The 115,343-nt window shown below is 63.3% G+C and carries 87 protein-coding genes and 7 pseudogenes (1 of these 94 running past the window's edge); 37 read left to right on the top strand and 57 right to left on the bottom strand.

Going from position 1 to position 115,343, the window contains the following annotated elements:
• From NH14_RS16070 to tssB, 12 genes are all read right to left on the bottom strand, one after another.
• A protein-coding gene (locus NH14_RS16070) for a type VI secretion protein IcmF/TssM N-terminal domain-containing protein (protein ID WP_035525620.1) crosses the window boundary here: on the bottom strand, nucleotides 1-846 show its start. The gene continues 3,024 nt to the left of window position 1, outside the view; only the first 846 of its 3,870 coding nucleotides appear in the window; it begins with the start codon at nucleotides 844-846; its stop codon lies beyond the left edge, outside the window.
• Nucleotides 843-1,529, bottom strand: coding sequence for a DotU family type IV/VI secretion system protein (locus NH14_RS16065; protein ID WP_035525621.1), 687 nt, complete (start codon nucleotides 1,527-1,529; stop codon nucleotides 843-845). The genes NH14_RS16070 and NH14_RS16065 overlap by 4 nt, the downstream gene beginning before the upstream one ends.
• A gap of 1 nt (nucleotide 1,530) precedes the next feature.
• Nucleotides 1,531-2,919: a type VI secretion system baseplate subunit TssK gene (tssK, locus tag NH14_RS16060; protein WP_035525623.1), complete on the bottom strand. Its 1,389-nt coding sequence runs from the start codon at nucleotides 2,917-2,919 to the stop codon at nucleotides 1,531-1,533.
• A gap of 1 nt (nucleotide 2,920) precedes the next feature.
• Nucleotides 2,921-3,730, bottom strand: coding sequence for a type VI secretion lipoprotein TssJ (locus tag NH14_RS16055; protein WP_084225348.1), 810 nt, complete (start codon nucleotides 3,728-3,730; stop codon nucleotides 2,921-2,923).
• A gap of 184 nt (nucleotides 3,731-3,914) precedes the next feature.
• The gene (locus tag NH14_RS16050) at nucleotides 3,915-4,700 is read right to left on the bottom strand and encodes a hypothetical protein (protein ID WP_035525625.1); all 786 of its coding nucleotides are present in this window, start codon (nucleotides 4,698-4,700) and stop codon (nucleotides 3,915-3,917) included.
• Between the two features lie 16 nt (nucleotides 4,701-4,716).
• Nucleotides 4,717-5,112 carry a DUF4150 domain-containing protein gene (locus NH14_RS16045; RefSeq protein ID WP_035525627.1) on the bottom strand — a complete coding sequence of 132 codons (396 nt, stop codon included), beginning with the start codon at nucleotides 5,110-5,112 and terminating at the stop codon, nucleotides 4,717-4,719.
• A gap of 9 nt (nucleotides 5,113-5,121) precedes the next feature.
• The gene (locus NH14_RS16040; protein WP_035525629.1) at nucleotides 5,122-5,796 is read right to left on the bottom strand and encodes a DUF3540 domain-containing protein; all 675 of its coding nucleotides are present in this window, start codon (nucleotides 5,794-5,796) and stop codon (nucleotides 5,122-5,124) included.
• A gap of 23 nt (nucleotides 5,797-5,819) precedes the next feature.
• Nucleotides 5,820-6,887, bottom strand: a complete 1,068-nt coding sequence (locus NH14_RS16035; RefSeq protein WP_237179650.1) for a pentapeptide repeat-containing protein — start codon at nucleotides 6,885-6,887, stop codon at nucleotides 5,820-5,822.
• Entirely contained in the window at nucleotides 6,884-9,583 is a 2,700-nt protein-coding gene (locus NH14_RS16030) for a DUF2169 family type VI secretion system accessory protein (RefSeq protein WP_035525631.1), read from the bottom strand. Before NH14_RS16030 ends, NH14_RS16035 begins: the two co-directional genes overlap by 4 nt.
• Before the next feature lie 216 nt (nucleotides 9,584-9,799).
• Nucleotides 9,800-10,288, bottom strand: coding sequence for an Hcp family type VI secretion system effector (locus tag NH14_RS16025; protein ID WP_035532717.1), 489 nt, complete (start codon nucleotides 10,286-10,288; stop codon nucleotides 9,800-9,802).
• A 181-nt stretch (nucleotides 10,289-10,469) separates the two neighbouring features.
• A complete protein-coding gene (gene tssC / locus NH14_RS16020; RefSeq protein ID WP_035535492.1) occupies nucleotides 10,470-11,957 on the bottom strand; it encodes a type VI secretion system contractile sheath large subunit in 1,488 nt (495 codons plus the stop codon).
• Nucleotides 11,958-12,018: 61 nt separating this feature from the next.
• Nucleotides 12,019-12,513, bottom strand: a complete 495-nt coding sequence (tssB, locus tag NH14_RS16015) for a type VI secretion system contractile sheath small subunit (protein ID WP_035535496.1) — start codon at nucleotides 12,511-12,513, stop codon at nucleotides 12,019-12,021.
• Between the two features lie 501 nt (nucleotides 12,514-13,014).
• Between tssB and NH14_RS16010 the strand changes: the two genes are divergently transcribed.
• Nucleotides 13,015-13,362: an STAS domain-containing protein gene (locus tag NH14_RS16010; RefSeq protein WP_035532714.1), complete on the top strand. Its 348-nt coding sequence runs from the start codon at nucleotides 13,015-13,017 to the stop codon at nucleotides 13,360-13,362.
• A 163-nt stretch (nucleotides 13,363-13,525) separates the two neighbouring features.
• Nucleotides 13,526-14,014, top strand: a complete 489-nt coding sequence (locus tag NH14_RS16005; RefSeq protein WP_035532717.1) for an Hcp family type VI secretion system effector — start codon at nucleotides 13,526-13,528, stop codon at nucleotides 14,012-14,014.
• A 100-nt stretch (nucleotides 14,015-14,114) separates the two neighbouring features.
• Here NH14_RS16005 and NH14_RS16000 read toward each other — a convergent pair whose 3' ends face one another.
• The 7 genes and pseudogenes from NH14_RS16000 to NH14_RS15970 all read right to left on the bottom strand — a co-directional run.
• On the bottom strand, nucleotides 14,115-14,459 hold the full coding sequence (locus tag NH14_RS16000; RefSeq protein WP_035532718.1) for an STAS domain-containing protein: 345 nt from the start codon (nucleotides 14,457-14,459) through the stop codon (nucleotides 14,115-14,117).
• 14 nt (nucleotides 14,460-14,473) lie between these two features.
• Complete coding sequence (locus NH14_RS15995; protein WP_052148443.1) at nucleotides 14,474-14,899, bottom strand: ATP-binding protein; 426 nt, start codon at nucleotides 14,897-14,899, stop codon at nucleotides 14,474-14,476.
• A complete protein-coding gene (locus NH14_RS15990) occupies nucleotides 14,896-16,899 on the bottom strand; it encodes a SpoIIE family protein phosphatase (RefSeq protein ID WP_035532720.1) in 2,004 nt (667 codons plus the stop codon). The genes NH14_RS15995 and NH14_RS15990 overlap by 4 nt, the downstream gene beginning before the upstream one ends.
• 54 nt (nucleotides 16,900-16,953) lie before the next feature.
• Nucleotides 16,954-17,904 carry a hypothetical protein gene (locus tag NH14_RS15985; RefSeq protein ID WP_035532850.1) on the bottom strand — a complete coding sequence of 317 codons (951 nt, stop codon included), beginning with the start codon at nucleotides 17,902-17,904 and terminating at the stop codon, nucleotides 16,954-16,956.
• 851 nt (nucleotides 17,905-18,755) lie between these two features.
• On the bottom strand, nucleotides 18,756-20,840 hold the full coding sequence (locus NH14_RS15980) for a serine hydrolase domain-containing protein (RefSeq protein WP_237179649.1): 2,085 nt from the start codon (nucleotides 20,838-20,840) through the stop codon (nucleotides 18,756-18,758).
• Nucleotides 20,841-20,894: 54 nt separating this feature from the next.
• Nucleotides 20,895-22,811: a serine hydrolase domain-containing protein gene (locus NH14_RS15975; protein ID WP_244143488.1), complete on the bottom strand. Its 1,917-nt coding sequence runs from the start codon at nucleotides 22,809-22,811 to the stop codon at nucleotides 20,895-20,897.
• Nucleotides 22,812-23,461: 650 nt separating this feature from the next.
• Nucleotides 23,462-23,784 (bottom strand): annotated as a pseudogene (locus NH14_RS15970) (integrase core domain-containing protein); the annotation flags it as partial.
• A 12-nt stretch (nucleotides 23,785-23,796) separates the two neighbouring features.
• Between NH14_RS15970 and NH14_RS15965 the strand changes: the two are divergent.
• Both NH14_RS15965 and NH14_RS15960 read left to right on the top strand, forming a co-directional pair.
• Nucleotides 23,797-23,970 (top strand): annotated as a pseudogene (locus tag NH14_RS15965) (IS30 family transposase); the annotation flags it as partial.
• 16 nt (nucleotides 23,971-23,986) lie between these two features.
• Nucleotides 23,987-24,154: a hypothetical protein gene (locus NH14_RS15960; RefSeq protein ID WP_331253461.1), complete on the top strand. Its 168-nt coding sequence runs from the start codon at nucleotides 23,987-23,989 to the stop codon at nucleotides 24,152-24,154.
• 91 nt (nucleotides 24,155-24,245) lie between these two features.
• Here the strand turns inward: NH14_RS15960 and NH14_RS15955 are convergent.
• Nucleotides 24,246-24,616 (bottom strand): annotated as a pseudogene (locus NH14_RS15955) (tyrosine-type recombinase/integrase); the annotation flags it as partial.
• Nucleotides 24,617-25,203: 587 nt separating this feature from the next.
• On the opposite strand from NH14_RS15955, the gene NH14_RS15950 reads away from it, so the two are divergent.
• The 3 genes from NH14_RS15950 (at nucleotide 25,204) to NH14_RS15940 (ending at nucleotide 29,058) form a co-directional block, all read left to right on the top strand.
• A complete protein-coding gene (locus NH14_RS15950; RefSeq protein WP_035532725.1) occupies nucleotides 25,204-26,769 on the top strand; it encodes a glycoside hydrolase family 68 protein in 1,566 nt (521 codons plus the stop codon).
• Complete coding sequence (locus NH14_RS15945; RefSeq protein ID WP_331253459.1) at nucleotides 26,735-27,121, top strand: GntR family transcriptional regulator; 387 nt, start codon at nucleotides 26,735-26,737, stop codon at nucleotides 27,119-27,121. Before NH14_RS15950 ends, NH14_RS15945 begins: the two co-directional genes overlap by 35 nt.
• Before the next feature lie 395 nt (nucleotides 27,122-27,516).
• On the top strand, nucleotides 27,517-29,058 hold the full coding sequence (locus NH14_RS15940; protein WP_084225889.1) for a glycoside hydrolase family 32 protein: 1,542 nt from the start codon (nucleotides 27,517-27,519) through the stop codon (nucleotides 29,056-29,058).
• Nucleotides 29,059-29,352: 294 nt separating this feature from the next.
• Here the strand turns inward: NH14_RS15940 and NH14_RS15935 are convergent, their stop codons facing one another.
• Complete coding sequence (locus tag NH14_RS15935; protein WP_035532731.1) at nucleotides 29,353-30,363, bottom strand: substrate-binding domain-containing protein; 1,011 nt, start codon at nucleotides 30,361-30,363, stop codon at nucleotides 29,353-29,355.
• A 57-nt stretch (nucleotides 30,364-30,420) separates the two neighbouring features.
• Nucleotides 30,421-30,654: a hypothetical protein gene (locus tag NH14_RS15930; RefSeq protein WP_176329289.1), complete on the bottom strand. Its 234-nt coding sequence runs from the start codon at nucleotides 30,652-30,654 to the stop codon at nucleotides 30,421-30,423.
• 73 nt (nucleotides 30,655-30,727) lie between these two features.
• On the opposite strand from NH14_RS15930, the pseudogene NH14_RS15925 reads away from it, so the two are divergent.
• Both NH14_RS15925 and NH14_RS33525 read left to right on the top strand, forming a co-directional pair.
• Nucleotides 30,728-31,597 (top strand): annotated as a pseudogene (locus NH14_RS15925) (IS3 family transposase); the annotation flags it as partial.
• Nucleotides 31,598-32,214: 617 nt separating this feature from the next.
• Nucleotides 32,215-32,385: pseudogene (locus tag NH14_RS33525) on the top strand (helix-turn-helix domain-containing protein); the annotation flags it as partial.
• A gap of 277 nt (nucleotides 32,386-32,662) precedes the next feature.
• Here the strand turns inward: NH14_RS33525 and NH14_RS15920 are convergent.
• The 4 genes from NH14_RS15920 to NH14_RS15905 all read right to left on the bottom strand — a co-directional run bounded on the left by NH14_RS15920 (nucleotide 32,663) and on the right by NH14_RS15905 (nucleotide 39,350).
• Nucleotides 32,663-33,625, bottom strand: a complete 963-nt coding sequence (locus tag NH14_RS15920) for a WD40/YVTN/BNR-like repeat-containing protein (RefSeq protein ID WP_035532738.1) — start codon at nucleotides 33,623-33,625, stop codon at nucleotides 32,663-32,665.
• Between the two features lie 30 nt (nucleotides 33,626-33,655).
• Entirely contained in the window at nucleotides 33,656-36,016 is a 2,361-nt protein-coding gene (locus tag NH14_RS15915; protein ID WP_035532740.1) for an efflux RND transporter permease subunit, read from the bottom strand.
• A gap of 64 nt (nucleotides 36,017-36,080) precedes the next feature.
• The gene (locus tag NH14_RS15910) at nucleotides 36,081-37,910 is read right to left on the bottom strand and encodes a DUF1302 domain-containing protein (protein ID WP_035532743.1); all 1,830 of its coding nucleotides are present in this window, start codon (nucleotides 37,908-37,910) and stop codon (nucleotides 36,081-36,083) included.
• 75 nt (nucleotides 37,911-37,985) lie between these two features.
• Complete coding sequence (locus NH14_RS15905; protein WP_035532746.1) at nucleotides 37,986-39,350, bottom strand: DUF1329 domain-containing protein; 1,365 nt, start codon at nucleotides 39,348-39,350, stop codon at nucleotides 37,986-37,988.
• Nucleotides 39,351-39,639: 289 nt separating this feature from the next.
• On the opposite strand from NH14_RS15905, the gene NH14_RS34015 reads away from it, so the two are divergent.
• From NH14_RS34015 to NH14_RS15870, 7 genes are all read left to right on the top strand, one after another.
• A complete protein-coding gene (locus NH14_RS34015) occupies nucleotides 39,640-40,578 on the top strand; it encodes a helix-turn-helix domain-containing protein (protein WP_161790882.1) in 939 nt (312 codons plus the stop codon).
• A 180-nt stretch (nucleotides 40,579-40,758) separates the two neighbouring features.
• Nucleotides 40,759-41,907, top strand: a complete 1,149-nt coding sequence (locus NH14_RS15895; protein ID WP_035532752.1) for an amine dehydrogenase large subunit — start codon at nucleotides 40,759-40,761, stop codon at nucleotides 41,905-41,907.
• 7 nt (nucleotides 41,908-41,914) lie between these two features.
• On the top strand, nucleotides 41,915-42,481 hold the full coding sequence (locus tag NH14_RS15890; protein ID WP_035532755.1) for a MauE/DoxX family redox-associated membrane protein: 567 nt from the start codon (nucleotides 41,915-41,917) through the stop codon (nucleotides 42,479-42,481).
• Complete coding sequence (gene mauD, locus NH14_RS15885; protein WP_035532758.1) at nucleotides 42,478-43,083, top strand: methylamine dehydrogenase accessory protein MauD; 606 nt, start codon at nucleotides 42,478-42,480, stop codon at nucleotides 43,081-43,083. The genes NH14_RS15890 and mauD overlap by 4 nt, the downstream gene beginning before the upstream one ends.
• A 38-nt stretch (nucleotides 43,084-43,121) precedes the next feature.
• A complete protein-coding gene (locus tag NH14_RS15880; RefSeq protein WP_035532760.1) occupies nucleotides 43,122-43,667 on the top strand; it encodes a methylamine dehydrogenase light chain in 546 nt (181 codons plus the stop codon).
• On the top strand, nucleotides 43,664-44,161 hold the full coding sequence (locus NH14_RS15875; RefSeq protein WP_035532762.1) for a c-type cytochrome: 498 nt from the start codon (nucleotides 43,664-43,666) through the stop codon (nucleotides 44,159-44,161). Before NH14_RS15880 ends, NH14_RS15875 begins: the two co-directional genes overlap by 4 nt.
• Entirely contained in the window at nucleotides 44,158-44,643 is a 486-nt protein-coding gene (locus tag NH14_RS15870) for a c-type cytochrome (RefSeq protein WP_035532764.1), read from the top strand. Before NH14_RS15875 ends, NH14_RS15870 begins: the two co-directional genes overlap by 4 nt.
• A 61-nt stretch (nucleotides 44,644-44,704) precedes the next feature.
• Here NH14_RS15870 and NH14_RS15865 read toward each other — a convergent pair whose 3' ends face one another.
• Nucleotides 44,705-45,340, bottom strand: coding sequence for a Crp/Fnr family transcriptional regulator (locus NH14_RS15865; RefSeq protein WP_161790883.1), 636 nt, complete (start codon nucleotides 45,338-45,340; stop codon nucleotides 44,705-44,707).
• 181 nt (nucleotides 45,341-45,521) lie between these two features.
• On the opposite strand from NH14_RS15865, the gene NH14_RS15860 reads away from it, so the two are divergent.
• The 3 genes from NH14_RS15860 to NH14_RS15850 are packed head-to-tail and all read left to right on the top strand — an operon-like array spanning nucleotide 45,522 to nucleotide 48,035.
• Nucleotides 45,522-46,619: a 2Fe-2S iron-sulfur cluster-binding protein gene (locus tag NH14_RS15860; RefSeq protein ID WP_052148445.1), complete on the top strand. Its 1,098-nt coding sequence runs from the start codon at nucleotides 45,522-45,524 to the stop codon at nucleotides 46,617-46,619.
• Between the two features lie 24 nt (nucleotides 46,620-46,643).
• Complete coding sequence (locus tag NH14_RS15855) at nucleotides 46,644-47,123, top strand: hypothetical protein (protein WP_035532768.1); 480 nt, start codon at nucleotides 46,644-46,646, stop codon at nucleotides 47,121-47,123.
• A gap of 15 nt (nucleotides 47,124-47,138) precedes the next feature.
• A complete protein-coding gene (locus NH14_RS15850; RefSeq protein WP_035532770.1) occupies nucleotides 47,139-48,035 on the top strand; it encodes a sterol desaturase family protein in 897 nt (298 codons plus the stop codon).
• 105 nt (nucleotides 48,036-48,140) lie between these two features.
• Here the strand turns inward: NH14_RS15850 and NH14_RS15845 are convergent, their stop codons facing one another.
• Both NH14_RS15845 and NH14_RS15840 read right to left on the bottom strand, forming a co-directional pair.
• Entirely contained in the window at nucleotides 48,141-49,769 is a 1,629-nt protein-coding gene (locus NH14_RS15845; protein WP_052148455.1) for an electron transfer flavoprotein-ubiquinone oxidoreductase, read from the bottom strand.
• Between the two features lie 114 nt (nucleotides 49,770-49,883).
• Nucleotides 49,884-50,120, bottom strand: coding sequence for a hypothetical protein (locus tag NH14_RS15840; RefSeq protein WP_084225890.1), 237 nt, complete (start codon nucleotides 50,118-50,120; stop codon nucleotides 49,884-49,886).
• A gap of 434 nt (nucleotides 50,121-50,554) precedes the next feature.
• Here NH14_RS15840 and NH14_RS15835 point away from each other — a divergent pair, with 434 nt between their 5' ends.
• Both NH14_RS15835 and NH14_RS15830 read left to right on the top strand, forming a co-directional pair.
• A complete protein-coding gene (locus tag NH14_RS15835) occupies nucleotides 50,555-52,654 on the top strand; it encodes an acetate--CoA ligase family protein (RefSeq protein ID WP_237179648.1) in 2,100 nt (699 codons plus the stop codon).
• Between the two features lie 112 nt (nucleotides 52,655-52,766).
• Entirely contained in the window at nucleotides 52,767-54,923 is a 2,157-nt protein-coding gene (locus tag NH14_RS15830; protein WP_035532775.1) for an acetate--CoA ligase family protein, read from the top strand.
• 28 nt (nucleotides 54,924-54,951) lie between these two features.
• On the opposite strand, the gene NH14_RS15825 is transcribed toward NH14_RS15830, so the two are convergent.
• The gene (locus tag NH14_RS15825) at nucleotides 54,952-56,508 is read right to left on the bottom strand and encodes an acyl-CoA synthetase (RefSeq protein WP_035532777.1); all 1,557 of its coding nucleotides are present in this window, start codon (nucleotides 56,506-56,508) and stop codon (nucleotides 54,952-54,954) included.
• Nucleotides 56,509-56,909: 401 nt separating this feature from the next.
• Here NH14_RS15825 and NH14_RS15820 point away from each other — a divergent pair, with 401 nt between their 5' ends.
• From NH14_RS15820 to NH14_RS15775, 10 genes are all read left to right on the top strand, one after another.
• A complete protein-coding gene (locus tag NH14_RS15820; protein ID WP_035532779.1) occupies nucleotides 56,910-58,370 on the top strand; it encodes a 3-oxoacyl-[acyl-carrier-protein] synthase III C-terminal domain-containing protein in 1,461 nt (486 codons plus the stop codon).
• A gap of 14 nt (nucleotides 58,371-58,384) precedes the next feature.
• Nucleotides 58,385-59,584 carry an acetyl-CoA acetyltransferase gene (locus NH14_RS15815; RefSeq protein ID WP_035532781.1) on the top strand — a complete coding sequence of 400 codons (1,200 nt, stop codon included), beginning with the start codon at nucleotides 58,385-58,387 and terminating at the stop codon, nucleotides 59,582-59,584.
• Nucleotides 59,585-59,624: 40 nt separating this feature from the next.
• A complete protein-coding gene (locus tag NH14_RS15810; RefSeq protein ID WP_035532782.1) occupies nucleotides 59,625-60,536 on the top strand; it encodes an SDR family NAD(P)-dependent oxidoreductase in 912 nt (303 codons plus the stop codon).
• A 45-nt stretch (nucleotides 60,537-60,581) separates the two neighbouring features.
• Nucleotides 60,582-61,790: an acyl-CoA dehydrogenase family protein gene (locus NH14_RS15805; RefSeq protein WP_035532783.1), complete on the top strand. Its 1,209-nt coding sequence runs from the start codon at nucleotides 60,582-60,584 to the stop codon at nucleotides 61,788-61,790.
• A 35-nt stretch (nucleotides 61,791-61,825) separates the two neighbouring features.
• Nucleotides 61,826-62,281: a MaoC family dehydratase gene (locus NH14_RS15800; RefSeq protein ID WP_035532786.1), complete on the top strand. Its 456-nt coding sequence runs from the start codon at nucleotides 61,826-61,828 to the stop codon at nucleotides 62,279-62,281.
• Between the two features lie 74 nt (nucleotides 62,282-62,355).
• Nucleotides 62,356-63,105 (top strand): SDR family NAD(P)-dependent oxidoreductase, encoded by a 750-nt coding sequence (locus NH14_RS15795; RefSeq protein ID WP_035532788.1) that lies wholly within the window; start codon nucleotides 62,356-62,358, stop codon nucleotides 63,103-63,105.
• Nucleotides 63,098-64,261 (top strand): acyl-CoA dehydrogenase family protein, encoded by a 1,164-nt coding sequence (locus NH14_RS15790; protein ID WP_052148446.1) that lies wholly within the window; start codon nucleotides 63,098-63,100, stop codon nucleotides 64,259-64,261. The genes NH14_RS15795 and NH14_RS15790 overlap by 8 nt, the downstream gene beginning before the upstream one ends.
• 11 nt (nucleotides 64,262-64,272) lie before the next feature.
• On the top strand, nucleotides 64,273-64,770 hold the full coding sequence (locus tag NH14_RS15785) for a MaoC family dehydratase (protein ID WP_035532790.1): 498 nt from the start codon (nucleotides 64,273-64,275) through the stop codon (nucleotides 64,768-64,770).
• 16 nt (nucleotides 64,771-64,786) lie between these two features.
• Nucleotides 64,787-65,557 carry a citryl-CoA lyase gene (locus NH14_RS15780; RefSeq protein ID WP_035532792.1) on the top strand — a complete coding sequence of 257 codons (771 nt, stop codon included), beginning with the start codon at nucleotides 64,787-64,789 and terminating at the stop codon, nucleotides 65,555-65,557.
• Nucleotides 65,558-65,630: 73 nt separating this feature from the next.
• On the top strand, nucleotides 65,631-66,203 hold the full coding sequence (locus NH14_RS15775; RefSeq protein ID WP_035532794.1) for a DUF2889 domain-containing protein: 573 nt from the start codon (nucleotides 65,631-65,633) through the stop codon (nucleotides 66,201-66,203).
• 16 nt (nucleotides 66,204-66,219) lie between these two features.
• On the opposite strand, the gene NH14_RS15770 is transcribed toward NH14_RS15775, so the two are convergent.
• From NH14_RS15770 to NH14_RS15760, 3 genes are all read right to left on the bottom strand, one after another.
• Nucleotides 66,220-66,996 carry a GntR family transcriptional regulator gene (locus NH14_RS15770; RefSeq protein WP_052148447.1) on the bottom strand — a complete coding sequence of 259 codons (777 nt, stop codon included), beginning with the start codon at nucleotides 66,994-66,996 and terminating at the stop codon, nucleotides 66,220-66,222.
• A 157-nt stretch (nucleotides 66,997-67,153) separates the two neighbouring features.
• A complete protein-coding gene (locus NH14_RS15765) occupies nucleotides 67,154-68,149 on the bottom strand; it encodes an HpcH/HpaI aldolase/citrate lyase family protein (protein WP_035532796.1) in 996 nt (331 codons plus the stop codon).
• Nucleotides 68,149-69,222, bottom strand: a complete 1,074-nt coding sequence (locus tag NH14_RS15760) for a MaoC family dehydratase (RefSeq protein ID WP_035532799.1) — start codon at nucleotides 69,220-69,222, stop codon at nucleotides 68,149-68,151. The genes NH14_RS15765 and NH14_RS15760 overlap by 1 nt, the downstream gene beginning before the upstream one ends.
• A gap of 253 nt (nucleotides 69,223-69,475) precedes the next feature.
• On the opposite strand from NH14_RS15760, the gene NH14_RS15755 reads away from it, so the two are divergent.
• Entirely contained in the window at nucleotides 69,476-70,642 is a 1,167-nt protein-coding gene (locus NH14_RS15755) for an acyl-CoA dehydrogenase family protein (RefSeq protein WP_035532802.1), read from the top strand.
• 35 nt (nucleotides 70,643-70,677) lie between these two features.
• Nucleotides 70,678-71,919 carry a CaiB/BaiF CoA transferase family protein gene (locus NH14_RS15750; protein ID WP_035532804.1) on the top strand — a complete coding sequence of 414 codons (1,242 nt, stop codon included), beginning with the start codon at nucleotides 70,678-70,680 and terminating at the stop codon, nucleotides 71,917-71,919.
• A 206-nt stretch (nucleotides 71,920-72,125) separates the two neighbouring features.
• Here the strand turns inward: NH14_RS15750 and NH14_RS15745 are convergent, their stop codons facing one another.
• The 4 genes from NH14_RS15745 to NH14_RS15730 all read right to left on the bottom strand — a co-directional run bounded on the left by NH14_RS15745 (nucleotide 72,126) and on the right by NH14_RS15730 (nucleotide 76,295).
• Nucleotides 72,126-73,058: an electron transfer flavoprotein subunit alpha/FixB family protein gene (locus tag NH14_RS15745; RefSeq protein ID WP_035532867.1), complete on the bottom strand. Its 933-nt coding sequence runs from the start codon at nucleotides 73,056-73,058 to the stop codon at nucleotides 72,126-72,128.
• Between the two features lie 22 nt (nucleotides 73,059-73,080).
• Nucleotides 73,081-73,830: an electron transfer flavoprotein subunit beta/FixA family protein gene (locus NH14_RS15740; protein WP_035532806.1), complete on the bottom strand. Its 750-nt coding sequence runs from the start codon at nucleotides 73,828-73,830 to the stop codon at nucleotides 73,081-73,083.
• An 81-nt stretch (nucleotides 73,831-73,911) separates the two neighbouring features.
• Nucleotides 73,912-75,078 (bottom strand): acyl-CoA dehydrogenase family protein, encoded by a 1,167-nt coding sequence (locus tag NH14_RS15735; RefSeq protein ID WP_035532809.1) that lies wholly within the window; start codon nucleotides 75,076-75,078, stop codon nucleotides 73,912-73,914.
• Nucleotides 75,079-75,092: 14 nt separating this feature from the next.
• Nucleotides 75,093-76,295 (bottom strand): acyl-CoA dehydrogenase family protein, encoded by a 1,203-nt coding sequence (locus NH14_RS15730; protein ID WP_035532811.1) that lies wholly within the window; start codon nucleotides 76,293-76,295, stop codon nucleotides 75,093-75,095.
• A gap of 354 nt (nucleotides 76,296-76,649) precedes the next feature.
• On the opposite strand from NH14_RS15730, the gene NH14_RS15725 reads away from it, so the two are divergent.
• Nucleotides 76,650-77,780 carry a porin gene (locus NH14_RS15725; RefSeq protein ID WP_035532814.1) on the top strand — a complete coding sequence of 377 codons (1,131 nt, stop codon included), beginning with the start codon at nucleotides 76,650-76,652 and terminating at the stop codon, nucleotides 77,778-77,780.
• Nucleotides 77,781-77,943: 163 nt separating this feature from the next.
• Here the strand turns inward: NH14_RS15725 and NH14_RS15720 are convergent, their stop codons facing one another.
• The 6 genes from NH14_RS15720 to NH14_RS15695 form a co-directional block, all read right to left on the bottom strand.
• Complete coding sequence (locus NH14_RS15720) at nucleotides 77,944-79,266, bottom strand: MFS transporter (protein WP_035532816.1); 1,323 nt, start codon at nucleotides 79,264-79,266, stop codon at nucleotides 77,944-77,946.
• 88 nt (nucleotides 79,267-79,354) lie between these two features.
• Complete coding sequence (locus tag NH14_RS15715) at nucleotides 79,355-81,040, bottom strand: GMC family oxidoreductase (RefSeq protein WP_035532870.1); 1,686 nt, start codon at nucleotides 81,038-81,040, stop codon at nucleotides 79,355-79,357.
• A 52-nt stretch (nucleotides 81,041-81,092) separates the two neighbouring features.
• Complete coding sequence (locus tag NH14_RS15710; protein WP_035532819.1) at nucleotides 81,093-82,520, bottom strand: aldehyde dehydrogenase family protein; 1,428 nt, start codon at nucleotides 82,518-82,520, stop codon at nucleotides 81,093-81,095.
• Between the two features lie 51 nt (nucleotides 82,521-82,571).
• Nucleotides 82,572-84,281, bottom strand: a complete 1,710-nt coding sequence (locus NH14_RS15705; RefSeq protein ID WP_035532821.1) for a long-chain-fatty-acid--CoA ligase — start codon at nucleotides 84,279-84,281, stop codon at nucleotides 82,572-82,574.
• A 151-nt stretch (nucleotides 84,282-84,432) separates the two neighbouring features.
• On the bottom strand, nucleotides 84,433-88,281 hold the full coding sequence (locus NH14_RS15700) for a LuxR C-terminal-related transcriptional regulator (protein ID WP_084225884.1): 3,849 nt from the start codon (nucleotides 88,279-88,281) through the stop codon (nucleotides 84,433-84,435).
• A gap of 58 nt (nucleotides 88,282-88,339) precedes the next feature.
• A complete protein-coding gene (locus NH14_RS15695; protein WP_035532824.1) occupies nucleotides 88,340-90,274 on the bottom strand; it encodes an alkyl/aryl-sulfatase in 1,935 nt (644 codons plus the stop codon).
• A gap of 253 nt (nucleotides 90,275-90,527) precedes the next feature.
• Here NH14_RS15695 and NH14_RS15690 point away from each other — a divergent pair, with 253 nt between their 5' ends.
• Both NH14_RS15690 and NH14_RS15685 read left to right on the top strand, forming a co-directional pair.
• Complete coding sequence (locus NH14_RS15690; RefSeq protein WP_035532826.1) at nucleotides 90,528-91,418, top strand: LysR family transcriptional regulator; 891 nt, start codon at nucleotides 90,528-90,530, stop codon at nucleotides 91,416-91,418.
• A 743-nt stretch (nucleotides 91,419-92,161) separates the two neighbouring features.
• Nucleotides 92,162-92,434: pseudogene (locus tag NH14_RS15685) on the top strand (IS21 family transposase); the annotation flags it as partial.
• Between the two features lie 483 nt (nucleotides 92,435-92,917).
• Here the strand turns inward: NH14_RS15685 and NH14_RS15680 are convergent.
• The 13 genes and pseudogenes from NH14_RS15680 to NH14_RS15620 all read right to left on the bottom strand — a co-directional run bounded on the left by NH14_RS15680 (nucleotide 92,918) and on the right by NH14_RS15620 (nucleotide 113,970).
• Nucleotides 92,918-93,328 carry a hypothetical protein gene (locus NH14_RS15680; RefSeq protein WP_152617287.1) on the bottom strand — a complete coding sequence of 137 codons (411 nt, stop codon included), beginning with the start codon at nucleotides 93,326-93,328 and terminating at the stop codon, nucleotides 92,918-92,920.
• Nucleotides 93,329-93,812: 484 nt separating this feature from the next.
• A complete protein-coding gene (locus tag NH14_RS15675) occupies nucleotides 93,813-94,907 on the bottom strand; it encodes a branched-chain amino acid aminotransferase (protein WP_035532834.1) in 1,095 nt (364 codons plus the stop codon).
• A gap of 218 nt (nucleotides 94,908-95,125) precedes the next feature.
• Nucleotides 95,126-96,274, bottom strand: a pseudogene (locus NH14_RS15670) (2-isopropylmalate synthase); the annotation flags it as partial.
• Between the two features lie 297 nt (nucleotides 96,275-96,571).
• Nucleotides 96,572-99,256 carry a winged helix-turn-helix domain-containing protein gene (locus tag NH14_RS15665; protein WP_035532837.1) on the bottom strand — a complete coding sequence of 895 codons (2,685 nt, stop codon included), beginning with the start codon at nucleotides 99,254-99,256 and terminating at the stop codon, nucleotides 96,572-96,574.
• Between the two features lie 104 nt (nucleotides 99,257-99,360).
• A complete protein-coding gene (locus NH14_RS15660) occupies nucleotides 99,361-100,185 on the bottom strand; it encodes an avidin/streptavidin family protein (protein ID WP_084225886.1) in 825 nt (274 codons plus the stop codon).
• Between the two features lie 564 nt (nucleotides 100,186-100,749).
• The gene (locus NH14_RS15655; RefSeq protein ID WP_052148450.1) at nucleotides 100,750-101,085 is read right to left on the bottom strand and encodes a BON domain-containing protein; all 336 of its coding nucleotides are present in this window, start codon (nucleotides 101,083-101,085) and stop codon (nucleotides 100,750-100,752) included.
• Between the two features lie 150 nt (nucleotides 101,086-101,235).
• Entirely contained in the window at nucleotides 101,236-105,174 is a 3,939-nt protein-coding gene (gene putA / locus NH14_RS15650) for a trifunctional transcriptional regulator/proline dehydrogenase/L-glutamate gamma-semialdehyde dehydrogenase (protein ID WP_035532881.1), read from the bottom strand.
• A gap of 204 nt (nucleotides 105,175-105,378) precedes the next feature.
• On the bottom strand, nucleotides 105,379-106,782 hold the full coding sequence (locus NH14_RS15645) for an MFS transporter (protein WP_084225887.1): 1,404 nt from the start codon (nucleotides 106,780-106,782) through the stop codon (nucleotides 105,379-105,381).
• A gap of 68 nt (nucleotides 106,783-106,850) precedes the next feature.
• Nucleotides 106,851-107,669, bottom strand: a complete 819-nt coding sequence (locus NH14_RS15640; protein WP_035532840.1) for an aspartate/glutamate racemase family protein — start codon at nucleotides 107,667-107,669, stop codon at nucleotides 106,851-106,853.
• Nucleotides 107,670-107,751: 82 nt separating this feature from the next.
• Nucleotides 107,752-108,645, bottom strand: a complete 894-nt coding sequence (locus NH14_RS15635) for a hypothetical protein (RefSeq protein WP_202031677.1) — start codon at nucleotides 108,643-108,645, stop codon at nucleotides 107,752-107,754.
• Between the two features lie 140 nt (nucleotides 108,646-108,785).
• On the bottom strand, nucleotides 108,786-110,174 hold the full coding sequence (locus tag NH14_RS15630) for an aminopeptidase P family protein (protein ID WP_035532843.1): 1,389 nt from the start codon (nucleotides 110,172-110,174) through the stop codon (nucleotides 108,786-108,788).
• A gap of 39 nt (nucleotides 110,175-110,213) precedes the next feature.
• The gene (locus NH14_RS15625; protein ID WP_035532846.1) at nucleotides 110,214-111,872 is read right to left on the bottom strand and encodes a hydantoinase B/oxoprolinase family protein; all 1,659 of its coding nucleotides are present in this window, start codon (nucleotides 111,870-111,872) and stop codon (nucleotides 110,214-110,216) included.
• Nucleotides 111,873-111,891: 19 nt separating this feature from the next.
• A complete protein-coding gene (locus NH14_RS15620; protein ID WP_152617288.1) occupies nucleotides 111,892-113,970 on the bottom strand; it encodes a hydantoinase/oxoprolinase family protein in 2,079 nt (692 codons plus the stop codon).
• A gap of 31 nt (nucleotides 113,971-114,001) precedes the next feature.
• On the opposite strand from NH14_RS15620, the gene NH14_RS15615 reads away from it, so the two are divergent.
• Nucleotides 114,002-114,337, top strand: coding sequence for a hypothetical protein (locus NH14_RS15615; protein WP_161790884.1), 336 nt, complete (start codon nucleotides 114,002-114,004; stop codon nucleotides 114,335-114,337).
• 99 nt (nucleotides 114,338-114,436) lie between these two features.
• Here NH14_RS15615 and NH14_RS15610 read toward each other — a convergent pair whose 3' ends face one another.
• Nucleotides 114,437-114,988, bottom strand: coding sequence for a GAF domain-containing protein (locus tag NH14_RS15610; RefSeq protein ID WP_152617289.1), 552 nt, complete (start codon nucleotides 114,986-114,988; stop codon nucleotides 114,437-114,439).
• Between the last annotated feature and the right edge of the window lie 355 nt (nucleotides 114,989-115,343).

Here is a 115,343-nt window from a genome sequence, read left to right as displayed (position 1 = left end):
GCCGTCGCCGGCTTCGTCGGCGAGATAGCCCATTGCCTGGTCGAGCGCGTCCGCGGGCAGCGCCCGCGCCCACGCCTCGAAGCCGTACAGGCGGTCGCATTTCGTAATCAGCACGTACACGGGAAAGCGCTTGCCGAACATCTTGATGAGCTGCTCGATGCGCGCGCGCACCACGCGCCCTTCGTCCGCGAACCCATCGGCGTCGGGCGCCGCGAGCCGGTCCGCGCTGACAGCGAGCACGAGACCGTCGAGACCCTCGCGCGGCCGGTAGCGCCCGAGCAGGTCCAGACCGAGTTCCCACTCGCGGCGATCCTGGTCGATGTCCTCGGCGTGGACGTAGCGGCCCGCGCAGTCGATCACGACGGCGCGGTCGAAGTACCACCAGTCGCAGTTGGCGGTCTGGCCGATCTCGGCCTGCTGGCTGACCTTCTGGATCGGCGAGGACAGCCGCGCGCGCGTAAGCGCCGTGGTCTTGCCGGTACCAGAGCGGCCGATCACCATGTACCACGGCAGCACATAGAGCGGATCACCCTGGCTGCGCAGGTTCGACTGGCGCAGCGTCGCCACGGCGGCTTTCCACTTGCGCCGCAGCAGCGTTTCGGGCGCCACGGTCGTGACGGTCTCGCTACGCAGCGCCGCCGACTGCTGCGCGAGACGGCTGCGCGAGCGCATCATGACGATCATGCGGCGCACGAGGCCGGCGAAAAAATACAGCGCGAGCACGCCGATGAAGATCGCCAGCGCGACCCACAGCGGCCAGCCGAAGTACAGGACCACGCCCCAGCTCACGAGCGCGAGCACGATCAGGGCGAGCAGCCAGAGCAGCACGAGGCCGAGCTTTTTCATAAGTGGATCTGTGCAAGAAGCGTATCGACCGATTGCCCGACGACGTAGTGATAGGTGCCAAAGAGAAGCACCAGCAGAAACAGCGGCAGCAGGATCGCGGCCAGCGCCGCGCGCGACCAGCGCGTGGCGAGGCGCGCGCGCAGCGTCGGCCGCGCGGGGTCCTGCGCGCCGGAGGCCACGCCGTAGCCGTCCGGAAACAGCAGCGCCTGAGCGCTCGCGCTCAGCTCGGTGTCGGGCAGCAACATCGCCAGGTTGGCGCGCTTGATGTCGGTGAGCGCCTTCTGGTTGCGGTCGTATGCATAGCGCCCGCCGAAGCCAAGCGCGAGGCACAGGTAGAACACCTCGCGCACCGCCCGCTCTGCGGGCGCGAGCTGCGCGAGGCGCTCGTAGAACGCGACGCCGGCGTTGCTCAGGTTAAAGTAGCGGCGCTGCAGCAGGTGGCGCTGCCATTGCGCGGCGCCCTCCCAGCGCGTCGTCAGCAGCACTTCGTCGGCCCATGCGGCGAACGCGAACAGCGCGGCATCGACGTCGGCCTGCGCGTGGCCCGCGTCCTGGGCGCGGTGGCGCGCGGCGGCGATCGCGTTGTCGAGCTGCGCGGTGAACGTTTGCGCATCGCCCGAGGGCGCCTGGGCAAACGCGCGAACCTGCGCGAACAAAGGCATCAGGCAGTCGATGAGTGTCATGCTATCTCCGCAGCACGACGATTTCCACGCGCAGATCCTGCGGCGCGTCCGGCCATTGCAGCGCGATACTTTCGTCGCGCTCGACGGCATCCCATAACTCGCTCGCCTGCTCGATGCGGAAATAGCTCGACGACGAGCGCCGCGGCAAGCCTTGCGGCGCCTGCGGCAGGTGAATCAGGTCGAGGCCCGGCAACGCGTGCGCGACGAGGCGCGGGACGTCGGCGGCATTGGCGAGGCGCGCGTCGCGCAGCGCGCCGTCCACCACCTGCGCGGCGTTCTCGTCCGAGCGCAGCACGAGATAGAAGCGATTGCGCCGGTCGAAGAACGCGCGCGGCAGCTCGCCTGCATACAGGCCGTCACGGTACTCGAGCACCGCGAGGTGCTCGGGGCCCGTGGCGATCTCGCCGAGCAGAAAACCGATCAGCACCTGCGCGCGCGAAAAGCACGCGTACAGATCCATGTGGTCGTAGGCGGGCAGCCCGGGGGTGCCGTCCTGCGCTTCCCCCAGCATGTCGAAGCGCTCCGAAAACGCGCTCAGCTCGCCGATGAGCCGGCGCAGCTCGCCGTACAGCAGCCATGGATGCACCGCGGGCGTCTGCGTCAGATGCACGAGGCCGGGGCTCGCGCGCGAGAGCGTGCGCATGGCGAGCAGCAGCGTCATGTAACCAGGATCGAACTCCGCCTTCTGCATTTCGCGCGGGCTCTTGAGCTCCTGCAGATGATGCGCGCGCCCCACGACGTCGTCGCGGATCTCGCGCGCGATGCGCAGCAGCGCGTCGGATGCCGTGAGCGCATAGCATGGCGCGATGTAGCGGTCCGAGAGCGTGACCGTCTCGCCCACGCGCACGAGCTGCGCGATCGGGATCAGGTCGTACTGGCCGAGGTTCGCCTGCTCGCCCTCGAAGAACACCTTCACCACGTGCAGGAGCGTGTGCACCGACGCGGGCGGTCCGTCCGAATGGAGGTCCGGCACCTCGGGCGGGTTCGCGATGCTGGCATAGCGCGTCGGCGCAGTCATGGCGTCGTCGGGCGTCTCGCACAGCGTGACGTTGTTGCCGTCGGCGGCGAGCTTGCGCACGCCGAGGTAGACGGTGAGCGAGCGCCCTTCGCCGACGGCGGCCGCATCGAACTCGCGCGGCGCAATCACGGCGTTGCCGGGAAACTCGACGTAGGTATGGTCGGGGAAGATCAGCTGCGCCGCGCGCACCTCGATCACCTGGCGCGCGATCGCGCTCGGCGCGATGTCGAGCGCGCCAGCGCCCCAGAAGTGCGGCAGCCCGGTTTCGAACACGGGCTTGACGCGAAACTGCTCGTACAGCGCTGCCAACTGGAAGTGCTGGGGCTGCATGAACATGCCCTGATGCCAGTAGATGCCCTTGTTGTGATCCATGCTAGTTCCCGACCTTGCGCAAAGGGGTCTCCTGAGTATTTGCGGCGCCAACCACGCCCGTTTCGCTGCTGCTCGCGCCGCCGGACGCCGTGCCGCTAGCGTTGCCGTTGCCGTCGAGGCGGATCTGCTTGCCGCCGCCCTCCACCTGCTGCGCGCGCTGCAGCGCCGCCTCGTCGGGACCCTTGGGCAGCACCACGGCGTTGAGGATGCCCTGCGCGCCGAGATTGAGCTGCACGACGAGCGGCGCGGGCAGCTTGGTGCGGGTCTTGAAGATGAAGCCGCTGGTCTTCGTGACGACGGGCACGTCGAACTGGCGCGCCGCGTTGGCCACGCCCATCTGCGCATAGCCGGCCGCGATGCCGACCGAGAGCGTGTTTTGCGCGCGATCGAGGATCAGGTATGAATGCTGGCCCGGCGCCACCACGTAGCGCGAGAACTGCGAGAACGTCGTCGGCACTTTGCCGCTCGCCATCGTGCCCGCCAGTGCGGCTGGGTCGGCCGCGAGATTGCGGAACGCCTGCGCGTCCGCCGTTTCGTAGATGCCGAGCAGCAGCGTGTGCGGCTGCCCGTCGTAATCGTTCAGGCCAGGGTCGGCCGTGATTTCGAGTATCACGGCGTCCGTGGCGTAGCTCCACGAGACGTCCGCGAGCGGGTCTTTCGGCGGCCCGCCGCCGCAGCCGCTCAGCACGAGCGCGGCGCTTAATGTGCCCAACGTACCCAGCGCGCGCACCGCTCCAGCCAGCCATGCCGGCCGGCCCGCGCTGTTCCGGTCAACCGTTGCTCCGGCGCCCCCCGCTACCGCCCCTCTCATTCGCTCTGCCCCACTCTTGTCTTGTCGAGTCTAACCGCCCGTCCAGCCGACCATTCTCCAACAAAAGCCTTGCCCGTATATAAAAAAAGCCAATGCAGTTACTGTGACGCCGCGATTCTGTTGCATAGATGTCTCAGAAAAGCGGCGCCGAAGGATCTTCAGGCGGCGCGGCGCTGGCGCGACTTCAGACCAGCGGCAGGATCGTTGCGTCGGCCTCGTTGTCCTCGGTATAGGGCATGAAGAGGATCGACTCGGGCTCGCCCCTCACGCGCGCGTAATAGGCCTCGTCCGGACCGAGCCGGTTGCGCACCGCCCAGGCCGTGAAGGCGCGCTCGCCCACCTGCAGCGTGAGGCCCTCCTGCGCGTACTCGAGCACGGTCTTCTCGGGCAGCGCGCCGCGCGAGCCGACTGCCTGAAAGTCGATCTTCGCGTCACCGCCATGCACGCCGAATACGACGCCCGTCCATACTCCCTCGCGCGGGCCGATTGCGAACCACTGGCCCAGTTGCTCCTCGCCGACCACCTCGAGCCGGTAGTCCTGCGCCTCGCCCGCCTTCGCGACGTTCGCGCGCGCAACGATCTTCGCCGGCCACGCGGGATGACTCTCCACGAGCGTGATGGCGTTTTCGAGCAGGGGGGGAACGGTATCGGCGTCCATGCTGGCCGACTGCGCGGACAGCACGACCGGGAAGCCCAGGCCGCGCGCCTCGCGCAAGCTCGCCGCGAAAAGCGACAGGCCATAGCGCACCGAAGGCTTCGCCAGCGCGTCGGCGTCGGCGAGCACGAGCCACAAGTCGGCGCGCGCGGCCGCGAGCGCTTCCAGCCCGACGCGCCAGGCGAGCTTGGCCGGCTCGTCCACCCAGAAGTGCCCCTGCGTGGCGAGGCCGTAGCGCTTGAGCAACTGCGAGACGGCGCTCACGCGCGCGGCGTCCTTTTGCTTGTCGAAGGCCGTGATCCAGACGGTTTTCATGATGTAGCGCGCCCCCTCAGCTCATGACCATCACGACCGACTGGCTCGGCGCGAGCACGGCGCCGACGATATTGCCGTCGTTGTGCTGGGTCGGGTCGGAGAGCCGCACGGCGGGCGAGCCTTCGAGCTTGACGGTCATGCTGCCGTTCGCGAACTGCACCTTTCCCATCACCTTGGACGACACGACGCCGCCGGCCACGCCCGCCTCGTCGCCCGACGTCATCGGAATCTCCGACGACTTGTTGAGCGCCGGCATGCCCGCGATCAGCACCGTGGTGGTGGCCGGGTTGCCCATCGGCGGCATGCCGATGTTCGGATAGGGCATGGGCACCGGCGGCGCAGGCGGCGCAGGTGTCTTGCATACATCGGGCGCTGCCATGCACTGGCCACCCGCCTTGGTGACTGCAAACATATCGCACTCCTATCCGAGATCGATCTTGCTGGCGTCGATCTTCACCTGCCCTTCGGCCAGCACCGTAGCATGGCGCGCCGACACGTGCAGCCGCTCGTCCACCTGCATGCGCAGGCGGCCGGCGCGCGTTTCGTCGGCGTTGTCGGTCCAGCGCAGGCTGTCGCGGGCGCGCTGGACCAGCCGGCCGACCGTGGTCGTGATCTGCTGTGCGACCGTGCTCACGGCGCCAAGGCCCGCGTGCAGGTGCTGGATCGCCGCATCCATGCGCTGGAATTTCATCTCGCCGCGCACGCCGTCCATCACAATCTCGGGCGCGTGCATCGCTACGCCGCGCGTGGCGCTCAGGTCCACCTGGGCCGCTTCGACGCGCAGTGCGCCTTCGCTCGTATGCAGCGCCACGTCGCCGGGCAGCACGAGCGCCGCGCTGCTGGGCACCGCGCGCGCGAGCACCGCGAGGATATACGGCACCGTGCCGGGACCGCCGGAGCAAACGAGCACGGTGTCGCCGCAATCGGGCTCGATGAGGCAGCTGTCCGCGCGCAGCGCGCGCAGCGCGCGCAGCGGCGCGTTCGGCGAAGCGTCGAAGAGGTACCACGGGTCGGCACGGCCAGTCACCGTGGCGTAGGTGAGGCCGGCCTGCGGATCGCTGCCGGGTCGGGACATCGTGACGAGCGTGCGGTTCATGTCCAGGGTTCCTTTACGGATGTTTATTTCGGCGCGCCCGGCTTAGGGGCGTCCGGCCGGCGAGCGGCGCGCGGCTGCCAGCTTTCGGCGCGCGCGAGGACGGGGTCCGTTTCACGCACGCCGTCGAGCCGCGCGCCGTTCAGGCGCGTGCCGTTCTGCGTGAGCGCGTGCAGATTTGTGCCGCTGAAGTCGGCCTGCGAGCAATCCGCCACGGATAGATCGGCATGCGAAAGATCGCAATAGGTGAAGCGAGCCGATTTCAGCGACGCGGCGCGCCAGGCGCTGGCGGTCAGCACCGACTTGTTCCAGCGGGACGCCTCCGCGCGTGCGTCGCCGAAGTCGGCTTCGCTGGCGTTGACCATTTCACAGACGGCGCCGCTCAGGTCGGCCTGCGTGAAGACGGCGTTCATGAACGCGGCGAAGGTGGCGTTCACGCCCTGCAGGTTGGCGTTCTGCAACTGCGCGCCGATCAGGCTTGTGCGGTCGAGCCGCGCGAGCGCGAGGTTGGCGCCGCGCAGTCGCGCGCCGTCCATGATCGTCATGGTGAGGTCGCAACTGCGCAGGTCCTGGCCGCTCAGGTCGCAGCCGCGCAAAAACGCCTGCACGAGCGACGCGCCGTCGAACCGCGCGCCGCTCAGGTCGGCGTCCATCGCGGTGTGGCGGTGCAGGTCGGCGCCCGCGTAGTCTGTGCCCGCGTGGACGCAGCCGTGCGCGTCGCTGCGCACGAGACGCGCGGATGCGAACGAGGTGCCGGTGAAGTTGCAGCGATCGAAGGCGGCATGGGTGAAATCCGCGCCGCGCGCCTCAGCCCCGCTGAAGTCGACGTTTTCGAAGCGTGCCTGCTGCGCGTTCGCGGCGCCCAGCAACGCGCGCGCGAGCGACACGTTCTGCAGATCGGCATCGGCGAGATTCGCGCGCTGCAGGTCGGCGCCGGCAAGCACGACGTTGTGCAGGCGGCAGCCGGCCAGATCGGCGCCGGCAAGGTCGGCGCCCGACAGATCGGCGTCGGCCAGCGCGCGGTTCGCTGCGAGCGCCGCGCGGGCTTCGTCTGCGCTCATGCGTGCCGGGGCGGTGGTGTGCGTGGTGCTCATAGGACGGGCGGCCTGAATTGAAGAATGGTGCAGTCGATGTTCGAACCTTCGAGCATCGCGACAGTGGGCCGCGTGCCGTCGAAATCGACGCCGTACAGGTTCGCGAAGCGCAGGTGCGCGCCACTCACGTTCGCTTTACGCAATGAGCCGCCGAACAGGTTGACCGCGTCCAGGTTCGCGCCGCTCAGGTCGGCGTTCGCGAGGCGCGCGCCCTTCGCCGACGACATGCCGAACTGCGCGGCCTGCGCCTGCGCGCCGCTGAAATCGGCGTAATCGAGCACGGCTTCCTCGAACTTCGCACCGCGCAGCTGCACGCCTTCCCAGCAGGCGCGATTGAGCTGCGTGCGCGTGAAGCGCACTTCGTCGAAGCGCGTGTCGGCGTCGGCGCGCGAGCCGTTCAAGTTGGCGCCGGCGAACTGCGCCGCCTGCGCATCGGCGCCGTAGAACTCGGCCTGCTGGCACGCCGCGGCGGAAAAGTCGCTGCCGGCAATACGGCTGCCGCTGAAGCTCGCCTTCGCGAGCGCCGCGCCGCCGAACTTCGCGTTTGCCAGATCACAGCCCGTGAAGCTCGCGTGCTCGGCCCGGCAGGCCGATGCGTCTACGCCCGGCATTTTCGCGGTGTCGAACACCGCACGGCGCAGATCGGCGCTCGCAAGCTGCGCGGCGGAAAAATCGGCACCCGTAAAGTCGCCGACGGCCAGTTGTGCCTCGCGCAGGTCGGCGTTTGCGAACGTTGCGTTCGCAGCACTGACTTTCCCCAATTGCGCGCGCTGCAAAGCGGCGTCGCTGAAATCGGTCTCGCGCAGCAGGGCCTGGGTGAAATCGGCGCCGTCGAGGCGGCTCTTCGCGAACGAGGTCTTGTCGAGCGCAGCGCCCGAAAAATCGGCACCGGACAAATCGAGGCCGGAGAGATCGAGACCAGAGAGGTCGTAACCCGCAAGGCTTTGCCGCGCCGCGTGGCGAGCGATCACATCTTCGCGCGTGAGCGGCGCGGCCGCCTGCACCGGCAGTGCCGCCGCCGCGGCTTCCGGCAGCTTGCCCGACAGTTCGAGCGCGGGTGGCGACGGCGGCTTCAGCACCGCGCCGAGCGCGGCAAAGGCGGATTGCGCTTCGCCCCCCGCAAACGACAGCGGTCCCAGAGCAGCAGCGGTTTCGGCGGGCAGCATGCGCGCCACATCCGCTTCGGTCAGGTTGTGCTGCTGCATCAGCGCGCGCGCCTCGATCTTGACGTCGTCGGCCATCTTGCCGATCTCGGCGAGCGTCGGCACGCGCTCAGGCGTATCCGCCTTCAGGAAGCGCGCGATGTCGGCATCGGTCAGGTTGTGCTGCTGCATCCTCGCGCGCGACTCGGCATTGAGCCGCTCGGCCATCTGCTCGACCTCGGCGAGCGAATACGTGCGCTCGGGCGCTTCCGGCTTCAGGAAGCGCGCGATATCGGCATCGGTCAGGTTGTGCTGCTGCATTCGCGCGCGCGACTCGGCATTGAGTTCCTCGGCCAGCGCGTGGGCGATCGCGAGATGCGGCTCGGCGGCCAGCGCCAGGTCTGCCACTGCGGCGGCAGACGCCGCGGCGGCCAGCGGTACCGCGGCAGCGGGTTGCGCTGCGGCGACGGGCGCCCCAGCCTCGGGCGCAAAAGCTGGCGTCGCTGCGGGCGCCGCGCCGGCCGCTTGCGTCAGCAGTTCGTGCAAGCGCGCACGATAGTGTTCGAACGGCAACGGCGCTTCATCCATGCGCTCCCATTCGGCCATGACGTGGAGGACGTCGCTGCCGTCGGCGTCCGCCACGTCGGCGAGCGCGCGGTACAGCACCGCGCCGCATTCGAACTCGGGGAACAGCCACACCGTTTCCGCACGGGTCTGCAACTCGCGCAGCACTTCGCCCGCGGACGTGCGCACGTTCACGAAGCACCGCGCGCGCAGCGCGGGCAGCGAGCCCCCGAGGCGCCGCGCATGCGGATGGAGGTTGTCGAGCTCGAAGCGCTCGTCTCCTGCGAAGTAGCCGGACAACCTCTGGTCGAGCGGCGCGCTCAGGAACAGCTCGGGCCGCGTATCGGACGGCAGGTGCGGCCACTCCTCTTTCACCCAGCGCTCGTCGCAGGCGCCGAGGTGCTGCTGGCGCAATGGCGCCGCCATGTCGAAGCCCCAGAATCCGGCTGGCACGGCACGCTCGCCGCGGCGCAAGAAGCGCTGCCCCTCGGCTTCGACATTGGGCAGCGGCCAGGCGCGCGTACCGTCGTCGTTGACGATTTCCGCAAAGCCCTTGCCGTACGGATTGTCGACGCATCCGGCACCGCCAAATGCGGTGGCCGGCGCGATCGGCATGCGTGCGTAGGGCTTCGGCGCCGTGATCGCGCCAAGCGCATTGAACTCGCGGTCGCCGAGGACGATCAGCGCCTTCGACAGCGCGCCGATCCGCACGCCCGCGCGCATCTCCGCGACCTGCGTGCCGGCCGGCGCATGCGCCGCGCCGTAGACCTTGTATTCGCCGGCTGGCTTGGGATAGCCCTCGTCGAGGATCGCGTCCTTGCCGAGCGCTGCGGCGACGACCGGCCAGAACGCGTCTTCCGTCATCAATCCGTCGAGGCCGGCCGGCTCGAAGCGAAAGCCCGCGATCATGCCGACGGCGAGCGTGTCGCGCCGCGCGAAGCGCAGCGCGCGGTAGACGAGCGCGAGGTTGTCGGGCTTGAGGATCTTCATACCGTCGTCATTCCAGTTGGCTCAGCGGGCCGCTGAACTTCGGCGTCGAGCCGTTGAATTTCACCTGCGCCGCGTTCGCGCTGAACGGCATTGCCGACGCTCAGGCCGATATCGGGGGCGACCGGAAACTGGCCGAAGGGCTTGTCGTGAAATCGGATGCGCCGAACGGCGGGGCGGTCACTTCTCGTCACCGCCCGCTCATCACGCTCAGCCCGCTCAGGACTTCGGCGCGAGCCATGAGTCTTCCGCCTCGATGCCGTCCGGGTCGAACGTCCATGTGATCTTCTCGTAGGTGAACGAGATATCCTCCATGTGCCCCATCTGCTTGTTCTCCAGCGCCAGGCAGTTCGGCGTCCACGCGCGTACGTTCGTCAGGATCGCGTTCGACAGCTTCACCGTGTAGTACTTCTCTTCCGTGCCCTTCGGCGAGATGCGGTAGTACTCCAGCGTCACGTCCTTCATCTGCTCGCCAGAGGTCAGCGCCTGGAACAGCTTGGGCGAGGACTTGTCGACTTCCTTGGTCAGCGTCATCGGCAGGTGCACCCGCTTGCCCGTGGGCAGCCCCGTCTGCGGGCTCTTCGGAATTTCAATGGTGTGGTCCACGGCCTGCACAAGGATCTTTCCCTCGTGGCCCTTGACCTTCGTCGAGCCTTCGATCTTTCCTTGATTCTGGCCTTCGAGTACGAGATAGCACGGCATTGGCATGATAGTTTTCCCCGGTTTAACTGGTGGCAAGTCGTCAATGGCGCCAGGGCTCGGCGCCCCGGCGGTTCTGCCCAGCTTCCTGTGTGCGCTGCGCATGATTCACATCATGCAGGCGCTGCGTTAGCGCGACGTTTCAGCTGCGTTACATACGAAACATCGAACCGTAACTTCGCAGGCTCTTTTATTTCTTCTCCAGCTTGCCCACCAGCGACAGCGTGAACGACGCACCCATGTACTTGAAGTGCGGGCGCACCTTCAGGTCCACCCGGTACCACCCCGGATCCCCTTCCACATCCGCCACCACGATCTCCGCCTGGCGCAGCGGCCGGCGACTGCGCACCCCTTCGGCCGGATTGTCCATGTCCGCCACGTACTGCCGGATCCACGTGTTCAGCTCGCTCTCCAGATCCACCCGCTCCTTCCACGTGCCAATGTGCTCGCGCTGGATCACCTTGATGTAATGCGCCAGACGGCTCACCACGAACATGTACGGCAGTTGCGTGCTCAGCTTGTAGTTCAGCTCCGCTTCCTTGCCTTCCTTCGTGTTGCCGAAGAACTTCGGCTTCTGCGCCGAATTCGCCGAGAAGAACGCCGCGTTGTCGCTGTTCTTGCGCATCGTCAGCGCGATGAAACCCTGCTCCGCCAGCTCGAACTCCCGCCGCTCCGATATCAGCACCTCCGTCGGGATCTTGTTCTGCAACTCGCCCATCGACTCGTACGTGTACACCGGCAGGTCGCCCACCGTGCCCCCGCCCTGCGGCCCGATCACGTTCGCGCACCACCGGTAGTCCGCAAAGCTCGACGTCAGCCGCGAGGCGAACGCGAATGCCGCGTTGCCCCACAGGAACTGCCCGTTGCCGCCCGACACGTCTTCCTTGTAGTTGAACTTCTTCGCCGGCACCGTATCCGCCCCGTACGGCACACGCAGCAGGAAGTGCGGCAGCGTCAGCCCCACGTAGCGCGCGTCCTCCGACTCCCGGAACGCGTTCCACTTGACGAACTGCGGACCCTCGAAGATCGACGACAGGTCCTTCAGGTTCGGCAACTGGTCGTAGGTGTCCACCCCGAAGAACTGCGGACCCGCCGCCGCGATGAACGGCGCGTGGCTCATCGCCGACACGCTCGCCGCGTACTGCAGCAGCTTCACGTCCTGGGTGCCCGGCCCGAACTCGTAGTTCGCCACGATCGCGCCGAACGGCTGTCCGCCGAACTGCCCGTACTCCGCCGTGTACAGGTTCTTGTACAGCCCCGAATTGGTGATGTCCGCCGCGTCCTGGAAGTCGTCGAGCAGCTTGCCCTTGCTCACGCTGAGCACCTGGATCTTGACGTTCTCGCGGAAGTTGGTGCGCTCGACCAGGAATTTCAGCGAGCGCCACGCCGACTCGATCTTCTGGAAATCGCCGTGATGCAGGATCGCATCGACCTGCGCGCACAGCTTCTGGTCCAGATCGGCGATCATGCTGTCCACCGTCGCCTGCGTGATGCGCTCCACCGCATGCTGCGGCTCGAGCAGCTGCGAGATGAACGCCTGGATACCCTGGCGCGTGATCGAATACGCCTCGTCGCCGGGCTTGATGCGCGCCGACTCGATCAGCTGATCGAGCAGCGAGCCCTCCACGGCCACCTGCTCTGCGGAGGCCTGCTCCTGCTGCTTTTGCTCTTCACTCATGTGCTGTCCCCGAATGGATACGGACGATATCGACGATATGGACGATGCCCGCCCGGCTCAATCACTTCTCGCCGATGCCCAGCTCGCCCAGAAGACGCGCGCGCACGCCCTCGTCCTCGATGAGATCCTGAACCCGCTTGCGGAAATCCGGGATGTTGCCCAGCGGCCCCTTGAGCGCCTTGAGCGCATCGCGCAGCGCAATCATCTGGCGCAGCTCCGGCACCTTCTCGACAATCGCGTCGGGTGAGAAGTCGTCGATCGACTCGAATTTCAGGTTCACCGCGAGTGCGGCGTCCGGATCGGCATTCGCTTCCAGGCGGTTGGGCACCGCCAGATCCAGCGACAGCTTCTGCCCCTTGAGCACGTCGTTGAAGTTGTCCTTGTCGACGTTGATGGGCTTCATTTCCTCGATCGGCGTATCGTCGTCGCGCAGCGTGAAGTCCCCCAGCACCAGCAGCTTCAGCGGCAACTCCACCTCCGCCTTCGCATCCCCTGTCGCCGGACGATATACGATATTGACGCGCTCCTTCGGAGCGACTGACCCGTCAGATGCCATGGCCGATCCCCTTCTTGTACCCGTAGCTGTTGGTGAAAACAGAGAGCTTTCTTGTAGCCTCGGAGAATAGCGTTTACCCAATTCGCACGCCACAAAAATCTATTTCTCACGCATTTGGCAATGCTTTTCTTTGCATGACGCGATTACGATGCATAAGGAAATTCGCATGCCATATCGATGTGGTATGCAAACGAGTCAACCAGAATATTTTTATCGGGTTTTTTCCCACTTCGGTCCGTGCGCCGTACGTGATACGCTACGCGCGCCATACGCCCGATTTACGTCGGCACGCATTGCGAGAACTAGGGATGCCATGGAGCATTGACGGTTTTTGTGTCAATCGTTTGAAAGCTTTTTAGTTGCCCCAACCGCCTGTTTCACAAAACGCAATCATAAATTGGGCGCGTGAATTCCCTGTGTGGCGAGTACACGAACGATAACGTCCACACCACGACTTACCGTTGCAACGGTAAACAGCGGTAAACCATTGCACGAGAGACCATGTTGGCAAACCAGTATGAAATGCACGGAGACGTGCTAGTAGCGAACCTCGAAGGCGCGCTCAACAGCACGAACTCCGCGCAAGTCGAGGCCGAGATTCTGCGGCAGCTCGACCGGGGAATCAATCAGTTGCTGATCGACTTGAGCGCGCTCGACTACATTTCCAGCGCCGGGCTGCGCGTCGTGCTCGTGGCGGCCAAGCGGCTCAAGCAGTCCGCCGGCCTGCTCGTGCTGTGCGGCGTGCAGAACCAGATTCGCGAAGCCTTCGAAATCAGCGGCTTTCTATCGATCCTGAGTGTCGCGGACACGCGCGCACAGGCACTCGAGCGCTTTAACCAGGTGGCCTGAGAGACACGCAGGGGCGGTGGGTATTTCATCCGTAACACGGTGCGGCTTTTCTGAAACAGGCTCGTAATGGCCCGCGACCAGAATTCATCCCATGCGCAGAGACGAACTCTGAGCAACGACTGAAGACAACGCCGCAACCTGAACACCAACTGGAGAAATCATCATGCCAATGCCGTGCTATCTCGTACTCGAAGGCCAGAATCAAGGAAAGATCGAAGGCTCGACGAAGGTCAAGGGCCACGAGGGAAAGATCCTTGTGCAGGCCGTGGACCACACCATTGAAATTCCGAAGAGCCCGCAGACGGGGCTGCCCACGGGCAAGCGGGTGCACCTGCCGATGACGCTGACCAAGGAAGTCGACAAGTCCTCGCCCAAGCTGTTCCAGGCGCTGACCTCTGGCGAGCAGATGAAGGACGTGACGCTGGAGTACTACCGCATCTCGCCGAAGGGCACGGAAGAGAAGTACTACACGGTGAAGCTGTCGAACGCGATTCTGACGAACGTACGCGCGTGGACGCCGAACTGCCTGGCGCTGGAGAACAAGCAGATGGGGCACATGGAGGATATCTCGTTCACCTACGAGAAGATCACATGGACGTTCGACCCGGACGGCATCGAGGCGGAAGACTCGTGGCTCGCGCCGAAGTCCTGAGCGGCACACACAATCCGGGCCGCGCCTGAACCTGCGGCTGAACGGCAACGGGCCCGCCGCAAGGCGGCCCCGTCACGCATGGGCAAGCGAGGCGCGACGCTCAGGCGCCGTTGCCCGAAAGCGCGGCAAGCGCCGCCGCGCGGTCGGGCAGAATGCGAAACAGCGAGTCGAAGCCGATCACCTGGAACACCTCGTGAACCGGCGCCGCGAGTCCCGCCAGCACGAGATCGTGCCCGGTGCCCTTCGCAATCTTCGCGGCCTTGAGCATCACGCGCAGCCCCGCCGAACTCACGTACTGCACGTCGGTGAGATCGAGCAGCACGCGCGACGCGCTCTGCACGCGCTCGGGCAGCACCTCGTCGAGCTGCCCCGCCGTCGTGCTGTCCACGCGGCCCGACACGGCGATTGCCAGCACTTCGCCCTCGTTGACTTCGCTGATATTCATGTTTGCCTCGTAGATCAGTTTCGCGCGGGCGCGATGCGCTTCGCGAAGCTTAAACAGTTGTACGGCTCGCGGCGTTCATAGGCCACCTCGTCCATCATCTTCTTGACGAGAAAGACACCCAGCCCGCCAATCGCGCGATCCTCGACGCCGCTCGTCACGTCGGGGTCGGCGAGCTGCAGCGGATCGAACGCGACGCCGTCGTCGATCACCTGCGCCCATACCTCGTCGGCCGCGACCGTCACGTGAATGCGGATCGGCTGCTGCGCCGAGCCGTAGGCCGCGATGTTCGAGACGACCTCGTCGAACGCCATCGCAAAGGACTGCAGCAGCGCATGCGGCAAGCCGTGCGCGGCAAAAAATATGTCGAGTGAATCGACAAGGCCGCCGATATCCGGTGCGTGCACCGTCAACTGCGTATCGAATCGGTCGCTCACGTTCATGCCTTCGTCGGCCCGGCCGCCCCATAGTGAACTGCCAGGCAGGTAATGTCGTCGGACTGCGGCGCGCCATCGGCGAACTCGTAGACGCTGTCGACGAGCCGCTTGAGCAGCGCCTCCACGCCGAGTCCCGCCGAAGCCGCAAGATGCCCGGCAAGCCGCGCTTCGCCGTACTCCTCTTCGGCGGGGTTGAACGCCTCGGTAATGCCGTCGGTGTAGAGCAGCAGCGTGGAGCCCGACGCGATCTGGGCGCTCGCTTGCACGAACGGCACGCTTTCGATCACGCCGAGCGCCATGCCGCCCGTGCCCGGCAATTGAGAAACCGTGCCGTCCGGCGCGACCAGCCAAGGCGAATTATGCCCGCCATTCGCGTATTCGAGCATACCCGTGCCCGTATCGAGAATACCGTAGAACAACGTCACGAACATCGTGGCCTCGTTATCCTGCGCGAGCAGGTCGTTGGCGAGCGCGAGGCAGGCGCCGGGACCGGCTGCGCTTGGCGCGATCGCGCGCAGCAGCGTGCGCGCCACGGCCATGAACAGCGCGGCGGGCACGCCCTTGCCCGAAACGTCGGCGATCACCACGCCGAGCTTCTGGTCGGAGAGCCAGAAATAGTCGTAGAAGTCGCCGCCCACCTCGCGCGCCGGAATCATGCGCGCGAACATCTGCAGATCGGGGCGCGAGGGAAAGCGCGTGGGCACGATCGACTGCTGCATGCGCCGCGCAACGTCCAGCTCCTGCTGAATCGACACGAGCTGCGTGTGTGCGTTGAATACGTTCTGGATCGTGAGGAACCAGGGCCGCCATGCCTGCGGAATATCGGGGATCGATTTTACCGAGCCGCGGTCTTCCTCCTGGATATAGCGCACGAGTTTTTGCGCGGGCACGATCGCGTCGCGATAGGTGAAGCTGCTCGCGATCAGCAGCATCAAGGTCAGGCCCATGACGAGCAGCATTACGCTCGGCACGCCCGTTTCCAGCGCCACCTTCACGAGATTCCAGCGTGGCACGAGCAGCACGAGATGGAACGGCGCGTTCTGGATGCCGAGCGTCTCCACGTAATAGCCGTCCAGCTCGACGAGGTCGCCGTCCGCCGCCTGCAGCGTGGCCGGCAGATCGCGGCGCAATGCCGGCGGAAACGCTTCAGCGGCCTGCAGAATGGTTTGTGCGCCTGGACGCACGAGGGTGGGATGTGCGAGCAACTGCCCGCGATCGTTGATGATGAAGAGCGTGCCGAGGCTCTCGTCCCAGTTGCGCACGAACTGGTTGAGCTGCACGAGCGTGAGATCGAGCGAGACCGAACCGCGAAACGCCTTGTCGTCATAGACCCCCGCCGAGGCCGTCACCATCACGCCCTGGCCCGCTTCGTCCAGATACACCGGCGTCCAGAGGATGTGCCGCGACGGATCCGCGACGGGCTCGACGCCGGCGAAGAACTCCTTCTGCTTGAGCGAATCCGCGTAGAAGAACTTTTTCGACGACACCCACGGATAGATATTGATGAAGCGGTACGCCGACGTGTAATAGACCCAGGTCGAGCCGGGCAGATTAGCCTTGATGGTCTTGAATGCGCCGTTCAGGCTCAGCGCCATCTCCAGTTCGCGGTCGATGGCGGGCGTGCGCACGCCGACGAGCCCGGTCAGGTTGCCGGCGTCGGCGACGGTCCACGGCGGCGGCAACTGCTCGAGTTCGATGCTGCCGGGCGCGGCGCCCGGTTGCAGCGCGCGCAACAGCACGGAAGGCTCGGCGCCCTGTGGATGCAGGCGAAACCAGGTTTGTGCCTGGATGCGCATCGTGTTGACAGCGTCCGAGGCGGTCTTGACGATGGCGTCGAGCGACACGGCCTGCTCCTGCATGCGCTGGCCCAGGCTGGACGTCTCGGCGCCCAGCGTCATCCGGAACTGGATGTAGACGAGCGCGCACGCGACGATCAGGACGCCGACGAAGGTGCCGCGCATGACACGGTTGTAGCGGGCGAACAATGCCGCCGTCAGGTCAGCCATACGCTGCCTCGCTCCGTGGGAATCCGGCGCCATGCCGGGCAAGATCGCGCAGCATCATCGGGCCAGGTTCGCGGCCATGGCCGGCGCGCTTGCGGTGCGTTCCCGCTGCGCTTCGTCGAAGCCGATATGCGTAAGCCGCTTCTGGAACACGCCGAGGCTCGTCAGACGCAGGATCGCCGAAAACGCCTTGCGCGCCATCGAGCCCGGATCGGCGGCACGCGCGCCCTGCTCGGCGGCCAGCACGGCGATCAGCTCCTGGTAGTCCTCGATGCCGGCCACCATCACGTCGAACCAGCTGAGCCACGCCGCCTCGATCGACGCATCCTGCAGCAGCACCTTGCACATGCGGCCGATGCGCGTGGCCTGATCAAGCAGGATCACGTCGATCTCCTCGTCGTTGGCGCTCAGGCGCTGGCGCAGATCGCGGTCCCAGCGCACGCTGATCTCGGGAAGAAAAATGTAGCGCAGCCCCTGCACGAGACCGATGCGCCGCTCGGCGGAGGGAATGGTCGTGAAGCCGTCGATGGGCCATCCGTCGCCCGGAAAATCGATGATCTGCCGCACGAGATCGGTTGTGTCGGCAATGCGCCGCGGCTCCTTGAAGAGCACCGTGAGGCCGGGGCGCGCATTGTCGGTCCATTCGCCCGGCGACAGCACCCGGCCGACGAACGCGTCGATCTGCGCGGCGGCCTGCGCGAGCCGGAACACGCCGGCGGCGAGCGCCGCCGCATTGAAGCCCGCCGCCGCCTTAACCTCCAGGCCGACCGAGAGCTCCTGGCTCACGCCATAGCGCCCCAGCACGGGGCGCAGCACGATCTCCCGCACATGGTCGTCGCCATTGAGCAGGCGCAGCAGCGGCTGCACGAATTCGTCGAAGCGCGCGCCCACCGGATAGACACGCGAGGCCGGCAGCGTCACGACACCGTGCCCGCGCAGGCGCGCCAGTCCGCCTGCGCTGGACTGCTGCGTCAAACCCACGAAATAATGGTCTGTATGGTCGACCATCGACATTCCCCGAACGCGGCCCCTTGAATGCAGCAGCATGCATGCGTTGCAACCGCCATCACCTCAGCGCAGAGGACAAACGGGAACGCACGCCTCGCGCCGTCTCGCGGCGAGACTTTCACGGGCCTGCCCCCTCATGCTGTCTTTCTCGGTATTGCTGTTGACTGCGCAGGGTCGCTGCTGACGACAACGAGACGAAAACTCGCGAAACCGCGCACAAGTTCGAATACGTCCGTACGTTTTTGTGCGGGACCGTCCATGCAGCAAAACGCGCAGTGAAGGTACCCAAACAAACCGGCAGTGTCAATCGCGACCTCGGCAAAGCGCGCATCGCTACCTCGCTTCGAGCCTGCTGGCGACGGCGGTTCATTTCAGCTTGGCTCAAGTCTTGATGTTTATGGTCGTAAACCCGATTGTCGCGTAATGCAAGCCACTACCATTGCAAAACAGGAAGAACCGTGGCGCCGAAGCGCAACGGCTGTCCACCGGATGGCTCGACCATGAATTCGCCGCCGTGGTCCGGAGGGCGTATCCCCGATGTTGAAAAGATATGCAGCTATTTCCCAATCTTCAATCGTGGCAAGATTGCAAACGAAACAAACCGCATATTTATCTGGATTACTTATTAATCTACCGGGATCGCAGCGGGACCATGCGGCGCCCCCTCTCGAACCAGAACAGATGAAGCAACGGCGAATATGCCGTCGTTCGCTCACCCCCGCAATTTTCCCTCATCGCACCTTAACAGCACGATGAAGTAATAGTGAACATGCCATTTTTCGCCCACGAATGCGATTTGAACCACAACAGCCTCATGACGGCGACGGCAAACTCATCGCCTGGGCAAGTATTCAGGATGCCGGAGTAAACGTTCGACTGCCGACCGTCATGGTCGGTATGCCGTTCACCGTGCCAAAAGCAACCTCGTTCAGGTCGCGGAACATGTTAACGGCCATGCGTGCACGTGCGCTGTCGTTCGGGACAGGCAGGAGCAACTGGCCGTTTTGGAGGATCGGTCCGCCACCGGTAAGCAGTACATAGCCTGACAGTTCATTCAGGCTGCCGATGACGGTGGGCGCTTCCATCACATTCGGAGCGACCTTCCATAGCGTGGAATCCGTGGATTCGTTACTGATCGTCCACTGCGTTCCCACGCGCTGCTGCCACACGGCGTCGAGTGCCGGCGCCCGCGGCAGTTGCTGGGCCAGCACGCTGACGTCACCGGAAGCGGCGCGCGTCATCAGATAGCAAAAGGTGGTGCTATTGCCGTTCGAATCCTCGCCCGGTACGACCTCGAAGCGGTAGCTCGGCACACCGCTGGTGCTGCTCCACCACCAGCCGTCTTCGCGATATCGATAGCTCGTCACGCCTTCATTGATGGGTGCCCATGTGTAGGGTGTGACGGTCGAGTCGAGCGTTGCGAGCGTGAGACTGCCGTCCGCAGGATTGACGGAAACCTGGATGGGACCGGTATTGTTGCCGTAGATGCCGGTCATCGCCGCGACATTCGGGGCCGGGGCCTGCGATGGGATCTGCGCGGCAGTCGCGCTGGCCGGCAGCGCGGCAATCGATCCTTCCTCCTGCAGCGCACGCAGCGCGATGCCTCGGGCAATGTGGCCCGGATAGAACGCGTCGTTCAGGAAATTTCTGCCGCCGCAGACGAGAACGGCCAGTTGCGCCTTCGGCACCACGATGAAGTCGGTATAGAAGCAGATCGAACCGCCGGTCTTCTCCCAAGCGGTGACGCCTGCCGCGGACAATGCGGGGAGCTGCACGTTGTCCCAGCCCAGTCCCCAGCGACTTTCCGGCAACAGGTCGATCGGCAGGGTCGTCGTCTGGTCTGTGCCCATCTGGGCGACGCCGGCCGCGGACACGATGCGCTGCCCCTGAAAGACACCGCCCGCAATGAGCATCTGCGCGAGGTTCATCATGTCGCCCGGCGTTGTGTTCAGGCCGCCCGAAGCGTAGGTGTTGTAATACTCGAGCTGGCTGGTCGGGGCGCCATTGATGTACGGATACGCAAACTCAGCCCCCGCCGACGTCTGCGCGCTCGTCAGGAAGCCCGAATTCGTCATGCCGAGCGGCGCGAGAATGTTCTGCGTGACGAAGTCCGGGTAGCTCTGCCCGCTCACCGCCTGCACGACAGGCTCGATCATCGTGAAGCCGTCATTGTTGTAGCTGGCCATCTGCCCCGGCAAATGCTTCAGGTGCATGTTCGCGAATGCCTGCATCGTCAGTTCCGCGTCGCCGGGAACCGGCACGAACGCAGAAGCATCGTGACCACAGACGAACCCGGGCAGGCCCGAGGCATGCGAGAGCAGATGCCGCGTCGTGATCTGCGTATAGGCCGGCGAGAGCATCTTGAATGACGGCAGGTATTGAACGATCGGCGTATCGAGGTTCAGCAGCCCGCGATCCTGCAGGATCATCGCCGCCAGCGCGGCCACCACCTTGCTGACCGAACCGATGTTAAAGCGCGTGAGCGTGGTCGCCGCCGTATTGCTGGTGGCCGAGCCAAACGCTTTCTGCCAGACGATCTGGTTGCCTTTGAGCAGCGCCATCGACACCGCCGAGCCGTCGGTCTGTCCCAGATTAATGGCCTGTTGGACGGCGCTCTCGGCCCAAGCCCGGGTGTTGGCGTACGTGCTGGCGGAGCTATTGGCCGTGCCACTGCCGCAGCCCGGTAACGCGACGGCCAACATGCCGGCTCCCGTATAGCCGAGGAACCTGCGACGGCTCGCGCTCTCCAGTGTCGCCCCGGCGGCCGTTTCCAACGGCTGGAGCGTTTCCCCCGAAGTCCCTTCAATCTTGTTCATGGCGTGTGGTCCGTCTTTTCGTTTACATTTTGCCCACGCGGGACGCAAATCGTACCGGCATTCGTTTAAACATGGCCAGCAAATAGAATTGCGCGGATGCAGTTTTGGCGATGCCATCATCCTGCATCTGCGTTTTTGGAGCGCGACAGACGTCTGTCGCCTCTACCGGCCTTATTACAGTGGAACCCTGACGAATTGCAGCCCGCCAACGGTCATGGTCTCCAAACCATCAGCGGCAACGGAAAAGCTGATTTCATTCAATTCTCTGCCCGCCTCGTTGGGTGCCCGGACGGACACCCCGCCACGATCGTCCGCTAACGGCGTGAGCAACTGGTACCCCCACGGATCGTTCCCGCCAAACAGGATGTATCCCTCGAATTCGGAAAGGCTGCCGATCGTGGTGTGCCATGTGGCGGCTCCGCGGAGCGCGGTGATTTCGTCGGTGGAAGTCAGGTTGGTCGGCACCCATGTCGAATTCAGGCGCGCTTGCCATGCGGACGAAAGCGGCAGCGATCGCGCCGTCAATTGTTGCGCTATGACGTCGCCTCCCAGGGCACTGCTGCCGCTCGTGCGTTGAACCAGATAGCGGTAACTGAATGGCTGGCCGTCCAGATCGGTTCCGGACTGGATATTGAAGCTGTAGCTGTGTCCGGTGTTGTCGCTCCACCACCAGCCGTCGCTGCGATACTCGTATTGCGTCACGCCGTCGTCCAGCGGCTGCCACATGCTGTTGCCGGTGCCGGTCCCCGCATACCGGTTGAGGACGAGACTGCCATCCGAGCCGACCTGCACGTGGATCGGCGCCGAATGGTTGCCATACATGCCCGCTGCTGTCGTGACATCCGGTGCCGTCGCAACCGATGGGGCGAGCGCCCCGAGCAGAGGCGCCGACGCACGGATAGAACCGTCTTCCTGCATGGCCTGCTCCACGAGCCCGTAGGCCAGCGCAAATGGGTTGTAGCCGGTATGGCCCGTCAGCATCACGGCCAGTTGCGCATCCGGCAGCACGATGAACATGCTGGAGAATGCGGGCGTCTCACCGTCCTTTATCCACGTCGTATTGCCTGCATAGGCCAGTGCGGAAGACTTGACCCAGTCCCAACCCAGTCCAAATGAATACACCGGCGTCGGATTGACATGAAGCTTCGTTGTCTGGTCGCGGCCCATCTCGGCGATCGCCGCAGCCGAAACGATTTGCCGTCCCTGGAACGCACCGCCGTCCAGCAGCATCTGGGCGAGGTTCATTATGTCCCCCGGTGTCGAGCACAACCCGCCGCTCGCGTATACGTTCGAGAATTCCTGCGGATACCATGCGCCATTGATGCCATAGGGCATGGCAAAGGTGCCGGTGGTCGGCGCGCTTGCCAGGAAGCACGAGTTGGACATGTTCAGCGGGGTAAGGATATTCTGCTGCACAAACTCGACATAACTCTGTCCGCTCACCGCGGCAACGACAGGGTCGACGAGCGTGAAGCCATCGTTGCAGTAGTTCGCCATTTCCCCCGGCGAATATTTGAGGTGTTCGTTCGCGAGTGCAGTCAGGGTGTTTTCGACGTACCGGGGCATCGCTACGCCGCCCGTGAATATATTCCAATTATTCTGCCCGCCTAATCCCGAGGAATGTGACAGCAGATGGCGTGTAGTGATCCGCGTGTAGTGCGGCGAGAGCATGGAGAACGACGGCAGATATTTCGCGATCGGCGTATCGAGGTCCAGCAGCCCCCGGTCCTGCAGGATCATCGCGGCCAGCGCGGCGAAGACTTTGCTGACCGAGCCGATGTTGAAACGTGTCTGGTTCGTGGCCGGCGTGCTGGCCGACGCGTTGCCGAAGGCCTGTTGAAAGACGATTCGGTTGCCCTTCATCAGCGCGACCGAGAGGGCGGCGACCTTACCCGTAAGCGCGGCCTCACACTGCTGCCGGCCCCATGCAATGGTGTGGCTGTATGCGTTGCCGGTGCTGCTGCCGGAGCATGCGGGCAGAAGCGCGGCGAGGATCCCCGCACCCGTGTAGCCGAGGAACTGCCGGCGGCCTGCGCTGCCGAGCGTTGAGTCGATGTTTCCGATCGGATTCCAGCTGTCACTATTCTTCACGTCTTCCCCGTTTGCGTTTCAGAATGAGTCTGCGTCCGTCGCCGGCCGACACGGATGCCGACCGTCCCCTCGAAATGAGGGAGATTCTGGCACAAGCGTAGTCAATCCGTCTCAACTGCTTCCTCGCTCGCAAAACCAAAGCCTTGCCTACCGTTGCGCACCACTCAATTTCGTGCCCCCCCGCCGGATAAGCATCGGCGGAACTTTCCAACGCAAGGAAAGATGGTCGTATCGAGTAGCTGTTCGCCAAGTAATTTGTGTATCGAACTGCGATTGCAGCCGAAATTGTGGCGTACGGCGAAATGATCGTTGTTGTTCGAAGGCTTTCCGGCGCTTCTCAGCGAGTAGACGTAAAAAGCATGTGCCCGTCACAATTCTCGCGGCAGTACGAACTTTTCTTTCAATTTAGACCCGGCTTCGGTTGCGGGAGCAACTCCAGCTCTCCGTAGAACTGCGCTGTATAACATCTCCATAAAGACAAGTATTCTTACCTCGCCGAGGCGAGAAAATCTTTACGTCCCGTCGGAACGTAACTGCCATTGCGTTTGCTTTCACATAACTTTTGGATTGCTTGTCAATTCATGGGCGCTCTTTCAACACCGCATGACAGGGCGTGCATGATTTGGCATCGCGGATTGCAGTTGTAGTGGTCAACCAATCCCGAACACCGCGTTAAGTTTTTCTTCCGCAACGGGCGGCGCCAGTCCGTCGTTGAACTGATGCGGCCGTATCCAGTTGTACCGGTGCATCAGTTAGTGGCTGATGTCCCGATGTGCTTCCTGCGCCGACATGTACCCCACTGACGGCAGCCATTCCGTCTTGAAGCTGCGGAACAGCCTTTCCATCGGGGAGTGTCCCAGCAATTTCCACGGCGGCTCATGCTCTGCTGAATCCGATAACGCCGCAGGCGCTGACGGAATTTCCGGCTTGCATACTGGGCGGATTCAACCGGTCGTCGCAACACCCTTAAAGGAGGAGGTGTTGCATGGGGCGAATTGCAGGATGGGCTTATCAGCTAACCGGGCGAGTCGCGATGCACTCGCCCGGTGCGCCGTCGCTTCGGCATGAGATTGAGCGTCGATTTTGGAAACAAATCGCTACCGGCATCACGAGTGAGAGAGCCAGCCGCGTTTGGCGCGGGTCCTGTTCCAGGGGCAGTACTGCCCGAATGTCCTTTGACGATCGTCGAGGATGGCAACGCGAGGCAAGCTCATCTGACCGACCTGATTGGCCCCTGCTTCACCACGCTGCACTTTAGCGATGACGGTCATGTATTGGGGCGCTGGCAGGCGACAGCCGCCGCGGACGTTGCGGCTGCGATCCACAGCGCCCTTCAAAAGTGACCACGACCAATCCGAAAAAGGAGAACCCCATGACCGACAGCGATCTTGACATCGTCTATACCCGGCTGTGTAACACTATGACCTGTATCGGCCCGGAACCAGTCAAAGCCTGCAACTCCCTCAGGATCGCTACTGCCTGCGTTGCAAGCGGTACGAGATGCGCGGTGTCAGTCTTCATAACGGCATAGCGCCATGCAGCCTTGTCCAGGTCGAAATGTTCCCATTCCGCCTTGAGCAGTTCCCCTGGCCGCACAAATAACATCGGCGCAAGCTTGAGTGCACAGAGCACGGGGAACGTCCTGCTAAAACCTTCGAACGAGCGCAGCATCTCGCCTAGTTTGGCGGGCTCGGTGATCGAGGCGAAGTGCCCTCCAGCACTTCTGGAGCATCGATCTCTGCGATCGGCCGCCTGCCGAGCCTGGGGAACACATCGTTCTTGAAGCGAGCGAGGGTCTTTTCGTACGCCCCCGCCCGGGGGATATCGCGATTGAGGCCGTCCAACCCTGCTCTATCGAGCGGGGTCGTTGCGATGTTTTCGCTATCGTGACGTATTGCTTCGCCAATAGCCATTGCACTGGGTGACCTTATCCGCCGTCGAGCAATACAGCCGTGGCGTTGCCCATAGGCACCAGGTAGGCGTGGTCGACGACCTTCTTCAGTCTCAAAGCCGTTCCCTCAATCCCATCACATCTGTGCGAACTTACTGACGACGACACAAAGTTGTCGTTCGTGTGCCGTCGGGTCAACTGCGGCCCGGTTCGTTCGCAAACTCGTCGCGACAGCGGTCTGAGCAAATGGGAAGGCGCTTACATGCTCACCGCCGCGATCGTGGGTGGAGGGGCCGTGGTCAGCTTATCGGACCAAGCCCGAGCGGGCATCGATCGCAACTGAAATGAAATTGTAATTTATCGTCACGAGATCATCATTTGTTTTCCAAACCGGTTTTGAATTAGAATCCAAACCGGTTTGGATGCACTGCGCTACTTTTCCCACACTCACTGTGCCATGGGGTTCGAATGCAATATTTAGATTTCTCTCGTTCACGCTTTATGCGCAAACGTTTGACGGCTGGGCTCGCAGCGGTTTGGGCAGCCGGCGCCTTGCCGGTTCATGCCCAGACTTCGCCCCAGGGATCAGGTTTCCCCGCTCCGACTGCGCATACACAGCAGGCCTACGATCCCGAGGCCGACTTCACGATGCGCTGGACACGAGCGGACATCCGGCAGATCCTCGCGCAGTCCCATACTGCGACGGCAGTGGACAAGAACTCGCTGCCCCAGGCACTGACGATGCCTGATATTCCGCAGGACTTTCCGTTGATCAACCCGAACGTGTGGGTGTGGGATACGTGGCCGCTCGCGGATGTTCGCGCGCACCAGTTGAGTTACAAGGGCTGGGAAGTCATCTTTTCGCTTACGGCGGACCCCCATGCTGGTTACACGTTCGATGACCGACATGTACATGCGCGCATTGGCTTCTTTTATCGTCGCGCAGGCATACCCGCGTCGCAAAGGCCGGCTAATGGCGGTTGGATCTGGGGCGGCCATTTGTTCCCGGACGGCGCGAGCGTCAAAGTATTCGGCACGGCGCCTATGACCAACAATGCTGAATGGTCGGGTTCTGCGCGCTTCACTGGGGGCGACAACGTAGACGTCTACTATACGGCGTTGTCATTCAACCGCTCGGCACCCGGTGGATCGGACATTACCCCGCCGATTGCGATCATCACCCGGGCGGATGGCCATATTCACGCAGACGACAAGCACGTCTGGTTCACCGGTTTTGACGATCACAAGGCACTGCTGCAACCCGATGGGGTGATGTATCAAACCGGCCAGCAGAATGACTACTACTCTTTCCGCGATCCCTTCGTATTCACCGATCCGGCGCATCCGGGCAAGACGTTCATGGTGTTTGAAGGCAACACGGGCGGTCCACGTGGCGCGCGTACCTGTAGTCAAGCTGATCTTGGCTACGCGCCCAACGACCCGTACGCCGAAGACCTGAATACGGTGATGAACATGGGCGCCGTTTATCAGAAGGCAAACGTGGGCCTCGCCGTCGCGACCAACAAGCAGCTAACCGAGTGGAAGTTCCTTCCGCCAATCCTCTCGGCGAACTGTGTGGACGACCAGACCGAGCGGCCGCAGATTTACATGAAGGACGGCAAATACTACCTGTTCACGATCAGCCACCGCGCGACCATGGCCGCAGGCGTTGATGGACCGGACGGCGTGTACGGATTTGTCGGCAACGGCATCCGAAGCGATTTTGAGCCGCTGAACAAGGGCAGTGGCCTTGTCCTCGGTAACCCGACGGACTTTAGTGCACCGGTTGGAGCACCCTATGCCGAGGATCCGAACCAGAATCCGCGTGCATTCCAGTCTTACTCGCACTACGTGATGCCAGGCGGACTTGTGGAGTCGTTCATCGACGCCATCGGGGCGCGCCGCGGCGGCACGCTCGCTCCGACTGTAAAGGTAAATATCAGCAGCACTTCAACGGCAGTCGATCGGACGTACGGCACCGGTGGCCTAGGCGGCTACGGCGATATCCCTGCGGACATGCCTGCTGTGGGCGATGGCCACGGTGAAAACGGCAACTCGAATCATTGAGGCAACAAGGCGGCAGCATGCACGCAACGATCTGCGAGCTGTGCTGCCGCCATCCGCCAGGTTTGAGCAACCGCTCGAGCACAACATTAGGAGCGCAACAATGGCCCACTGGATAGCGAAACGCTCCACACACCTCGGGCCCCCGTATCTCGCAATAGCCGATGAGATCGAAAAGGCTATTCGCGACGGGGCCCTCAAGAGCGGAAGCCGTCTACCGCCGCAACGCCTGCTCGCGGATTTTCTCGGTCTGCATGTGAATACGGTCAACCGTGCCATGCGCGAGACCGCTCGTCGCGGACTCACGGCAGGCGCCACTCGCAGGGGCACTGTCGTTCTCGCACATTCGACCTGAACCAGCGCGCTGCGCTTCGCATATAGCATCACTGCGGCGCGCGAGAACAACGTTGCATGCTGAGTTATCGCGGGGAGGCCACCCTGAGCCAGCAATGCGATACGACGCCGTCGCGCTCGAAGAAACCAACCAACAGCGCGGACACGCGACGGGCGGCGGGGAGACCATCTTTCAGTACACAGGAGGCCGCGCACAGCGCGGCGACTACCGGAACACGGTCAATATCAGTGGCTGCCTTCGTTCGTTGTAGCACGGTGGTGTGCGTGCACACGGCGCGAAGTCCTCACTTACCAAGGAGCGAACTTTTGCTTACCCTCGCGGACGGCGATGAATTGTGTGGCCGCGCTTTGCACACGTGGTTGCGCTGGCTTTTCGGCGCCCTTACCGCCACGGTGATGACAGGCGTACCGCTTTGCGCAGCGGGGGCGGTGCTGGACACCCCACAGTGGCGCCCCGCGTTGCATTACTCACCGCAACGCAACTGGATGAACGATCCCAACGGCCTCGTCTACTACAAGGGGATCTATCACCTGTTCTATCAATACAACCCGAGCGCGAATGTGTGGGGCAACATGTCGTGGGGTCACGCAACCAGCCGCGACCTGCTCCATTGGACGGAGCAACCAGTCGCGCTCGCGGCGAACCATACGGAGGAGGTATTCTCTGGCTCCATCGTGCTCGATGCCGACAACACGTCCGGCCTCGGCACAGCGGCGAAACCACCCCTCGTTGCGCTTTATACGTCGGCGTACAAGGCAGGGTCCGGCCATATGCCCGGAGTGCAGGCGCAATCGCTTGCCTGGAGTACCGACGCAGGCGAGACCTGGCACCGCTATGCACACAATCCCGTGCTTACACTCGACCCAGAGTCGAAGCAATTCCGCGACCCGAAGGTGTCATGGTACGCACCCGGCGGCTACTGGTTGATGTGCGCCGTCGTTGCTGACGCGAATGTCGTGAAGTTTTACCGCTCGAACAACTTGATCGATTGGACATTTCTTAGCGACTTCACTCTTCCGGACGTTCCGCACCACGGCGCGTTGTGGGAGATGCCGGACCTGTTCCCCTTGGCGCTCGATGGCAACCCCGCGAACAAGAAGTGGGTCATGCTCGTCAATGTGAATCCCTGGTCGATCGCGGGCGGCTCGGGGGCGATGTACTTCGTCGGCGACTTCGACGGCACGCGCTTTGTACCTTTGAACGTCGCGCCAGCGGGCTCCAACCCGGCTCGCTTCCAGTGGCTCGATCACGGCGCGGACTATTACGCTGCCGGGACTTTCTCGAATGCACCGGGCGACAAGATCGTGGCGGTCGGATGGATGAGCAACTGGGACTACGCGAACGATGTGCCGACTTCGCCGTGGCGCGGGGCCATGGCGCTGCCTCGCGAACTCTCGCTGGCGACGGTCGACGGCAGTCCGCAACTGGTCTTCGGGCCTGTCCGATCGTATGCATCGCTGGTGGAGCAGAGCCCGGCGACGCGTCTTGGAACCATCGACGTTGTATGGTCGACCAGGACCTTGCCCGCCACCACGAATGGCGTTATTCAGGATATCGAACTCACAATCGAGCCAGGCGACGCCAGCCGGGCCGGTCTGGTCGTGCGCGGCTCGCCAGACGGTAAGACGGGGACGCGGATTTTCTACGATACACGTGCGCAAACGCTCACGGTTGACCGTTCGCACGCGGCGCACACATCGTTTTCGCCGGCCTTCAGTCCGCAGCACATCGTGAACTTGCCGCTGCATGACGGCAGGTTGCACCTGCATATCGTCGTCGATCGTGCGTCGGTTGAAGTATTCGTCGATCGGGGGCGGTATGTCATCACGGATGCCATCTTTCCCCGTCTTACGGACAATCGGGTGAGCCTCTTTGCCGAAGGCGGCGACGCGACGTTTAGAGACGTTGTCGTGACCGATCTTTCGCATTCGCACTAAGGCCTGATTTGCGCGACAACTTGTGTGTCGCGTATCTCAGAGCGGCTGGCAGACTTCTTTGTGCGCACTGGGATTTGCGCTGCGAACCTGGCCAACGTTATCGTGTTGAGACGTTGGCGGGGCCATGAGTTGTCGCTCGCCCAGACGACGATCCAGCGTTGGGCGCGCTAAAACCACTTCGCTATGCCCGCGGGGCATTACTGGAGATACAGTTCGATATGCGAGAGCCACGCGCCGAGGCACCAGTGCCGCCCGGTCCTGCGTTGTATGGCGTTGCGGATGTGAATGTGTAGATCAGCCAACCAAGGGACCGTCCGTATCACCAGGTTCCAGGCGCGGCGAACACAGCCGATGCGCTGGCGGTTTCTGCCCATCGATCGCGGCGGTGATTAGTTCGGCGAGCGCATGGCCGGATTCCTGGCCGGTAGGCTGAGTAACTGATGTGACAGTGAACGGAGCGGCGATATCGGCTGGCACTCCATCGTAGACAATCAAGGAAACATCTTTGCCTGGTTTGTGTCCGCTATCTAGCATCGCACGCAACGCACCCGCACCGGCGAGATTATTGTCAATCAGAATGGCGGTGGGCGGGTTGGTGCTCGATAGCAACTTGCTCACAGCCTCGTACCCTCTATTGCGCTCGAAAGCGTTTTCCGTCATGAGTGCACGCAACGGCTTGATGCCCGCCTCGCGCAAAGCGGCGAGATAGCCTGCGCGGCGTTGGGATGCAAAGTTCAGCGATAGTGGCGCGCCTACGAGGGCAATACGCCGATGACCGAAATCAATGAGTCGTTGCGTAGCGGCGTAGGCGCCAGCTTCATTGTCAAAGTCAAACCAGAAGTAAGGACGCTCCGTGCTCGTGCGTCCGTAGGCGACAAACGGGAAGCCTCGTTCATGCAGAAACGCAATGCGGGAATCCTCAACAAGCGTCCGCGCGATGATGAAGCCATCGACCAGACGGTTATCGACAAGCCTGCGGTAAGTCTCGAGCTCGGCGTTAGCGCGGGCAGACACGATGACGAGGTCCAGGTCGCCCAGTCCCTCTGTAATGCCAGCGATCACTTCGCAAAAACGCGGGTCGCCGAGATCGCCAGCGGAAAACGGGTAGACGATACCGACTGCGTTGGCACGCCCCGTTGCGAGCTTGCGGGCCGTTGCATCCGCTTGATAGCCCATTGCGTGGGCGGCCGCGACGACGCGTGCACGAGTGGTTTCGCTAACATCGTCATAACCATTCAGCGCGCGGCTTACTGTTGTCTTTGAGAGGCCTAGAGAACTGGCCAATGCCTTGAGGCTGGTTTTCATGCTGGGTTCGCTCTCGCCTTGAGGCCGAGGATCATTTTTTCAATGATACTGCGATTGTCACCCGGTTACGATCTTTCGCTCACACAGGAAAAAGGACCAATAAGCACCCGGACAGACCTCCATCCCGATAACGGTGGGCGACGCGCGCGCCAGGAATTCTATGAGGCGCTCACGGGTAAAACGGCCTCTGAAGACGGGCTTGCCGGTGGCATCGAGCCCGATGACGTGGAATGCCGATTTGCCTATGTCGATGCCCATGCGGGCTACGGCTGGTGTAACGCGCTGACTCATGAGACACCTCCTCGGGACGCTGTACGCGTCAGCCCTGATTATGCGATTGCTGGAGGGGCGGACCATCCTATTAGCTCTGAAGCCTTCCCGGCGCCGTGAACTGGTCACGGACTTGATGCAGCGTTTTGGCGCGAGCCAGCGGCAGACCTGTGCGTTGTCGCAACTGTCCCGCACGGTCTACCGTTACGAGTCGGTCGCGCGGGATCAAAGCGCGCTGGAGATGCGCATCAAGGAGATCACGGAAGTGCGGGTGCATTACGGTGCGCCACGCGTGTACGTGATGCTTCGCAGGGAAGGCTGGCGGGACAACCATAAACGCGTCGAACGCGTATATCGCGAACTCGGGCTTTCATTGCGTCACAAACGACCGCGGCGCAACAAGTCGGCAAGGCTCCGGCAGCCGAAGCAGTCTGTCAGTGCCATTAATGAAGTATGGAGCATGGACTTTGTGGCAGATGCGCTGTTCGACGGCCGACGGCTACGCACGCTCACGATCGTGGATAACTACACGCGGGAATGTCTGGCGATCGAGGTCGACGGTTCGCTGCGGGGCGAGCACGTTGTCGCGGCGCTGACCCGACTTGCCCAATACCGCTCGCTTCCCCGCTATATCAAGGCCGACAATGGCAGTGAATTCATTTCGAAGGCGCTCGACAAATGGGCGTATGAGAATGGCGTGGAGATTGACTTCTCGCGCCCTGGCAAGCCGACCGACAACGCGAAGAATGAATCCTTCAACGGACGCTTTCGGGAGCAATGCCTCAACGCACACTGGTTCTTGTCGCTGGAGGACGCCAGACGCAAAATCGAAGTCTGGCGCGAGTACTATAACGAGGCGCGCCCTCACTCTGCGCTGCAGTGGATGACACCGGCGGAATTCGCCCGCCAGTGCACCGATCGGGCCGATTCGGCCCGCCCCGAAGAGCCGGAATTTTCCAACTAAGACCGGGACGCAAATTGGGCTAGCCTCAGTATCTCCCTACCGCAATGGTACAAAGATTGGCGTACACCACTAAAAATACCACCCGATTATCACCGGCTGTCCATGTTCAAACCCGGACCACCCCAGAAACAAAAAACCCGCGCGGCCTAACGCCAACGCGGGTTTCAGGATTCCGGCGGAAGATGCCGGAACAGATTCTGGTGCTCAGAGCGGGACTCGAAAATATTCCTCAATCGCCCTGCTGTAGCCAGCCCATTACTTTTCGCTTGAGTGGATACCACCAAAGATACCACCGTATCGCAGCTCCGCCGCTTCTCCGGGTGACCTGACCAGGCGCCCGTCGCCAGCCCTGAGCAGGTATTCAGTCAGCCGCTAGCTCCATCCATCAAGAAAGCGGACGCCGCTCCCCCACCCAAAAATGATGGCAAATAAAATTATGCAAAATTGGCGTATCAGGTCGGCTGCCGACAAATCGACGTGGGTTAAAGCAAAGAAGGCTTCGCGGAACAACTATCACATCATTCGTTATCTTCGAAGTAGTGAAGTGGCCTTGTCCAGAAAGCCTTCATCTCGCAAGTTACGCCAAAACCTACGCCGAGCTACAATTAAATGGGGGGCATAACAACGCCGCAACATCGCCCGAAATGACATTACGTCTGGAAAAATAGCTGAGCATCGAAAATGGCGGGCGTGCCGACTTATGGGTGGCCCGACAAACAGCCTATGACCTTTGGCAAGCTCGCCGGAAAGGTGTGCCGCACGTCGAGCGAGTCCATCTCGCTGCTTGATGCAGGCATCGATGCGAAAATTGCCAGTCGGTCCAGTCGCTGATGGCTACCGTCAACAGAAGGCGCTTTGATCCCCCCAAAAAACACGCGGCGTCGCAGATGCCCTCCTTCCCCTGCATCATCGCTGCCGACCGGTTCGCCTCACATCTTTCTCATCTCAGCCTCACCTTTGCTTCCAGCCGGACCGCCTCAGCGAGCCGTTCGTCATCCGCTGCACTGCATATGGGCACTGGCGGTGATAGAGGGCACCAATCTTCTGAAAGCCGGGTTGGAAAATTCACCGCCCCATCACACCATCCTTCGAAAACAACACCGGCGCACCCTTCCCATTGATCACGACAGCCGTCAGCGCAGCGCGGTCGGCGCGCTGTGTCGCGGTGAAGTCCGGCGAGCCGCTTTGAGTTTCAAGCACAAAGCCATCGAGCCCGACACCCGCTACACCGTCGCGCGTGTCGACCAGATCGGTAATCGACCCGCTTGCGTGCGAATCGACATGCGACCAGGTTTCCCCCCGATCGCTACTCTCGTACAGATTGCCTAGCAGTCCGCCGACAAAGAGCCGGCCGTCCGCCGCGGCAACCCCCGCCCATAGCGAACCCTTGCCCCCCGTATCCAGCCACGTCCAGTTCGCGCCACCGTCCTTGGACCGCAATACCGCCCCCTGCTCCGCAGTCACATAGATTGAGTTCGTGCGATCGCTAAAGACACGATACAGATTCCGGTCCGCGCGACTGCCGCCCGCCGGCTTCGGCAGCGGAACCCGCGTCCAGGTGCTGCCGCCGTCGTGCGTCGCGAGCAGCAGCGACCAAAGCCCCGCCGCAAAACCGTCGCGCGCATTAAGAAAATCAACCGAGAAAAGCGGCTGGTCCGTCGACGTATCGACTCGCTGCAATTTCCAGGTCTCGCCGCCGTCCTCGGTGGCGATAATCGTCCCCCAATGCCCGGCCGCCCAACCGTGCCCGGCATCCGCAAATGTCACCGCGTTGAGGGTCGAACTGACCGGCACCCTGGCGGCCTGACGAAACGACCGGCCATCGTCGTCGGACAGCAGCACGATGCCGTGCTCGCCCACCGCCACGATGCGCGTCCCCGCGCGCGTTGCATCGAGCATCATTTTGGTTTCCGGGGCATGCCAGGCATGTGCGGGCGCCTCGATGAGCGTAGCGGGCTTGTCGGCCGTTTGCGCGAGCACCGGCAAGCAGGCGCACAACCCGGCGCAAACTGCGATTGTTTTCAGCATGGCTATCTGTTCCAGAAAAGTCCGTTCGGCTCAGTGACTCAGCAGGCCCGGCGCCCGCGCGGGCTTCGTTCGAGGGAACCAGCGCTCGAGCAGCGAAGCAAGCGCGGGCAGCGCGATCATCGCCATCAGCAGGTTGACCACGAACATGAAGGCCAGCAGCTTGCCCATATCGGCCTGAAACTTGAGCGCGGAGAAGCTCCAGGTCGCCACGCCAATCGCCAGCGTGATCGCCGTAAAGATCGTCGCCACGCCGACTTCGAGCATCGCATGCTCCACCGCCTTCACGATGCTTTCCCCGCCGGCAAGATGCAGTTGCAGCCGGTTGTAGATATAGAAGGCGTAATCGACGCCAATGCCCACGGCAAGCACCATGACGGGAAGCGTCGCAACCGTGAGTCCGATGTGCAGCGCCTTCATGAACCAGTAGCCAACGAAGGTCGCCACGGTGAGCGGCGCACAGCAGGCCACCATCGCGCGCCAGTCGCGGTAAGCCAGGAACACGAGGACCAGAATTGCCGCATACACATAGAGCATCATCGGCAGTTCGCTCTTCGCCACTTCCTCGTTGGTTGCCGCGAGCACGCCGGCGTTGCCCGCCGCGAGGCGTATCGCGACCCCGGGCATCTCGTGCGTCGCGCGGTATTGCTTCACGTCCGCGAGAATGCGATTGATGGTCGCCGCCTTGTGGTCGGCAAGGAAAAGGTGAACGGCGGTCATGCTGCAGTCGCTGTTCATGAAGCCTTTCACGCGTCCGACTTCGGCTGCCAGCGCACCGTAATTGCTGGCGTCGATCGGCACCACATTCATCTTCGGATAGCCTTCGTTGTAGCCTTCGTTATACGTGCGCAGCATCGCCGGAAACGACTGCACCGACACCACGCCAGGCTCGGTTTGCATGGCGGCCGCGAAATCGTCTTCATAGAAGCCGAGCGCGGGCTTGTCGCACGACGAACCGTTCGATTCGAAAACCACCGTGAGCCAGTCCAGTCCGACGTCGTAGCTGCCGGCAATCGAGAGCGCATCGCGGTTGAAGCGCGCATCCGCACGCAGTTCCGGAGCGCCCGGCTCCAGCGTGCCGATGACACGCTCGCGGCTCTGCCACACGGCCACTGCGAACACGACGAGCGTGAGCACGATGACCAGCGGCGCGTAGCGCGGCTCGGCAACGCGCGCGAGCCCCTGAAGCCACGCCGAACGGCGCTCGCGCCGCTCGAGGGCACGGTCCGCATAGGTCTTCGTGAAATCGAAGCACGACGCCACGACCGGCAGCATGAAGAGATTCGTCACGATTTTGTAGCCCACCCCGAGGGAAGCCGTGATGGCCAGCTCCCGCACCATGGGAATCGGAATCAGCAAAAGCGTGACGAACGAAACAAAGGCGGTGACGAGCGCGAGCACGCCTGGCACCAGCAATCCGCTGAAGCTGTGGCGGGCGGCCTCGAGCGGCGTGCGTCCGAGCGAGAGTTCGCGCACGATGTAGTTGACCTGCTGAACACCATGGGACACCCCAATGGCGAAGACGAGAAACGGCACGAGCACGGCAAGCGGATCGAGCCCGAAGCCGAGCAGCCTGAGCGTGCCGAACTGCCAGACGAGCGATGTCAACGAACAGGCGATCGGCAAGATCGTGAAGCGGATCGAGTGGCTGTACCAGTACACCGCGAGCGCGGTGAGAACGAGCGCGATGCCGCAGAAGCCGAGCACCGACGTCGCGCCGTCGGCAATATCGCCAATCTGCTTGGCGAAGCCGATGATCTGGATCTCGTAGCCTGCGTCCTCGAACGGCTTGCGGATCTGGCTCTCCAGCAGGCGGTTGAACGCCAGGTAGTCGAGCACCTTGCCGGAACGGTCCCGTTCGGTGAGTTCGGCCGTGATCATCGCGCTATCTTCGTGATGCGAAACGAGCGTGCCGATATAGCCGCCCTGCGTCGTGGAGCGGCGAATCTTTTCGATGATCGCGGGCGTCAACTGGTCCGGCGTGACCGTGCCGCTGATGATCGGGTCGGCGCGAAAGCCATCTTCCGTGATCTCGTTGACGTAAGCATTAGGCGTCCAGAGCGACTGCACGCCCAACCGGTCCACATTCGGCAGATACGTCACGGCCTGCGTGACCTTGTACAGGCGTGCGAGCCCATCGGGCGTCCAGATGGAGCCCTTGCGCGCGCGCACCACCACCGTGATGCGGTTCGCCCCGAACAGGTCGTTCCGGTACTTCTGGAACGTCTGGATGTACTCGTGTCCGATCGGCATCTGCTTGTCGAAGCCCGCGTCCATGCGCAACTGCGTGGCGAACACGGCCATGACCGCGGTGAATGCCGCAATCGCAATCAGCACGACGGCGCGATGACCAAACAAAAGCGTCTCAAGACGACAGACCAGGCGATTTAGCACGAAAATTTCCCTTCAGATTGGCAGACGGCGTTCGACGGCAAGAACCCGATTCCCGTTCGAGACCCTAGAAGTTCCGGGTCGCGAACATGCCGACGAAATTGCGGTCCGCGAAAGGCTGGCCCACCGTCTGGTGGCCGCCAAAGAACGCCGTGAAGTTGATCCCGGCCTGCCATACGGCCGGGTTCTGGTTGAACAGCACGTAGACGTTGACCGACTTCGCCCCTTGCAGGTAATTCGCGGAGAACGTCGGCGTATAGCCGTAGAGCGCATCCGAGAACGTCACGCCGGGCGTCACCTGCCAACCCGGGATGAGGCTGCCGTCGTAAGTCCAGTTGAAGTCGATGGTCGCGCCGACCGAACTGGACGTGCCTTGCGCCATGGCGATCGGATAGCCGACACCCGAGCCATAGTTGAGCCACGGCAGATAGCCAGCAGCAGGAACCTGCGTCACGGCTTGACCACCCACCGTGCGCGTCACGCCGCTCGAACTGAGGCCCGGATAGTAGATCCACGTCAGCTCGGTCGTCAGCACGGCCATATCCGCGCCGATCAGCTTGAGAAACGGGTACTCGCTGCGCGTGAGGCTGAGAATGCCATTGATGTCATACTGAATTTTCTTCTTGTCGGCCCACTGCTGGCAGTCGACGCCAAAAACCCCATTGGTGTTCGAATCGAGCGGACCGCCCGCGCCGAAACAGCTTGAAAGCGCAACGGCATCATGCGGACGATACGAGAGCTCGGTGCCGATTGCCCATTCGCCGAGTCCAAAGTTCGCACTGACACCGAAAAGCTGACGGTTCTGGAGAAAGGAGAACTGTGCGGTCCCGTTGGGCAGCGCCGATATCACTGGCGACTTGTCGGTATAGTTTTCGTAATAGAACGCGAAGTTCGCGTCGATTGTTCGCGGCCGGTAGTTGAACTTCACGCCGAATTGCGGCCGGTATTTTGCGGGCAGTTCAGTGGACACCGGAACGCCGATCGTATTGAACGGCGGCCCGGCGAAGTCGCCGTTGACAAGCCCGCCGTTGATCGCCGCAATCGTTCCGGCGTTGCCGCTATTGGGCCCCGCGATGGTTCCCGCACTGAAGCCCGCCGCGTTGAGGTTGTTCGTGTTCAGCGTAAGCGGTTCCGCACCGCGGCCAAAGCTGTTCGTGATCGACCAGTACGTGCCGACCGGCGGATAGCGATTTCCGTTCCATTGGAACTGGTAGTAATCCTCAGTACTGAATCCATGAGAAAGATCGGCTGCAAAGCTCAGCATCGGCGCGGGACGCAGCGCCTGCTTGAGCTGCGTGCCTGGAATCAGCAGCTTCTGGATATCCAGCGAGTTGGTCGCATTGATGCCACCCGCCGCGAACGCGCTCTCGCCCCAGTTGATCACCTGGTTGCCGAGCCGTACGTGCGCCGGCCTGTCGCTGATGGTGAAGTCCTTCTCGACCCACAAATCGAGCAGTTGCGCGTCGTACACCGCCTGCGCTTCCGCCGCGCTCGTGAGCGGCGTTCTCGCGGTATCCTTCGCGAGAAAATCGTACATGCCGGTGCCGCGGACCATGAACTTCACACCCTCGCTCGGCATCGTCAGGAGCAGCTCGCTGGTCGCGCTGACATACGTGCTATAGAGCTGGCCTTTCCGGTAGTTCAGGTTGCCGTTGTCGCCGAAACCCCATTGATTCGTGTTTGCCGCTGCCCCGCAGCCCTCGGCGTTGGGATCGCCGATCAACGAACAGCTCGGATTTTTCAGGCGTATGCCAGCCCCTGCCGTGAGGTTGGTCACCCACGATCCCTGCATGTCGCCCACGCCCGTCGTGAACTCATAGCCGTATGCGCTCGGGTTTGCCGCCCCCAATGCGACGAGCGAAGCGCAAACCGACTTCCCTATCCCCTGTGCCTTCATGGCTATCCTCTTTGTATGGGTTGAGGCGCATGGCGCGGGCGTGTGCTGGCCCGCGCCCCTTGCGCCGCACCCGGATCAACGCTCGCTGATCGAGCGCAGTGTCTCCGCACTGTAGTAGTCCGACTTGAAGCGGCTGTCGTTCGACTGCGAGTACCAGTGAATGTCCTTTCCCGCACCGATCGGCGACTGGTCGAACACGTAGCGCCCGTCGTTCAGGTCGTACTGCGCGAACGCTTCGAGGTCGCACGCGCCGCCCAGCTCCCAGACCGGAATCGGGTAGCCCTCGCGCACCTTCCAGAGCTTGCCTTGTGCGTCGTAGTCTTCGCCGACGAGTGCAAGCCAGCTGTCCTCGTCGAGATAGAAGATCTTCTTCGACGCGACATGTCGCGCCGTCGGCTTGACGGTCGCCTCGACGACCCAGACGCGATGCATCTCGTAGCGTCGGCTCGCCTCGCTCAGGCCGTCGGGCTTCGCGACGTCGGCGAACTTCGCGTTGAAGTCGTACATGGCGAAGTCGTTGTACGGCACGAGCATTTCGCGCTTGCCGATCAGCTTCCAGTCGAACCTGTCGATGAAGCCGTTGAACATGTTCGCGTCGTCTACCGTGTATTGATTCTCGTAACCGATCTGCGGCGCGTCGTGCGTATACGCCGGCATGCGGCGCACGCGGCGCTGGCCGGGAAAGTAGTAGAATGTTTCAGAGTCCTTATCGTAGTACTGGCGCTGCATGCCACCCTGTCCCGCCATCGCCGCCGGCGAGTTGTAGCCGAAGTAGCCTGCGAGGCTAAGCTGGTCGACGTCGCTCGGCGTGTTCTTGCCCAGCTTGCCCGACGGGAGATAGAAACTCTGCGGCCCCATCGTCATGATCCAGTCGTCGCTGCCCGGACGCGGCGATACGGCGGTCGTCGTCGACGGCCATTCGATACCGACGCCGCGATAGCGGTACTCGAAGTTCAGGATGGCCTCCGCGCCGTTTTGCGGCTTCGGAAAGGCGACGCCCGGAAAATACGCCGACTGAAGCATCGAGCCGCCCGCGTCGAGCTTCGCGGCGGTCAGGTTCTCGCGCGAATTCTGCTCGGCAACCTCGGGAAGCTGGCACTCGCGATGCGCCGGATAGACATCCATCCGGTATCCCTTGCGTTGCTTGATCAACTGAATCTGACCGGCCGAGAGGTGAGCGGCATACTTGTCGACGTTTGAGGCGTCGATCGAATAAAGCGGCTTCTCCGCGCGGTGCTTCCAGAAATCGCCGCGGTATTTGCCGTATGCCCAGCCCTGCTCGGGCGCCTCGCGTCCCGCGAACGCAGGGACGACCCCATCGCTGCTCGCCGCGGGATTCGCGCCCGCCGGCGTGAGGTTGTCCGCGGACGCCGCCAGGCAAGCAACCGAAACGGTGGCCGCGACGATACATGCAGCACCCATGCTCCGCTTCTTCATCATCTCTCTCCCTTCTGTCAAGTCGGGACCGACTTTAACGGACCGTGCATTGCGCGCCTGGCCCGAATCGGCAACTCGCACCCTTGGGGAAAATACGGGTGTGCCAGCTTGCAACCCGCCTTCCAGGCGTTTTTTTTCCGTGGTACGGTCCACCGCTACGGGTCCCGCAAGACGGAGGCGCGCCCGCGCGCACGCTCCAGAACCTGTCCCCGGAATTCAGCAACTCTCTTCAGGAAGGCCGGCGTAACCCGCTCGCCCGGCTTCGAACTTTGCAATGGCTACTCACTATTCCGTGCGGCATTACGCCGACGCCGGCGAACATGCGCAGCATCTCGCCAACATCGAGCAGCAATACTTTCAAATCGAAAGAGGGAAGTTCGGCGGCACCCTGGAACAGTTCGACCTGGACGGGCTGCATCTCTTCTGCGAACAGGTCAACCGGCGTGTCGTGGAATGCGGCCGGGTATCGGCAGGCATGGTCGGCATCGGCTGGGTTTCGCATTCGTCGGTGGCGCCCACGTCGCGCGGCCGCGAAATCACCAATCGCACCATTGGCGCCGCACGCAGCGACAACGATTGGGTCGTGCACCTTCCATCGGACGCCACGATGTTCGGCATTACCCTGGCCGAGTCGGAATTCGACAGCATGGCCGAACATCTCAGTCGCTCGACGCACCAGCGCGACGCCCGAAGTCATGCCCGGACGCCACACGGCGAGACGTCACCGGAAGCGCTCCACAGGCTCCATGCGCGTGTGGGCGAGCTAAGGGCAAACGCTGATCGGCTCGCGTGCCCCGCCACGCGATATGCCTTCCGTAAAGCGCTGCTCGACGACATGTTCCTGGCCATGGAGAAACTCGCGCCTGCGCCGCGTGAGGACCTGACCCGGCTCACCTACAGCGAGATCGTCCGGCGCAGCCAGGACTACGTGATGCGTCACGCGGGCAGTCCGGTGACAGTCCTCGATCTTTGCACCGAGCTGCGCGTGAGCCGCCGCACGCTGCAAACGTGCTTCCGGCAAATCACCGGCGAGTCGCCTGCCGATTATCTGCGCGCGGTGCGGCTGTGCGGCGTGCGCAAGATGCTGCGCGAAGAGCATGCCGCGCAAATGAGCATTGCGAGCATCGCCGCCCGTTGGGGTTTCGTCCATCTCGGCAAATTCGCCAGCAACTACCAGCGCCTGTTCGGCGAGCTACCCTCGCAGACTCCGCGCTTCGGCTCTCGCGCCTGAACCCACCGCGCCGAACGCGCGGCACTCACACCGAAAACCGCGTGGCCCTCGCGCGGTTTCCTGCCATACGCTCGCCGCACCAGGGCAAGCCCTCATCCACGGTCTGCCGATTCGAGCCATCGGGTCCGCTCATACCGTATTACAGTCCGCTCCGAATCGAGATTCGATCGAGGAGTGAACATGACCATCAGAAAGCGCGCCGCGGCTGCCGCGGCGGTTCTGGCATTCGCGGGCGCCGCAACGGCCGCTGAAAAGCCGGAAGAATTGACCATTCAGAAGATGCCGGCCTGGCATCCTCATGAGATTTTTATCGTCGATCCCTCCGGCGACGCCGCCACCGACGGCCGGATCTACCTGTACGACGCAGACGCGCGCAAGGAACTTGGCCAGATCGACGCGGGCTTTCTGCCGGGCTTCGTCATCTCGCCCGATCACAAGACGAGTGTCGTCGCGACAACTTACTTCTCGCGCGGATCGCATGGCGCGCGCACGGACGTGATGGAGTTCACCGATAACAGCACGCTCGATCACGCCGGCGAAACCATCATCCCGGCGAAGCACGCCCAATCGGTTCCTTCTGCATGGAACACGACTTTCAGTTCCGATGGTAAGCATATCTATGTTTCTAATCTCACGCCGTCGGCGTCAGTGAGCGTGGTCGACGCACGCTCGCGCAAGCTGGCCGGCGAGATCGACATGGCCGCCTGCGTGCTGGCCTTGCCGAGCGGTCCGAGCAAGTTCACGGCGTTGTGCGAAAGCGGCAAGGCGCTGACCATCACGCTCGACGCCAACGGCAAGGAAAGCCGCCGCGTCATGTCCGAACCGTTCATCGACGTCGAGCGCGACCCGGCGTTTGCGAACGCCTCGCCGTCGCAAGGCGGCTACGTCTTCACCACCTTCCACGGCATGATTCGCACTGCCGATTTCCGGGGCGAAAAGGCGGTGTTCGGCAAGCCCTGGCCGCTCGTCACCGACGCCGAACGCGCTTCCGGATGGCGGCCCGGCGGCCTCCAGCCGACTGCCGTCCACGACCGGACGCATCGCCTCTACGTCGCCATGCATCAAGGGGCCGACGGCTCGCACAAGGAACCCGCAAGCGAGATCTGGGTGTTCGACCTGAACACCCACAAGCGCATCGCGCGATGGAGCCTCGCGGATCAGAAGATCCCTCCGCTCGTCGCGTCGATTCAAGTCAGCCAGGACGACCACCCCCTGCTCTACGGCCTCACGCTGACCGGCGATCTGGTGGTGCAGGACGCGCAGACCGGCAAACTCCGCTACATCACGCAACACGTGGCGCGCACGCCGACGCTGCTCGTGAACCCCTGAGGCCGCCATGCAGATCGATCCTGTCCTCGCTGACGCCGCGCAATCGGGCGCGGCGATCATCGTCCTGCTGGGCGCGCTGGCCAAATGGAGACGTCCCGTCGCGTTCCGCGACGCACTCTCCGCATGGCGGATCGTTCCGGAAAGACTCGTCTGGCCTGGCGCCATCGCGATAGCGGCCGCGGAAACGCTCGGCGCGCTCGCGCTCCTTTGCAAGGAAACGCGCGCGGATGGAGCGACGCTGCTCATCGCCCTGTTCGCCCTTTTCGCCGCGGGTCTCGCGCTCAACATCCTGCGCGGCCATACGAACATCGATTGCGGCTGCTCCGGCCTGGCCGCCCTCGCGCAAGGAAGGCCCGACGCCGTCCCGCGCGGCATTGGCTGGTGGCACGTCGCGCGACTCGGCCTGCTTGCCGCGCTCACGGCCACGGCTTACCTGGAAAGCACTGCGCGCCCCACCGTCTCATTCGACTATCTCACGCTTTTATTCGCTGTCCTTTCGATCGTCTGCGTGCTGCTCGCGCTGGACGCACTGATCGCCAACGGCCCGAAGCTCGAACACCTGAGGAATTCATGATGCAAACCGCTCTCGCCGTTTCCACCGCCATGCTGTGGGCAGCCGTGCTCGCGCTTGGCGCAATCTGTCTCGCGCTCGTTCGTCAGGTCGGCATCCTGTACGAGCGCATCATGCCGGCCGGCGCGCTGATGATCGACAAGGGTCCGGCCGTCGGCGCGATCGCGCCGGTTTTCGAACTGACCGATATCCAGGGGCGCGCGGTGAAGATCGGCGGCCTCGACGCAACCGGCAAGGCCACCCTGCTGTTCTTCCTCTCGCCGACGTGTCCGGTCTGCAAGAAGCTCCTGCCGCTGCTGCCTTCGATTCAGACGAGCGAAGCGACGCCGGTCAACGTCGTGCTGGCAAGCGACGGCGACCTGGCCGACCACACGCGCTTCGCGCAGAAGCAACGGCTCGAGCGCTTCCCGTACGTGCTTTCCCAGGAACTCGGCATGGCTTACCAGATCGGCAAGCTTCCGTACGCGGTCCTGCTCGACGAAAACGGCAAGGTGCGCGCGAAAGGACTCGTCAATACGCGCGAGCACCTCGAAAGCCTGTTCGAAGCGAAGGAACGCGGCGTGGCGTCACTGCAGCAGTACGTGCACGGCGAACAGCACGCGTGAGCGCCGCCCCTCATTCAATTTGACCGGAGATTCCCTGTATGGCGTGGTTTGATTCATGGTTCGAGCATTCGGCGCGCGGCGTGGCGCAGCGAAGCTCCCGGCGCAGCGCGATGGCGCGGCTAGGCAAGGTGCTCGTTGGCTCGGCGCTCGTTCCCTTGCTGCCCGTCGATCGCACGGCTTACGCAGCAGACAGGGCCGCTGCCGCGAGCGGTGCGGGGGCGACCGCCCTCGCGCCGGGCGTCGACGACCCCACGAGCTGCGACTACTGGAAGTACTGCGCGATCGACGGCTGGCTCTGCAGTTGCTGCGGCGGCACGTCGAGCAGTTGTCCGCCGGGCACCACGGCTTCGCCGATTACGTGGATCGGCACCTGCCGCAATCCGCACGACGGCTCCGACTACATCGTTTCGTATAACGACTGCTGCGGCAAGACTTCCTGCGGGCAATGCTTCTGCAACCGCAACGAACGCGAAAAGCCGCTCTATAAACTTTCGCTCAATAACGACATCAACTGGTGCATGGCGAACAGCAATTCGAACTACCACTGCTCGGTGTCCGTTCTTCTGGGAGCCGCCAAACAATGAAAATCGCTGCCTTCAAGTTCCGCGGCGCCGCTGCGCTCATCGCGCTCGGCGCGATATCCGGCGCGGCCCGCGCCGAGGCGATCCATTTCCCGGCAGGCAAGGCGACCTTCGATGCCCGCTGCGCCGTCTGTCATCAGGCAGGCGGCAAAGGACAGGACGGCCTCGCGCCGCCGCTCACCGCGTATCCCGGCCACTATGCGGCCTCGGCGCAAGGCCGGCATCAGCTTCCGGATACGGTCCTGCACGGCATGTATGGGGAGATCCGCGTCGCGGACAAGACCTACAACTTCAAGATGCCCAACTTCGACAGCCTCAGCGACGACGAACTCGCCCAGGTGCTGAACTACGTCGTATTCGACCTGAACGGCAGCAGCCACGGCGCGGCGAAACCGTTCACGGCGGCGGAAATCAAGGCCTCCCGCGCGAAATCGATGGACGCCGGCGCTGTCTACGCTCAGCGCGCAGCCGTCACGAAAGCACTGGGCCTGCGATGAAAGCCGTTTTCCGGTCGATGACCTGCTGCCTCGTGCTGGTCTCGCTCTGGACGGGTGCCGCGACGGCGGGCGAACTCGGCGCGGCCGCCGACCATGACAGCGCGTGGCCCCTCGCCCGGCAGCACTGGATCCAGAACTGCATGGGCTGTCACACGGCCACCGGCGGCGGCATTGCCGGAAAGGTCCCGCCGCTTGCGCACTCGCTTGGCTACTTCGAGCGCGTGCCTGGCGGGCGCGAGTACGTCATGCGCGTGCCGGGCGCATCCAACTCCGCACTCTCGGATCAGCAGTTGGCCGACGTGCTGAACTGGCTGCTCATGACCATGAACCGCGAGGCGCTGCCACCGGACTTCAAGCCCTATACGGCGGCGGAAATCGCAGAACATCGCCGCCCGGCGTTTGCGGACGTCGCCCCACGCCGGGCGGCGCTCGTGCGTGAAATGCAGCGGCGCGGCATTCGCGAAGTCGCGCCCGTTTACTGAAACGGCCGCTGCACTCATCGGACGTTTCGTTGACGCCCCTGCCGCCGGTACACGGCGCAATTCACGCTGCGGTTGTGCGCCCCACTGCGAGGCGCAATGCCTCGACATCGAGAACATCGATCGCGCGGTAGCGGGTCTCGATCAAGCGCGCCTCCCGGAACTGCCTCAAGGCCGCTGCAACCGCCTCGCGCGTCACGCCCAGCGCTTCGGCAATATCCGTCTGCCGCACACCGAGAGACCGTCCGCCCGCACTCCGCTCCACCTCGGCGACGAGAAATTGGGCGACCCGTTGCGGCACCGAGAGGCGAAGTGCGCTGTCGAGCCTGTCCGCCGCATGAATCAACCTTTCGGCGAGTTCCGCGAGCAGCCGGTCGCGCAGACCGGGTTTGCGGTTCAGCAGATCCCTGAACTGACGATCGGAGAGGCGCAGCAGCCGGACAGACCCTACCGCCACGGCGTCATGCGTGCGCGCGCGCCCCGTCAGCAACGGAATCTCGCCAAACGTCTCCCCCGGTCCGAAAACGGCGGCGTTCACTTTGCGCCCGTCGAGATCGAGACGGCTGAAACTCACCTGACCCTCGATGATGATCTGCAGCGAGCGATCGCGATCGCCCTGCCGGTGGATCGTCTGCCCCGGGCGGTAGCGCACTTCCTTGCCCTCGGCGAACAGTTCGGCTCGCGTTGCCTCGTTGAGCACGGCGAACAGCAGATGAGGGCCGAGAGGGTCCTGGACAGTCATCGCTAACCCCAACATTGTGAACTACTTCATATTCTACCCGGCACCCGGCTGATAAAAATTTCGCGTGGCAAGCGTGGCATCGCAATCCGTCAGGAACAGAAAGCGGTGCCGATCCATTCACGAGCCAGGCACACACAGAATGAACGATGGAGACAACACAAGGACGGAGCGCGACAGCCCTCCGCCGGGGGCGTTTCGCCTCGAAATAGCCGACGGCGCAGGATCCGGCTGGCTGCGTCCCGGCGAAAGCGTGCTCAAGGCCGCGGTGCGCCAGGGCATCCGCATTCCGCACCTCTGCATGACGGGAGAATGCGGATCGTGCCGCTGCCGCCTCGTGCGCGGAAAGGTCCGGCTCAAGCGCGATATTTCCAGCCATGTCGATGCCGCGGCATTGCAGAGGGGCCACCTGCTGGCGTGCCAGAGCGAGGCGCAAAGCGACATTCTGCTCGCCGTGCCGGGCCTCTCGCATGGCATGGATGCAGGCGCGCTGATCAACACCGGCGGCCGCATCAAATCGGTTACGGAACTGAATCACGATATCCGCCTGCTTACGGTCGAGCTCGACGAGGCCCTCGCCTACCGCGCGGGACAATACGGACAGCTTTGCGTGCCTGGACATCCCTCGTTGGAGTCCGCGCCGCGTTGCTATTCGTTCAGTTGTGCTGCGCAAGACGGGCCGCAGACCGAGGTGCAATTCCACGTGCGGCGCGTGCCCGGCGGTCAGTTCACCGAATGGCTCTTTGCCGAAGACCGTGTCGGCCATGCGCTCGCCATCACGGGGCCGCTTGGCGATTTCGGCTTTCGCGACGACGGCCGCGCGGTCGTATGCGTGGCGGGCGGCAGCGGGCTCGCACCGATCAAGGCGATGCTCGAGCACATGAGCCAATTGCCGAGCGCGCCGGACACGACGCTCTTCTTTGCCGCGCGCAGCCAGCGCGACCTGTACTGCATGGACGCGCTGGAACGCCTGCAACGTCACTGGCCCGCGCCGGGGCGCCTGCTCGTGCTCCCGGTCCTCTCCGGCGAAGCCCCCGACTCGGGCTGGGAGGGCTTGCGCGGATTCTGCACCGACCATCTCGAACGTTTTTGCAGCCTTGCGGACACCAGCTTCTACCTGTGCGGACCACCGCCGATGATCGACGCAACGCTGGAAAAACTGCGCGGGCAAACGCCGCCGCATTGCATCCATTACGACCGGTTCTTCGACCGCAGCCATCTCGCCGAAGCCGCCGCCTGATCCCGAACACCAGAGACAAACATCATGATGAAGAAAACCCTTATCGCCAGCCTGCTGCTGTCCCTCGTTGCACACGCGCACGCCGCCGGCACTCCGATTCACCTCACCATTGGCGGCGCGATCAAGAACTCGTCGCGCATAAACATCACGCCCGAGCGCTCGCGCATTGACGTTCTCGTCGAAGGCGCGGGCGTCATCACCGCGCAGGGCAAGACGGTGCGCTTCTACGCGCTCTGCAACGTGATCGACACACTGGACGGCACGAAACAGGTCGAGGGAGGCGGCGACTGCGAGCTGAAGTCGACGGGCGGCGGCGTCGCCTACCTCCATTACAAGGGGGATGCCGAACACGCCGATCGCGGACAGATTTCCATCGAAAGCGGCACGGGCGACTTTGCCGGCATCTCGGGCAGCGTTGCTGTCGAGGCCAGTGTCAGCCCGACCAAGGTGGGAAAGGCGGTGTTCCTGATGGAAAACCAGCGTGACAGCGCCAGTCAGCCGTGAGCAAGGAGAAAGAACATGAATGTCGCAATCGTGTTTGGCCTGATGTTCTTCCTGCTCGTCCTCGATCTGTCGACGGGACAATTCCGCAACCCGCAAGCGTCGAGCAAGCGTGAGCTCTGCACCAACGTGTTGAGCCAGATCCTGACCTTTTCGGTTCGGGCGCTGCTGCTCGTGACGCTCGCCTGGCCGATTGCCCGCTTCCTGCCGCAATGGAAGGGCGCGCTGGCTCAAGTTCCGGTGTGGGCGATGTTCCTGATCATCCTCGTCATCGACGACTACCTGAACTACTGGCTGCATCGCATGGCGCACCAGTGGCCGTTGCTGTGGCGCCTGCACAAGCCCCATCACACGCCCACCTACCTGAACGTCCTGATGGCGGGACGAGAAAATACGTTCTACTACTTTCTCGTTCCGGCCTTGTGGATGGCGCCTGTGTTGATCTATCTCGGCGCCGGCACGGCTTCCGCGGTGGTATTCGGGTTCAAGGGGGTCGTGACGCTGCTGCAGCACACGGGCTATCGCTGGGACCTTTGGGTACGGCGATATCGCACTGGCCGTCTGGTGCTCGATGTCGTGGAGAAAGTCGTGGTGTTGCAGGACTTTCACCACGCGCATCATGGCATTGGCCGTTATGGCAATGCGTCTTCGAACTACGGCAATATCCTCTGCGTCTGGGACGTGCTGCACGGCACGACCCAACAGGCCCAACCACGGCGGCAGGACGCCTACGGCGTGCCCGCGGGCATGCCCGTGGAACCCGGCATGGCGCAACTGTTCTGGCCGCTTCTGCGTGACGGGCGTTCGAGTTTGAAGCAAGGGACGCCGTTGGCCCAAAGCTCGGAAGCAGCACTGGCTGCGGCGGATGCGGTGATCGTCACGGCCAGCGGCATCGCCATTGCCGTAACGAACTGAAGATGGCGCGACCGAGGCGTGTACGAACGCCTCGGCACGGAATGTGGATGCGCGCACAACTAGAGCGGCCGGTTCCAGACGGGCCGCCCGGGGTGCGCAACTCGTTCACATGTTTGGATAGTTCGGCCCACCGCCCCCTTCGGGGGTAACCCACACGATGTTCTGCGTCGGGTCCTTGATATCGCAGGTCTTGCAGTGCACGCAGTTTTGCGCGTTGATCTGCAGGCGGTCTTCGTCTGCATCGTCTTTCACGAATTCGTAGACGCCTGCGGGACAGAAACGCGATTCGGGGCCCGCGTAGGTTTTCAGGTTGATGCCGACCGGCACGGTGGCGTCTTTCAGCGTCAAATGCGCGGGCTGGTTTTCTTCGTGATTCGTATTGGAAATAAACACTGAAGAAAGACGGTCGAACGTGAGCTTGCCATCGGGTTTCGGATACTCAATGGGCTTGCACTGCGATGCAGGCTTGAGCATTTCATGATCGCGGTGCTGGTGATGCAGCGTCCACGGTACATTGCCGCCCATCAGCTTCTGCTCGACGCCCACCATCAACGTGCCCAGGTACAGGCCCTTGCTCATCCACTGCTTGAAGTTGCGCGCCTTGTACAGCTCCGTGTACAGCCACGATTGCTTGAACGCTTCTGGATACGCCGCGAGTTCATCGCTCTGGCGGCCGGCCTGCACCGCGTCGAACGCCGCTTCCGCCGCGAGCATGCCGGTCTTGATTGCCGCGTGGCTGCCCTTGATGCGCGCCGCGTTCAGGAAGCCCGCGTCGTCGCCGACCAGTGCGCCGCCCGGGAACACGAGCTTCGGCAGCGACATCAGCCCGCCCGCCGTCATCGCGCGTGCGCCGTACGAAACGCGTTTGCCGCCCTCCAGGTACTTGCGGATCGCCGGATGCGTCTTGTAGCGCTGGAATTCCTCGAACGGCGAGAGATACGGATTCTGGTACGCGAGACCGATGACAAAACCCACCATCACCTGGTTATTGTCGGTGTGGTACAGGAACGAGCCGCCGTAAGTGTCCTTTTCGAGCGGCCAGCCGGCCGTGTGGATCACCAGACCCGGCTTGTGCTTCGCGGGATCGATCTCCCACAGCTCCTTGATGCCGATGCCGTACACCTGCGGATCCGCGTCCTTGCCGAGCTTGAAGTGCTCGTTCAGTTGACGGCCCAGATGGCCGCGGCAGCCTTCGGCAAACAGCGTGTATTTGGCGTGCAGCTCCATGCCGAGCTGGAAATTCTCCGTGGGCTCGCCATCCTTGCCGACGCCCATATTGCCGGTGGCCACACCCTTGACCGAACCATCGTCGTTGAAGAGCACTTCGGCGGCCGGAAAGCCCGGGAAAATTTCCACGCCCAGCGCCTCGGCCTGCTGGCCCAGCCAGCGCGTGACGTTCGCGAGGCTGATCACATAGTTGCCGTGGTTCTTGAAGTTGTCCGGCAGCGCCCAGTTGGGCACCGTCTTCGCGCTGTTTTCCGAAAGGAAAAGAAATTGATCTTCGGTAACGGGCACGTTCAGCGGCGCGCCTTGCTCTTTCCAGTCGGGGATGAGCTCGCCGATGGCGCGCGGATCCATGACCGCGCCCGATAGGATATGCGCCCCGATCTCCGAGCCTTTTTCCAGCACGCATACGCCGATCTCAGCGCCTTTTTCTGCTCCCAGCTGTTTCAGGCGGATCGCCGCGGACAGGCCTGCCGGCCCGCCGCCCACGATCACCACGTCGTATTCCATCGACTCGCGCACAGGCGCGAAGCCGTCATTTTCAACTGTCGAGATACTCACGAAACCAGGCCTCCATACCTGCCGATATCCGGTACAAACATCGTTTTCCACAAACCAACGCTCTCAGACAATGCGCATTGCCGGCCGTCTGCGTTCGGGCGGAAATACGCACCACGATCCGTCTTCATGCCGGAAAAACAAAATAGAAAGAACACCTGACGAATTCGCAGTCTCCACGCGCACATAGCGCCACGCACGTTTGCGGCAATATCCGAACCCGGTGACCCGCGCCCGCCTTTCCGGGCTCGCGCCAATCCACTTCTCAACGAGCAGACGCAACGATCGTTCCGCGGTTTTCATCGATATCTCCAGTGCCATCTGTGCGCAGCATGCTGAGGAGGGCCAAGGTCCATTCCTGAAACAACGCGACTGTGCCCTACTTCTGAACGAAATGCCCGATAACACGGGCTACTCCAGGTAGCAAGGTAACGCCATGCGCGACGGACCTCCCCCCCCAAAAGCGGGGGTATCTAACCGCTCTCGCGCATCACTCCGCCGACTGCGTCGGCGCGTTCGACTTTTGTGCCGCCCGAGTGCAACACCTCTTGTCACACCAAAATCCGATATCCGCCACGCCGCGCGGGGAAAGATCCGTTTCCCATGTGGCAACGCCTACCACCCCCAACGTTGGGGGGGGAGACTGGGGCCGTCATTTGCCTACGCTTGGTCATCCGAGGCATTCAGACCGCCACGGACCGCAATCCCGTAACCCTCCCGTCAAGGACATGGATGCAATGCTCCCGATGAATGCATTGTTGAACCCGGGCTCGGTCGCTGTGGTCGGCGCATCGGACGATCCGACCCGCATAGGCGGCCGCCCGATCGAAGCCATGCGACGGCTCGGCTTCGGCGGCCGCATCTTTCCGGTCAATCCGCACCGAAACGAAGTGCAGGGGCTGCCCGCCTACGCTTCGATCGCCGCATTGCCGAAAACGCCGCACGCCGCGATCGTCGCTGTCCCCGCCCTGCAGGCGCTGGATGCCGTGAAGGCGCTGGCCGAGCGCGGCGTTCGCGCGGCAATCGTGTTCAGCGCGGGCTTCGCGGAGACCGGCGCGCCGGGCAGCGCGCTGCAGGCCAGCCTGGCAACGGCGGCAAGCCGCAGCGGCATGCGGCTGCTGGGTCCGAACGCACTCGGATGCGTGAACTTTCACAGCGGCTTCGTGGGCAGTTTTCTCTCGACCGACGTCACGGCCAACGTGCGCCCCGGAAACGTAGGCATCGCCAGCCAATCGGGCGCGTACGGAGGGCACCTTCTAGCCGCGGCCGCCGACGCCGGTGTCGGCATCTCCAGCATTTTCATGACGGGCAACGAGGCCGATCTCACGCTGGCCGACGTCGTCCATTTGATGGTGGAGGACCCCGACACCACGGTCATCGCGCTCTACGCGGAAGGTATTCAAGACGGCCCGGGCCTGCTCGCCGCGCTTCAGGCCGCGCGCCGGGCCCGCAAGCCTGTCGTGATGTTGAAGGTCGGCCGCAGCGCGCTGGGCAGCGCCGCAGCGCTTTCGCACACGGCGTCGATCGTCGGCGACGACGCCGTGTGCGACGCCGTTCTCGCCGAAGCCGGCGTCGTGCGCGCGAGCACCACTGAGGCGCTTCTCGACATCGTGCGGCTTGCCACGCGCGGCATCTTTCCCGAACGCAATACGCTTGGCATGGTCACGGTCAGCGGCGGTGCGGGCGTCATCGTTTCGGACGCTGCGCAAGCGCTGAGGCTGCCCATGCCGGAATTGCCGGCACACGCGCAGCACAAGTTGCTCGAACTGCTGCCGATTTGTTCGCCACGCAATCCGGTCGACACGACCGGCCAGTTCATCAACGACCCGTCCATCATCGAACCGTTCGTCGACACCATGCTGGACGAAGGCGGCTATCGGACGTTGCTCGGATTCTTCACCTACGCCGGCACTGCGCCCAATGTATGGAGGGGCCTGCTCGAGCGGATGGCACGGGTGCGGGCGCGCCATCCGGACCGCCTTTATGTGCTGATCCTGCGCGGGTCGCGCGCAACGCTGGACGCTTTCGAGGAACAGGGCTTCACCGTTTTCGAAGACCTCAACCGCGCAGTCGCCGCGATTGCCGCCATGGGGCACATTGGCCGCAGCTTCGCTGCAGACGCGCAGCCGGGTGCCCCGATCCCGGCCTTAGCGCCGATTGCACTGCCGTCGGGCCCGCTCACCGAAGCCCAGGCCAAGCAGTTGCTCGCCGCCGCCGGTATCGCCAGCGTCCCGGAACGGGCCTGCGCCGATGCCGAATCCGCCGTGCGCGCGGCGCGCGAATTCGGCTTCCCCGTGGTTTTGAAGATCCTGTCGCCCGATATCCTGCACAAGTCCGAGGCAGGCGGCGTATTACTCGGCGTAAGCGATGAAAGCGCCGTGCACAGCGGCTTCGGCACACTGTTTCAGCGCGCCCGCAACGCCGCACCGCGAGCCCGGCTGGACGGTGTGCTGGTAGCCCGCCAGATCATGGGCGGCGTGGAGTGCATCATGGGCATTCAGCGCGATCCGGTCTTCGGTCCGATCGCGATGTTCGGCCTGGGCGGCGTATTCGTCGAGATCCTGAATGACGTCGTCCTGCATCGTTGTCCGTTTGGCGTCGACGTCGCCGAGCGGATGATCCGCTCGATTCGCGGTGCACCGTTGTTGCTCGGCGCGCGCGGCCGGCCAGTTACCGATATTGCCGCACTCGCACGCATGCTGTCGAAGCTTTCGGCCTTTGCGATAGCCGCCGGGCCGCGCCTGCAATCGCTCGATCTCAATCCCGTCTTCGCCATGCCCGAGGGCGAAGGGGCCCTGGCTGCCGACGCGGCCATCGTCGCCGACGAAGCTCCGTGATCGTGCGCCCCCATCGAGCCGGAGTGCCCGGGTTCGTCCGGGCGGCGTCTCCGCTTTTGACCATTCATCTGCAGTCCCAAGTACGACCACTACAAAAGGACCTTCCCGCGTCATGAATGAAAGCCACTCGCACTTCAGTGACCTGTCGCTGCTTGTCCATCCGCGATCCATCGCGTTGATCGGCGCATCGGAGCGGCCCGACAGCATCGGAGGCCGCACATTCGAGAATCTGACCGCCTGGTCCGATTTTCGCGGCGAGCTCTACCTCGTGAACCCCGGCTATGCCGAAATTCACGGACGACGCTGCGTACCGTCCATACGGCGCATCGAGCAGGCTCCCGATCTGGCCATCCTGGCCGTGCGCGCGGACGCCGTGCTGGAGACGCTGCGCGAGTGCGGCGAGCACGGTGTAAAGTTCGCGATCGTCTTCACGTCCGGCTTCGGCGAAACCGGCGAGGCAGGACGAGCGATCGAGGCGCACATGCGCGAAATCGCGGCGAGCACCGGCATGCGGATCTACGGCCCCAACTGCCCCGGCCTGAACAACATGAATGCGCGGCTCGGTTTGTGCTTTTCGCCGGCATGGCGCATCGACCAGCGCAGCGGCCCGATTGGCGTCGCGACCCAGGGCGGCGGCCTCGGCCGCGCCTTCATCCAGGCCATGGACCGCGGTGTGGGCATCGGCCTTTGGTGTTCTGGCGGCAACGAGGTCGATCTCGAAGTCAGCGACTTTATTTACTACATGGCTGAAGCGCCCGACATCAAGGTCATCGTGACGACGCTCGAGGGCGTACGCAACGGCCCGCGCTTCATGGCTGCCGCTTTGCACGCCGCGCGCCTCGGCAAGCCGATCGTCGCGCTGAAGGTTGGCAAATCGGCCTACGGCGCGAAAGCCGCGCAATCGCATACCGCCGCCATTGCGGGCGTTGCTGAAATCAATAGCGCCGTGTTCCGCGAACTGGGCATCATCGAGGTCGACGACATCGACGAAATGATCGATGTCGCTTCGCTGCTGTCCCGCGCCGAGCCGACCGGCCGCGAACAGGTGGCCGTCTATAGCTTCTCCGGCGGGACCGCCGCACTCGCGTCCGATATGATCGGGCTAGCTGGCCTGACGCTAACCAGATTCGCCCCGCAGACGCTGCAAAAGCTGCGCGACACCCTCCCCGGCTACGCGGCGATCGACAACCCGGTCGACGTCACGGCGGAAGTGCTCGTCAATGCCGAGGTGAGCCATGCCGCCCTGAAAGCGACGGCAAGCGATCCGAACACGGACATCGTGCTCGTGCCCATTCCCGTCGAATACGGAAGGACCACTACGCTGCTCGGCGCAAGCCTCGTCGACGTACAGCGCGAGGTGAGCACGCCCATCGTCCCCGTGTGGATGAGCGACCGCACAGGCGAGGGACATCGCACGATCATCGAAGGCGGGTTGATGCCGATGCGTGCCGTGGGCAACGCCGTGCTGGCCGTCAAGCGGTTCATCGAATACGGGCGCTGGCGAACCCGCTTCGACAGCGCGTGGGTCCCGCTCGGCGCAATCGCGTCGCACGCAGCGAACATGGGTCTTTCCGAAGCCAGAACAAAGGCGCTATTGGCAAAAATCGGCATTCCCGTACCCAATGGCTGCGTCGCCCGCACCGCCGATGAAGCGGCGCAAGCCTGGCGCGACGTCGCAAACGGCAGAGGGGTCATGAAGATCGCGAGCGCTTCCATTACGCACAAGACCGATATGGGCGGCGTGCGGCTCGGCATTGCGTCGGAACGCGAAGCGGCCGAAGCGTTCGGGGACATTCATGCAAACGGCTTGCGGGTTTGCGCGGCTTCCGATATCGAAGGTGTACTGATCGAGCCCATGCTTCCGGCACCGTTTGTGGAAGTGGTAGTGGGCATTCACCAGGACCCCGTGTTCGGCCACGTGTGCACGTTCGGACTCGGCGGAGTCGGCATCGAACTCTTCGGCGATGTCAGCAGGCGGCTGCTTCCGCTCACAGCGCAGTCCGCCCGGCAGATGATCGAGGAGACCCGCTGTCACGCGCTGCTCAAAGGCTATCGCGGCCAGTGCGCCTATGACGTCGACGCGCTGGTTGCCGTCATGGTGAAACTGAGCGACTTCGTCGTGCGCCACGCCGACTCGGTCGGCGAGCTGGAAATCAACCCGCTCGCGGTACGACCGCAAGGACAGGGCGTCGTCGCGCTCGATGCGATCCTCTGCCATCACGGAGGCGAACCGGCCGCCAGTCAGCTGCCGGGCGGCCCGTTCCGTTGATCGAGGCGCGCAACGCCCGCAACCCGCCCTATTTCGTCTCGCGAGCCTTGCCGCTCCAGTACGGCTCGCGCAGATCCTTCTTCAGAATCTTTCCAGCGCCGGAAAGGGGCAATGCGTCACGAAACTCCACGGTCTTCGGGCATTTGTAGCTTGCAACGAACTCGCGGCAATGCTCGCGCAGGGTGGCTTCGTCGAGCTTCGCGCCAGGCTTGAGCACCACCACGGCGTGAACCGCCTCGCCCCAGTGCTCGTGCGGCACGCCGATCACCGCGCACATCGCCACAGCAGGATGACGCGCGATCACGTTCTCGATCTCGGCGGAATAGACGTTTTCGCCGCCCGTCACGATCATGTCCTTGATGCGATCGACGATGAACACATAGCCCTGCTCGTTCATGTAACCGCCGTCGCCGGTATGGAACCACCCGTTGCGCATGGCGCGCGCCGTTTCCTCCGGTTTGTTCCAGTATCCCGGCGTGATATTAGGACCGCGAACGACAATTTCGCCCACCGTCCCGCGCGGCACCTCGCGCCCTTCAGCGTCGACGATGCGGATGGTGACACCAATCCCGCCGCGCCCGACCGAGCGCGAAAGCCCGCTGCGGCGCGCGGCGTCGCTGTGATTCTCCGGCGGATTGCTCGACACGACGGGGCACGTCTCGGTCAGGCCATAGCTGTGCGATAGCTCGATCCCCGGAAACTGCGCGAGGAGCTGTTCGACCATCGCGCCTGCGCTGGGCGACGCGCCGTAGTAGAGCCGGCGCAGGCTGCTCAGGTTGTAGCGCGAAAGGTCGGGATGCGCGAGCAGCGCCTGAATCATCGTCGGCACCAGTACCGATTCGGTCACGCCTTCCCGTTCGATGGTCGCAAGCAACTCGCCTGCGTCGAACGACGGCACCAGCACGTGCGTGCCGCCCGCGAGGAATTGCGTCACGACGCGCCCAAGCCCCGCCACGTGAAAGAGCGGCGCGACGTGCATGACGACGCAGTTGGGCGGCTGCGGCATCTCTGCGAGACGCGGCACGCAACCGGACCACAGGTTCAGATGCGTCTGCATCACGCCTTTCGGAAAGCCCGTCGTACCGCCCGTGTACATGATGCAAGCGAGATCGTCGCCGCCGCGCCAGGCATCCTCGATGGGCGGCGTATCGGCGATCAGCGTCTCGAACGACAGCATGCCCTCGGGCGCCTCGCCGTCGCCCGCATAAATCACGAGCGGCGCGTGCTTCGCCTTCGCGCGAATCGCCTCGACATGGGGCAGGTACGTATCGTCGACGAGCAGGATGCGCGTATCGCAATCGTCCAGCGAGTAGACGATTTCCGGCACGCTCCAGCGCACGTTGATGGGATTGAGGACACCGCCACCCCACCAGACACCCATGATGTACTCGACGTACCGGTCCGAATTCGGGGCCAGCATGGCAACCCGGTCGCCATGCGCCATGCCAAGGCCGACCAGGGCGCCCGCGAGGCGCGCGACACGTTCGCCAAATTCGCCGTAACTGCGGCGACGCCCGCGAAACGCAGTGGCCGTCCGGTCCGGGTATTGCTGAACCGCACGATGAAGGCATTGGGTGAGGTACATCGTGATTGTCTCCGTTGTCGGTATCCAGATCGGAACGCGCGGCCCTGAAATGGAAGAAAGATCGTCCGCGCCAGTATGGCGCCAGGCACGAGATCGCCGCCCCCTCGACTCAGGGGGCGGGCCGTTCGGGCCGTGCGCATAAGTTCCGTTTCCGCCCTCGCCGAGTGCGCCTCCCGCGCGAGGCAACCTTTCACGCCGCCCCCCCCCCGGCATGACCCTTCTCGTCCGCCTGCAATTCCCGCTCTCCCCACCCGGCGCTTAAGTGCCGTCCTCGCCGCCCCCCGCGTTGGGGAGTGGCCCGGAACGGACCTCTAGCGATGATTCGATCACCCGAGCGCCCCGCACCACCAGGGTCCGCTCGACAGCAGGATTCATCAAGCATCCAAGACCGCGAGGTAAGCATGACCCGAACGCCAATACCGTATGGCATCACCGGCTATGGCGGCTATGTGCCCCGCCTGCGTATGCAGCGCGCCGCCATTGCCGCCGCCCATCGCTGGATGAGCGGCGCGGCCGGCGCCGCGCCGAAAGGCGAGCGCGCCTTCTGCAGCTGGGACGAGGACAGCATCACGATGGCCGTCGAAGCCGCCCGCGACGCGCTCGGTCAACGCACGCGCACGTGCATCGAAGCGCTGACACTCGCCACGACGCGGCCCGCCTTTGCCGACTTGCAAGGCGCGAGCATCGTCGCTGGCGCGCTCGAGCTGCCCGCCAGCGTGCGCACGCTCGAAATCGGGCAATCGCAGCGCGCCGGCGTTGCCGGCCTGCTGAACCACCTGCGCGCGGCGCGAGAGAACGTGCTGTTCGTCGCGAGCGACCATCCCTCGGCAAAGCCTGCCAGCGCGCAGGAACTCGCGTATGGCGCAGGCGCCGCGGCATTCACGCTCGGCAGCGAAGGTGTGATCGCCGAACTCATCGGCAGCGCCAGCGAGACAAATCTGTTCGTCGATCATTTTCGCGCCGCCGACGGCAAGCACGACTACTACTGGGAAGAGCGCTGGATTCGCGACGAAGGCTACGCGAAGATCGTCCCGGCCGCCGTCAAGGCCGCGCTCGAAAGCGCGGGCGTGCCCGCCGATGCGGTCGCGCACTTCGTATTTGCCGCGCCGCTCAAGGGCGTGGGCACAGCCCTGGCCAAGCGTGCCGGCATCGCCGCGCAGGCCGTCGCGGATCATCTCGACGAACATTGCGGCTACGCGGGCGCCGCGCATCCGTGTCTCATGCTCGCAGCCACGCTCGAACGCGCGCAACCGGACGACATCATCGTGGTGGCGGGCTTTGGACAGGGATGCGACGTGCTCGTGCTGAAGACGACCGCGGCCATCGCATCGTTCAGGCCGCGCCGCGGTGCGACGCAGGCCATCGCCAACGCCCAGGTGCATGGCGACTATCTGCGCATGCTCTCGTACGACAACGCCATCGACCTCGAATGGGGCATGCGCGCCGAGAAGCAGGTAAAGACAGCGTTCACCGAGCAATACCGCAGCGCGTGGCAGCTCGGCGGCTTCGTGGCCGGCAAATGCGGCTGTTGCGGCACCGTGCAGTTCCCGCAGCTGGCTTATTGCGTGAACGATACCTGCCACGCGCCCGCCTCGCAGTTCGAGCCCACCGCGCTCTACGACGTGGACGCGAAAGTGCTGACCATGACCGCCGACTGGCTTTCGTATCACCCGGCCCCGCCGCTCTATGTGGGCTTCGTGCAGTTCGACAACGGTGCGCGCGTGCTCATGGAAGTCACCGACGTCGGCACGGAAGGCCTCGATGTCGGCACGCCGCTGCGCATGGTGTTCCGTATCAAAGACATCGACAAGACGCGCAACTATCCGCGCTATTTCTGGAAAGCCACGCCGCTTGCGGCATAACGGAGGCGACAACCATGGCAAACGGTATCAAGGACAAGGTCGCCATTATCGGCATGGGCTGCTCGCGCTTTGGCGAGCGCTGGGACGCAGGCACGCACGATCTGCTGGCCGAGGCATTCAACGAAGCGCTCGCGGACGCTGGCATCGCTCGCAACGAGATCGGCGCCGCGTGGTACGGGTCGTGTCTCGATGCGGTGAACGTCGGCAACTCGGCCATCCCGGCCTCGCTCGCGCTGCGCCTCGATGGTATTCCATTCAGCCGCATGGAAAACATGTGCGCGACCGGCACCGAGGCGTTGCGCGGCGCGGCCTATGCGGTGGCGTCGGGCGCGGTGGACATCGCGCTCGCGATCGGCGCGGAAAAGCTCAAGGACACCGGTTACGGCGGCCTGCCGCCCACGTACAAGGGCACCATGAACGATCTGTGGCTGCCGCTTGGCTCCGCGCCCGCGGGCTTCGCTCAACTGGCCGATGGCTATCGCACCCGCCACGGCATCGCGAAAGACGAACTCAAGCGCGCGCTTGCCCGCGTGTCGTGGAAGAGCCATCAGAACGGCGTGCTGAGCCCCAAGGCTCACCTGCGCAAAGCGGTGACGATGGAACAGATTCTCGGCGCGCCGATCATCGCCGAACCGCTCGGCCTGTTCGACTGCTGCGGCGTGAGCGACGGCGCGGCGGCGGCCATCGTCACCACGCCGGAGATCGCGCGCGCGCTCGGCCGCAAGGACATGGTGACGATCAAGGCGATCCAGTTGAGCGTCAGTTCGGGCATCGAATCGACCACCAACGTGTGGGACGGCAGCCACGTTCGCAACACGCGCAACGCCGCGCAACGCGCCTATGCCGAGGCCGGCATCACGAATCCGCGCGAACAGCTCGATCTGATCGAAGTGCACGACTGCTTCTCCATTACCGAGCTCGTGACGATGGAGGACCTGTTCATCTCCGAAGCGGGACGCGCCGTGCACGACGTGCTCGACGGCTTCTATGACCGCGACGGCGGCGTGCCGTGCCAGATCGACGGCGGCCTCAAATGCTTCGGCCACCCTATCGCCGCATCGGGCTTGCGCATGGCCTACGAAATCTACAACCAGTTGCAGGACCGGGCCGGCGAGCGCCAGCTCAAGAACCCGGCCGTCGGGCTCACGCACAACCTGGGCGGCGTTCCCTACCAGGGCGTCGCCGCGATCAGCGTGCTGGGCCTTCACCACTAACAACGGATCTTAAGGATTCCGATTCATCGAGGAGTACACAATGGGTTTGCTCGAAGGGAAAGTTGTCATCGTGACCGGCGCGGGCGCCGGTGTCGGCAAGGGTATTGCCTGCGAGGCCGCGCGCCAGGGTGCGCGCGTAATCGTCAACGACCTGGGCGTGAACATCGACGGCTCCGGCGGCAGCGCCGGCCCCGCGCAGCAGACCGTCGACGAGATCCGCGCGGCGGGCGGCGAGGCTGCCGCCAATACCGATAGCGTGGCGGAATGGGACTCGGCCCAGAAGATCGTCCAGCAGGCGCTCGACACCTTTGGCCGCGTCGACGCCGTCGTCAACAACGCCGGCAATCTGCGCGACACGGTGTTCCACCGCATGACCGAAGAAGAGTTCGACGCGGTGGTGCGCGTCCACCTGAAGGGCTCCTGGAACATGTCGCGCGCCGCCGCGCCGCATTTCAAGGCGCAGGAATGCGGCGCCTTCGTGCACATGACCTCGACTTCGGGGCTGATCGGCAACTTCGGCCAGGCGAATTACGCCGCCGCCAAGATGGGCATCGTGGGACTGTCGAAATCCATCGCGATCGACATGCAACGCTTCAACGTGCGCTCGAACTGCATTGCGCCGTTCGCCTTCACACGCATGGTCGGCAGCGTGCCGACCGAATCGGAAGCAGCGAAGGAGCGCATGAAGGTCTACATGACGATGGAGTCCGGCAAGATCGCCCCGTTCACGCTCGCCCTCCTCACGGACAACGCGAAGCACGTCAACGGCCAGATCTTTGGTGTGCGTAACAACGAAATCTATCTGTTCTCGCAGCCGCGCCCCATCCGCACCGCGCACACGGCGCAAGGCTGGACCGTGGAGTCCTGCGTCGAGCGCGCCATTCCGATGTTCGAGAAGTCGTTCTACCCGCTCGAACTCTCGCGCGACGTCTTCGCCTGGGACCCGGTCTGACCGGAACCCCGGCGCGCCCCGCCAGTACGCAAAGGAACAGTACACATGGATTTCCAGCCTGATCGAAACCTCGAGGCCTTTCGCCAGAACGTGCGCACCTTCCTGCGCGAGCGTCTGCCAGCGGACCTCGTCCGCCCGCTGCGCACCGGCACGCGTTCGGCGCGCGAGGACGTGACGCGCTGGCAGCGCCTCCTCAACGAGCAGGGTTGGGGCACGCCCTCGTGGCCGGCCGAACATGGCGGCCCGGGCTGGAGCGTGCAGGAGCGCCTCGTTTTCGACGAGGAGTGCATGAACGCGGGCGCGCCCACCCAGGACGGCGGCGCGCAGAAGCTGCTCGGCCCCGTGCTCAATGCATTTGGCACACCTGAGCAGAAGGCGGCGCATCTGCCGCTGCTGCTGAGCGGCGAGCGTCAATGGTGCCAGGGCTTTTCCGAGCCGGGCTCGGGCTCGGACCTCGCGTCGCTGCGCACGCGCGCCGACCGGGTCACGGACGATGCAGGCGACCACTACGTCGTCAACGGGCAGAAAATCTGGACCAGCTACGCGCATCGGGCCGACTGGATCTTCCTGCTCGTACGCACCGATCAGGAGGCGAAGAAGCAGGCCGGCATCAGCTTCCTGCTGGTCGACATGAAGACGCCCGGCATCACGGTGCGCCCGATCCGCAGCATCGACGATTGCCATCACCTGAACGAGACGTTCTTCGACAACGTGCGCGTGCCCGTGTCGAACCGCGTGGGCGCCGAGGGCGAGGGATGGTCGATCACGAAGTTCCTGCTCAACAACGAGCACGCCTCGACGGCCGACCTGCCGGTGCTGCGGCGCTATCTGAAGCAGTTGCGGGCGCTGGCGGTGGTGGCCCGGGACGGCGCGCGCCCGCTGATCGAGCGCACCGGTTTCGCGCTGCGTCTCGCGCGTTTCGAAGCGGAAACGAACGCCATCGCCATGCTGGTGCAGCGCGTGGCGGCACTGGAGCAGGATCACAGCCCGGCGGCGCACGCCATGGGCTCGATCCTCAAGGTGCGCGCGACCGAACTGCAGCAGCAGATGAGCGCGTTCGTGGTGGAGGCGCTCGGCGATCACGGCGCAATCGCCTATCCGGGCCCGCAGGAACGCGACGCCGCCACGCTGCCGATGCAGGAGCTTGGCCGCGGCCTCGCCAACGAGATGTTCTTCCGCCGCGCCGCCACGATCTATGGCGGCACGAGCGAGGTCCAGCGCAGCATCGTCGCGCGTGCGCTGTTTCAGTTCTGAGCGCGCGAAGTCATATCGAAATCGAAGGAACCGAAATGAAGACGTATCAAACGATTGCCGACCTTCAGCCGCTGGTCGGCGAAGTGATCGGCACGAGCGAGTGGACGACGATCGACCAGGCGCGCGTCAATCTATTCGCCGACGCCACCGGCGATCACCAATGGATTCACGTGGACCCGGAACGCGCAAAAGACGGCCCGTTCGGCGGCGCGATCGCGCATGGTTTTCTCACGCTGAGCCTGCTGCCGGTTTTCTCCTCGACGGCGTATCGCATCGAGCAAAGCCGCATGGGCGTGAACTACGGGCTCGACAAGGTGCGCTTCCCCGCCCCGGTGCCGGTGGGCAGCCTCGTGCGCGCGCATTTCCGCCTGTTGGCCTGGGAGCCCCTGGACAACGGCGGCGCACAGATCAAAGTCGAAATGACGGTGGAGCGCGAAGGCTCGGCCAAGCCGGTCTGCATCGCCGAATCGATTGTACGGCGCTATCCCTGAGATCCCGGGATCCGGGGCAAGGCGCAACGGCCAGGCGGCCGCAATCTAATCCAATCAGGAATGGAGGAACGAAGATGGATCTGGGACTGAAAGATCGCGTGGCGATCGTGACGGGCTCCGCCCGCGGCATTGGTGCGGAAACGGCGCGCATGCTGGCGACCGAGGGCATGGCCGTGGTGGTCACCGACCTCGACGCCGACGCGGCGCAGGAAAACGCGCGTCATATCGAGGCGAACGGCGGCAAGGCGATCGCCGTGCAGTGCGACGTGCGCAGCGAGGAGCAGGTACGCAAGATGGTCGGCGCCGGCGCCGAGGCATTCGGCCGGATCGACGTGCTGGTGAACAACGCGGGCCTCGTGAAAGACCGCACGCTCCTCAAGATGGAGGAAGCGGACTTCGACCTCGTCCTCAACGTCACGCTCAAGGGCGCATTCCACTGCTGCCGCGCCGTGCTGCCCCACATGCATGAGCGCGGCTGGGGCCGCATCATCAACATCAGCTCGCGCGCGATGTTCGGCAACCCGGGGCAAGCCAACTACTCGAGCGCCAAGGCGGGGCTCGTCGGGTTCACGCGCGCGCTCTCGCTGGAGCAGGCGCGCAAGGGCGTCACGGTCAACGCCATCGCGCCGGGCTTCATCGAAACGGAATATATCCAGAGCCTGCCCAACTACGACACGATTCGCGAGAACGCGCTTGCCAAGAACGCCGTGACGTTCGCCGGGCAGACCAGCGACATCGCGGGCGCCGTCGCGTTCATGGCCTCCGAGCAAGCCCGTTACATCACGGGCACCACGCTGTTCGTGACCGGAGGACGTTATGGCTGATCTCGATTGCGATGTCGATGGCCTCGACAGCAGCCAGCAGCTGCTGCGCGACAACATCCGCCGCTACCTGAAGCAACACGTTGCGCCGCGCATCCAGCAGGCGGAGCGCGACAAGCGCTTTCCGCACGAAGTGCTCACCGGCCTTGGCGACTTCGGTTATCTCGGCGGCTATTTGAGCGAAGCGGACGGCGGCCTCGGCATCGACTACCTGACGTGGGCCGTGATGATGGAAGAAGCCGGCTATTGCTGGCTCTCGCTGCGCATCCTGCTCAACGGCCTCAATATCGTCTCCGGCATCATCAACGCGTACGGCACGGAAGACCAGAAAGAGCGCTTCATGCGGCCGTTGCTGCGCAACGAGCGCAAGACGTTCGTCTCGATCTCCGAGCCCGACGTCGGCTCGAACGTCGCCGAAATCAAGACTCGCGCCGACAAGCGCGGCGACCGCTACGTGCTCAACGGCAGCAAGCTGTGGATCACCAACGGTCTGTTCGCCGACTTCGGCATCGTTGTCGCGCGCACCTATAGCGAGCAGTGCGACGGCAAGCTGTCGCTGTTCCTCGTCGAGGTCGGCGAAACGAAATTCGACGTGAGTCCGGTCGAGACGATGTTCGCGCGCAGCACCGGCACCGCTGCGTTTACCTTCGACAATGCGGAGATTCCCGCCGCGAACCTCATTGGCGAAGAAGGCGAAGGGCTGCGGCAGATCCTGATCGGCCTGAACTTCGGACGCCTGAACGTGGCCATGGGCGCGGTCGGCGCGGCGCAAAGCGCGCTCGATCTTTCCGTCGAGTACGCGAAGCAGCGCAAGCAGTTCGGCCGCGCGATCGGGTCGTTCCAGCTGGTGCAGAAGCATATCGTCGACATGACCGCGAAAACGCTGGCCGCCCGCGCGCTCGGCTATCGCGCCGCGCGCGCGATGCAGAACGGCACGGCGCGCACGGAATGCTCGATTGCCAAGCTGTACGCGACCGAAGCCGCCTTCGATGTCGCGAACCACGCGCTGCAGGTGCACGGCGGCATGGGCTATGCGAGCGAGTACCCCATCGAGCGCATCTTCCGCGATACGCGCGGCGGCATGATCCCCGAAGGGACGACCGAAATCCAGACACTCATCATCGGGCGCGAGATCCTCGGCATTTCCGCGCTCACCTAAGGAGACACAACATGACTGAAACCAGCGTCCTCGACGAGATCGCCAAGGCGTCGATCTACTGGGAAGACCTCACGCCCGGCACGACCTACACCACCTCCTCGCGTACGATCACGGAAGGCGACGTGGCGGCGTTCGCCGCCCTCACCGGCGACTTCAACAAGGTGCACGTGGACGCCGAATATGCGAAGGGCACGATCTTCGGCCAGCGCATCGCGCACGGCATGCTGGTCGCTTCGTTCATGGCCGGCCTGACCTCGCGCTCGATCCCCAACCAGCTGATGGAAGGCGCGCTCTTCAGCGTGCTGGAAAACCGGCTGAAATTCCCGAAGCCGACCTTCATCGGCGACACGCTGCGCGTCGAGATCGAAGTGCTCGAGCAGCGCGAAACGAGCCGGCCGGAACGCGGCATCATCGCCTTCATGCGCCGCGGCATCAACCAGCGCGACGAAGTCGTCGCCGAGATGGCCGCGACGTGCCTGTTCAAGCGACGCCACCCTGCGGCGCAGTGAGTGCGGAGACAGACTCATGGTAAAGACCGAAATTGGCTACACCACGACCGATACCATCATGGTCCGTGGTCTGAACCTGTCGACCGAGATCATCGGCAAGTTCGATTTCATCGACATGATCTTTTTCACGACCCTCGGCCGCAAGCCCGAGCCGCGCGAGAAGGTCATGGTCAACGCGTTGCTGGTCACCACGGCCGACCACGGCATCACGCCCAGCTCGCTTGCAGGCCGCCTGACCTATATCGGCGCGCCCGAAGCGCTCCAGGGCGCGGTCGCGGCCGGCTTGCTGGGCGCGGGCAGCGTGTTTCTCGGCACGATGCAGAACGCGGCCGAAATGCTGCTCGAAGGCGCGAAGGACCTGCCGGAGCAAGCCAGCGACGAACAGATCCGTGAAGCCGCCCGCGCGGTGATTCGCCAGCACAAGGAGCAACGCCGCGCGATTTACGGCGTGGGGCACCCGATCCATATCGACGGCGATCCGCGCGTTCCCACGCTGCGCGAACTGGCCCGCGAGAACGGCTACTACCACGTGCACTGGCGGCTGATGGACGCGATCGGCGACGTGCTCACCCAGGAGATGAAGAAGCCGCTGCCGCTGAATGCGGTGGGCGCGATCGCGGCCATCGTCGCCGCGATGGGCCTCGATCCGCTGATCGCCCGCGGCCTTTCGCTGGTCGGCAGATCGGCGGGGCTGCTCGCTCACATCATGGAAGAGAAGAGCGCGCCGATGGCCCGTGAAGCCTGGCAGCTCGTGCTGAAGGACGACCCGCGCAACGTCCTGCCCTGATCGCCACCTTCTGTGCGCCCCGCGTCACCTTGCGGGGCGCCCTCTTCTCATTCGTGGAAAAAGGATGCTCTCCATGAACACCTCCCCTGCTTCAGCAGTTTCGCGGCAGCTCATGCATACGCGCACGATGAGCTGCAACGGCTATCTGCGCAGCGACGGCCTCTTCGACATCGAAGGCGAACTGCGCGACATCACCCCGATCGACACCGATCTCCTCTTCAAGCGCGTGCCCAAAGGCGCGCCGATCCATCACATGCGCATCGTGATGACGCTGGATACGGCGATGGTGATCCAGAACGTGACGGCGCATATCGAGGCGGGGCCGACCGTTTACTGCACGGACATCGAGTCGGCTTATGCAGGACTGAAAGGCATGCAGATCGGCGCCGGCTTTCGCAAGCAGATCAAGGCGGTCGTGGGCGGCGTGAATGGCTGCACCCACCTGACCGAACTGCTGGGCCTGCTCGCGAATACGGCGATGCAGACGCGCTTCGCCGTGGGCCGCGTCGAGCGCAATGGGCGGCTGCCCGCCGACGAGTCCGGAACGATGGCCCCGCCCGCGGTCATCAACAGCTGCTACACCAATCGCGCCGACGGCGAGGCCATGAAGGTGCTGTGGCCGCTGCACAGACGGCCGGCCACTTGATGCATGAGACCTGGAATCAGGCCGGCAGCCGGCCGCGCTTCAGTTGAAACGATACGGACACGCGGTCGGCCGGATAGCGCGTATCGGAGATCTCCAGGATGCGGCCGTCCTGGCGGCGGTAATGCCGCACGAGCCGCAGTCCCGCCGACGCGGGTTCCACCTTCAGCCGCTTCGCGAGCGCGGCGTCGATCAGCACGCCCCGCACGATCTGCCTGATCTCGTCGAACGGTTGCCCGCTTTCGCGCTCGATCATCGCGCTCACAAGTTCCCCCGGGCGGCTGCGGATCTCGTCGATCAAATGCGCAAACGCGGCATCGATATAAATGTCCGCCCACGCGAGCGGCGCTCCCCGCTTTCCCGCCTCGACGCGCAGCCCCGAAAGCCGTATCCAGTGACTTCCAGGCGGCGCCTCGAGGCTGCGCGCCAGCGTGCGATCGAGCTTGACCGGCGTGACCGTCTCGATCGAGCGCACCTCGGTCGCCGCGACCCTCATCAGGTCTTCCGGCGTTTCGAACGATTGAGTGAAGGCCGTGCGCGGATTCGCGCTCTCGACGATCGTGCCGACCGACTTCTTGCGCGAAATGTAGCCGAGATCCTGAAGCATCTTGAGCGATGCCCGCACGGTGTGCCGGCTCACGCCATGCAGTTCGGCCAACTCCGGCTCCGTGGGCAGCAGACCGCCCACCGCATAGCGGCCGGCGCCAATGGCCTTGATGAGCGTTTGCGCGAGTTCGGCGTAACGGGTGACCGGCAGGGATGGATTGACCGGAGGGGTCCTGGATTTCGCGCTCATGTCCTGCTGCGTTGTCGCTGGGTTATCGCTGGGTTGCCGCTGGGTTGTCATTGCCACAGCGCGCGGGGCGCTGTTCAAGGAGTTACCGATTGTACGCGCAACGGGAGCGCCGCTTGCTGGCCGGCCGCGCCCGATGACGTGCGCGGCCCGCGCTCGACTAGCCCGCGAAAAAGCGCTGCTCGGCCGCGGAAGGCAACGGCATGCCCGTCACCCTCGCCTTTTCCAGCACGCTCCAGAAGTACCGGTAGGTGGCCCGGTCGTGCAGTTCGCCCTCGTACTGGATCGGCCCCCAGGCGGCATCCTGCGCCGCGACGAGAATCGCGGCAGCGTCCGCCACTTCTTCGAAATCCGGCCGCATGGCGTTGACGATCGGCTGGATCTGCGCCGGATAGATGCTCCACATGCGCAGAAAGCCAAATTCGTTGCGCGCCCGGCCCGCGTCGGCAGCGATCACGGCGGCGTCCTTGAGGTTCAGGCAAACGTTGTGCGCCGGCACGATGCCGTTGGCGAGCGCCGCCGCCACCACATCGGCCTTGGCGCGCGCCAGCAGCGCGTGCTCGAACTGCCCCGGGCTGCGCATCGCCGCCGCCGGAATCGCGCCATGGTGACCGCTCACGAAATCCATGAGGCCGAAGTCGAGCACTTCGATGTGCGGCAACGCCGCGATCGAAAAGACTTCGCGCAGCGCGCCGTGCGTTTCGATCAGGACGTGAACCGGAACGGCGCGATCGACGCCATTCTTTCGGGCAACTGACTGAATATGGTCGATCACCTCCGCAACCTGGGCTACCGTGGTCGCTTTCGGAATCGTGATGTAGGCGACGCGCTGCCCCGCCTCCCCGACGATGATGTCCACGTCCTGACGCCACGCGGGGTGCGACGGATCGTGAATGCGGGCACCGGCGCGGCCAAAGCGGTTGAGCTCCGAGTTGAGCATGCGGGCGACCATCTGCGCGTGCTCGCGCTCCTGGCCGGCAGCCGCGCCGTCTTCGCAGTCGCAGGTGATATCGAAAACCGGGCCGTATTCGGCCTGCAAGCCGAGCGCCTTGGCAATCAGCTTTTCGCTGCCGGCGAAGTGCTCGCAGGCAGGCAACGCGGGAAACGGCTTTTCGCCCGAAAAAAGGGCGTCTTTGGGATGCGTGTGGACAGTCATCATTGGCTCCGTGTTGCAGATTTTTTGGGCATGGCGATCGTGTAGTCGAGATCGAGCACGATATTGGTCGAATGAGCGGGACGGCCAGCGCCGGTGTCGGGAAAGACGATCGAGGCGGCCTCCACGTTCTTCGCCGCGATCATGCGCAGGCGCAGGGCGCCAACGTGGTCGTCGCCGAGGTCGAACTTGCCGGTCACGGTGGTGGCGCAAACGAGGGTGTCGCCGGCCAGCGTGGGGTTGACGTGGCTGCCTGCGTTGATGGCCAGCATCGTCAGCGCATTTTCGATCCCGTCGTACGCGAGCGCCTTGCAGATCGACATTACGTGGCCGCCGTAGACCAGGCGACGTCCTTCGCTGGCGGAGGCGGCACGCGCGTCGAAGTGCGCCTTCGCGGTGTTCTGATACAGCCGCGTGGCGATGCTGTGATCGCTGTCGTTGAGCGCCATCGCACCCGGGTGATCGATGCGTTCGCCCACGGCGTAGTCGTCCCACAGATCGGCGACTCCCGTGAGCGCGGTGATCTGCGCGACTTGCGGGCCGAACGGATGGCGCGGCAGGCTCCCGACCCTCACCGACTCCGGAAGCGGCGGCACATGAGCCTGCGGGCAATCGGCCTGCACGTCGCGCTTGTGGACCATCACCCAGCGGACCCACGTGAGCACCGCTTCATCATGCTGATTCTTCGCCGTCGAGCGCACATAGACGATCCCGCTCCTGCGGCTCGTGTTCTCCTTCAAGCCGATCACCTCGGTTTCCACGGCGAGCGTGTCGCCGGGATAGACCGGGGCGAGGAAGCGCACGTCGGCATAGCCGAGATTCGCCACGGCGTTCAGCGAGATATCGGGCACCGTCTTGCCGAACGCCGTGTTGAACACCAGCAGGTCTTCCAGCGGCCGCACGTCGAATCCCAACTGACGCGCGTTCGTCGTGGCGGTGCCGAGCACGGAGCGGCTTCCCGTCAAGCCGATATAGAGACTGCGGTCTCCTTCGGTAAGCGTGCGCGGCGTGGCATGGCGCAGCTTCATGCCCACGCGGAAATCCTCGAAAAAATTGCCGCTTCGGTTCTTGCTCATTCATCCTCCGGTTCGTCAGGCCTCCCGCAGGGCGGCACTATGTACGTACATATTCACGAAAACAAAGCATGCCGTCAACCGTTTTCGAAAATGCCGGTAATTTACGTGTTTTTCCGTATTTTTAAGTGCATATTTGAACTTAACACCCCCCCGAAACTGTGCGTTCCGAGATCGAGCACGCTGCTAATATGTCCGTACATAGTTGCGCCCCTGCGCACCTAAAGAACATGGACCGGTCTTCAAGGAGCCCACAATGCAAAGACTCACCGACGAGCGCCGCATGATTCAGGATTCGGCGCGCCAGTTCACCATGGAGCGCGTGCTTCCTCTCGCCAACAAGCTCGACCCGGAAAAGGGCAAGATTCCGCGCGAACTCATCGACGAAATGGCCGAACTCGGTTATTTCGGCATCCTGATTCCCGAGGAATACGGCGGCCTCGGCCTCGGCGCATACGAGTACTGCCTCGTTGCGGAGCAGCTCTCGCGCGGCTGGATGAGCGTGGCCAGCCTGATCGCTCGCGGCAACGGCCTGATCGGCGCGCTCAAGAGCCTCAGCCCCGAAAAGAAGGCGGACTATCTGCCGCGCATGGCGCGCGGCGAATTCCTCGGCGCTTTCTCGCTTTCCGAACCGAACGCGGGCTCGGACGTCGCCAACATTTCGTGCCGCGCGGTGCGCGACGGCGACGATTGGGTCATCACCGGCAGCAAGTACTGGTGCACGTTCGCCGACGAAGCCGACTTCATCCTCGTGATCGCCCGCACCGACCCCGAGGTCGATCCCAAGGCGCGTCACCGCGGGCTCTCCGCCTTCATGGTCGAAAAGCCGAGAGGCGAGCTGCCCGCCAACGTCGCAGGCAGTCCGATTCCGAAGATCGGGTATCACGGCTGGACCACGTGGGAACTCGCGTTCGACGGCTGCCGGGTTCCCGCTTCGAGCATGGTCGGAGAGGAAGGCAAGGCGTTCTATCTCGCCACGGCCGGTCTCGAAACGGCTCGCGCGCACACGGCCGCGCGCTCCATCGGGCTCGCTCAAGGCAGTCTCGAAGACTCGATGACGTATGCCCGCGACCGCGCGCAGTTCGGCTCGCCCATCGGGCATTTCCAGGCCATCCGCTTCAAGATCGCCGACATGGCCACGCAAATCGAGGCATCCCGCGCGCTGCTGTATTCGGTGTGCGAACAAATCGACGCGGGCAGGCGCTGCGACACGGAAGCCGCGATGGTGAAGCTTTTCGCCAGCGAAATGTCCGAGCGCGTGACCAGCGAAGGGCTGCAGATTCACGGCGGCGCGGGCTACACGACCCATTTCGCCGCGGAGCGTTACTGGCGCGACGCCCGCCTCACGAAGATCTTCGAGGGGACGTCAGAGATCCAGATGCGCATCATCTCCGACGCCCTGCTCGGCAAGGCCGCTGCGTAGCCGTAGCCGGCTTTCACGAGACACAGGAGAACCACATGGAGACTTCGACCGCCACGGCGGACCATTCCCGCGGGGCGCTCAGCGGCATACGCGTCATCGATCTCACGCAAATGCTGGCCGGGCCGTTCTGCACGCAGATCCTCGCGGATCACGGCGCGGATGTCATCAAGATCGAAGGCCTGAGCGGCGACGGCACGCGCGCCAACGGCCCTTACTGCGAAGACGACGCGCTGCGCGATTTCGGCGGCTATTTCCAGAGCGTGAACCGCAACAAGCGCTCGATTGCCGTCGATCTGAAAACGGCTCAGGGTCTCGACGTCGTGCGCAAGTTGATCGCGCAGGCCGACATCGTCGTCGAGAACTTCCGCTCCGGCGTGATGGAGCGGCTCGGTCTCGCGTGGGAAGAGCTGCGCGAACTCAATCCCCGGCTCGTCTACGGCGCGGTGCGCGGCTTCGGCGATCCGCGCAGCGGCGCGAGCCCCTATGCCGAGTGGCCCGCTTACGACGTCGTCTCCCAGGCGATGGGCGGCATGATGGGCATCACCGGGCCCGACCGCGAGACGCCCATGAAGATCGGCCCCGGCGTGGGCGACACCGTGCCGGCGCTCATGCTCTGCATCGGCTTGCTGGCCGCCGTGCTGCGGGCCCGCGAGACCGGCGAGGGGCAATTCGTCGACGTCGCCATGACCGACTGCGTGCTGGCCATGTGCGAGCGCATCGTCTATCAGACCTCGTATACGGGCGTCGTGCCGACGCCGGAAGGCAACCGTCACCCGCTGCTTTGTCCGTTCGGGCTGTTTCGGGCACGCGATGGCTGGGCGTCGATCGCGGTCGCGCACGACGGCTTCTGGAAAGAACTCGCCCATGCAATCGGCCAGCCCGAATTGATTGCCGACGCCCGGTTCGCCACGAACGCCGCGCGCGTGAACCACACGCAGCAGGTGGTGGAGATCATCGAGGCATTCACGTCGGTGCGAACCAAGGCCGAACTGGCCGAATGCTTCGGCGGTCGTGTTCCGTTCGGACCGGTCTACACGTCAGCGGAAATCTTCGACGATCCGCACTACCGCGTGCGCAATATGCTCGTGGATGTCGAGCAGCCAGGATCGGACAGCCGGGTCAAGATCGCCGGCGTGCCGATCAAGATGGGCAGCACGCCCGGTGGCGTGCATCGCCGCGCGCCGATGCTCGGCGAACATACGGACGAAGTGCTGTTCGCGGCTGGCTACGATGCCGACGCCGTTGCCCGCTTGCGCGAGTCGGGCGCGATTCGATGACCACCCCGGCGGGCGCCGAGCCGGCGCCCGCCGTTCCGTTTCACCCCATTCCCGTTCACGGCAACGCGGGCCTGCGTCGTCCCTTCCCTTTCCGCCAATACCGCATACCGGCCTCACCCCAGCTCCAGGGCAGATTCGCGTTCCGCAAAAAACAAGACGCGCATGGATACGTCATATCCATGCGCGTCGGGCCACCACACGTAACGTCAGAGTGCGGCAGTCAGCTCCGGCACGGCCTCGAAGAGGTCGGCCTCGAGGCCATAGTCGGCCACGCTGAAGATAGGCGCTTCGGGATCCTTATTGATCGCCACGATCACCTTGGAGTCCTTCATCCCCGCCAGATGCTGGATGGCCCCCGAGATGCCGCAGGCCACATAGAGTTGCGGCGCGACGATCTTGCCCGTCTGGCCCACCTGCCAGTCATTCGGTGCGAAGCCTGCATCGACGGCGGCGCGCGAGGCGCCGAGCGCCGCACCCAGCTTGTCGGCGAGCGGCGTCAGGACTTCGGCAAAGCGCTCGCTGCTGCCGAGCGCGCGGCCGCCGCTCACGACGATTTGCGCATCGGCAAGCTCCGGCCGGTCGCTCTTCGCCACGACGCGCTCGACGAAAGCGGAGAGACCGCTATCCGGCACCGCGTCGATCCCGACGATCTCCGCCGCGCCGCCTTGCGCCGCCACCCCATCGAACGCCGTGGCGCGCACGGTGACCACCTTGACGGCATCGCTGCTCTGCACGGTCACGATCGCGTTGCCGGCATAGATGGGCCGCTCGAACGTGTCGGCGCTAATCACGCGCGTGATGTCCGAAACCTGCGCGACGTCGAGCAGCGCGGCCACGCGTGGCGCAACGTTCTTGCCGCTGCTCGTGGCCGCGAAGAAGATGGCCCCGTACGCAGGGGCGAGCGCGACGACCTGAGCCGCCAGATTCTCCGCGAGGCCTTCGGCAAGCTGCGGCGCATCGGCATGCAGCACGCGCGCGACGCCATCGATCCGCGCGGCCGCAGCGGCCGCCGACGACGATGCATGGCCCGCCACCAGTACGTGAACCTCGCCGCCGCATTGACGCGCGGCTGCGACCGTGCTGAGTGTCGCGCCCTTGATCGAGACATGGTCGTGCTCGGCCACGACCAGCGCATTGATTCGTTCAGCCATGGATTTTTCCTCAGATAACCTTCGCTTCGTTCTTGAGCTTCGCGACCAGCGTCGCGACATCGGGGACTTTCACACCGGCGCTGCGCCCAGCGGGCTCGACCGTCTTCAGCGTCCTGAGCCTCGGCGTCACGTCGACCCCGAGCTCCTGCGGCGTCACCGTATCGAGCGGCTTCTTCTTCGCCTTCATGATGTTCGGCAGCGTGGCGTAGCGCGGCTCGTTCAGCCGCAGATCGGTGGTGATCACCGCAGGCAGCGCGAGCTTCAGCGTTTCGAGGCCGCCGTCGATCTCGCGCGTCACGATCGCATGACCCTCCACGATGTCGACCTTGCTGGCGAACGTCGACTGCGCGAGACCCGCCAGCGCGGCGACCATCTGCCCGGTCTGGTTGCAGTCGTTGTCGATGGCCTGCTTGCCGAGTATCACGAGCCGCGGCTGTTCCTTCTCGATGATCGCCTTCAACAGGCGCGCGACCGCGAGCGGCTGAAGCTCTTCGTCGGTCTGAACCAGGATGCCCCGGTCCGCGCCGATCGCCATGGCCGTGCGCAGCGTTTCCTGGCACGCCGCCACGCCGCACGACACGGCGACCACCTCGTTCGCCGCGCCCTTCTCCCTCAGCCGCACCGCCTCCTCGACGGCAATCTCGTCGAACGGATTGATGCTCATCTTCACGTTGGCGAGATCGACGCCGGAACCGTCCGGCTTGACCCGCACTTTCACGTTGAAGTCCACCACGCGTTTTACCGCGACCAATACTTTCATTTCTCTGCTCCTTTAGCCGTCGAGGCCGCCGTGACGTGACGTGACGCGACGGCCCCCTCGTGCGCGCACCCGCGCGCCGGTTCAAACCGATTCGGTCTCTGCGCGCAGCGCTTCCTGAAGCGCGGCTGCGTTCGCTGCCTCGTGCTGGTCGCTGGTGCCGAACAGAATGTCGGCCACGACGGCGCGCTTGAAGTAGTGCCCGACGGCGTACTCCTCCGTCATGCCGATGCCGCCATGCAGCTGGATGGCCTGACCGCAGACCCACTTCGCCGCGCGCCCGATGAATGCCTTGCCTTGCGAGAGCGCCAGTTGCTGCGTCTTGCCCGATTCGCATTCGAGCGCCGCGAGCATCGCGTACAGCATCGAGCGGGAAAGCTCCAGTTCTGCCGCCATATCGGCCATGCGATGCTGGAGCGCCTGGAAGCTCGCGATCGGCACGCCGAACTGCTTGCGCACCTTGAGGTATTCCGCCGTGATTTCGATCGCACGTTCCATCGCGCCGACAAGCTCGGCGCACAACGCCGTAATGCCATGCGACAAACCGGAACGCAGCGCCTCGAGGCCTGCGCCTCGCATACCCAGCAACGCACTCGCGGGCACCACAAGCTGCGTGAAGGTCAATTCGGCGGCTTGCGTGCCGTCGTGCAGCGGCAACGTCTGCTGCGCCAGCCCCGCCGCATTGGCAGGCACGAGAAAGAGCGAAATGCCCTCGTCTTCGCGCCCGGCATCCGCGACGCGCGCCGAGACGATGAACCAGTCGGCATGCCCCGCGCCAAGCACGAGCGTCTTGGCGCCTTCGATGCGATAGCCGTCCTTGTCCTGCCTCGCCAGCGTCTGCACGATGGCGGGATCGCCGCGTGACGACACTTCGCTGTATGCGAGCGCGACCCGTTGGGCGCCGTCGGCAAGCGCCGGCAACAGCGTGTCCTTGAGCCCCGGCGCCGCGGCGGCGACGAGCGTCTGCGCCGCCAGCACGGCGCAGCCCAGATAAGGCTCGACCACGAGCGCTCGCCCGAATTGGTGGGCAATCAGCGCCGTGTCGAGCACGCTGCCCCCAAGTCCGCCATGCTCCTCGGGCAGCGCGGCCGCGAGCCAGCCGTTCTCGGCGAATGTGCGCCAGTTTTCCGCGCTGCCGCCCTGCGCCGCCTTGACGATGGCGCTGCGTGTTTCGAATGCGTAGGCCTTATCGACAAAACGGCGCACGCTGTCTTCGAGCATCTGCTGCTCGTCATTCAGATTGAAATTCATCTCGGGCCCATCCCTCAGAACTGAAACATCATCTTCGCGACAATGCCGCGCTGGACTTCGCTCGTGCCGCCGTAGATCGTGGTGGCGCGGCGGAAGAACATTTCCGCCGCGATGCTTCGCGCCTCGAACTGAAGCGCGTGGATCGTCTGCGCGCCTGCGCCTTCGCCTCTCGGGCCGGCCCATGCGACCGCGCCGTAGTCGCCGAGGCACTCGACGAGAAACGCGCTCATCTTCTGCTGCAGTTCCGTGCCGCGGACTTTGAGGATCGACCCGATCGCATGCGCGGCGGGGCTATGGTCCTCTTCCAGCGCGGCCACGCGCTGCACCAGCACCGTAATCGCCTGCAGTTCGGCTTCGAGCGCAGCGAGCCGCAAGGCCACGTCGCCGCGCTCGATCAGCGGCGCGCCGGCAAAATGCGTTTCGCGTGCGAGCTTGCGCAGCTTGCGCTGGAACCGCATCAGCGACGGCAAATCGGCCGTCGAGGCATGTTCGTTGTTGAGCAGGAATTTCGTGAGCTTCCATCCGTCGCCTTCCGCGCCGATCAGGTTGCCCGCCGGCACCCGCACGTCGTCGAAGAACGTTTCGTTCAGGTGGTGGCAGCCGTCGATGCTGATGATCGGCCGCACCGTGATGCCCGACGATTTCATGTCGACGAGCAGGAAGCTGATGCCGGCCTGCTTCTTGACGGTCGTATCGGTGCGCACGAGCAGAAAGATCCAGTCGGCTTCGTGACCGTAGCTGGTCCAGATCTTTTGCCCGTTCACGACGTAGTGGTCGCCTTCGCGCACGGCCTGGGTGCGCAGCGACGCGAGATCGGAACCGGAGCCCGGCTCGGAAAATCCCTGGCACCAGATTCGCTCGCCGCGAAGAATGGCCTGCACGTGCTCCGCTTTCTGCTCGGGCGTGGCGAAATGATTGAGCACCGGGCCGACGAGCCGTTGCGCGAACGTGTCCTGCGAAGGCGAGCCCGCTGTCGAGCATTCCTCGTCGAATATGAGGCGCTGCGCGACGCTCCAGCCCGTACCGCCGTGCTCTTTGGCCCAATAGGGCGCACCCCAGCCGTGCTGGTTCAGAATGCGTTGCCATTGCGCCAGTTGCGCGCGCGGCGAACGCACGCCGTCGGTGCGGCGCGGCAGGTCCGGCGGCAAATGCTTGCGCAGAAAATCGCGCACCTCTTCGCGAAACGCGCTGAGGCCCGGGTCCGATCGAAAGTCCATGCGTAGCTCTCCAGAATGAGGGCAAACGCGGCGCACATGCGTCTGCCAGATTAGACGCATGGTAGGAGAGCACCCGGACCGACGACGCCCCCCGCCGTTGGGGGTTCATAAGCATGCCCAGGTAGGCAACAGCGTTATGTCCCGCCACCCATGGCCCGATCGGCGAAAGGTTTCCGTGCATGCTGAACAGGCCTTAATCGCGCGGCAAATTTTCCCCCCGCGTTGGGGGGCCGCGATGCGCGCGTTTCGCGTCACCTTACTCGTGTCCAGGCCGAGCCGCGCATCTCGTGCAGCCGGCGGACGCCAACATAAGGGCCGCCCGAAAGATGGCCGGAAATACAATCAGGAGACGCTATGAAGTTGAAGTCAGTTGCTGCCGCCACATTGGCCGTCATGGCAGCAGGAGCGCACGCGCAAAGCTCGGTGACGCTGTTCGGCGCACTCGACGCGGGTTTGATGTACCAGAACACATCGGCCGCAACCTTAAGTCCAACCGCTGCCAATACGGGGTCGGTGTTCCGTTATAAGGACGGCGGCATTTATTCGAGTTTCTGGGGCCTGCTCGGGACCGAAGATCTCGGCGGAGGCTATCGCGTCAACTTCAAGCTGCAAAGCGCGTTCAACACCGGAACCGGCGCGCTGGGCCTTCCGGACACGGCGGGCACCGTGGCGCTGTTCAACCAGATCGCACGCGTGGGCGTGTCAGGACCGTTCGGCTCGTTCGACGTCGGCCGGCAGATCGCGCCCATCGCGATCGCCATGGTCGAGACCGACGCCCGCGGCGCGCAATATTTCGGCAGCATCCTGACCGCTTGGGCCGGGATGAACTTCCAGGCGGGATGGTCGGGCGCGAGCACGAACGTGCCCATCGGCGCGCTCTTCGACAGCAATGCGCTCGTCTACCGCACGCCCCGCCTGTTGGGCGCGCAGCTGGCGCTCGAATATGCGCCAGGCGGCGTCCCGGGCAGCCTGACGGCAGGCTCGCGCGAGTCCGCCGTGCTCTCGTACCAGAACGGCAGCCTCGATCTCGCAGCGGCCTGGTACGACGCGCATGACACCAACCCGTCGCCGGTAGCGCCCGCCGCGCCCACCGGCATCAACAACAACCGGCAGTTGTACTTCGGTGCGAAATACACGATCAGCAACTTCTTCGTATCGGGTTCTTATAGCAACGGCAAAAATCCCGCTCACTCGAATCTCGTGAACTACGACCTCTGGTCGCTCGGCGCGGGATATCAGTTCACGCCGGCCTTCAACGTTACGAGCGGCGTCTACTATCTGCGCGACAAGAACAATTCTTCGAACAAGGCCATCACGTGGGCGGTCACGGCCGACTACAGCGTCTCGAAGCGCACCGTTCTCTATGCGGACGTAGGCGGCGTCAACAACATGGGCACCATGCGGGTGCCGGTGACTTACGGTCAACTGGTCGCCCCGGGTCAAGGCACGGTGGCGGTTCTGCTCGGCATACGGCATACGTTCTGATCATCGGGCCGCACTGCCGTGCGGCCCACGCTGCGGCAACACAATGCCTGACGAAGAAAGGGCCTTGCCTGGGAGACCAGGCAAGGCCCTTTTCATGTTTCATTGCTGAGCCTGCAGAAGGTTCGAACCGCGGCGCGCGGCGGATAGTCAGATAGTCAGGCAGTCAGCCCTGCCCGGCAGAGGCGATCGTTTCCGTCGACTCGCCAGGCAAGTTCGGTGCAGCAGGTACTGCGGGTACCGCGATTCGCAGGCGCTCCATCGTTCGCGCCGGATGAACGAGCGCCGCGCCGATCAGGCTGCCCACCACCGATAGGGCGCCGCACAGCGCGAATCCGGCTTCGTAGCCGTGCGCCCCTGGCATGCCTTGCACGAGCCGCCCCATCACCACGGGCGCGATCATGCCGGCGAGCGACGCCACCGAATTGCCGATTGCCAGAATCGCGCCTCGTTGCGGCGCGGGTGTGACCTCGGCCAGTAACGCTGGACAGAGCCCATAGGCGATCGGCGTGCAGCCGAACGTCAGGATCAGAATCGCGAGGCGCAGCGCCAGCGGCATTTGACCGTCGAGCAGGCTCATGTAGCCGAGACCCGCTGCAAGCTGGCAACCGGACGTGTACCAGCCGCGCGCGATCCGCGAGCGCACGCCTCGTGCGATCAGCCGCTGAGCGATGAACGACAGGCCCAGCGACACCGGCACGGCCGCGGCCATCACGAGCGCGTAGTAGCGTCCCGAAGCGACCGCGTCGTATGACAAACCCTTCTGGAAATAGACGGGCAACCAAGTAAAGCCGAGCGCCACGCCCCAATACGACACGAACTGCAGCAACATGCTGCCGAGCACGGTGCGATCGGCGAGCAAACGGCGATAAGCGACGCGTGCCTGCGGCGCGGCCGAGGCAGGGTGATCGTCGAGGCGGCCTTCCCTGCCGAAAGCCAGCCATAGCGCCGACCAGATCACGCCAATGCCGCACAGCATGATGAAATTCGCTCGCCAGCCCCAATGCCGCGTCACGAGCGGCACAGCCACGCCGGCGGCCAGCAAACCGATGCTGCCGCCCGCCACGTACAGCGAAACGGGCAAGATCCGCTTGCTGGGCGGAAACCATTTGTAGACCGCATGCACGGCAACCGGGTAGGCAGGCCCCTCCGTGAAGCCGAGCGCGACGCGTGACGCCATGAACACCAGCATCGACGAGGAAACGACCAGCGGCAACTGGAACAGCGACCAGGAAAGCGCAAGGACGAGCGCGATGACACGGGTGGAAATGCGGTTGGCGAGAAAGCCGCCCGCAATGCCGCCCACGGCGAACAGCCAGAAGAAGCTGCTGCTCACGATGCCGAACTGCAAGGGACTGATTGCAAGCTCGTTCATGATGGGCACGGCCAGCGTGCCGATGACCACCTTGTCGAAAAAGTTGACCATCAGAAAGGCCAGCATCAGCAGCGCGATGCGCCATGCCTTGAACGGCTCGTATTCCGTGCTCATATCGTCTCCTTTGTGGGACGTCGCACGGCGCTTCGCTGCAAGCGCCTCGTGGCGCCGGGCACCGAAAGCCGCCGCGCAAGCGCCCTTTTTATCTTGCGTCGTTCCGGATCATGTCCGCCGCTTTTTCGCCCACCATGATGGCCGGCGCATTCGTGTTGCCGGCCGGCACCGTGGGCATGATCGAAGCATCCACCACGCGCAGGCCCGCCACGCCGCGCACCCGAAGTTGCGGGTCGACCACGGCCATCTCGTCCACGCCCATCCGGCAAGTGCCGACCGGGTGGAACACGGTCTCGGCTCTCGTTCGAACGAAGGTGCGGATCGCGTCGTCGTTCCTGTTGTCGGCGCCGAATGCTTCCGTCGCAATCTCGCGTCCGCCCTCGCGGGCGAGCGCAGGCTGCGCGAAGATCCTGCGGATCAGCTTCACGCCGGCGACCAGCCCTTCCATGTCGCGCGCGTCGGACAAGAGGCGCGCGTCGATGATGGGCGCATCGCGCATGTCGCCGGAACTCAGCCTGACATGCCCCCGGCTATGGGGCCGCAGTACGCAGGCGTGGCATGAATAGCCGTGCGGCGGCTTCGTCTTGCCTTCGCCGCGCTCGCCCACCATCGCCGCCGTGAAGTGGAGTTGCAGATCGGGTTCGGCGAGATCGGGGTGGCTCTTCACGAATGCGCCCGCCTCCGCGATATTGGACGCCACCATGCCCGTGCGGTGCCGACGATAGCGCAACACTTCGCCAAACATTCGCGCGAAGCCTCGCATCGAGTAGCCGAACAGGTCGGTCGAATCGACCTGCTTGTTGATGACGATGTCCGGATGATCGTGCAGGTTTTCGCCCACGCCGGGCAAATCGTGAACGACGCCGATGCCAAGACCGCGCAGATGGGAGGCAGGCCCGATACCCGAAGCCATCAGCAACTGCGGCGAGTTGTAGGCCCCGCCGCTCACGATCACTTCGCGCCGGGCCCGCAGGGTTTGCTCCACGCCGCCGCGCACGACCGTCACGCCAACGGCCCGACGGCCTTCGAAGCAGATGCGCAACGCCTGCGTGTCGGTCAGCACGGCAAGACCCTTGCGGCCGCCGTTCAAGCCGGCGTCGCTGGCGTCTGCGCGATGGAGATAGGCGCGCGCGGCATTCCAGCGTTCGCCGTTGTGCTGCGTGACCTGAAAGAGACCGGCGCCTTCCTGCGTCTCGCCGTTGAAGTCCGGGTTCAGACGCACGCCTGCCTGCTGCGCGGCCTCCAGAAAACGGCGCGAAAACGGGTTCGGCGTGCGCAGATCGCTGACGTATAGCGGCCCGGTGCCGCCGTGCCACGGATCGTCGTCACGGCCCGCGTATCGCTCGTTGCACTCGCTGCGGCGGAAATACGGCAGCACGTCCTCATAGCCCCAGCCATTGCAGCCCAGCTCCGCCCAATGATCGTAATCGCGGCGATGGCCGCGGATGTACACCATCGCATTGATCGACGACGAACCGCCAAGACCCCGGCCGCGCGGCTGCCAGGAGCGACGTCCGCCCATCGCGCTCTGGGGCTCCGAGTAATAGCCGTAGTTGCGCAGCCCCCGATGGCCCGCCGTCTTGGCGATGCCTATGGGCGTCCAGACGGTGTAGTGGTGATCGTGCGGCCCCGCTTCCAGCAACGCCACCGTCACACCCTCATCCCCGGCAAGCCGGCTCGCCACGGCGCATCCCGCCGAACCCGCGCCGACGACGATATAGTCGAACTCGCCGGCGCTCGACGGAGAAGGTGTCTTCTGCCCGTTATGTATCATTTCGCATTCCATATCGTTGTGCTGGCGCCGTATTCGTTTACGGCGCTGGTCGCTATGCGGCTCCAACCACCGACTTGAACTCGAGGAATTCCGCAATGCCGTATTCGCCGAACTCGCGCCCGTTGCCCGACGCTTTGTAGCCGCCGAACGGTGCGCTCAGGTCCATGCGCGCGCCGTTGATCAGCACGGCGCCCGCGCGCAACTCGCCCGCCACGCGTTTTGCACGCGCGGGATCGGCGGACCACACATAGGCGGCGAGGCCATAGTCGGTGTCGTTCGCGAGAGCAATGCCGTGCGCCTCGTCCTCGTAGGGAAGCATCACGAGGACGGGGCCGAAGATCTCTTCGCGCGCGATCGTCATGTCCGGGTGCACGTCCGCGAATACCGTCGGCTTGACGTAGAAGCCCCGTGCGAGGCCATCGGGACGCCCCGGGCCGCCCGCGACGAGTCGCGCGCCCTCGCTCACGCCGGTCGAGATCATCTGCTGGACCCGTTCGAACTGGGCGCGGTTCGCCATCGGCCCCAACTTGTTCGCCGCTTCGCGCGGGTCGCCGACGCTCAGCGCACGCGCGGTGGCGGACGCGATATCGACCGCCGCCGCATAGTGTTGACGCGGCACCAGCATGCGCGTGGGTGCGATGCACGTCTGCCCCGAGTTCATCATGCAACTCGCCACGCCAGCGGAGACAGCGGCAGCCAGATCCGCGTCGTCGAGAATGAGGTTCGGCGATTTGCCGCCCAGTTCCTGCGCCACACGCTTGACGGTCGGCGCTGCGTTGATGGCCACGGCCACACCGGCGCGCGTCGAGCCAGTGATCGAAACCATGTCGACGTGGCGATGGCTCGACAACGCTGCGCCCACGCGTTCACCGTCGCCATAGATCATGTTGAACACGCCGCGCGGCACACCCGCCTCGTGCAGAATTTCGGCGAAGAGGTACGCATCGAGCGGCGCGGCTTCCGAGGGCTTCAGGACGACCGTACAACCCGCGGCCAGCGCGGGCGCCACCTTGGCGGCGATCTGGTTGAGCGGCCAGTTCCAGGGCGTGATCAGCGCCGCGACGCCCACCGGCTCGCGCACGATGGAGGTCGAGCCCCGGCGGGTCTCGAACGAAAAGTCCTTGAGCGCAGCGATGGTGGTCGCGATCTGCCCGAGTCCGGCGGGAACGTGCAACTCGCGGCTGAGCCATGACGGCGCGCCCATTTCTCCGGTGACCGCCTCGGCGAGATCCGCCATGCGCGCCTTGTAGCATTGCGCGACGCGTTCCAGCAGCGCAAGCCGGGTTTCGCGGCTGGTGCGCGACCAGGCGGGAAACGCCGCGCGCGCCGCAGCGACTGCGCGCTCGACATCTTCAGGGCCGCCCATCGCGAGCGTGCCGACCACGGCTTCGGTGGCGGGATCGACGATATCCACATACGTCGCGGACGACGACGCTTCGACCCACGCGCCGTCGATGTAAAACTGCTTCAATTGCTTCAATGTCGTCTCCTGTCCATGGGGCCCGGCGCGCCGCCGGCCCGCGTTGGCGCGTTAGCCGCGCTCTGCCGGTGATGCGAGATTCGCCTTGCTGTCCAGCTGGTTCTGATTGTCCTGAACGATGCGCCAGAGCAGCTTGCCGGCGGCCGAGCGCGGCAGACTCTCCACGAATTCGATCTGGCGCGGCACCTTGTAGGCCGCCATGCAGCTGCGCGCCCACTCCATCAGCGCCTCGGGCGTGAGCGTGTCGCGCGCTGTGTCGCGCAGCACCACCAGCGCCTTGACCGTCTCGCCGCGATGCGCGTCGTGCGCCGAGATCACGCATGCTTCCCGCACCGCCGGGTGCCCATGCAGGCGCGACTCGATCTCCGCCGGCCACACCTTCAGGCCTGATGCGTTGATCATCCGCTTGAGCCGGTCCGTGATGTAAAAGTAGCCATCCTCGTCGTAGTGGCCGATATCGCCGCTGCGCACGAAGCGCTTGCCGTCGATCTCGACGAACGCCGCCTCGCTCGCGTCGGGCCGCCCCCAGTAGCCATCGAATTGCGTAGGGCTGTGCATCACCAGCTCGCCGGGCTGGTTCGGTCCGAGTTCGGCGCCGCCGTCCGGGTCGATCACCCGCGCGTCGACGTTGATCTGGGGAATGCCCGCACATTGCTGGCGCGATGCCTGCGGCGGGTTCATGTGCGTGCTGCCGCAGGTCTCGGTCATGCCGTAGCACTCGATGTACGGCACGCCCAAGCGCTGTTCGATCTGGCGCGCGACCGCCTCCGGCATCGCGGTGGCGCCGCCGTATAGACGGCACAGCGAGGAAAGGTCGTGCTGCGCCAGTTCCGGGCGCCCGAGCAGCTCGACGAGCATGGGCGTAACCGCGGCCCAGCATCCGATGCGGTGATGCTCGATGAGGCGCGGCACGGCGGCCGCGTCCCAGCGCGCGAGCAACACCATGGTGCGGCCCTGGACCAGCGCCTGGTTGAGCGCGCACATGCCCGCCACGTGACTCACCGGCAGGGTGATCAGGTCGCTGCTATCGGGGTCGTCGGAAAACCACAGCACGCGCTGGTTGACCACGTACGAAAACGCGCGGTGGCTGAGCATCGCGCCCTTGGGTTCGCCGGTGGTGCCCGAGGTGTAGCCGATCACGGCCAGGTCCGCGCTGCCGGCAAGCGGCGTGGGCGCGATGCCGGCGGCGAGCGCGCCGGCAAATTCGTGCACGCCCGCTTGCGTGAGGCGCTGACGCGGCTCGCGCACGAAGGCGGGAATCTCCATGAAGGGCACGTCGCGCGGCTCGCCAGCGAACTCGGAGCAGGCGCCGACAACACACCCGGCGAGCGCGCCGCTCTCGAGGAGCGGCGTGAGGCGCGGCAGCATATCCTGGGTGGTGATGGCCACGCGCGCACCGGAGTCAGCCGCGTAGTAGGCGACCTCGGCGGCCGTGCTCATGGGATTGGCGGGCACGACGACCGCGCCGCAGCGCAGCACCGCATAGTACGCAATGGCGAAATGCGGGCAGTTCTGCATGAGCAGCAGCACGCGATCGCCGCCGCGCACGGAAAGACGCTGCTGCATGTAGCCGGCGAGGTTGAGCACGGCTTCGTGCAGCGTGCGGTAGCTCATTTGCGCGCCGTAGTAATCGATCGCGGTTTTCTCCGGGCAGCGCGCCGCGCTGGCTGCCAGGAAGCTGAACAGGTTGGACTCGGGCGCCCGCAGCGTATGGGGCACGCCCTCGGGCCAGTGTGCGTAGTGTCGTATCAGTCGCGCCATGGCGGTGGGTCACAAGGTTGGGCGGGACGGCGTCCCGGTTGTCCGCATCATCGCTGGCCGGCTGCGGCGCTTCACTCCCCGACGCGGGGGGCAAGGGTGGCGGTGCTTATGCATATGTCTCGCCGCGCCTGCGGCGAGACGTTACGAGACCCTAGACCCCGTGCGTCTCGGCCTCGCTCGCGCTGAGATCGCGAAAACGCGCCGCGGCGCCGCCCCGCCCGCCTACTCCCAGCTTCAGGTAAATGTTCTTCAGGTGCCATTTCACCGTTTCGGCCGATACGTTGAGCACCGTGGCGATCTTCTTGTTCGACATGGCCTGCGCAAGCAACGCAAGGATCTCGCGTTCGCGCTCGCTCAAGGCATCGACAGGCACGACGGCAGCCGACACCCGCGGCACCGGCAGAGCCGCCGCGCACGCCTGCGCAGCACGCAAGCGTTCGCCGTAAAACGCGAGCACAGGATCGGCTACCGTCTGGCCGGCCAGTGCGGCAAACATGCCCGGCGCGCTTGCCGCGACATCGAGCAGCGTGCGCATCAGGCCAAGCGCATGTCCCTGCCGCAATGCCTGAACGAACGCTTTGCCCGCAGCAGGCAGATTGCCCACGCCGTGGTGCGCCATGGCCAGTTGCAGCCGTAGCGTCGTCGAAAGCCGGCGTCGCCCGTTCTGCTCCGAGGTGGCAACCAGGGCTTCGAGACGGCCAACCAGACCCGCGTAGTCGCCGGTGTGCAGGCACATTTCCACGCACGCGCGGGCGGCGGCAAAGCGAATGCGCGCCGCCATGTCCGGCCCCGCGCCCGCATAACGCATTTCAAGCGTGGCGAGGCGTTCGACTACGGTATTGGCCCGCTCCGTTTCCACCTGCTCCAGATGTCTGCGCAACCGGAGCACGAGCGCCTCCGCCAGCACGCGGTCGAGGCCGTAGCGCCCGGCATACGATTCGAGACGGTCCAGCCACGCGCAAGCCTGGTCTCGCCGCCCCGCCGCCCAGTGTGCGTTGGAGAGCACGGCGAACGCGCGCATCACGATCTCGGGCAGCGACACCCGTTCGAGCATGCCGATTCGCGGCTCGAGCAGCTGGCAGGCCGCCTCGATGTCGTTGAGTTCGTAGAGCGTATCGGCCAGCAGACTCGCCGCCATGCACGCGACGCCCACATATGGCGGCCCCTGGCGCTCGGCCTCGTCGAGCACTTCGCGAATGATCTTCTCCGCCTCCTTGATGCGCCCTTCCATCGAGAGACTCAGCGCACTCATGCAGCGGCCCAGCAGGTTGCTGCGCGGCGCCCCGGCGCGGCGCGCCATGTTGTCGAGCACGGCCCGCGCTTCGTCGTATTCGCCGCGCGACATGTGCAACCAGGAAAGCACGTTGCTGCGGCCATTCCAGGCGAAGTCGTCGGCATCGTCCGGTATCGCGCGCAGCTCGGGCAGCATGGCGACAATTGCGTCGGTGTCGTCCTGCTGAAGCGCGAGGGCGGCCCGCAGCAAGCGCAGCGCGTAGCGCTGATGCTCGTCGAGCGCATCCGAAGAGGCTTCGAGCTGATCGAGGCTGCGCCCGAGCGCCTGGAAGTTGCGCGAGTAGAGATGGACATACGCCATCACGATATGCAATGCAAAGCGTTTCTGGACCAGTTCGAGCGGCAACATCCGCAGGAGTCCCGACAACTGGTTCAGCTCGCCTTGGGCCAGCAGCGCCTGCGCGCACCGCTCGACCATGCTGGCCGCGGCGGAGGGATCGCCCGCCTTGACGGCATGGAACACCGCATCGTCGATCTGACCGTGCGCCTCGAACCAGCGCCACGCCACGGCGTGCGCGCAACGCAACGCCTCGGCGTCGCGTTCCGCCAGACGGGTCAGCAACGTTTCGCGCAGCAGCGGATGAATGCGATACCAGATCTCGCGGTCGTGGCTGCCCACCTGCGTGATGAAGAGATTGTCGGCTTCCAGCTGCGCGAGCCGCGCCCGGATATGGGCCAGCGCTTCTTCGCGCCCGACGACGCTCGCACAGAGCGGCGCGCTGAAGCGATGACACACGGCCACGCGAGTCAGCATGTCCAGATCGTCTGCGGCGAGCCGCAACAGGACTTCGCATTCGAAATAATTGGCGAAGGTGCGCGGATCGTGCACCTTCACGACCGGGTAGTCGCTTCCCTGGCGGGTGCGCAGATCGACCGCGAACAACTGCAGGCCGGCCACCCAGCCGTCGGTCAGCGCATGTAGCGCAGCCGCGTCGCGCGCTTCGATCGAGCCGAGCTGCTCGCGCAGATAACGTTCCGATTCCGCTTCGCTAAAGCGCAGGTCGCGCATGTCGAACTCGCTCACGGCGCCCTGCGATCGCAGCCGGTCCAGCGAAAGCGCAAGCGCACTGCGCGAGCACAGCGCGAGATGCAACTGGGGCGGCGCGTAGTCGAGCAGCCATTGGAGCGCCTCGAAAATACGCGGATCGCTGACGTGATGCAGATCGTCGATCATCAGCATGATATGGCGCTGACGCTTGCCGAGCGCCTGCACGAGCGTGATGACCCAGTGCTCGATTGCGGTATCGTCGCTTCCCTGCGCAACCAGCAGCGCGGCATCCCGCACCACGGCCGGGTCGGCCTCCGCGATGCTCGCGAGGAGGCAGTCGAAGAACCTGGCGGGCTCGTTGTCCTCGCTCGAAAGCGACAGCCAGCTCACGTCGAAGCCCATCGAGATGAGCGACTTGCGCCACTCGATCATCGTACTGGTCTTGCCGCTGCCGGCCTGCCCCTGGATCACGACGCAACGGTGGCGCCGCGCCTCGAGCAGGCGCGTCATGAGGGCATCGCGCGCCATCATGCGCCGCGTGCTGCGCGGAGGCAGCAGCTTGGTGCTGGCGACGGGCCGCACGGCGCGATCGGGCTGCGCCTCCTCGCTCATCGGGTAGCCCGTGGCCGGCGCGGCAGCCTCCATCGGCGCGGCATGCCGGACTTCGGCGTCCAGCGCGCCGCCGTTTCCGAAACCCGCCAAAGGAAGCGCCTGCGCCCCATATGCGTTCATGAACCAGTGAAACGCACGCGCCCCATGCGAGACGCGCTGCTTCTCGATGAACGAGAGGACTTCAGCGATATGCTCGGGCAAGCCCCCTGCGCACAGTCCGGCCTGCGCGTCGCGCAGGTAGCCCTGCAGCAGACGCAGCCAGGCGCTGCCGTTCGGCGCGAGCCGAACCTGAAAATGCTCGCGGCCGCAGAGCCACTGCTGAACCGCCGGATGATGATGAGATAGATGATTGTCCGCGACGACAAGCAAACGCTTGCCCGGCTCCAGCCGCGTCTCGAGTTGGCCGAGGAAGCCGAGCCACGACACATGACGCTGCACGTTGACATGAGTCCCGCCGCTGCCGCTCATCAACGCCCGCAGGGACGTAATCAGCGATGTCGCCAGGTGACGCTGCCAGGCGTGAACCGGACGCGCAACCTCAGGCGCTCGCGCCAGGTGGTCGTCTGCGGGAGAAGCTTCGATCCGTTCATCCAGCGCGAAGACGAGCGCGTGCTCTGGTGGCGCGATATAAAGCCCGACGATCGCCGCCTGCCGGCCGTACAACTCCGGCAGTCCGTCGCCCCGCTGCGTGCTGCCCGCCTGTGGCGCGATGCCAGTCGCCCTCCAGTGCCGCGATACGCTTGCCGCGCTCACGCCCAGTTCCGCCGCGAGCTTGCGCGTGCTCCAGGCCTTTTCGCCGTTGCCCGGCGCCTCGGTCGTGAGCGAGACGAGCCGCGCGACATCGAGCTTGATGGGCGGCGCCCCGCGCGGCAGTTCCTCCTTGATGCCGGCGATACGCGAGCGGACATACCGCTCGCGCCAACGCGCCACCTGCACGCGGCCAATGCCGAGGTCGTGAGCGATAGATTTGTTCTGGGCGCCGTCAGCTGCCATCAGCACGATTCGCGCTCGCTGGGCGAGTTTCGCATTGCCATTGGACGAAGCAACCAGTGCAACGAGTTCGTCGCGCTCGGCGGCGGTGAGAACAACAGGAGGAGCGACACGCATGATCGTACGGGATGAAATGACTGTTGAGGATCGCGAAACGTGCCGTGATCGTTACCGCTCACGGCTCCACAACATTGAAATCTCCGCTGAAACGGTCCAGCGTGGCCAGCAATGCCGTAAAGCGATCCGCCTCGCCGTCGAGCACGATATGCCCTTGCGCGATGGCGTCCGGGAACGTGGTCTGCGCCAGAAGGATCCGGTTCAGCGTTGCGCGGGACAGCGACACCGTCACATGCGCAGGCATGACATGCGGCGTTTCCGAGTGGGTCAGCGCGCCGTGCTGCAGATTGAGCGCATAGCGCTTGCCCGTATCGGTGAAATGCCACGCGAAACGGCTGTGCATGTGCTGGGCCTTGAGACCATCCACCCGTATCGCGAGGTAGTCGAAGAACAGCGTGTCGCTGATCGCGCACACCATGTCGGCGCTGCGCGGGTTGACCGCCGCGGTACTCGCGCGGCCCTCGCGCAGTTCGCGGGCGCCGAGCAGGAACGCGTTGCGCCACGTCGCCGATTCGGCCTGGAAGCCCATCTGTTCGAGCGCCGCCGCGCACAGTTCGCGTGCCTCGCGGTTGCCGGGTTCGGCGAATACCAGATGATTCATGACCTGCGCGACCCAGCGGTATTCGCCACGCTCGAAGTCGCGATGCGCGCGTTCGATCATGGCCTGCGCGCCCCCCATGTACTCGACATAGCGCGGACCCGACATCTCGGGCGGCAACGCATGCAGGTTGCTCGGGTTGCCGTCGTACCAGCTGAGGTAAAACTGGTAAATCGCCTTGACGTTGTGCGAAACGGTTCCGTAGTAGCCGCGCGCGTGCCATTGCGAAGCGAGACTATCGGGCAGGCGCATCTGTTCCGCAATCTCGATGCCGGTGAGACCGTGGTTCATCATGCGCACGGTCTGATCGTGCAGAAACTTGTAGAGATCGCGTTGCTGCTCGATGAAGGCGGCGATGCGCGCATTGCCCCACGTGGGCCAATGATGCTGGGCGAACACGACGTCGGCATGAGGCGCATAGCGCTCGAGCGACTCGTTCAGGTAGTTCGACCACAATCTCGCATTGCGGACCTGCGCGCCGCGCAGCGGACAGAGATTGTGCAGCGTGCGCGTGCCATTCTCGGCCAGGTTCAGCGCACGCAATTGCGGAAAGAAGAAGTGCATTTCAGCGGGTGCCTCGCTCTCCGGCGTCAGCTGAAACACGATCTCGATGCCGTCGATCACGTGCGTCTCGGTCAGCTCGCGAATCAGCAGCGTGGGCTCGATCAGCGTGACGGTGCCTCTCGGCCCGGTCTTGCCGAGCCCTGCATCGATCTGGCAACAGGCGTTGCGCGCGAGGGTGGAGCCGCCCTGGAACTGCGCGCGGCGCCACATGACGGTTCCCGCCATGACGTTTTCGGACACGGCCTCTTCCATGAAGCCGAACGGCGCGATCACGGCCACCTTGCCGGCGCGCACGTCGGCCTCGGTCGTCACGCCCTTCACGCCGCCGAAATGATCGGCGTGGCTGTGGCTGTAGATCACGGCGACCACGGGTTTCGCGGGCCGGTGACTCAGGTACAGGTCGAGCGCTGCGTGAGCCGTCTCGCGACAGGTCAGCGGATCGATGATGATGAGCCCCGCATCGCCCTCGATGATCGTCATGTTCGACAGATCGAAACCTCGCACCTGATAGATGCGTTCGGTGACCTTGAAGAGACCGTGAATGAGGTTGAGCCGCGCCTGACGCCACAATGACGGGTGAGCGGTTGCCGGCGCCACCGGGTCGTTCAGGAAGCCGTAGTCGGCCACGCTCCATACCAGCTTGCCGTAGGCGTCGCGCACTTCGGCATCGGGCACCGTGCCGATGAACCCGCGTCTTGCCTCCTCCTCGTCCATATGGTCTTCGGGGGGCAGTTCGCGGATGGCCTGCTGGTGGGCCGCTACGGTCGACGGCGTGGCGAAGCGCGCTGCATGCTCGTTTTCGGACGGTGAGATGGAAGGGGCAAACGACATGTTCAGGGTCTCCGGCTATCGTCTTGATGTTTCGTTGTGCTACCAATATGGCGAACTTTCGGTCGATGTTCGATCGATGCCCCCGGGAAAGCGGCATCCTCGGCCGCACCGCACGAAGGCGTTTCGTATGAGCAATGCAACGGAAAAGCCGGGAGTCAGATAAATCCGAAGGCCACAGGCGATATTTGATCGCCTGGCGGCATATAATTCAAATGAAAGTTTTTTATTCGAGCCATGCAAAAAAGGTTAATCCGTGAACCTGAAGCGACTGGAACATTTGGTGGCGGTAGTTGAGGAAGGCACACTCGCGGCGGCGGCGCGGCGAGTCAATCTCACTCAACCGGCATTGACGCGCAGCATCCAGGCTCTGGAGGACGAAGCTGGCATGGCGCTCCTCGATCGTGGTGCGCGTGGCGTGACATTGACATCGACGGGGCGCATGGTGCTCGAGCGCGCAAGGCGCATTCTGTTTGAGGCGAGCTGTCTGGAGCGGGACCTCCAGCTCGTACAACAGCACGAAATGGGCGTCGTGCGATTCGGGCTCGGCCCGTTTCCAGCGGCGATTCTGCTGTCCCGGGTGCTAAGGATCATGCAGCGCGACTGGCCCAATCTGCGCGTCAACGCGGAAGTGAATAGCAGCGAAGCCTTGTTCGCGGCACTGCAGTCGGAGCAGCTGGATTTCGTGCTGACCGCAAACCGCCTGATGCCGCTCACCGTGGAACTGGAAGTGCGTCCGCTGATGCCCGAACCGATCGGATTTTTCGCGCGACCTCTTCATCCACTTTGCGCCGGTCCGGTCGAGCTGGCGCAGATCCGCGAAGCCAGGCTGGCTTCGGTGCCGCTCCCGGTCTCCGTACACGAACTCTGGCGAACGATGCTGCGATGCCGCCCGGGCGAAGACGTGGCGACGCGCGTCGAAAGCACCGATTTTCGCGCGTTAACGCAGCTCGCCTGCCATGAGGACGTGGTTTTGATCGCGCCGAACCGCGCACTGGAAGATGAGCTCGTGTCGGGCGAACTCGTTCAGTTGCAGATCGAAGATATGCAGGATCTGAAGGTGCAATATTCGATTGCTTATCTTGCGCAACGGACCCTCTCGCCTGCCGCCGAGAAAGCGATTGCCACAATAGAGGCGGTGGGCTGAAGCTCCTGAAAAGGCGATGTGCCGCAGACGCCTGACGCTGCGGCGTCACAGTGTGCGCCATTGCCGCCTTAAAAAACAGTCGTGGCTAGTTACCAAGCCATCGAACAGACCGCGGAAACACGATACACGGCCACGCTATAAATATAAGTATTCCTATATTTTTAAAGCCCTTTATCGCTACCCTACTTGGCGTATGTCGCCGAGTAATTGATTCATGCAATCGTGCGAGGAATTGCCACTGAAATGGAATCGACATCTGTATCCCCGGCGTAGGTTTTTGCGGAGGAGGACACATGGCGTAGGTTCCCTCCCAACAGGGGAAAAACCTACGCCAACATCGCCGACTCAAACAGGGAAAGGCGAGCGGAGGATAATTAACCCAGCGCTTGACACCCAACAGAACACCTTTTCAAATCAATTGCTTAGATTTAAATCCAGCAAATCCGGCCGCTCCTCATCAAGCCGAATCTTACTTTTCTTTCATTTGTTCATTATTTTTTCGCATATGCGAACAGGCGGATGCCATCACGCCACGAAATTCTAAAAAACACTTATTTTTCAACCATCTAAACGCCGACACTGGCACTCATCCGAATGTCAATCTTACTACTCATTCTCTTCGAAGTAGTCGCGCGGCCTTTTCTGGCAGGACATCGAGCAAAAACCTACGCCAAAACTTACGCCGGATCTCTTCGCAACTCCTTGGACACCGATGTCGCATTCCGGCAACAAAGGAAGGGGAAAACCAGACAGTCGAGACGTGGCTAGCCTGTCATCGCCGTGCCTTCGAATGGTTCGGGGGCTGTCCTTCCCGGGTGACGATCGACAACGCCAAGTGCGCGATCATCCGGCACTGCCTGCACAGTCCTGGGGTTCAGCGCTCCTACGCGGGGCTCGCCGAAGCATACGGTTTCCGCATCGACCCATGTCCGCCGCACGACCCAGCCAAGAAGGGAATCGTTGAATCCGGAGTCAAGTACGTCAAGAAGTCCTTCGTACCACTACGCGAGTTCCGCATTGCGCCGCCCCTCAGGTGGCCCGATTACGCCGCCCCCGGATTGGCTCTATAACGCCGCCCGCTGACATCACATCGAGATGATCGGTCGCGACGACATCGTCATCAATACCGTCAGGCGCTTTCTAATGTCGCCCTGACAAGGCCGGCCCGTGTCAAGGACACAATCGGAGAAGCTGATCCGCGTCGGGTTCTCATTGTGAGTGCTCAGGCCCGTTCCATAAGCGATTGGCAATGTGGCGATGTACGATTACCCCCAGACCTACCCCCGCTGAGTGGCGGAACAAAATGGAACTGCGCCGCTGAAAGAGCCAGATCTGCCATCAGCAATTCGATAGCGCTTAATCGGACGGCGATGTCGTCATACTACAACGCTCGCGGCACCACAACCGCGCAATAAGTTGCGTCTGTCCGATGTGTTCGAGGTCATAGGCGGCAGTCGCCCCTTCGATGCGTTGCCGGCGACCGGGCTGCGCACCTACGCTCAAGCTTTGCGCGCGCCTTCTCTACCCGAAACATAGATCGTGGTATCGATCAACGGTCGCAGATCAAAATAATGGGGAGCAAGATTCATGGGACGCGGCAAGCCGAGCAGACCGAGCAAGAATCTGAAGTCTGTCGCTGAATCGCGCGCTGCTTGCACTCGGCGTGGGGAATTTGCAAACAATGAATTTGGTTCAGTCCGGGCTTGCACGGTTGTGCGATGTGGGCCATTGAGGAGCGGAAGGATTTCACGTTTGACAAATTCGGTGCAGTCACTTACCCGCCATGTATCGGAGATCTCCACGTAGAACTCGCGCTTCCCGTCCTCTGTAACGAGCGCCAGACTTATAAGTTGCGGAGCGGCTTGCTCGTAACCGGTGTACTCGGTATCCAGAAAAACCAGCATAGTCACTGAGATTTTGTAGTTCGAAGACAGCCGATTGCGCGACGAATGTTTTTCTTCAACCAGGCACCCTCCTCCCTATTTGGGTCGACGTATGCTCTTGCATTTTCGCCGGCCGCTTGTAGCTAACCTCGCCTAAAGGACGCAAGGGACTGAAGTTTTATGGTAACAGCACGCGTTGGGAAGTTTTTCTCCGCGACGCCCGCGCATACGTGACCAACGTTTTTATAGCGGTACGCAAGTCGCGCGGAGGAGTCCCCCACGCGCTCCCTGGCCGGGTCGAGAGTTGACGCGCGTACACAGGCTCCCGTGGCTTCCACGTCGCAATCGCGGCGAGTCCCAATCCGGCTGCCATGGCCACTTTTCCAACTCCCGACCCGTCGAGCGCAATACGCGATTTCGGCCTACGGGGTTCGGCAGTGTGTCTGCCAGACTTGCTCAGCGCGCCGGATGAGTCCGCGATTACGTTCGCTCAACGCAGTTCTCTCCATTCTCATTTGACGCGATGGGCCCATCCGAATGGGTCTGCGATTTTGCCGCGCTGGATCCCGGTCAGCAGCGTGCGGATGTGTCGCGTCACTTCGCCTTCGTCGCCGTGGCCGATTGTGAATTCCCCTCCGGCATGGCGCACCTGGCCGATCGCGGTGACAACCGCAGCGGTGCCGCACGCGAACGCCTCCTTAACGCGACCGCTGCCGGCGTCGGTACGCCATGCGTCGAACACGTACGGTACCTCGCTGACTGCAATGCCGTCCCGTTTGGACAGTTCGATTATCGACGCACGGGTAATGCCCGGCAGAATCGTGCCCGATAGCGGCGGCGTCAATAGTGAGCCGTCGTCCATCACGAAGAACACGTTCATGCCGCCCAGTTCCTCGATCCATCGGTGCTCCGCTGCGTCGAGAAAGACGACCTGGTCGCAGCCCTTCGCCGAGGCTTCTGTCTGTGCGATCAGGCTGGCCGCATAGTTCCCGCCACACTTCGCCGCGCCGGTGCCACCAGGGGCCGCGCGCGTGTATTGGTCCGACACCCACACGTTCACCGCCGTTTTGCCGGCCTTGAAGTACGGTCCGACCGGGCAGGCGATCACGCAGAACACGTACTCGCTCGACGCGCGCACGCCGAGAAAGCTTTCCGAGGCGAACATGAACGGGCGCAGATAAAGGCTGCCGTCGCCGCCAGGAACCCAGTTGCGGTCTGTCCTGACGAGTGCTTCGACCGCCTGAAGGAAGAGTGCTTCCGGCAATTCGGCCATGGACATGCGGGCGGCCGAAGCGCGAAACCGTCTAGCGTTTTCCAGCGGCCGGAAAAGCAAGATCTCCCCGCCCACGCTGCGGTACGCTTTCATGCCTTCAAAAATTTCTTGCGCGTAGTGCAGCACCGAACAGGCTGGATCGATCTGGAACGGACGGCGGGGTTCCACCCTGGCGTCGTGCCAGCCGAGGCGGTCAGTCCACTTGATCGTGACCATGTGGTCGGTGAAGACGCGTCCGAACACGGGGTTCACGATGCTGGTCGCAATCTGGTCAGGTGGTGTGCGCGCGGGGTGAGGTGTCTCGACGAACTGCAGTTGTGTGTCAGTGCTCATTGTTCAATATTCCGACGATGTCTAAGGTGTAGTTTAGGTGTCTTAATGAATGCCTGCGCCTAACGTCCGTGAACCGACGCTGCTCAACACTAGCACCGGCTCCGGGGTGCGTGAGCGCGTCCGCCATCGGCGGCGCCACTTTCCATTTAATGGCGGCACCCGGGCAAGTAACAGAGGCGTCAGCTACTCCGCGCGCCGTGCGTCCCGACGATGCCGCATTCGCGCGCTAGTGCCAGCAACGCGTCATCCGAAACCGTTGTTTTACGATCAGCCAGCGCTTTGAAGCGCACGAACGCGGTATCCAGTTCGCTTTCGCTGCCCAGCGGGAGACCGAGTTCCTGCAGCCGCTGCCTGAACGCGTTGCGGCCCGACAGCTTGCCGAGCACGATCCGGCTCGCGCTCCAGCCCACGTCTTCGGCGCGCATGATCTCGTAGGTATCGCGCGCCTTCAGTACGCCATCCTGGTGAATGCCCGACGTATGGGCGAAGGCATTTGCGCCGACCACCGCCTTGTTCGGCTGGACCACGAAGCCCGTGATTTCCGAGACCAGCTGCGAGGTCTCAACGATCTGCGTGGTGTCAATGCCGATCTCGAGCCCGAAGTAGTCACGCCGCGTCTTGACTGCCATCACAACTTCCTCGAGCGCGGCATTGCCCGCCCGCTCGCCAAGGCCGTTGATCGCGCATTCGATTTGGCGCGCACCACCGGACTTGACAGCTGCCAGTGAGTTCGCCACCGCCATGCCGAGATCGTCGTGGCAATGAGCCGAGAACACCGCCCGGTCCGAATTCGGAATGCGCTGGCGCAGCTGCCTGATCAGCGCTGCGTAACCCTCCGGCACCGCATAGCCGACCGTATCGGGAATGTTGATGGTGTTCGCGCCCTCATCGATCACCGCTTCCAGCACGCGGCACAGAAAGTCCATGTCAGAACGGCTACTGTCTTCCGGCGAGAACTCGACGTCATCGGTAAAGTTGCGCGCCAGGCGCACCGCGAGACGCGCCTGCTCGTACACCTGCTCGGGTGTCATGCGCAGCTTCTTTTCCATGTGCAACGCAGAGGTCGCAATGAACGTGTGGATGCGGGACCGGTTGGCCGGCTTCAGGGCGTCGGCTGCACGCGCAATGTCCAGTTCATTGGCGCGAGCGAGCGAACAAACAACGCTAGTCTTTACATTGGCCGCGATCGCGCGGATTGCCTCAAAGTCGCCGTTCGAGCTTGCCGCGAAGCCGGCTTCGATCACGTCGACCCGCATGCGTTCGAGCTGCTTCGCGATCCGGATCTTCTCGTCCTTCGTCATCGACGCGCCGGGCGACTGTTCGCCATCGCGCAGAGTGGTGTCAAAAATGATAAGTCTGTCAGACATGCCTGTCTCCTGTAGGATCGGCCTCTGCATTGATTTTGGACCGGGGGGATAGCCCGTCCTGCCCGCCGGCGTCGCTGGATCACAGCGCCCCGGCCGCTGGCGATTGTAGCGAGTCCATCCATCTACGGACCCAGGATCAACCCTCGCGCGCTGCACACTTTCTCAGACCACACTCGGCAATACCGTCAATCCGCCGATAGCGCTTTCAATAGCAAATTTCCACTACCCCAACGGGCGCGACATTGCGCGACAGCAGACATTTCAACGAAGTTCATAATTTCCACCGAGACTGGGCTCCTAGGGCTCCGAGGAAAGGATCCCTTGCTGTAATGCGGCGCTGATGGCCGCAGCACGACTATCGACGGCAAGTTTCTGGAAGATCTGCTTGAGGTGGAACTTCACGGTGTTCTCGGAGACGTCAAGTGCACGCGCAATAGCCTTGTTGGATTGACCGCTCGCCAGTAGTTCCAACACCTGCGTTTCCTTCACGCTGAACCGGCCTCGCTGGCGAACTGGATGCGCCTGCCACCCACGCAACTGTGTCATGACAGTAGACACCGCTGGAGGGAGCCCGGTTTCCATTCGCTGGAGAATTGGCAGTATGGCCGGTCCGACTTCCAGCAACAGACCGGGTAGAGCGTGTTGTAACACCGGTGAGAGGGCCTCGCGGATTTCCGCCTGGCCGATATTGCCTTCCTGGGCCCTGGACTGCGCAACAAGAGCCATTAGCCGCAAGCGCAATGCCGGTAGTTGGAGGCCTGCATTTTCCAGTACATCCGCACCGCGTTGTAAGCGCGAAAGCGCAGCCGTAGCAGCGCCTGTCGCCAGTTGCATACGTGCGAGCGCGAGCACACCGGCCTCGCGGTTGCGCCAGTCCAATGCGGCGTCTGCCGGTGAATGGGGAGCGAAGTCGAGTTTCGCGGCCTGCGCCTCCTGCTGGGCCTGGGCAGTGAGTCCGCATTGCGACAGCAAGTCGACGCGCCATGCCCGAACCAGGTGCCCAAGCCGCGGCAGGTGGCGATCGCTGGCAAGCTGCGCGGTATGGTCCAATACCGCGAGCGCATGCTGCAAGCCGTGTTGTCGCAGTCCTGTACGCCAGGAGACTTCAGCAGCAGCCGCGAAAACGTCCAGCCAGCCATCCGTGTGCTCGAGTGACTCCTGGGCTTCCTGTAACCAGCGTTGCGTTTCGCTCCACCGTCCTTGCCAGTAGAGATGCTGGGCCTTGAAGCAGCCAACCATGGCCTTGAGCGAACTCTCCGTGCCGAAATTCGCTTCGGCCAGCGTCAGCGCCTCGTCAATCAGTTGCCTGGATGCCGTCACGGGCCCACTCATAGCAAGGGCCAGCGCCTCATGCATCAGGCAGTAGTTTTCCCCCAAGGGGCTCCCCACCAGCCGCATCTGCGCGCGGGCGGCTCTTGCTGCCTGGACGGCGTCAGGCATGCGCCCCTGGGCAATTGAGCCTACGGCCCCAACGCACAGGAGCGTGCCCTGGGCAAGTGGGTCGTCGGGGAGGCGTTCGCCCGCTGCAGCACCGGTAATGGGCCAGTTCCCGGGGTCCTCGAAGCGGTCGAAATAGACATGCACCATCGCCTGTATCACATCGAAATCACGCTCGAGGCATGGGTCACCTTTTACCGAGACTTCGGCCAGCCGCATCAGCTCCGACGCCAATGCTTCGTTGCCGAGCTTGGCCTGCAGATACGATTGCATGAGGACCAGTTCGGGCTCGCTTCGCCGGGTCAGGTCGTCGAACTGCTGCAGGAGGCTCTGCGTGTAGAGGATGCCTTTGCGCAGCACCAACTTCCATCCACCAGCATGATGGACAAGCCGCACACCGAGTTCGGCATCGTTGGCACGCAAGGCGTGCGAGACCGCGATAACCCAGTCGCCCTGTTCGGCGAGCCACCCTGCTGCGGCACGATGAATCTGTTGCGCCCGACGTGCGTCCAGTCGCGGCCGCAGGAAATCCGCCAGGAGATGATGGTAACGAAACCAGCTGTGATGGGCGTCCAGCGGAACAAGGAGGGCCTCGAACTGTGTCAACCGCGAGAGCAGCATCGCGCTGTCATGTCTGCCACGCGCAACATCGGCAAGCTCCGCGTTAAAACGCTCCAGAAGCGACGTTTCGAGAAGGAATTCGCGACAGTCCTCTGGCATGTTATCCAGGATCTGCTCGGCCAGATATTCGGCCACCTCCGCCACTCGCCCGGAAAATGACGGAAGTCCGAATGCCGACCCGCTCCCTCGCGCAAGCCACAGTCGCGCGAGTTGCACGGCGACCGCCCAGCCCTCAGTCTTTGAATGAACTGTTGCGAGGGCGGACTGCCCCAGTTCGGGACCCAGAATCTGCGATGCTTCGGACAGGGACAGCACGAGATCACTGGCCTCAACTTCATGCACGAGCCCGCGAGCCTTGAGCGTTGCCAAGGGCCATGATGGCCGGCTTCGACTCGCGACAACCAGGTGCAGCCATGGACTGCCGCGCTCCAGCAGCGTCAGCACAATTTCATTGATCGCGTCGCACTCCGCCCGATGATAATCATCGAGCATCAGCGAAAACCGACGGCCGGAGCGCGCAAGCGCCTGCAGCAGTGCGACCACTGTCCGCTGTGGGCGCGCATCGAGGGCCTGAGAATGAGCCAAAGGAGACAATGCACCAACGTCCAGTCCGGCCTCTTCTAGCGCCACCACGAGATAGGCGAGAAAGCGGTTCGCATCTTTATCCGCTTCATCGAGCGACAGCCAGGCTACCGGTGCCCCGTCTCCATCCTGCAGCAGCGACGTTCGCCATTGAGCGAGCAAAGTTGTCTTGCCAAAGCCCGGGGGCGAGATCATCAACGTGAGCGGCTTGAGCGCATCGTGCTGAAGTCTTTCCAGCAATGCGCGCCGTGGCACCGCTTCAAGCTGGGTTTGCGGCGGGGCGAGCTTACCCACCCACATCCAGGCACTGGATAGATTCGACTCTTGCGTTTGATGGTTCATGCCGTGATGTGCTTTTATGCGCTCGCACAACGAAAGATACTGCTCACGTGCACCGTCGTAAAGTTCCCGAACGCGACTGACATCGAGCCACCTTCCACAACAGTCTAACGATTCCTGGTTTGCTCAGCGGACGGTTCTTTGAACTCGACAACGAAACGTTCCTGACTCACAGCAACTGCCGAGTACTTGTTTGGATACTTCACTGCAGCAGATTCGAACAGATCAAGCGTTGCAGTCGAACTGCGCAGGTCAATGAATCCCCCGAACCCGACGGCGCATACACGATTTGTCATACAAATGCCAGTGAGGGCAATACCCTGAACGTCAGCGGGAGGGCGTGGGTCGATGAAACCGGTTACAACCACACCGTTCACGCGGCCAATGCAATCGCCACTGACGTCGTAGGTGAAATCCACGTTCTTGTAGTTCGAGGCTGGATCAACATTGACCAAAATGGCTCGTGCGGACCCTAGCGCAAGATCATCGTCCGGGAAATGCTCCGGTGTCACCAGACCCGCCTCGTGGCTGGTCACTCGCCGAAACGTTAGCGACTCCGCATAGACGCCGCATCGGCGCGTCTCCACCGCCTCGAATGGCGTGGACGCGACCAGTCCATGCAGGAACCTGATGATTGGCTGCGAGTCGGGGGTGTCGAGAAACAAAACCCCCGTCATAATCGATACCCAGTTCCAGCTTGGATCAACTTCCGTGCAGCCAATCGGCCTCCAGAAAACGGAAAGCGATATCGGCCGGTTGGACAATTCGGATTCAGGTGCCCATCCATTCACCCTGTAGGTTCCCGACGCTCCCGTTTCGGAAGTATAGGTACCGCTCAGGGCGCCGTCTGATGCGTGCGAGTGAACTGCGAGGATCGACCCGTATTCGTTTCTCCATCTTCCGATCAGGCTGCTTTGCATATTAGTGACCATCGACCGTATCGATTCCTGTGTTTCACGAGATTGCGGAGTTGGCCAACAAAAAGATAACGCCACGCCATTCGCCACTATGCCCGCATAAAGAAATTTGCCTGACGAAAATGTTCGCGAGCCTTATTGACAACGAGCACCCATTTTCGATTTCGATCAGAGTAGAGCTCGGCGATCCGGCTAACAACAGGCACAGCGGGTAGGCACTTTCAACTCATATACTCGAGCCTACCCAAACGAGTAGGTTAGAAAGGGTAAACACCAGCCCGAGCGGTTCAGCAGAAATTCCCCGCTTGAAATCGACCGTCGCGATACTGCCGATACCCCATTCTTGACGTTAGCTCTGAAAAATGGGGGCCGCGGTGATGAGCGAGTACCAACCTCCGCGGGCTGGCTCCAGAAGCAGACGCCTCGGATACTCGACAGTTCGGGGCAGGCGACCGAATGCCTATCATGAATATTCTCGCTCACCATTGTGAAGCATCACGACCAGTTCCCAGCGGGGCATGTTGCAGCCCCAGACATGAGAGTGGGCACGCTAACGTAGCGCGCCTTGATCCCATTGGGTCATTTGCGAACGCTCAACTTATTCTTCACGGCGGTAACACCTTGCACGTTTGCCGCCGCCGTCGAAGCTGCTTGCACCTGATCGGCGCTCGGAACGGAACCCTTCAGTGTCACGACTCCATGATATGTACGTACCTTGAGCTTCGACCCGTTGACACCGGCACCGGTAACCGCCGCAGTGACGTCAGAGGCGAGCTGCTTGTCCTTTGCCTTTGAGGCAACTAGCGCGGATGCCGCTTCAGGAGAAATTGGCTCCCCACCGCCCTGCGCCCATACACCAAACGTCGTGGCCAAAACCAGCGTCCCCACACATACCTTCAGAGCCCGGATAGACATTATTGATTCTCCAATTCGTTAACTAACATCTCTTGATACCACCGGTACGAAACGCATTGCCAAATCATGAGAAGCGGCTCGCCTCTCGAATCTCACCTCCCCAACCGCGGCAACTACTGGGGGGGACGAGCCTCCGGCAAGCCGGAATATTCAGCCGATCGTCATCAAATTCGCATTACCACCCGCTGCTGCCGTGTTCACGCTGACCGAACGCTCCGTCAACAGACGCTCGAGTGCGTAGTCGTCGCCGCTCTCCAGCACACGGGCTGTGACGCCCTGTACCGACACGATCGGACCAACGCGCTTCGCGACATCCTTCACGAGCCTCAACAGTTCGTCGCTGTCACCTTCGAAGAGCACGGCATCGAACGAAGCCTCAGCGTTCTTCTTCACGCTCGCGTACTGCTTAAGCGAAGCCGGCAGCGCATCTTGAAGCTGCTCGCCCGCCTCCCCTTCGAACAGCGCCCGGTTGCCCGTGGCCAGCGCCGCCGCGAACTGCATGCGCGCTCCGCTTGCCGTCGACGCCACGCACAACACCGTGCCGCGCGCGCCGAGCGTGTACGTGTTGCGCTCGCCCGTGGGACCGGCCAACACTGCCGTCATGGCCGCAGGGATCTGCGACAGGTAGCCGTCGCAGCGCGCCGCGAGTGCGGGTTCGCGCTCGGCGAGCAGCCAGTCGCGTAGCGCGGTGAGTGCAGCCTGCGGTGCGCTGCTGCTATCCGCGCCCTCTTGCGGCGCATCCACCACGAGCGCCTTCGCGAGCGACTGCGGCAGCCCCGCCGGACGCTTGGCCAAAAGACGCGAGAGATACAGCGCGCCGCCGGCCTTGGGCCCCGTGCCCGAGAGCCCTTCGCCGCCGAACGGCTGCACGCCCACCACCGCGCCAATCACGTTGCGGTTCACGTAGATATTGCCCACGTGCGCGCGGCCGATCACATGCGCGATCGTTTCGTCGATGCGCGTATGGATGCCGAGCGTGAGGCCGTAACCCGTCGCGCGGATCTGCTCGAGCAGTTTGTCCAGCTGGCTGCGGCGATAGCGGATCACATGCAGCACCGGCCCGAACACTTCGCGCTTGAGTTCCTCGAGGCTGTCGATTTCGATCAGCGTCGGCGGCACGAAGGTGCCTTGCGCGCAGCTCTCCGCCATCGGCATCTGCGTGACCTTGCGGCTCTTTTCGCGCATCGCGCCGATGTGCGCGTCGATGCCGCGCTTCGCTTCGATGTCGATCACCGGGCCCACGTCGACCGACAGCCGATCGGGGTTGCCCACCGCGAGTTCCTGCATCGCGCCCGTGAGCATTTCGAGCGTGCGCTCGGCCACGTCTTCCTGCAGGCACAGCACGCGCAGTGCCGAGCAGCGCTGGCCCGCCGAATCGAACGCGCTTTGCAGCACGTCGGCGACGACCTGCTCGGCCAGCGCCGACGAATCGACGATCATCGCGTTCTGCCCGCCCGTTTCGGCGATCAGCGGAATCGGCCGGCCATCCGAATCGAGGCGCTGCGAAAGCGTCTTGTTGATGAGCCGCGCGACTTCGGTCGAGCCCGTGAACATCACGGCGCGCGTGCGCGCATCGGCCACCAGCGCAGCGCCAACCGTTTCGCCGTCGCCCGGCAGCAGTTGCACCGCGCCCGCGGGCACGCCCGCTTCGCGCAGAATGCGCACCGCCTGGGCGGCGATCAGCGGCGTCTGTTCGGCGGGCTTCGCGAGCACGGTATTGCCCGCGGCGAGCGCCGCGGCCACCTGGCCCATGAAGATCGCGAGCGGGAAGTTCCACGGGCTGATGCACACCACCGGACCGAGCGGACGATGCGTGTCGTTCGAGAACTCTTCGCGGATCTGCGTGGAGTAATAGCGCAGGAAGTCGATGGCCTCGCGGATTTCCGCCACGGCGTTCGGCAGCGACTTGCCCGCCTCGCGCACGATCAGGCCCATCAGCGTGTGCATCTGCGCTTCGAGCAAGTCGGCGGCGCGCGCGAGGCAATCCGCGCGCGCTTCCACGGGCGTGGCCTGCCAGATCGGCGCGGTCGAGACCGCGTGGGTAAGCGCTGCGCTCACGTGCTCGCTCGTTGCTTCCACAACGGTTCCCACGAGATCGCGATGATCGGCGGGATTGCGCACGTCGCGTGCGGCGCCATCGGCAATATCGGCCGCGGCGAGCATCGGCGCGGCGCGCCACGGATGATGCGCGCTAGCGAGCAGCGCCGAAGACAGCGAAGCCAGACGATGCTCGTTCGAGAGGTCGAGGCCCATCGAATTCTGGCGCTCGCTGCCGTAGAGATTGCGCGGCAGCGGAATCTTCGCGTGCGGCGCGCCGGGCGGCACGACCTTCGCGGCTTCGTCGATGGGATTCGCGACCAGCTCGCTCACCGGCACGGTTTCGTCGGCGATGCGATTCACGAAGGACGTGTTCGCGCCGTTTTCGAGCAGGCGGCGCACGAGATACGCAAGCAGCGTTTCGTGCGTGCCGACCGGCGCGTAGACGCGACACGGACGGTTAAGCTTGCCCTGCGAGACCGGGCCCGTCACTTCCTCGTACAGCGGCTCGCCCATGCCGTGCAGACACTGGAACTCATACTGGCCGGGATAGTAGTTATTGCCCGCGAGGTGATAGATCGCCGAGAGCGTGTACGCGTTGTGCGTGGCGAACTGCGGATACACCGCGTCGGGTGCGCCGAGCAGGCGCTTGGCGCAGGCGATATACGACACGTCGGTGTAGATCTTGCGCGTGTAGACCGGATAGCCTTCGAGGCCGTCCACCTGGGCGCGCTTGATTTCCGTGTCCCAGTAGGCGCCCTTCACGAGGCGCACCATGATGCGGTGACGGCTGCGGCGCGCGAGATCGACGATGTAGTCGATCACGAACGGGCAGCGCTTCTGGTAAGCCTGCACCACGAAGCCGATGCCGTTCCAGCCCGCCAGATCCGGGTCGAAGCACAGCGCTTCGAGCAGGTCGAGCGAGAGTTCGAGGCGGTCGGCTTCCTCGGCGTCGATATTGAGGCCGATGTCGTAGCGGCGCGCGAGCACGGCGAGCGCGCGCACGCGCGGCAGCAGCTCGCTCATGGTGCGCTCCTGCTGCGCGCGCGAATAGCGCGGATGCAGCGCGGAGAGCTTGATCGAGATGCCGGGGCCTTCGTAGATGCCGCGTCCGCCCGCGGCCTTGCCGATCGCGTGGATCGCCTGCTCGTAGGAAGCGTAGTAGCGCTGCGCATCGGCTTCGGTCGTGGCCGCTTCGCCGAGCATGTCGTACGAGTAACGGAAACCGCGCGCTTCGAACTTGCGGCTGTTGGCGAGCGCCTCGGAGATGTTCTCGCCCGTGACGAACTGCTCGCCCATCAGGCGCATGGCCATGTCCACGCCCTTGCGGATCAGCGGCTCGCCGCCCTTGCCGATCATGCGCGTGAGCGCCGAGGAAAGGCCGGTCTCGCTGTTGGTCGTGACCAGCTTGCCGGTGATCATGAGACCCCAGGTGGCGGCGTTCACGAACAGCGAGGGCGCGTGGCCTACGTGCGATTTCCAGTCGCCCTTGCTGATCTTGTCGCGAATCAGCGCGTCGCGCGTGGCGCGGTCGGGAATGCGCAGCAGCGCTTCGGCGAGGCACATCAGCGCGACGCCTTCCTGGCTCGACAGCGAGAACTCGTGGATCAGGCCTTCGACGCCGCCGCCGGTGCCCTTGGCGCGCAACGCCTCGACGAGCTTCGTGGCGAGCTTCGTGACGTCGCCCGTGAGGTTCGCGGGCAGGCGCGCTTCGCCAATCAGGAACGGCACGCATTCCGGCTCCGGACGGCGGTACGCGGCCGTGATGGCCGCGCGCAGCACCGACTGCGGCTGGATGTTCTGGGCGAAATCGAGGAACGGTTCGGGACTAAGGTCGTGGCCTGCATCACTGCCAGCATCGCCGTTGGGCTCGATGGCATTCTGTAGATCGACCAACTCGGTTGGTACCTCTCCATCCTCGATCTTCTGAAGATACGAAAAAATCGCCTGCTTCATCAGCCAATGCGGACTGCGCTGAATACGCTCGGCCGCCACCCTCAGGCGCATCCGCAGTGCGCCGTCCACCTTCACCCCGACCGTCGTAGTTTTCAGCAGTTCCTGATCCAATTTCCCTTCTTCCGTGAATGCGCCTCGCCGGCTACTCCCCGTGCGATCGGACACGACAAATCGTTGCACTTCCATTCGATAGACCCTCACCGTCCTTGATCCAACCCGTCAGCGCGGGGACGGTTATGCCATTGCAGCAAGCAACGGCATAACCATGAATATCCCGGACGTTCCGGGACAGATTCACTACTAGGCAAGATCCTTGCCTTCGGTTTCGGGCACGAACAGCGCCATCAGCACCGTGGCAACCAAAAACAGGTTGATGAACGTCGTGGTCAAGTTAAACGACGACCCTTGGGCGACCAGTACGCCGACTACTGACGGCGCCAGGATGTTCGCGATACGCTGCGCCAGGATGGCCCAGCTATAGCCGACAGTCCGCAAGTGCGTCGAATACAGTTCCCCGACCCACGTATCCCACACTCCCCAAGCTCCAAGGCTGAAAAACGCAAGAGCAAAATTGCTGAGATACAGTGCTGTCATCGTATGGACGTTCGCGAACGCATATCCCGAGATCGCGGACAGGGCAACGTATGCGATCACAACCTTCTTGCGGCCAAGCTTCCCGGTCAGGTACGACGCGCTCATGTACCCCGGAATCATGCAAAGAGCCGAAATCGCAATAAAGCTATAGCTTTGCGGCAAGCTAAGTCCGCGCTGCTGCAGGAGCGTCGGCAGCCACGTCTGCAGACCCCAGTAGCCCCATGAAAACGTGAAATTGATTGCGACCTGCAGCAGCGTGACGGGCAGAACTCGTCCAGACAGAAGATCACGCCAGACTCCGCCCTTCACTTCCTCCACGTGCAAGCTGCGTTGCGGTGCGATGACCGTTGCGCCACGGCTAAGACGGAGGATGACTGCCTTCGCCTGTTCCTGACGTCCCGTCGCAGCGAGCCAATAAGGGGATTCCGGCACAGCCCATGCCACGACCAGCGCCCAGAGGGCAGCGAAGGAACTGAAGCCGATAACCCAACGCCATCCCATCGGCATCAACCAGATCGTGGCGCCTAATGCGAGCAGCATGCCAATCGGCCAGCCAGCCGCCAGATACACCGTAAACGGCCCGCGAGCACGCACAGGCAGAAGCTCGACAAAGTAGGGGAACGTCACAACCAACATTCCGGCCGCGACCACACCGGCAAGGAGACGCGTGACATACAACGTGCCATAGTCTGGCGACATGACACTCAGTATTGACACGAGCCCATACAACACGAGGCTGGAAATAATCGTCTTCTTACGCCCGATCCTGTCGAACACAGGTCCCCATAGGACCGAACCGATTGCCATGCCGACAAAGATCGCACCAATCAGGTTGCCCACCTGTACCGCGCCAAGGTTGAAGTCCTTCGCGATCAGCGGGGAGGTGTAGACGATAATCATCATCTCCCACGCCTCGATCACAAAGACGAAAAACAACGCAAGGCAGCTCTTCAGGTGCTCAATCGTGAGCGGTAGCGCCTCAAATACCTTTCCGACACCAATCCGCGCTTCCATCTGGCTTTGCCCATTGGATGAGACGCGTTCAGGCGATGCAGCCCCGCCATACGACGAATTAAGCGGCCCGGCTGTGTTTTGTGAAGGGTTATTCATGGAAATTCCTTTTCCTCGAAGGGTGCGTCGCAAGCCTGTGTTCTCACAGGCCTTATCTCGCGCCACAGTCAGAACAACACCGAGTTGCCGATAGGTGCTTGCCCCTGGAAGAGCCCAAAATCGTGCAACTCCGACTCCGGCGGTGGCTCGCAGCTCCAGACACGGCTGGGCTTCCAATCGAATTGCTTCTTGAACTTTGCGAGTGATTCAGCCATCTTGAAGGCCGCCACGACAGGATCAATGACCGGCACGCCCACTGCCTGTTGCACGGCATCGAAGAAGCCGAACTCGATCGTGCAACCAAGGATGATCGCCTCCGCATGATCCTCGCGCACCGCGCGCTTCGCCTCTTCGATGATTCGCTGGCGCGTCGCTTCCGGTTGAGCCTGAAAATCGTTGACCCCCATGCCGAGCGAGCGCATCGATGCGAGTCGGTCGATCTGACCGTAGGCTCGCACACGATCGGTCATCTGTTCGATCCATTTCTCGCGCCCGACGATTACCGAAAAGCGGTTGGCCAGATTCGCTGCGATCTGCACGCTCGCCAAACACGGACCCACCACGATGGTCTGCCCGGAGATTTCACGGGCCCCCTCGAGCGCTGGATCATAGAAACAGCCCACTACAAGCGCATCGATACCTCGCTGGGCGGAGTCTCGCGAAACCGCGATGGTTCTTTCATAGATCAGCGCTTCATAGGAGCGATACTCCAGATGTGTCGGTGTCGGCGTCATATCAAACGACACAACTTCCACACTCGTCGATGGTTGCTTGATCGAGTGCAGCAATTGCCCGATCTGGGTATCCCACGCCGCATAGCCGACCGGATTCAGCCAGCGGACTGACACAGGAACATCCGCCGGCTCACTGTTGAATTGATGATTCATGTTCGTTCCTTCGAAAATAATTTAGGTTGCCTGCCATTCCCGAACGGATGGAGCGAAGGCATAGCAAACGAATGCCAGACCGTTAGAGGTTCTTAACGATTGCCATCGTCACGGATATCGAACGTTTCAGGTTGGAAGACACGTAGTAGTCAAAGTTGATGTTTCCGGAGACATATAGTCCGTATTTAGCGAACCCGAAGTACGTGAAGCTAGGACCGATCTTGCCCTCGCGACTTTCTGCAAAGTCCGAGTCCCTCCAGCCATATATGCTGTACGCATGGTGAATGCCGAGGAACAGATCATCGCGAACCTGGTAACCCGCAGCCACATCCATGAATGTGGCGCTTAGCCCGCCCTTCAGCTTCACCATCTCGCCGTTCGCGATCGTCGTCGCATTCAGGTTGCGGGTGGCATAGTTCAGTTCAACTGGATTGAAGGTAATACCGATCCTGCCGATCTGAAGGTAGTTGTTTACGTTAAAGCCAAACGAGTACTGATTGGCTCCCGCGCCAAAGCCATTATTACCTTCCTTTCCGTTCGGAAACACTACGGTAAACGTCGGGCTCGTCCAGAAGGTCTTGTACCCAGGTGATCCAGCCGGCTGGTCAGGCACAACCACGTTGTAGTAATACTCAATGCCGATGTTCGGATACGCAAATCCCCAACCGCTCGCGCCGGGCACGCCGTAGTTGTTCGACGAATAGCCAACCGAGCCGTTGATCCAGAATTCGAACTGGTCGCGGTGGGTGCCGGTGAAGCCCGTTTCGGTGAAGTATGCTGGATTGAATGACGAATAGATTGAATTCGAATTCGGTGAGGTGTGCTGGAAGACCGGGAAGGCCTCAAGTGCCCACCCCCCGGGAACGCCAGCCTGCCCGAAACCGATGAACTCGTCGGCGTTCGCATGCAAAGGCACGGAAAGCATCGCAACGACTGACAGGCTGGCGAGTGAATGAATATAACTACAATGTTTCACAAAAGTCTCCTTTATGAATATAATTAGCATTACTACGCATACAGGTTTGGTTCACGCCGAAATCAACACGCTCGAACTCACTCTCCCGCCCGCTTGTTCAGCCGATAGCTGATTTTCACCAGAACCGGATGATGCCTGCACTAACTTGTCATGGCGCTTTCCACTTCGGCGATTGTCTTGGGCGTACCTGGCCCCATAATGCGGGCTCCATTTGTGGTCACTAGCACCTCATCCTCGATACGCATGCCTCCAAAATCGAGATAATTCTTGAACCGTTCATAGACGATGAACTGCTCGTGACGGCGCTCCACGCTCCAGCGCCGGATCAGAGTCGGTATAAAGTAAATTCCTGGTTCAACGGTCAATACCATGCCAGCGTTCAGGCATTTAGCCATCCGCAGGCTGCACATTCCGAACAGCTGGCTTCTCTGGAACTGGTTGTCGTAACCGACACGGTCTTCTCCAAACGACTCCATGTCGTGAACGTCCAGGCCGAGCTGGTGGCCAAGCCCATGCGGGAAGCAGATTGCGTAGGCTCCAGAGGAGACCACCTCTAGCGGATCCCCTCTGAAAAAGCCCATTTCCGCCATGCCCTCCACCATGCGCAGCACCGCAAACCGGTGTATATCGACGAAAGGAACCCCAGGGCGGATTGCATCGATACCGGCTGCCTGAACCCGCAGCAGAAGCTCGTACAAGTCGCGCTGACGAGGGCTGAACCTGCCGCTGACGGGTAGGGTCCGGGTCACGTCGCTCGCATAACCCATGGTGCTGGTCGCGCCAGAATCATTCACGACAAGGTCACCGTGCTCCAGACGAAGGTTATAGTTGAAGTTATGAAGAATCTCGCCCCGCTTCGTGAACACGGGCTGATACGCTTCAAGCATGCCGTTGCGTCCGAGCACCTGACGCATGCCTGCAACGACTTCACGCTCGACCACCCCCGCCTTCGTCAGTCGCATCGCAGTGCGATGCATTTCATCGGCAATCGAGAGCGCACTCTCGATTTCAGCAATCTCCACTTCCGACTTGATCTCGCGCAGGCTCACCACTGCCCGAACCAGGTCTGCCGACGCGCGAATCCCTATTTCGTTGGGCCGGTAGCCGAGTAACCTCGACAGTTCGAGTGTCGTCTCCGCTCGATAAGGCGGCAGGAAGTGCACGTCACGCCCACGCCGAACGGCTTCGGCGATTACCTCCTGCAAGGCGGCATACGGTTTGACAACCGAAACCGCGACTGCTGCGCACTGGTCCGCAAGTGTCGCTAAGTTCCCGAGCCAGATTTCATCATCAAGTCCGGACTCGTCGCCAAACATGACGTCCTCGCCTCGATCGGCGTCGATAAATGCTGCGAGACCTGGTCGATTCAGGCCGAAAAAATACGAAAACGTGGAATCCTGCCGGAAGGGATGCACGTTGTGGGCAAAGTTGATCGGCGCGTCGACACTACCCATGATGAGGGCCAATCCCGAGCCAAGCTTCTCCCGCAGCGCATGCCGGCGCCCGATGTAGACGCTATCTGCAAACATGACTTTCAACCCCTTGTCTCTGTCCCGTATGCTCGTGCCTTACACCCTGAGCCCGTAGAACTTCTCAGCAAGCTCGGTACTCACGTAGCCATTCTTCACGTCGTCAAGAACAGCCTCGAGCGAGCGTTCGGAGGGATCGCCGTAGCCACCGCCGGATCCAGTCCGAACGTGGATCACGTCACCCTTGTTCAGGATCAACCCACTGACCATCGAGTAGCGCTCGCTGCGGCCGTCCGTACGGACTACCTCGACATAGTTCGGCGATCCGTCAGTTCCGCCTTCCAGCCCCCAGGGCGGGACTTTCGAGCGCGTGTAACCGCAGGTGAGGAACGTGCCATCCGAGCGGACCTGGTAGTCGACGCGAATTCCTCGCCCTCCCCGGTACTTTCCGTACCCGCCCGGTTCGTCGTTCAATTCCATCCGGTCGACATACAGTCCATAGCGCGCCTCGCAAACCTCAACGGGACAGTTGTAGGTTTCGCCGTGCAGTCCCGAGTACATCGCACTGTTGCCGTCCCGCCCACGCTCCCCGCCCCAACCGCCAATTTCCGGCTCGACGAGCGTGAATGTCCGGCCGGTATCCGGATGCAGGCCGCCAATGATGGTCGCGCAGACGGATGCGAAATTTCCTGCCGGCAGCCTGTCCGGCAGATGCGTCGCGAGACACCGCAGGATCAGGTCGTAGACGCGGATCAGATTTTCGAAGTAGAAGCCTTCGGCGGCTGGGGCACTCGCATCGAACAGCGTACCTGGACGAGTAAGCACTTTGAGCGGTCGAAACGTTCCGCCGTTCGTCGCTGCCTGGGGCGCCGTCACGGCTTTGAACGCCATCTGCGCCGCCACCACGGTTCCGTCACGGCTCAGATTAGTCGGGCCGGCTGCCTGGTCCGGGTTATCGCGCAGATCGACAATTACTTCGGTATCTTTTATTTCAACCGTGACCTTGAAGACCTGGCCGTCATCCTGCGGTTCTTCCATGTTGAACCGCCCCCGGGGCGCGTCCTCCAGGGCCTTCAGGGTGACCTTCTCACCGAGGTTCATGAAGTCGTCGACAGCTCTGAGAAACAAACTGGTCCCGTACTTGCGCGCGAGTTCGGCGAGGCGGCCCGCACCACCGCGCACTGCTGCGATTCCTGCCCACAGGTCACCCTCCATGAAGTCCGGCATGCGCGTATTCGCCTGCAAGATCTGCATCACGGACCGGATTGGCTTCCCTCTAGAAATCAGCTTGACAGAGGCAAGTCGCAACCCTTCCTGGAAGATGTCTTTGGCGTCGGTGGAAAGGGATCCGGGAACCATCCCACCCACATCGTTCCAGTGGGCGATGTTGGCAGTCCACGCAATAAGCTGTTCATCAACAAACACGGGCATCGCAAGCACCACGTCGTTCAGGTGGGTGACTCCTCCACTGTGCGGATCGTTGGTGATGAAGATGTCTCCGGGCTCAATCTCACCAGGCTGCGAGTGGTGCACGAGGATCTGCTTGACGGCCTTGTCGAGTACCCCGACGAACGCGGGAATGCCGGAGCCCGAGCTGGCGATCTCGCCGCGCGCGTCGGTGATGCCCGTGCCCATGTCGAGAACTTCGTAAATGATCGGGCTCATTGCCGTCTTGCGCATCGCCGCGAACATTTCGTCGGCGATCGCCTGCAGGGAATTCTGGATGATCTCCAGCGTGAAGATGTCGATCTGACTCATTTTCCGTTCTCCGTCGTCCTCAGATGGTGATGTGAATGTTGCCGAGGCGATCGATGCTGACACCGTTGTTTGGGTGAACCACGATCGTCGTGCCGGAGTCTTCAATGATGGCCGGGCCCGTGAAAGTCATGCCCGGTTCGAGCTTCGCATTGTCGTAGATGACCGCTTCGTGTATTCCTTCCAGCGCGTAGTCGACCATGCGCCGTCCCTTCGTCGCCGATTCCACCGTAGCGCCCGTTACGGCCAGTTCGTCGAGGTCCAGCTTGCCGATTTCCGCAACGGCAACAATGTGGAAACCTACGATTTCGAGAGGTGCATCGAGGCGATAGGTGTACTGTTGCTCGTACAGCGCATGGAAGCGGTCGGCAATCGCCGCCCAGTGTGCAACAAGCCGTTCGCCAGGCTGCAGCGGGACCTCGACTGCGTGCTCCTGGTTCTGATACCGCAGCTTGCACAGCACCGTCAGTTTCACGCGCTCAGGAGCAATGTCTTCCTTCGCAAACTGCTCGAATGCTGCAGCCCGCAGGTCATTCAGCAGCGACTGCGATTCAGCAATAGCACCCTCGCGATTTGCCTCAAAGAAGCGGTTGACGAAGAGGTCGCGCCGCAGGTCCGACATCGTCATGCCCCACGCCGAGAAGACCGACGCCCCGCGGGGGATGACTACCTTCTTCACGCCCAATTCCTGTCCGAGGGCGACAGCGTGCATGGCGCCGCCCCCACCGAATGCAACGAGAGTAAAGTCCCGGGGGTCGTGGCCACGGTTCAATGACACCAGCTTCAATGCATTGACCATGTTGTCATTGGCGATGCGGACAATTCCGCGGGCGATCTCTTCTCGCTTCATGCCCAACCGGGCTGCAAGAGGATCGAGCGCCCGCTCGACAGCGTCCATGTCCGCAACGGTTTCGCCGCCACAGAAATAGTCCCTGTTAATCCGGCCCAGCACGAGGTTGGCATCGGTGGTGGTAGCGTTCGTGCCTCCACGACCGTAGGCGGCAGGTCCGGGCGCCGCGCCGGCCGACTGTGGTCCCACATGCAGCTTACTGAACTCATCGATCCACGCAATCGAACCGCCCCCATTCCCGATCTCGACGAGGTCGACCACCGGTACCATGATCGGGTAACCCGCGCTCACTCGATCGCGTTCGATCCAGTAGTCCGTCTTGATGGTTACCTGGCCATCGCGGATAAGCGAGCATTTTGCGGTTGTGCCGCCGATATCGAGCGCCAGCACATTGGGTTCTCCAATGAGCCGCCCGAGTTCGGCCGCGCCCCAGAAACCGCTTGCCGGTCCTGACTCGACCATGGTGATTGGAGTCTGCCGGGCGTGAGATACGGTATCGACACCGCAGTTTGACTGCATCACGTACAAGGGTGCCTTGTAGCCACTCTTGCGTAGCCCCTGCTCGAGGTTGTCGAGATAGCGAGAGGCGATCGGCTGGACGTAGGCTGATAGCACCGTGGTGCTCGATCGTTCATATTCGCGCCATTCACGGGTAATCTGGTGTGAAGCGACGGCCGAGACTCCTGGCCATATGCGTTTCACTTCAGCGAGAACCGCCTGCTCGTGGGCAGGATTCGCGTACGCATGCAGCAGGCAGATCGCAACCGCCTCCACACCCTCACGCTGAAAATCCGCGAGGATCTGCTCCAGCCCTCTCATGTCGAGGGATTCACGTTCCTGCCCGTTGAAATGTACCCGGCCGGCGATTTCCCGGCGAAGATAACGAGGTACAAACGGCGCGGGCTTAACCCACTGCAGGTTGAAGAAGTCGGGACGATTTGCGCGGGCAATTTCGAGGACGTCACGAAAGCCGGTTGTCGTAATCAGTCCGGTCTTCACGCCGCGTCGTTCGGTCAGTGCATTGATGACGACGGTCGTGCCGTGTGCGAGGAAGCTGACGTCCTCGAGTCGCACGTCGGCCTTGCGCAGCACGTTCAGGATGCCCTGCTCAAAATTGGGCGGTGTCGTATCGGACTTGGCAGTTCGAATCTTCTGTCTGCCACTAACCGGATCAAATTCAAAGTAAACCAGGTCGGTAAATGTACCGCCAACGTCGGTTGCGACGCGTACGGTTTTTCCATTTATTGTCACAGTACGTCTCCTTGCATCACAGGCCCCGCAATTGGACCGTGAGTTGATAATTCATCGAATTGCCTTCCGGCTGGATCATCGCCGGGCCGCCACGAAGTTCGTTGCCAGCGGTAAGCCGCCGTTCGCCGCTATCGTCGGAGGTGATGCACTGGGCGGAAAAACACACCATGTGCCGTGCTCATGCCGGAAGAAAAAGACCGTCAGCGCATCGCTGGCGCACGATGCCCTGACGCCGACATATCGCGTCTTGTCCGCACGCGTGCAGCTGAACCGGGTCAGTCGTACCGGTCCTTCAGAAACTGGCCCGAGCCATTTCTCGACTTGCGAGCGCAAAGAGTTGTTGCGTATGCCCATCTCTTTCTCCTAAGACTCACTTGCTGGAATCTCGCCAAGCATCTCCGGCGGCGATTGCGAGCATCCGCATCGCGTACGGCCGATGCCGCTGCCCGTTGTCACAGATGGGTTATCAATGGCTCAGAAGCATCGGCGCGTAGGCTAGCGCGCGAAGCATCGTGGCTTTCTGCACGCGCTCCGGTGTGAACCACAGCGGTTCATGGAGAAGGTTCACGGTTCCAATCGTCGCGCCGGAAAGGCACACCGGCAGATTCAGAACCGAACCGCAGCCCAGACCGAAGATCGTTTCATGGTCTGGCATGACTCGACGGACTTCAGCCGCGTCATGGCACAGGAATATCTCCCGGCGCCCAATCACCTGCTGCACCCATTCATCGCAAGGTCCGCCCTTGGTACCGCCAACCGGATACACATCGGGCCGACTGCTCCAGATACGGCGCGCAATAAGGTCGTGGCCGCTCTCAAAGACCGACACAGTGAAAATGCGATGGCCGACGAATTGCGCAAAAATATGGGCAAGAGCGTCCAGGATCTCGGCCAGTGACGACGCCGATGCCTGAGCGGCAGTCATCGCGATCATTGCCTGCGCTGCTGCATCGGACTTACACACCTCGTTCATCACCCTTCCCCCATTGATGCGATACGAATTGCGGTTGAGTTGCAATTTATAAAACCGTTAAGCGCAACTCAACGCTGGCTACGGGTAGGCACCGCCGCCCGGGTAGCCATATCTACCCGTTTGGGTAGGTTAATGAGGGGAACCCCTACGCTTATGTAAGAGCCAATTTCACAAAGTCCTCGACGTCAGTTGCAAGGTGTTCTAGAGAGCGTCAAGCAGCGTGGCCGGTCAGCGACAACTATTTTGGCCGGTCAACGGGGTGGTTGTCGTTGGGTATCAGGTCATATTTGGCGTTCCTCCTTCGTAGTTGTCGTTGCGTGATGGCGTAGTTGACGCTCACCGCTACTGCGTAACGTTGCCGTCTTCCGGCAACTGGCTGCTAAACGGGTTGTCATCGTTT

The organism is Paraburkholderia sacchari, assembly GCF_000785435.2.
Classification (GTDB): domain Bacteria; phylum Pseudomonadota; class Gammaproteobacteria; order Burkholderiales; family Burkholderiaceae; genus Paraburkholderia; species Paraburkholderia sacchari.
This window is presented reverse-complemented; position numbering and strand designations above follow the sequence as displayed.

Coding starts and splice junctions, on each gene's coding strand:
- NH14_RS16045 (WP_035525627.1), bottom strand. CDS start 5,112: ATGTTTGCAGTCACCAAGGCGGGTGGCCAGTGCATGGCAGCGCCCGAT.
- NH14_RS15715 (WP_035532870.1), bottom strand. CDS start 81,040: ATGATACATAACGGGCAGAAGACACCTTCTCCGTCGAGCGCCGGCGAG.
- NH14_RS15905 (WP_035532746.1), bottom strand. CDS start 39,350: ATGATGAAGAAGCGGAGCATGGGTGCTGCATGTATCGTCGCGGCCACC.
- mauD (WP_035532758.1), top strand. CDS start 42,478: ATGATGCAAACCGCTCTCGCCGTTTCCACCGCCATGCTGTGGGCAGCC.
- tssB (WP_035535496.1), bottom strand. CDS start 12,513: ATGGCATCTGACGGGTCAGTCGCTCCGAAGGAGCGCGTCAATATCGTA.
- NH14_RS15730 (WP_035532811.1), bottom strand. CDS start 76,295: ATGGACTTTCGATCGGACCCGGGCCTCAGCGCGTTTCGCGAAGAGGTG.
- NH14_RS15855 (WP_035532768.1), top strand. CDS start 46,644: ATGATGAAGAAAACCCTTATCGCCAGCCTGCTGCTGTCCCTCGTTGCA.
- NH14_RS16005 (WP_035532717.1), top strand. CDS start 13,526: ATGCCAATGCCGTGCTATCTCGTACTCGAAGGCCAGAATCAAGGAAAG.
- tssK (WP_035525623.1), bottom strand. CDS start 2,919: ATGGATCACAACAAGGGCATCTACTGGCATCAGGGCATGTTCATGCAG.
- NH14_RS15825 (WP_035532777.1), bottom strand. CDS start 56,508: ATGTACCTCACCCAATGCCTTCATCGTGCGGTTCAGCAATACCCGGAC.
- NH14_RS15705 (WP_035532821.1), bottom strand. CDS start 84,281: ATGGCGCGACTGATACGACACTACGCACACTGGCCCGAGGGCGTGCCC.
- NH14_RS15630 (WP_035532843.1), bottom strand. CDS start 110,174: ATGTTTGCAGATAGCGTCTACATCGGGCGCCGGCATGCGCTGCGGGAG.
- NH14_RS15740 (WP_035532806.1), bottom strand. CDS start 73,830: ATGAAAGTATTGGTCGCGGTAAAACGCGTGGTGGACTTCAACGTGAAA.
- NH14_RS16065 (WP_035525621.1), bottom strand. CDS start 1,529: ATGACACTCATCGACTGCCTGATGCCTTTGTTCGCGCAGGTTCGCGCG.
- NH14_RS15805 (WP_035532783.1), top strand. CDS start 60,582: ATGGATTTCCAGCCTGATCGAAACCTCGAGGCCTTTCGCCAGAACGTG.
- NH14_RS15935 (WP_035532731.1), bottom strand. CDS start 30,363: ATGAAAACCAGCCTCAAGGCATTGGCCAGTTCTCTAGGCCTCTCAAAG.
- NH14_RS15675 (WP_035532834.1), bottom strand. CDS start 94,907: ATGAGCACTGACACACAACTGCAGTTCGTCGAGACACCTCACCCCGCG.
- NH14_RS16055 (WP_084225348.1), bottom strand. CDS start 3,730: ATGAGAGGGGCGGTAGCGGGGGGCGCCGGAGCAACGGTTGACCGGAAC.
- NH14_RS15920 (WP_035532738.1), bottom strand. CDS start 33,625: ATGCTGAAAACAATCGCAGTTTGCGCCGGGTTGTGCGCCTGCTTGCCG.
- NH14_RS15840 (WP_084225890.1), bottom strand. CDS start 50,120: ATGAAAACCGCGGAACGATCGTTGCGTCTGCTCGTTGAGAAGTGGATT.
- NH14_RS15995 (WP_052148443.1), bottom strand. CDS start 14,899: ATGAACGTGAGCGACCGATTCGATACGCAGTTGACGGTGCACGCACCG.
- NH14_RS15735 (WP_035532809.1), bottom strand. CDS start 75,078: ATGAATTTCAATCTGAATGACGAGCAGCAGATGCTCGAAGACAGCGTG.
- NH14_RS15695 (WP_035532824.1), bottom strand. CDS start 90,274: ATGTCGTTTGCCCCTTCCATCTCACCGTCCGAAAACGAGCATGCAGCG.
- NH14_RS16030 (WP_035525631.1), bottom strand. CDS start 9,583: ATGAAGATCCTCAAGCCCGACAACCTCGCGCTCGTCTACCGCGCGCTG.
- NH14_RS15910 (WP_035532743.1), bottom strand. CDS start 37,910: ATGAAGGCACAGGGGATAGGGAAGTCGGTTTGCGCTTCGCTCGTCGCA.
- NH14_RS15765 (WP_035532796.1), bottom strand. CDS start 68,149: ATGACTGTCCACACGCATCCCAAAGACGCCCTTTTTTCGGGCGAAAAG.
- NH14_RS15875 (WP_035532762.1), top strand. CDS start 43,664: ATGAAAATCGCTGCCTTCAAGTTCCGCGGCGCCGCTGCGCTCATCGCG.
- NH14_RS15795 (WP_035532788.1), top strand. CDS start 62,356: ATGGATCTGGGACTGAAAGATCGCGTGGCGATCGTGACGGGCTCCGCC.
- NH14_RS15625 (WP_035532846.1), bottom strand. CDS start 111,872: ATGAGTCAGATCGACATCTTCACGCTGGAGATCATCCAGAATTCCCTG.
- NH14_RS15785 (WP_035532790.1), top strand. CDS start 64,273: ATGACTGAAACCAGCGTCCTCGACGAGATCGCCAAGGCGTCGATCTAC.
- NH14_RS15655 (WP_052148450.1), bottom strand. CDS start 101,085: ATGTCTATCCGGGCTCTGAAGGTATGTGTGGGGACGCTGGTTTTGGCC.
- NH14_RS15770 (WP_052148447.1), bottom strand. CDS start 66,996: ATGAGCGCGAAATCCAGGACCCCTCCGGTCAATCCATCCCTGCCGGTC.
- NH14_RS16050 (WP_035525625.1), bottom strand. CDS start 4,700: ATGAAAACCGTCTGGATCACGGCCTTCGACAAGCAAAAGGACGCCGCG.
- NH14_RS15720 (WP_035532816.1), bottom strand. CDS start 79,266: ATGAGCACGGAATACGAGCCGTTCAAGGCATGGCGCATCGCGCTGCTG.
- NH14_RS16010 (WP_035532714.1), top strand. CDS start 13,015: ATGTTGGCAAACCAGTATGAAATGCACGGAGACGTGCTAGTAGCGAAC.
- NH14_RS15860 (WP_052148445.1), top strand. CDS start 45,522: ATGAACGATGGAGACAACACAAGGACGGAGCGCGACAGCCCTCCGCCG.
- NH14_RS15755 (WP_035532802.1), top strand. CDS start 69,476: ATGCAAAGACTCACCGACGAGCGCCGCATGATTCAGGATTCGGCGCGC.
- NH14_RS16025 (WP_035532717.1), bottom strand. CDS start 10,288: ATGCCAATGCCGTGCTATCTCGTACTCGAAGGCCAGAATCAAGGAAAG.
- tssC (WP_035535492.1), bottom strand. CDS start 11,957: ATGAGTGAAGAGCAAAAGCAGCAGGAGCAGGCCTCCGCAGAGCAGGTG.
- NH14_RS15850 (WP_035532770.1), top strand. CDS start 47,139: ATGAATGTCGCAATCGTGTTTGGCCTGATGTTCTTCCTGCTCGTCCTC.
- NH14_RS15815 (WP_035532781.1), top strand. CDS start 58,385: ATGGCAAACGGTATCAAGGACAAGGTCGCCATTATCGGCATGGGCTGC.
- NH14_RS15820 (WP_035532779.1), top strand. CDS start 56,910: ATGACCCGAACGCCAATACCGTATGGCATCACCGGCTATGGCGGCTAT.
- NH14_RS15775 (WP_035532794.1), top strand. CDS start 65,631: ATGAACACCTCCCCTGCTTCAGCAGTTTCGCGGCAGCTCATGCATACG.
- NH14_RS15945 (WP_331253459.1), top strand. CDS start 26,735: ATGGCCACGGTGAAAACGGCAACTCGAATCATTGAGGCAACAAGGCGG.
- NH14_RS15790 (WP_052148446.1), top strand. CDS start 63,098: ATGGCTGATCTCGATTGCGATGTCGATGGCCTCGACAGCAGCCAGCAG.
- NH14_RS15700 (WP_084225884.1), bottom strand. CDS start 88,281: ATGCGTGTCGCTCCTCCTGTTGTTCTCACCGCCGCCGAGCGCGACGAA.
- NH14_RS15810 (WP_035532782.1), top strand. CDS start 59,625: ATGGGTTTGCTCGAAGGGAAAGTTGTCATCGTGACCGGCGCGGGCGCC.
- NH14_RS15990 (WP_035532720.1), bottom strand. CDS start 16,899: ATGGCTGACCTGACGGCGGCATTGTTCGCCCGCTACAACCGTGTCATG.
- NH14_RS15880 (WP_035532760.1), top strand. CDS start 43,122: ATGGCGTGGTTTGATTCATGGTTCGAGCATTCGGCGCGCGGCGTGGCG.
- NH14_RS15725 (WP_035532814.1), top strand. CDS start 76,650: ATGAAGTTGAAGTCAGTTGCTGCCGCCACATTGGCCGTCATGGCAGCA.
- NH14_RS15750 (WP_035532804.1), top strand. CDS start 70,678: ATGGAGACTTCGACCGCCACGGCGGACCATTCCCGCGGGGCGCTCAGC.
- NH14_RS16000 (WP_035532718.1), bottom strand. CDS start 14,459: ATGAATATCAGCGAAGTCAACGAGGGCGAAGTGCTGGCAATCGCCGTG.
- NH14_RS15645 (WP_084225887.1), bottom strand. CDS start 106,782: ATGAATAACCCTTCACAAAACACAGCCGGGCCGCTTAATTCGTCGTAT.
- NH14_RS15660 (WP_084225886.1), bottom strand. CDS start 100,185: ATGGTCACTAATATGCAAAGCAGCCTGATCGGAAGATGGAGAAACGAA.
- NH14_RS15835 (WP_237179648.1), top strand. CDS start 50,555: ATGCTCCCGATGAATGCATTGTTGAACCCGGGCTCGGTCGCTGTGGTC.
- NH14_RS15930 (WP_176329289.1), bottom strand. CDS start 30,654: ATGAGTCAGCGCGTTACACCAGCCGTAGCCCGCATGGGCATCGACATA.
- NH14_RS15780 (WP_035532792.1), top strand. CDS start 64,787: ATGGTAAAGACCGAAATTGGCTACACCACGACCGATACCATCATGGTC.
- NH14_RS15985 (WP_035532850.1), bottom strand. CDS start 17,904: ATGGTCGACCATACAGACCATTATTTCGTGGGTTTGACGCAGCAGTCC.
- NH14_RS15830 (WP_035532775.1), top strand. CDS start 52,767: ATGAATGAAAGCCACTCGCACTTCAGTGACCTGTCGCTGCTTGTCCAT.
- NH14_RS15640 (WP_035532840.1), bottom strand. CDS start 107,669: ATGAATCATCAATTCAACAGTGAGCCGGCGGATGTTCCTGTGTCAGTC.
- NH14_RS15890 (WP_035532755.1), top strand. CDS start 41,915: ATGCAGATCGATCCTGTCCTCGCTGACGCCGCGCAATCGGGCGCGGCG.
- NH14_RS15950 (WP_035532725.1), top strand. CDS start 25,204: ATGCGCAAACGTTTGACGGCTGGGCTCGCAGCGGTTTGGGCAGCCGGC.
- NH14_RS15895 (WP_035532752.1), top strand. CDS start 40,759: ATGACCATCAGAAAGCGCGCCGCGGCTGCCGCGGCGGTTCTGGCATTC.
- NH14_RS15665 (WP_035532837.1), bottom strand. CDS start 99,256: ATGAACCATCAAACGCAAGAGTCGAATCTATCCAGTGCCTGGATGTGG.
- NH14_RS15845 (WP_052148455.1), bottom strand. CDS start 49,769: ATGGAATACGACGTGGTGATCGTGGGCGGCGGGCCGGCAGGCCTGTCC.
- NH14_RS15940 (WP_084225889.1), top strand. CDS start 27,517: ATGACAGGCGTACCGCTTTGCGCAGCGGGGGCGGTGCTGGACACCCCA.
- NH14_RS16040 (WP_035525629.1), bottom strand. CDS start 5,796: ATGAACCGCACGCTCGTCACGATGTCCCGACCCGGCAGCGATCCGCAG.
- NH14_RS15800 (WP_035532786.1), top strand. CDS start 61,826: ATGAAGACGTATCAAACGATTGCCGACCTTCAGCCGCTGGTCGGCGAA.
- NH14_RS15980 (WP_237179649.1), bottom strand. CDS start 20,840: ATGATGGCATCGCCAAAACTGCATCCGCGCAATTCTATTTGCTGGCCA.
- NH14_RS15760 (WP_035532799.1), bottom strand. CDS start 69,222: ATGAGCAAGAACCGAAGCGGCAATTTTTTCGAGGATTTCCGCGTGGGC.
- NH14_RS15870 (WP_035532764.1), top strand. CDS start 44,158: ATGAAAGCCGTTTTCCGGTCGATGACCTGCTGCCTCGTGCTGGTCTCG.
- NH14_RS16035 (WP_237179650.1), bottom strand. CDS start 6,887: ATGAGCACCACGCACACCACCGCCCCGGCACGCATGAGCGCAGACGAA.